The 110,284-nt window shown below is 63.3% G+C and carries 114 protein-coding genes and 1 tRNA gene (2 of these 115 only partly in view); 69 read left to right on the top strand and 46 right to left on the bottom strand.

Annotated features, from left to right (window positions below; translation table 11 throughout):
- Positions 1-27, top strand: the final stretch of a protein-coding gene (locus AC2FMD_RS05325) for an Lrp/AsnC family transcriptional regulator (RefSeq protein WP_496686637.1). It extends 432 nt beyond the left edge of the window; the window shows 27 of its 459 coding nt (coding positions 433-459); its start codon lies beyond the left edge, outside the window; its stop codon occupies positions 25-27.
- Between the two features lie 3 nt (positions 28-30).
- On the opposite strand, the gene hutC is transcribed toward AC2FMD_RS05325, so the two are convergent.
- A complete protein-coding gene (gene hutC / locus AC2FMD_RS05330) occupies positions 31-645 on the bottom strand; it encodes a histidine utilization transcriptional repressor HutC (RefSeq protein ID WP_496686636.1) in 615 nt (204 codons plus the stop codon).
- A 316-nt stretch (positions 646-961) separates the two neighbouring features.
- Between hutC and AC2FMD_RS05335 the strand changes: the two genes are divergently transcribed.
- Complete coding sequence (locus tag AC2FMD_RS05335; protein ID WP_496742324.1) at positions 962-2,089, top strand: aminotransferase class V-fold PLP-dependent enzyme; 1,128 nt, start codon at positions 962-964, stop codon at positions 2,087-2,089.
- A 13-nt stretch (positions 2,090-2,102) separates the two neighbouring features.
- Here AC2FMD_RS05335 and AC2FMD_RS05340 read toward each other — a convergent pair whose 3' ends face one another.
- The 3 genes from AC2FMD_RS05340 to AC2FMD_RS05350 all read right to left on the bottom strand — a co-directional run bounded on the left by AC2FMD_RS05340 (position 2,103) and on the right by AC2FMD_RS05350 (position 4,389).
- Positions 2,103-3,299 (bottom strand): UbiH/UbiF family hydroxylase, encoded by a 1,197-nt coding sequence (locus tag AC2FMD_RS05340; protein WP_496794772.1) that lies wholly within the window; start codon positions 3,297-3,299, stop codon positions 2,103-2,105.
- 74 nt (positions 3,300-3,373) lie between these two features.
- A complete protein-coding gene (locus AC2FMD_RS05345) occupies positions 3,374-3,622 on the bottom strand; it encodes a hypothetical protein (RefSeq protein WP_093962490.1) in 249 nt (82 codons plus the stop codon).
- Positions 3,623-3,744: 122 nt separating this feature from the next.
- Positions 3,745-4,389, bottom strand: coding sequence for a pyrimidine 5'-nucleotidase (locus AC2FMD_RS05350; RefSeq protein ID WP_496682174.1), 645 nt, complete (start codon positions 4,387-4,389; stop codon positions 3,745-3,747).
- A 101-nt stretch (positions 4,390-4,490) separates the two neighbouring features.
- Between AC2FMD_RS05350 and AC2FMD_RS05355 the strand changes: the two genes are divergently transcribed.
- Positions 4,491-5,138, top strand: a complete 648-nt coding sequence (locus AC2FMD_RS05355; protein ID WP_496682172.1) for a GntR family transcriptional regulator — start codon at positions 4,491-4,493, stop codon at positions 5,136-5,138.
- Here the strand turns inward: AC2FMD_RS05355 and AC2FMD_RS05360 are convergent.
- Positions 5,095-7,008, bottom strand: coding sequence for a glycosyltransferase family 2 protein (locus AC2FMD_RS05360; protein ID WP_496794773.1), 1,914 nt, complete (start codon positions 7,006-7,008; stop codon positions 5,095-5,097). The genes AC2FMD_RS05355 and AC2FMD_RS05360 overlap by 44 nt on opposite strands.
- Positions 7,009-7,098: 90 nt before the next feature.
- On the bottom strand, positions 7,099-8,265 hold the full coding sequence (gene carA, locus AC2FMD_RS05365; protein ID WP_496711930.1) for a glutamine-hydrolyzing carbamoyl-phosphate synthase small subunit: 1,167 nt from the start codon (positions 8,263-8,265) through the stop codon (positions 7,099-7,101).
- Between the two features lie 183 nt (positions 8,266-8,448).
- On the opposite strand from carA, the gene AC2FMD_RS05370 reads away from it, so the two are divergent.
- Positions 8,449-8,931 carry a GatB/YqeY domain-containing protein gene (locus AC2FMD_RS05370; protein ID WP_496682166.1) on the top strand — a complete coding sequence of 161 codons (483 nt, stop codon included), beginning with the start codon at positions 8,449-8,451 and terminating at the stop codon, positions 8,929-8,931.
- A 7-nt stretch (positions 8,932-8,938) separates the two neighbouring features.
- Here the strand turns inward: AC2FMD_RS05370 and AC2FMD_RS05375 are convergent, their stop codons facing one another.
- The 3 genes from AC2FMD_RS05375 to ctaD all read right to left on the bottom strand — a co-directional run bounded on the left by AC2FMD_RS05375 (position 8,939) and on the right by ctaD (position 11,868).
- Positions 8,939-9,430: a DUF2244 domain-containing protein gene (locus AC2FMD_RS05375; RefSeq protein WP_496682165.1), complete on the bottom strand. Its 492-nt coding sequence runs from the start codon at positions 9,428-9,430 to the stop codon at positions 8,939-8,941.
- Between the two features lie 45 nt (positions 9,431-9,475).
- Complete coding sequence (locus tag AC2FMD_RS05380) at positions 9,476-10,075, bottom strand: 2-hydroxychromene-2-carboxylate isomerase (RefSeq protein ID WP_496686624.1); 600 nt, start codon at positions 10,073-10,075, stop codon at positions 9,476-9,478.
- A gap of 134 nt (positions 10,076-10,209) precedes the next feature.
- Complete coding sequence (gene ctaD, locus AC2FMD_RS05385) at positions 10,210-11,868, bottom strand: cytochrome c oxidase subunit I (protein WP_496682160.1); 1,659 nt, start codon at positions 11,866-11,868, stop codon at positions 10,210-10,212.
- A 292-nt stretch (positions 11,869-12,160) separates the two neighbouring features.
- Here ctaD and AC2FMD_RS05390 point away from each other — a divergent pair, with 292 nt between their 5' ends.
- Positions 12,161-12,580 (top strand): HIT family protein, encoded by a 420-nt coding sequence (locus tag AC2FMD_RS05390; protein ID WP_496742321.1) that lies wholly within the window; start codon positions 12,161-12,163, stop codon positions 12,578-12,580.
- An 8-nt stretch (positions 12,581-12,588) separates the two neighbouring features.
- On the opposite strand, the gene AC2FMD_RS05395 is transcribed toward AC2FMD_RS05390, so the two are convergent.
- Positions 12,589-13,002: a MerR family transcriptional regulator gene (locus AC2FMD_RS05395; RefSeq protein WP_496686620.1), complete on the bottom strand. Its 414-nt coding sequence runs from the start codon at positions 13,000-13,002 to the stop codon at positions 12,589-12,591.
- Between the two features lie 74 nt (positions 13,003-13,076).
- Here AC2FMD_RS05395 and AC2FMD_RS05400 point away from each other — a divergent pair, with 74 nt between their 5' ends.
- Complete coding sequence (locus AC2FMD_RS05400) at positions 13,077-14,003, top strand: cation diffusion facilitator family transporter (RefSeq protein ID WP_496742320.1); 927 nt, start codon at positions 13,077-13,079, stop codon at positions 14,001-14,003.
- Positions 14,004-14,337: 334 nt separating this feature from the next.
- Here the strand turns inward: AC2FMD_RS05400 and lipB are convergent, their stop codons facing one another.
- Both lipB and AC2FMD_RS05410 read right to left on the bottom strand, forming a co-directional pair.
- A complete protein-coding gene (gene lipB / locus AC2FMD_RS05405; protein WP_496711933.1) occupies positions 14,338-14,997 on the bottom strand; it encodes a lipoyl(octanoyl) transferase LipB in 660 nt (219 codons plus the stop codon).
- Positions 14,998-15,035: 38 nt separating this feature from the next.
- Positions 15,036-15,695: a DsbA family oxidoreductase gene (locus AC2FMD_RS05410; RefSeq protein WP_496742319.1), complete on the bottom strand. Its 660-nt coding sequence runs from the start codon at positions 15,693-15,695 to the stop codon at positions 15,036-15,038.
- 141 nt (positions 15,696-15,836) lie between these two features.
- Between AC2FMD_RS05410 and AC2FMD_RS05415 the strand changes: the two genes are divergently transcribed.
- The 6 genes from AC2FMD_RS05415 (at position 15,837) to AC2FMD_RS05440 (ending at position 20,148) form a co-directional block, all read left to right on the top strand.
- Positions 15,837-15,923 (top strand) — tRNA-Leu (locus tag AC2FMD_RS05415).
- 235 nt (positions 15,924-16,158) lie between these two features.
- Positions 16,159-17,166, top strand: coding sequence for a tRNA dihydrouridine(20/20a) synthase DusA (gene dusA, locus AC2FMD_RS05420; RefSeq protein ID WP_496742318.1), 1,008 nt, complete (start codon positions 16,159-16,161; stop codon positions 17,164-17,166).
- 33 nt (positions 17,167-17,199) lie between these two features.
- On the top strand, positions 17,200-18,024 hold the full coding sequence (locus tag AC2FMD_RS05425; protein ID WP_496742317.1) for a sulfite exporter TauE/SafE family protein: 825 nt from the start codon (positions 17,200-17,202) through the stop codon (positions 18,022-18,024).
- The gene (locus tag AC2FMD_RS05430; protein WP_496742316.1) at positions 18,018-18,803 is read left to right on the top strand and encodes a hypothetical protein; all 786 of its coding nucleotides are present in this window, start codon (positions 18,018-18,020) and stop codon (positions 18,801-18,803) included. The genes AC2FMD_RS05425 and AC2FMD_RS05430 overlap by 7 nt, the downstream gene beginning before the upstream one ends.
- A 33-nt stretch (positions 18,804-18,836) precedes the next feature.
- A complete protein-coding gene (locus tag AC2FMD_RS05435; RefSeq protein ID WP_496742315.1) occupies positions 18,837-19,565 on the top strand; it encodes a SpoIIAA family protein in 729 nt (242 codons plus the stop codon).
- Between the two features lie 340 nt (positions 19,566-19,905).
- Positions 19,906-20,148 (top strand): hypothetical protein, encoded by a 243-nt coding sequence (locus AC2FMD_RS05440; RefSeq protein WP_496742314.1) that lies wholly within the window; start codon positions 19,906-19,908, stop codon positions 20,146-20,148.
- Here the strand turns inward: AC2FMD_RS05440 and AC2FMD_RS05445 are convergent.
- Genes AC2FMD_RS05445 through ccmI form a run of 3 tightly spaced genes read right to left on the bottom strand, consistent with a single transcriptional unit; the run spans position 20,143 to position 22,084 of the window.
- Complete coding sequence (locus AC2FMD_RS05445; RefSeq protein ID WP_496686609.1) at positions 20,143-20,376, bottom strand: DUF1289 domain-containing protein; 234 nt, start codon at positions 20,374-20,376, stop codon at positions 20,143-20,145. The genes AC2FMD_RS05440 and AC2FMD_RS05445 overlap by 6 nt on opposite strands.
- A gap of 17 nt (positions 20,377-20,393) precedes the next feature.
- Complete coding sequence (gene ruvX, locus AC2FMD_RS05450; protein ID WP_149774785.1) at positions 20,394-20,858, bottom strand: Holliday junction resolvase RuvX; 465 nt, start codon at positions 20,856-20,858, stop codon at positions 20,394-20,396.
- On the bottom strand, positions 20,855-22,084 hold the full coding sequence (ccmI, locus tag AC2FMD_RS05455) for a c-type cytochrome biogenesis protein CcmI (RefSeq protein ID WP_496742313.1): 1,230 nt from the start codon (positions 22,082-22,084) through the stop codon (positions 20,855-20,857). Before ccmI ends, ruvX begins: the two co-directional genes overlap by 4 nt.
- Before the next feature lie 176 nt (positions 22,085-22,260).
- Between ccmI and AC2FMD_RS05460 the strand changes: the two genes are divergently transcribed.
- The 5 genes from AC2FMD_RS05460 (at position 22,261) to AC2FMD_RS05480 (ending at position 28,292) form a co-directional block, all read left to right on the top strand.
- Positions 22,261-23,505 carry a sarcosine oxidase subunit beta family protein gene (locus AC2FMD_RS05460; protein ID WP_496794774.1) on the top strand — a complete coding sequence of 415 codons (1,245 nt, stop codon included), beginning with the start codon at positions 22,261-22,263 and terminating at the stop codon, positions 23,503-23,505.
- Positions 23,505-24,302 (top strand): FkbM family methyltransferase, encoded by a 798-nt coding sequence (locus AC2FMD_RS05465; protein WP_496794775.1) that lies wholly within the window; start codon positions 23,505-23,507, stop codon positions 24,300-24,302. The genes AC2FMD_RS05460 and AC2FMD_RS05465 overlap by 1 nt, the downstream gene beginning before the upstream one ends.
- A gap of 19 nt (positions 24,303-24,321) precedes the next feature.
- The gene (locus tag AC2FMD_RS05470; RefSeq protein ID WP_496686601.1) at positions 24,322-24,651 is read left to right on the top strand and encodes a sarcosine oxidase subunit delta; all 330 of its coding nucleotides are present in this window, start codon (positions 24,322-24,324) and stop codon (positions 24,649-24,651) included.
- 67 nt (positions 24,652-24,718) lie between these two features.
- Complete coding sequence (locus AC2FMD_RS05475) at positions 24,719-27,733, top strand: sarcosine oxidase subunit alpha family protein (protein ID WP_496794776.1); 3,015 nt, start codon at positions 24,719-24,721, stop codon at positions 27,731-27,733.
- Positions 27,726-28,292 (top strand): sarcosine oxidase subunit gamma, encoded by a 567-nt coding sequence (locus AC2FMD_RS05480; RefSeq protein WP_496742310.1) that lies wholly within the window; start codon positions 27,726-27,728, stop codon positions 28,290-28,292. The genes AC2FMD_RS05475 and AC2FMD_RS05480 overlap by 8 nt, the downstream gene beginning before the upstream one ends.
- Before the next feature lie 78 nt (positions 28,293-28,370).
- Here the strand turns inward: AC2FMD_RS05480 and AC2FMD_RS05485 are convergent, their stop codons facing one another.
- Positions 28,371-29,123 (bottom strand): FkbM family methyltransferase, encoded by a 753-nt coding sequence (locus AC2FMD_RS05485; RefSeq protein ID WP_496794777.1) that lies wholly within the window; start codon positions 29,121-29,123, stop codon positions 28,371-28,373.
- 107 nt (positions 29,124-29,230) lie between these two features.
- Here AC2FMD_RS05485 and AC2FMD_RS05490 point away from each other — a divergent pair, with 107 nt between their 5' ends.
- Both AC2FMD_RS05490 and AC2FMD_RS05495 read left to right on the top strand, forming a co-directional pair.
- Positions 29,231-29,830 (top strand): superoxide dismutase, encoded by a 600-nt coding sequence (locus AC2FMD_RS05490; RefSeq protein ID WP_496794778.1) that lies wholly within the window; start codon positions 29,231-29,233, stop codon positions 29,828-29,830.
- A gap of 189 nt (positions 29,831-30,019) precedes the next feature.
- The gene (locus tag AC2FMD_RS05495) at positions 30,020-30,469 is read left to right on the top strand and encodes a baeRF12 domain-containing protein (protein WP_496681233.1); all 450 of its coding nucleotides are present in this window, start codon (positions 30,020-30,022) and stop codon (positions 30,467-30,469) included.
- Positions 30,470-30,472: 3 nt separating this feature from the next.
- Here AC2FMD_RS05495 and AC2FMD_RS05500 read toward each other — a convergent pair whose 3' ends face one another.
- Complete coding sequence (locus AC2FMD_RS05500) at positions 30,473-31,024, bottom strand: LOG family protein (protein ID WP_496794779.1); 552 nt, start codon at positions 31,022-31,024, stop codon at positions 30,473-30,475.
- 126 nt (positions 31,025-31,150) lie between these two features.
- Between AC2FMD_RS05500 and AC2FMD_RS05505 the strand changes: the two genes are divergently transcribed.
- Complete coding sequence (locus AC2FMD_RS05505; protein WP_496794780.1) at positions 31,151-32,524, top strand: LysM peptidoglycan-binding domain-containing protein; 1,374 nt, start codon at positions 31,151-31,153, stop codon at positions 32,522-32,524.
- Positions 32,525-32,600: 76 nt separating this feature from the next.
- Positions 32,601-34,406: an ABCB family ABC transporter ATP-binding protein/permease gene (locus AC2FMD_RS05510; protein WP_496794850.1), complete on the top strand. Its 1,806-nt coding sequence runs from the start codon at positions 32,601-32,603 to the stop codon at positions 34,404-34,406.
- A 59-nt stretch (positions 34,407-34,465) separates the two neighbouring features.
- On the opposite strand, the gene AC2FMD_RS05515 is transcribed toward AC2FMD_RS05510, so the two are convergent.
- Positions 34,466-38,248, bottom strand: coding sequence for an efflux RND transporter permease subunit (locus AC2FMD_RS05515; RefSeq protein ID WP_496794781.1), 3,783 nt, complete (start codon positions 38,246-38,248; stop codon positions 34,466-34,468).
- Positions 38,245-39,471 carry an efflux RND transporter periplasmic adaptor subunit gene (locus AC2FMD_RS05520; RefSeq protein ID WP_496711947.1) on the bottom strand — a complete coding sequence of 409 codons (1,227 nt, stop codon included), beginning with the start codon at positions 39,469-39,471 and terminating at the stop codon, positions 38,245-38,247. Before AC2FMD_RS05520 ends, AC2FMD_RS05515 begins: the two co-directional genes overlap by 4 nt.
- 222 nt (positions 39,472-39,693) lie before the next feature.
- On the opposite strand from AC2FMD_RS05520, the gene AC2FMD_RS05525 reads away from it, so the two are divergent.
- From AC2FMD_RS05525 to AC2FMD_RS05545, 5 genes are all read left to right on the top strand, one after another.
- Complete coding sequence (locus tag AC2FMD_RS05525; protein WP_496794782.1) at positions 39,694-40,365, top strand: hypothetical protein; 672 nt, start codon at positions 39,694-39,696, stop codon at positions 40,363-40,365.
- Between the two features lie 47 nt (positions 40,366-40,412).
- Positions 40,413-41,735 (top strand): PQQ-like beta-propeller repeat protein, encoded by a 1,323-nt coding sequence (locus tag AC2FMD_RS05530; protein ID WP_496794783.1) that lies wholly within the window; start codon positions 40,413-40,415, stop codon positions 41,733-41,735.
- 48 nt (positions 41,736-41,783) lie between these two features.
- Positions 41,784-43,238, top strand: coding sequence for a ribosome biogenesis GTPase Der (gene der / locus AC2FMD_RS05535; protein ID WP_496740855.1), 1,455 nt, complete (start codon positions 41,784-41,786; stop codon positions 43,236-43,238).
- 163 nt (positions 43,239-43,401) lie between these two features.
- Entirely contained in the window at positions 43,402-44,388 is a 987-nt protein-coding gene (locus tag AC2FMD_RS05540; RefSeq protein ID WP_496740853.1) for a fatty acid desaturase, read from the top strand.
- A 90-nt stretch (positions 44,389-44,478) separates the two neighbouring features.
- Positions 44,479-45,006, top strand: a complete 528-nt coding sequence (locus AC2FMD_RS05545) for a helix-hairpin-helix domain-containing protein (protein WP_496740851.1) — start codon at positions 44,479-44,481, stop codon at positions 45,004-45,006.
- A 40-nt stretch (positions 45,007-45,046) separates the two neighbouring features.
- Here the strand turns inward: AC2FMD_RS05545 and serS are convergent, their stop codons facing one another.
- Both serS and AC2FMD_RS05555 read right to left on the bottom strand, forming a co-directional pair.
- Positions 45,047-46,339, bottom strand: coding sequence for a serine--tRNA ligase (gene serS, locus AC2FMD_RS05550; protein ID WP_496740849.1), 1,293 nt, complete (start codon positions 46,337-46,339; stop codon positions 45,047-45,049).
- A 78-nt stretch (positions 46,340-46,417) separates the two neighbouring features.
- Positions 46,418-48,079: a mechanosensitive ion channel family protein gene (locus AC2FMD_RS05555; protein WP_496794784.1), complete on the bottom strand. Its 1,662-nt coding sequence runs from the start codon at positions 48,077-48,079 to the stop codon at positions 46,418-46,420.
- A 204-nt stretch (positions 48,080-48,283) separates the two neighbouring features.
- Between AC2FMD_RS05555 and yajC the strand changes: the two genes are divergently transcribed.
- The 10 genes from yajC to AC2FMD_RS05605 all read left to right on the top strand — a co-directional run bounded on the left by yajC (position 48,284) and on the right by AC2FMD_RS05605 (position 55,236).
- Entirely contained in the window at positions 48,284-48,571 is a 288-nt protein-coding gene (gene yajC / locus AC2FMD_RS05560) for a preprotein translocase subunit YajC (protein ID WP_073279584.1), read from the top strand.
- Between the two features lie 33 nt (positions 48,572-48,604).
- A complete protein-coding gene (gene secD / locus AC2FMD_RS05565) occupies positions 48,605-50,266 on the top strand; it encodes a protein translocase subunit SecD (RefSeq protein WP_496686570.1) in 1,662 nt (553 codons plus the stop codon).
- Between the two features lies 1 nt (position 50,267).
- Entirely contained in the window at positions 50,268-51,236 is a 969-nt protein-coding gene (secF, locus tag AC2FMD_RS05570; RefSeq protein WP_496681258.1) for a protein translocase subunit SecF, read from the top strand.
- Complete coding sequence (locus AC2FMD_RS05575) at positions 51,217-51,975, top strand: TSUP family transporter (RefSeq protein WP_496740846.1); 759 nt, start codon at positions 51,217-51,219, stop codon at positions 51,973-51,975. The genes secF and AC2FMD_RS05575 overlap by 20 nt, the downstream gene beginning before the upstream one ends.
- An 8-nt stretch (positions 51,976-51,983) precedes the next feature.
- Complete coding sequence (locus AC2FMD_RS05580; protein ID WP_496711953.1) at positions 51,984-52,337, top strand: Mth938-like domain-containing protein; 354 nt, start codon at positions 51,984-51,986, stop codon at positions 52,335-52,337.
- 125 nt (positions 52,338-52,462) lie between these two features.
- On the top strand, positions 52,463-53,077 hold the full coding sequence (gene ccmA, locus AC2FMD_RS05585; protein ID WP_496740844.1) for a heme ABC exporter ATP-binding protein CcmA: 615 nt from the start codon (positions 52,463-52,465) through the stop codon (positions 53,075-53,077).
- Positions 53,074-53,730 (top strand): heme exporter protein CcmB, encoded by a 657-nt coding sequence (gene ccmB / locus AC2FMD_RS05590; RefSeq protein WP_496711955.1) that lies wholly within the window; start codon positions 53,074-53,076, stop codon positions 53,728-53,730. Before ccmA ends, ccmB begins: the two co-directional genes overlap by 4 nt.
- A 45-nt stretch (positions 53,731-53,775) precedes the next feature.
- Complete coding sequence (locus tag AC2FMD_RS05595) at positions 53,776-54,549, top strand: heme ABC transporter permease (RefSeq protein WP_496686559.1); 774 nt, start codon at positions 53,776-53,778, stop codon at positions 54,547-54,549.
- The gene (gene ccmD, locus AC2FMD_RS05600; RefSeq protein WP_005982370.1) at positions 54,546-54,704 is read left to right on the top strand and encodes a heme exporter protein CcmD; all 159 of its coding nucleotides are present in this window, start codon (positions 54,546-54,548) and stop codon (positions 54,702-54,704) included. Before AC2FMD_RS05595 ends, ccmD begins: the two co-directional genes overlap by 4 nt.
- Positions 54,697-55,236 (top strand): DsbE family thiol:disulfide interchange protein, encoded by a 540-nt coding sequence (locus AC2FMD_RS05605; protein ID WP_496681274.1) that lies wholly within the window; start codon positions 54,697-54,699, stop codon positions 55,234-55,236. The genes ccmD and AC2FMD_RS05605 overlap by 8 nt, the downstream gene beginning before the upstream one ends.
- Positions 55,237-55,244: 8 nt before the next feature.
- Here AC2FMD_RS05605 and AC2FMD_RS05610 read toward each other — a convergent pair whose 3' ends face one another.
- The gene (locus tag AC2FMD_RS05610; protein ID WP_496740840.1) at positions 55,245-55,946 is read right to left on the bottom strand and encodes an SDR family NAD(P)-dependent oxidoreductase; all 702 of its coding nucleotides are present in this window, start codon (positions 55,944-55,946) and stop codon (positions 55,245-55,247) included.
- 110 nt (positions 55,947-56,056) lie between these two features.
- Complete coding sequence (acnA, locus tag AC2FMD_RS05615; RefSeq protein WP_496727582.1) at positions 56,057-58,747, bottom strand: aconitate hydratase AcnA; 2,691 nt, start codon at positions 58,745-58,747, stop codon at positions 56,057-56,059.
- A 226-nt stretch (positions 58,748-58,973) separates the two neighbouring features.
- Between acnA and AC2FMD_RS05620 the strand changes: the two genes are divergently transcribed.
- Complete coding sequence (locus tag AC2FMD_RS05620; RefSeq protein WP_496740835.1) at positions 58,974-59,672, top strand: DUF1223 domain-containing protein; 699 nt, start codon at positions 58,974-58,976, stop codon at positions 59,670-59,672.
- A gap of 4 nt (positions 59,673-59,676) precedes the next feature.
- Here AC2FMD_RS05620 and AC2FMD_RS05625 read toward each other — a convergent pair whose 3' ends face one another.
- The 6 genes from AC2FMD_RS05625 to AC2FMD_RS05650 form a co-directional block, all read right to left on the bottom strand.
- A complete protein-coding gene (locus AC2FMD_RS05625) occupies positions 59,677-60,600 on the bottom strand; it encodes a lysophospholipid acyltransferase family protein (RefSeq protein WP_496686552.1) in 924 nt (307 codons plus the stop codon).
- 97 nt (positions 60,601-60,697) lie between these two features.
- Positions 60,698-61,795: a flagellar motor switch protein FliG gene (locus AC2FMD_RS05630; RefSeq protein ID WP_496794785.1), complete on the bottom strand. Its 1,098-nt coding sequence runs from the start codon at positions 61,793-61,795 to the stop codon at positions 60,698-60,700.
- A gap of 66 nt (positions 61,796-61,861) precedes the next feature.
- On the bottom strand, positions 61,862-62,401 hold the full coding sequence (locus AC2FMD_RS05635; RefSeq protein WP_496681283.1) for a tetratricopeptide repeat protein: 540 nt from the start codon (positions 62,399-62,401) through the stop codon (positions 61,862-61,864).
- A gap of 100 nt (positions 62,402-62,501) precedes the next feature.
- The gene (locus AC2FMD_RS05640; protein WP_496681285.1) at positions 62,502-62,654 is read right to left on the bottom strand and encodes an adenylosuccinate lyase; all 153 of its coding nucleotides are present in this window, start codon (positions 62,652-62,654) and stop codon (positions 62,502-62,504) included.
- Positions 62,655-62,780: 126 nt separating this feature from the next.
- Positions 62,781-64,085, bottom strand: coding sequence for an adenylosuccinate lyase (purB, locus tag AC2FMD_RS05645; RefSeq protein ID WP_496686542.1), 1,305 nt, complete (start codon positions 64,083-64,085; stop codon positions 62,781-62,783).
- A 177-nt stretch (positions 64,086-64,262) separates the two neighbouring features.
- Entirely contained in the window at positions 64,263-65,492 is a 1,230-nt protein-coding gene (locus AC2FMD_RS05650; RefSeq protein WP_496740831.1) for a bifunctional alpha/beta hydrolase/OsmC family protein, read from the bottom strand.
- A 249-nt stretch (positions 65,493-65,741) separates the two neighbouring features.
- Here AC2FMD_RS05650 and AC2FMD_RS05655 point away from each other — a divergent pair, with 249 nt between their 5' ends.
- Positions 65,742-65,933, top strand: coding sequence for a hypothetical protein (locus AC2FMD_RS05655; RefSeq protein ID WP_496686537.1), 192 nt, complete (start codon positions 65,742-65,744; stop codon positions 65,931-65,933).
- A 3-nt stretch (positions 65,934-65,936) separates the two neighbouring features.
- On the opposite strand, the gene dddP is transcribed toward AC2FMD_RS05655, so the two are convergent.
- On the bottom strand, positions 65,937-67,280 hold the full coding sequence (gene dddP, locus AC2FMD_RS05660) for a dimethylsulfonioproprionate lyase DddP (RefSeq protein WP_496740829.1): 1,344 nt from the start codon (positions 67,278-67,280) through the stop codon (positions 65,937-65,939).
- Positions 67,281-67,403: 123 nt separating this feature from the next.
- On the opposite strand from dddP, the gene AC2FMD_RS05665 reads away from it, so the two are divergent.
- Positions 67,404-68,147, top strand: a complete 744-nt coding sequence (locus AC2FMD_RS05665; RefSeq protein ID WP_496740827.1) for a heme-dependent oxidative N-demethylase family protein — start codon at positions 67,404-67,406, stop codon at positions 68,145-68,147.
- A gap of 36 nt (positions 68,148-68,183) precedes the next feature.
- Here AC2FMD_RS05665 and AC2FMD_RS05670 read toward each other — a convergent pair whose 3' ends face one another.
- From AC2FMD_RS05670 to AC2FMD_RS05685, 4 genes are all read right to left on the bottom strand, one after another.
- The gene (locus AC2FMD_RS05670) at positions 68,184-69,095 is read right to left on the bottom strand and encodes a hypothetical protein (protein WP_496711434.1); all 912 of its coding nucleotides are present in this window, start codon (positions 69,093-69,095) and stop codon (positions 68,184-68,186) included.
- Between the two features lie 182 nt (positions 69,096-69,277).
- Positions 69,278-70,072 (bottom strand): lytic murein transglycosylase, encoded by a 795-nt coding sequence (locus AC2FMD_RS05675; RefSeq protein WP_496711435.1) that lies wholly within the window; start codon positions 70,070-70,072, stop codon positions 69,278-69,280.
- Between the two features lie 147 nt (positions 70,073-70,219).
- On the bottom strand, positions 70,220-71,626 hold the full coding sequence (gene glnA, locus AC2FMD_RS05680; protein WP_496681303.1) for a type I glutamate--ammonia ligase: 1,407 nt from the start codon (positions 71,624-71,626) through the stop codon (positions 70,220-70,222).
- 32 nt (positions 71,627-71,658) lie between these two features.
- Positions 71,659-71,997 (bottom strand): P-II family nitrogen regulator, encoded by a 339-nt coding sequence (locus tag AC2FMD_RS05685; RefSeq protein WP_496740821.1) that lies wholly within the window; start codon positions 71,995-71,997, stop codon positions 71,659-71,661.
- Positions 71,998-72,166: 169 nt separating this feature from the next.
- Here AC2FMD_RS05685 and AC2FMD_RS05690 point away from each other — a divergent pair, with 169 nt between their 5' ends.
- The 3 genes from AC2FMD_RS05690 to tig all read left to right on the top strand — a co-directional run bounded on the left by AC2FMD_RS05690 (position 72,167) and on the right by tig (position 76,690).
- Positions 72,167-73,744, top strand: coding sequence for an NAD(P)H-hydrate dehydratase (locus tag AC2FMD_RS05690; protein ID WP_496740819.1), 1,578 nt, complete (start codon positions 72,167-72,169; stop codon positions 73,742-73,744).
- A 308-nt stretch (positions 73,745-74,052) separates the two neighbouring features.
- Positions 74,053-75,174: a porin gene (locus AC2FMD_RS05695; RefSeq protein WP_496740817.1), complete on the top strand. Its 1,122-nt coding sequence runs from the start codon at positions 74,053-74,055 to the stop codon at positions 75,172-75,174.
- 184 nt (positions 75,175-75,358) lie between these two features.
- Positions 75,359-76,690, top strand: a complete 1,332-nt coding sequence (tig, locus tag AC2FMD_RS05700; RefSeq protein ID WP_496681325.1) for a trigger factor — start codon at positions 75,359-75,361, stop codon at positions 76,688-76,690.
- Positions 76,691-76,859: 169 nt separating this feature from the next.
- On the opposite strand, the gene AC2FMD_RS05705 is transcribed toward tig, so the two are convergent.
- From AC2FMD_RS05705 to rpsF, 6 genes are all read right to left on the bottom strand, one after another.
- Positions 76,860-77,714, bottom strand: coding sequence for an acyl-homoserine-lactone synthase (locus AC2FMD_RS05705; RefSeq protein ID WP_496681309.1), 855 nt, complete (start codon positions 77,712-77,714; stop codon positions 76,860-76,862).
- A 97-nt stretch (positions 77,715-77,811) separates the two neighbouring features.
- Complete coding sequence (locus tag AC2FMD_RS05710) at positions 77,812-78,513, bottom strand: helix-turn-helix transcriptional regulator (protein WP_496681312.1); 702 nt, start codon at positions 78,511-78,513, stop codon at positions 77,812-77,814.
- 193 nt (positions 78,514-78,706) lie between these two features.
- Positions 78,707-79,228: a transglycosylase SLT domain-containing protein gene (locus AC2FMD_RS05715; RefSeq protein ID WP_496740815.1), complete on the bottom strand. Its 522-nt coding sequence runs from the start codon at positions 79,226-79,228 to the stop codon at positions 78,707-78,709.
- Between the two features lie 152 nt (positions 79,229-79,380).
- Positions 79,381-79,998, bottom strand: a complete 618-nt coding sequence (gene rplI, locus AC2FMD_RS05720; RefSeq protein ID WP_496681315.1) for a 50S ribosomal protein L9 — start codon at positions 79,996-79,998, stop codon at positions 79,381-79,383.
- A 12-nt stretch (positions 79,999-80,010) separates the two neighbouring features.
- Positions 80,011-80,238: a 30S ribosomal protein S18 gene (gene rpsR, locus AC2FMD_RS05725; RefSeq protein WP_005982441.1), complete on the bottom strand. Its 228-nt coding sequence runs from the start codon at positions 80,236-80,238 to the stop codon at positions 80,011-80,013.
- 28 nt (positions 80,239-80,266) lie between these two features.
- Complete coding sequence (gene rpsF / locus AC2FMD_RS05730; protein ID WP_149774836.1) at positions 80,267-80,620, bottom strand: 30S ribosomal protein S6; 354 nt, start codon at positions 80,618-80,620, stop codon at positions 80,267-80,269.
- 283 nt (positions 80,621-80,903) lie between these two features.
- On the opposite strand from rpsF, the gene AC2FMD_RS05735 reads away from it, so the two are divergent.
- Both AC2FMD_RS05735 and AC2FMD_RS05740 read left to right on the top strand, forming a co-directional pair.
- Positions 80,904-81,422: a hypothetical protein gene (locus AC2FMD_RS05735; RefSeq protein WP_496740813.1), complete on the top strand. Its 519-nt coding sequence runs from the start codon at positions 80,904-80,906 to the stop codon at positions 81,420-81,422.
- Between the two features lie 128 nt (positions 81,423-81,550).
- Positions 81,551-82,123, top strand: a complete 573-nt coding sequence (locus tag AC2FMD_RS05740) for a YceI family protein (protein ID WP_496681320.1) — start codon at positions 81,551-81,553, stop codon at positions 82,121-82,123.
- A gap of 73 nt (positions 82,124-82,196) precedes the next feature.
- On the opposite strand, the gene AC2FMD_RS05745 is transcribed toward AC2FMD_RS05740, so the two are convergent.
- On the bottom strand, positions 82,197-83,426 hold the full coding sequence (locus AC2FMD_RS05745) for a cytochrome b/b6 domain-containing protein (protein ID WP_496740811.1): 1,230 nt from the start codon (positions 83,424-83,426) through the stop codon (positions 82,197-82,199).
- 171 nt (positions 83,427-83,597) lie between these two features.
- Between AC2FMD_RS05745 and fabD the strand changes: the two genes are divergently transcribed.
- The 7 genes from fabD (at position 83,598) to mltG (ending at position 89,926) form a co-directional block, all read left to right on the top strand.
- Complete coding sequence (gene fabD / locus AC2FMD_RS05750; RefSeq protein ID WP_496794786.1) at positions 83,598-84,536, top strand: ACP S-malonyltransferase; 939 nt, start codon at positions 83,598-83,600, stop codon at positions 84,534-84,536.
- 41 nt (positions 84,537-84,577) lie between these two features.
- Positions 84,578-85,315, top strand: coding sequence for a 3-oxoacyl-[acyl-carrier-protein] reductase (fabG, locus tag AC2FMD_RS05755; protein ID WP_496681068.1), 738 nt, complete (start codon positions 84,578-84,580; stop codon positions 85,313-85,315).
- Between the two features lie 210 nt (positions 85,316-85,525).
- Positions 85,526-85,759, top strand: coding sequence for an acyl carrier protein (locus AC2FMD_RS05760; protein ID WP_005982462.1), 234 nt, complete (start codon positions 85,526-85,528; stop codon positions 85,757-85,759).
- A 139-nt stretch (positions 85,760-85,898) separates the two neighbouring features.
- A complete protein-coding gene (locus AC2FMD_RS05765; protein ID WP_496740807.1) occupies positions 85,899-86,438 on the top strand; it encodes a GNAT family N-acetyltransferase in 540 nt (179 codons plus the stop codon).
- Positions 86,439-86,561: 123 nt separating this feature from the next.
- A complete protein-coding gene (locus tag AC2FMD_RS05770; protein ID WP_496740805.1) occupies positions 86,562-87,305 on the top strand; it encodes a 1-(5-phosphoribosyl)-5-[(5-phosphoribosylamino)methylideneamino]imidazole-4-carboxamide isomerase in 744 nt (247 codons plus the stop codon).
- 194 nt (positions 87,306-87,499) lie between these two features.
- Complete coding sequence (fabF, locus tag AC2FMD_RS05775) at positions 87,500-88,765, top strand: beta-ketoacyl-ACP synthase II (protein WP_496740803.1); 1,266 nt, start codon at positions 87,500-87,502, stop codon at positions 88,763-88,765.
- A complete protein-coding gene (gene mltG / locus AC2FMD_RS05780) occupies positions 88,766-89,926 on the top strand; it encodes an endolytic transglycosylase MltG (RefSeq protein ID WP_496740801.1) in 1,161 nt (386 codons plus the stop codon).
- Between the two features lie 121 nt (positions 89,927-90,047).
- On the opposite strand, the gene AC2FMD_RS05785 is transcribed toward mltG, so the two are convergent.
- Complete coding sequence (locus AC2FMD_RS05785) at positions 90,048-91,298, bottom strand: DEAD/DEAH box helicase (protein ID WP_496740799.1); 1,251 nt, start codon at positions 91,296-91,298, stop codon at positions 90,048-90,050.
- 771 nt (positions 91,299-92,069) lie between these two features.
- Between AC2FMD_RS05785 and AC2FMD_RS05790 the strand changes: the two genes are divergently transcribed.
- Entirely contained in the window at positions 92,070-93,440 is a 1,371-nt protein-coding gene (locus AC2FMD_RS05790) for a DNA-packaging protein (RefSeq protein WP_496740797.1), read from the top strand.
- Here AC2FMD_RS05790 and AC2FMD_RS05795 read toward each other — a convergent pair whose 3' ends face one another.
- A complete protein-coding gene (locus AC2FMD_RS05795) occupies positions 93,441-94,283 on the bottom strand; it encodes an SDR family NAD(P)-dependent oxidoreductase (protein WP_496711446.1) in 843 nt (280 codons plus the stop codon).
- Positions 94,284-94,475: 192 nt separating this feature from the next.
- Here AC2FMD_RS05795 and AC2FMD_RS05800 point away from each other — a divergent pair, with 192 nt between their 5' ends.
- From AC2FMD_RS05800 to AC2FMD_RS05875, 16 genes are all read left to right on the top strand, one after another.
- Positions 94,476-95,648 (top strand): phage portal protein, encoded by a 1,173-nt coding sequence (locus AC2FMD_RS05800; protein ID WP_496740796.1) that lies wholly within the window; start codon positions 94,476-94,478, stop codon positions 95,646-95,648.
- Positions 95,641-95,865 carry a GTA head formation protein, RCAP_rcc01685 family gene (locus tag AC2FMD_RS05805; protein WP_093962401.1) on the top strand — a complete coding sequence of 75 codons (225 nt, stop codon included), beginning with the start codon at positions 95,641-95,643 and terminating at the stop codon, positions 95,863-95,865. The genes AC2FMD_RS05800 and AC2FMD_RS05805 overlap by 8 nt, the downstream gene beginning before the upstream one ends.
- 26 nt (positions 95,866-95,891) lie before the next feature.
- The gene (locus AC2FMD_RS05810; RefSeq protein ID WP_496681094.1) at positions 95,892-96,437 is read left to right on the top strand and encodes an HK97 family phage prohead protease; all 546 of its coding nucleotides are present in this window, start codon (positions 95,892-95,894) and stop codon (positions 96,435-96,437) included.
- Positions 96,438-96,471: 34 nt separating this feature from the next.
- Complete coding sequence (locus tag AC2FMD_RS05815) at positions 96,472-97,650, top strand: phage major capsid protein (RefSeq protein WP_496740794.1); 1,179 nt, start codon at positions 96,472-96,474, stop codon at positions 97,648-97,650.
- A 177-nt stretch (positions 97,651-97,827) separates the two neighbouring features.
- On the top strand, positions 97,828-98,427 hold the full coding sequence (locus AC2FMD_RS05820) for a head-tail connector protein (protein ID WP_496740792.1): 600 nt from the start codon (positions 97,828-97,830) through the stop codon (positions 98,425-98,427).
- On the top strand, positions 98,424-98,762 hold the full coding sequence (locus tag AC2FMD_RS05825) for a phage head closure protein (protein WP_496681100.1): 339 nt from the start codon (positions 98,424-98,426) through the stop codon (positions 98,760-98,762). Before AC2FMD_RS05820 ends, AC2FMD_RS05825 begins: the two co-directional genes overlap by 4 nt.
- A complete protein-coding gene (locus AC2FMD_RS05830) occupies positions 98,759-99,172 on the top strand; it encodes a DUF3168 domain-containing protein (protein WP_496740790.1) in 414 nt (137 codons plus the stop codon). The genes AC2FMD_RS05825 and AC2FMD_RS05830 overlap by 4 nt, the downstream gene beginning before the upstream one ends.
- Before the next feature lie 20 nt (positions 99,173-99,192).
- Positions 99,193-99,606 carry a phage major tail protein, TP901-1 family gene (locus AC2FMD_RS05835; protein ID WP_170370664.1) on the top strand — a complete coding sequence of 138 codons (414 nt, stop codon included), beginning with the start codon at positions 99,193-99,195 and terminating at the stop codon, positions 99,604-99,606.
- On the top strand, positions 99,606-99,926 hold the full coding sequence (locus AC2FMD_RS05840; RefSeq protein ID WP_496686481.1) for a gene transfer agent family protein: 321 nt from the start codon (positions 99,606-99,608) through the stop codon (positions 99,924-99,926). Before AC2FMD_RS05835 ends, AC2FMD_RS05840 begins: the two co-directional genes overlap by 1 nt.
- Positions 99,923-100,132 (top strand): rcc01693 family protein, encoded by a 210-nt coding sequence (locus tag AC2FMD_RS05845; RefSeq protein WP_496686478.1) that lies wholly within the window; start codon positions 99,923-99,925, stop codon positions 100,130-100,132. Before AC2FMD_RS05840 ends, AC2FMD_RS05845 begins: the two co-directional genes overlap by 4 nt.
- Positions 100,119-100,781, top strand: a complete 663-nt coding sequence (locus AC2FMD_RS05850) for an RcGTA-type gene transfer agent tail tape measure protein (RefSeq protein ID WP_496711452.1) — start codon at positions 100,119-100,121, stop codon at positions 100,779-100,781. The genes AC2FMD_RS05845 and AC2FMD_RS05850 overlap by 14 nt, the downstream gene beginning before the upstream one ends.
- Before the next feature lie 15 nt (positions 100,782-100,796).
- A complete protein-coding gene (locus AC2FMD_RS05855) occupies positions 100,797-101,429 on the top strand; it encodes a phage distal tail protein, Rcc01695 family (protein WP_496740788.1) in 633 nt (210 codons plus the stop codon).
- On the top strand, positions 101,429-102,316 hold the full coding sequence (locus tag AC2FMD_RS05860; RefSeq protein WP_496686471.1) for a phage/gene transfer agent baseplate hub protein: 888 nt from the start codon (positions 101,429-101,431) through the stop codon (positions 102,314-102,316). Before AC2FMD_RS05855 ends, AC2FMD_RS05860 begins: the two co-directional genes overlap by 1 nt.
- Positions 102,316-102,759 carry a C40 family peptidase gene (locus tag AC2FMD_RS05865; protein ID WP_496686468.1) on the top strand — a complete coding sequence of 148 codons (444 nt, stop codon included), beginning with the start codon at positions 102,316-102,318 and terminating at the stop codon, positions 102,757-102,759. The genes AC2FMD_RS05860 and AC2FMD_RS05865 overlap by 1 nt, the downstream gene beginning before the upstream one ends.
- On the top strand, positions 102,759-106,727 hold the full coding sequence (locus AC2FMD_RS05870) for a baseplate multidomain protein megatron (RefSeq protein WP_496794787.1): 3,969 nt from the start codon (positions 102,759-102,761) through the stop codon (positions 106,725-106,727). The genes AC2FMD_RS05865 and AC2FMD_RS05870 overlap by 1 nt, the downstream gene beginning before the upstream one ends.
- 7 nt (positions 106,728-106,734) lie before the next feature.
- Positions 106,735-107,031, top strand: a complete 297-nt coding sequence (locus AC2FMD_RS05875) for a DUF7742 family protein (protein WP_496681125.1) — start codon at positions 106,735-106,737, stop codon at positions 107,029-107,031.
- Here AC2FMD_RS05875 and AC2FMD_RS05880 read toward each other — a convergent pair.
- A complete protein-coding gene (locus AC2FMD_RS05880; RefSeq protein WP_496740784.1) occupies positions 107,012-107,350 on the bottom strand; it encodes a TraR/DksA family transcriptional regulator in 339 nt (112 codons plus the stop codon). The two genes, AC2FMD_RS05875 and AC2FMD_RS05880, sit on opposite strands and share 20 nt — an antisense overlap.
- Positions 107,351-107,436: 86 nt before the next feature.
- On the opposite strand from AC2FMD_RS05880, the gene cysE reads away from it, so the two are divergent.
- Positions 107,437-108,246: a serine O-acetyltransferase gene (cysE, locus tag AC2FMD_RS05885; RefSeq protein ID WP_496681130.1), complete on the top strand. Its 810-nt coding sequence runs from the start codon at positions 107,437-107,439 to the stop codon at positions 108,244-108,246.
- A gap of 71 nt (positions 108,247-108,317) precedes the next feature.
- On the opposite strand, the gene AC2FMD_RS05890 is transcribed toward cysE, so the two are convergent.
- Both AC2FMD_RS05890 and AC2FMD_RS05895 read right to left on the bottom strand, forming a co-directional pair.
- Positions 108,318-109,634 (bottom strand): pyruvate dehydrogenase complex dihydrolipoamide acetyltransferase, encoded by a 1,317-nt coding sequence (locus AC2FMD_RS05890; protein ID WP_496740782.1) that lies wholly within the window; start codon positions 109,632-109,634, stop codon positions 108,318-108,320.
- Between the two features lie 14 nt (positions 109,635-109,648).
- On the bottom strand, positions 109,649-110,284 hold the end of the coding sequence (locus tag AC2FMD_RS05895; protein ID WP_496794788.1) for a pyruvate dehydrogenase complex E1 component subunit beta. The gene runs 744 nt beyond the window's last position; 636 of the gene's 1,380 nt are visible here — the last part of the coding sequence; its start codon lies beyond the right edge, outside the window; its stop codon occupies positions 109,649-109,651.

The following is a 110,284-nucleotide window of genomic DNA, read 5'->3' on the forward strand; positions in this document are numbered from 1 at the left end:
GAACGCCGACCGGGGCCCATCGGCTAGGTTTCAGTACTGGGTGCGGATGCAGTATCCGGGGTGGAAGGTCATGCGCGCAAAGGACAGTGGCACTCCGTCCTTCCAGGTGGTTCGCTCCAGTTGCATCATCGCCGCTGCGGTCGTTGTACCCATATAATCGGCAAGGCCGCTGTCGGCGGAAATTGCCCTGAAGGCGATTTCGGCAACCGAAAACGGCGCGGCGTCCAGCAACCATTCATGCGGCGATGTCCGCTCTAGGTCAGCCGCTTCAATTTCGGGGACGGCGGCGATGTTGACCCACCGTTCTTCGTGCTGAAAAGGACGGTTGTCTGCATAATGCATGCAGACCACGTGCAGCACCCGCGCATTTGCCTGCAGGCTGAGTTGCGAGCTGAGCCAACCGGGGCTGGGCACCACATTCCGTTCCACAAGTGAATAGCGATAGGCGGCATTCTGGTCTTCAACGACTTGCTTGACCACAGACAGCTCGAGCTTGGCCTGCTTGCTGGGCAATTTCTTGACCCGAGTGCCACTTTTGCGTTTGCGTTCGACAAAGCCCTGTTCGGCAAGTTCGCGCAGCGCCCGGTTCACGGTTGCCCGCGCGCAGTTGAATTCCTCGGCCAGCTGTGTCTCGGTCGGCAGCAATGCGCCTTGTGGCCAGACACGGGTTTCAATCCGCCTTTTGACTTCGTCACGAACAAACTGAAAACTGATACGCTTGTGAGCATTCACTGTCGGGAAATTCCTGTTCAGGTTCCGGCTGAGCGTATCTGTTCAGAAACACGCCAGAGTGTAAAGATCACCTGATACTGGTTGGCGTCATTTTTGCCGTTCCGGCCGATACTGTTGCATTCGAGAATATCAAAATGACATTTTCCTTGGGTCAATTGTTGATAATGGCCAGCCCATTCCCATAGTTTGTGTCTTATTTCTAAAAAATCAAAACTTGAAAGGAGCCTCCATGCCCGCATTGTTGGAAACCGTCGATCCACAGGGGCTTGAGGAGTTTTCGGTTGTGTTCACCGACCGCTCGCTCAATCACATGTCGCAGGCTTTTCAGCAGGTGATGCGCGACATCTCAGGGATGCTGCGGAGCGTCTATGGCGCGGATGGCGTGGCCATTGTGCCGGGTGGCGGAACCTACGCGATGGAGGCTGTGGCCCGCCAATTCGCCCGTGGCGCCAATGTGCTGGTGGTACGCAACGGCTGGTTCTCGTATCGCTGGAGCCAGATTATCGAAACCGGGGGGCTGACGGCGTCAGCCACCGTGTTGAAGGCCCGTCAAACGGGGAATTCCAGCCCGTCGCCCTTTGCGCCTGCGCCGATCGACGAGGTGGTCGAAACCATTCGCAGCCAGCGACCCGGCGTGGTGTTCGCGCCGCATGTGGAAACCTCGGCCGGGGTCATTCTGCCGGACGACTATGTCAACGCGATGGCTGCCGCAGCGCACGAGGTCGGTGCGCTGATGGTGCTCGACTGCATCGCCTCGGGCTGTGCCTGGATCGACATGAAGGCCACCGGCGTGGACGTTCTGATCTCGGCGCCGCAAAAGGGTTGGAGCGCCTCGCCCTGTGCTGGTCTGGTCATGCTGTCTGAACGCGCCGAGGCGCGGCTGGCCGAGACCACCTCGGACAGTTTCGCGCTGGACCTGAAGAAATGGCGCCAGATCATGCAGGCCTATGAGGGCGGCGGCCATGCCTATCACGCCACCATGCCCACCGATGCGCTGCGGGCGTTCCGGGACACGATGCTGGAGACCCGTGACTATGGGTTCGACAAGCTGCGTGACGCGCAATGGCTGCTGGGGAATGCGGTGCGGGCGATGCTGCGCGACAAGGGGGTCGTTTCGGTCGCGGCCGAAGGCTTTGGGGCACCGGGGGTGGTGGTCAGTTATACCGACGACCCCGAGGTGCAGAACGGCAGGAAGTTCGCCGCGCTGGGCATGCAGATCGCGGCCGGGGTACCTTTGCAATGTGACGAGCCCGAAGGGTTCAGCACCTTCCGTCTAGGCCTGTTCGGGCTGGACAAGCTCTATGATGTCGATGGCACGGTGGCCCGGCTGAAGCGGGTGCTGGATCAGGTGCTTTAGGCCCGAACGGGCCTCAGCGCACGCCGAGGCCCATCTGCATCAGCGTCTTGCGCACCACCGGCATCGAATAAAGCGCGTTGAGCCCTGCGGCGCGCGCATCGCGCAACGGCCGTGCCTCGACCATCGAGGCGCGGTTCAGCAGGTCGATCCCCTTGACGCGCAGCTCGATCTCGGAATGACGGGCCTTGTGATAGGCGTCGAGCATTTGGGCATCTCCCAGACCCTCGGGCCGGGCCTTGGCCAAGTCCAGCAGGCTGCGCAGATCCCCCAGTGACATGTTCAGCCCCTGCGCGCCGATCGGGGGCACCACATGGGCGGCCTCGGCCATCAGCGCCACGCGCTGGGCCGACAGGCGCTCGGCCGATTGGCTGATGATCGGCCAGATCGTCCGGCGTGAGGCCAGTTTCAGCGGTCCGAACAGGCCGCAGGACCGCTCGGTCATCGCGGCTTCGAACTCGGCCTCGGGCAGGTTTAGCAGTTCGACCGCGCGTGGGCCGCGCTCCATCCACACGATCGCCGACGAGGGCTGGCCCTGCCAGTCAGGCAGGGGGACCAGAGTGAACGGCCCGCCGGACCGGTGGATCTCGGTCGAGACGTTTTCATGGGCGATCGGATGGGTCACCGCAAAGGCCAATGCCTTTTGCCCGTATCGCGTGGTGTGGACCTTGATCCCCGCAGCCTCTCGCATCGGCGAGTTGCGGCCGTCGGCGGCGATCACCAGCTTGGTGCGGATGCGCGTGCCGTCGGACAGACCCACACGCGCCTCGGCGGTGCGGGTGAACAGGCTGACGGTGCCGGTGCCGGGGCGGAAATCGACATTCGGCAGTTCGTGCAGCCGGGCCACCATCTCGCGCCGTAGCAGCCAGTTGGGCAGGTTCCAGCCAAAGGGTTGATCCGAGATATCGGCGGCGTTGAAATCGCGCACCACGCGCGGCTCGGGGATGTCGCCGCCCGCGTCCACGATGCGCATGATCTGCAACGGCGCGGCGTGGGCTTCCAGCCGGTCCCACAATCCGCAGTGCTGCAGCAGGCCGAGCGCCGGCTGCAGAAACGCGGTGGTGCGTAGGTCGGACCCGTCGGCGTCTCGGTCGGTGACGGGTGGGGTCGGGTCCACGCAGATCACGTCGAACCCTGCGGCGCCGAATACGGCCGCCGCGGTCAGCCCGGCGATGCCGCCGCCGGAAATCAGGATGTCACAACTGTCGGTCATCGCGTCACTCTCCGTTGCCTGCGGACCCTAGTGCGGTTCTGGGGCCTGCGCCAAGTGACATCCTGTCCCGTGGTCTAGCCGCGTGAAATCAGGACCAGAATCAGGAACATCACCGGCACCATCGCCAGGGCTGGCAGATACAGGCCCGGCAGGCCGAACAATAGGGCGGAACAGCCCCACATGCTGACCAGCGCCGCAACGGTATAGCCCAGATCCTCGGGCTTTCCATTGGCCGCATCGCGGGCCAGCCAGCCAAACAGGGGAATTGCAAAAAGCAGGCGCTGCCAAAAGGGCAGGCGGCCGGGCATCTCGATCGCGGTCATCGGGGTCTCCAGTTCTGTTCGTCGCTGAGCCTGATGTAGGAACGACTTTGCACCTGTAGAATGCGCGGATCGTCGCAGTTTCGGGCTGCGCGCGGGCGTATTTCGTCGCAGTCTCGGGTGGTTCAGATCAGGCGCGCGAGAAAGGCGGTCAGGTCATCCGTGTGGTGGTGGATGTGATCCGCGTCATGAGGATCGGGCGCAACATGCACCGTACGCATGCCCATGTCGTGCGGGACCTTCAGGTTGCGCGGCTCGTCCTCGAACATGGCGGCGCGGTCGGGGTGGATGCCGTCGCGGGCAAAGACCGTTTCAAACGCGGCCTTGTCGGGTTTGGGGCGATACCCCGCATGTTCGACCCCATAGATCGCGTCGAACAGCCCATTCAACCCGCGTGAGGCCAGAACCCGCTCGGCGTAGGGCGCGCTGCCGTTGGTGTAGACGATGCGCCGCCCGGGCAGGGCCCGGATATGCGCGGCCAGCGCAGGGTCGGGCTCCATGTGGCTCAGGTCGACCTGATGAACCGCGTGCAGATAGGGCTCGGGGTCCAGATCATGTTCGGCCATCAGCCCGGCCAGCGTGGTGCCGTGTTCACGCCAATAATGTTGACGCAGTCGGTCGGCCTCGGCCCGGTCGACGCGCAGGGCTTCGACCACGTATTCCGTCATCAGCACCTCGATCTGATCGAACAGGCGCATGTGCGGCGGATACAGGGTATTGTCCAGATCGAACACCCACTGAGTGACATGCGAAAACGCAGGCTTGACCATGGGGTTGGGTTTAGGCCGTGGCCACCGGGTTTTCAATGGCGCACTTGATTGCAGACCCATGGCCCGGATAGACAGGTCCGAACGAGGAGAGACCTGACCCAATGAACCAGTCCCGACAGCCCCAGACCGATGCATACAGCCTGATCCTCGAAGCGATCGACGTAGGGGTGTACAAACCCGGTGACCGGCTGGTGGAAAGTGAACTGGCCGAGCGGTTCGGCGTGTCGCGCACCCCGATCCGCGAGGCGCTACAGCGGCTTGAGACGCAGTCGCTGCTTGAACGTGACGGGCGGTCGCTGATCGTGGCCTCGCTGGACCACAACCAGATGGCCGAGCTTTATGTCGTCCGGCGTGAATTGGAGGGGCTGGCGGCCCGGCTGGCCGCGCGGCATGCGACCGAGGAAGAAATCAAGGTATTGCAGGACATGGTCGCGGCCGACGACGCACTTGTGGGTGACCCGGTCGCCCTGTCGCGCGCCAATCGACGGTTCCACGAACAGATCCACCTGGCGTCGCACAACCGCTATCTCGTGCAGCAGCTGGATCTTGTGCATCGCACGATGGCGCTTATGGCCACCACGTCGCTGGCAGCGCAAGGTCGGGGCGAGATCGCCCAGAACGAGCACAAGGCGATCGTTGACGCCATCGCGGCCCGCGACGAGGAGGCCGCGGACCGGGCGCTGAAAGAGCATATCTCGGTCGCGTTCATGACCCGTCTGAAACAGGACGCAATCCGGCGCGAAAAGTAGGCTTGGGCAGGTTTTCTTCGGCTGCCTGGCCATGCTGGGTCTTGTCCCAGAAGAACGGGTTGGCCGCCAGTTCCCACAATGCCTTGTAGGCGGCTATCACGCCCAGCGGATAATACAGCGCCATGGTGGGCACCCATGGGATCAGGAACCGACGGCCGCCCGAGAGCACGCCCAGTGTGCCCACGATGATGTTCGCGGCTTCGGCGGTCAGGAACAGATAGACGCAACCGCGCAGGATTTCCGGCGCTATGACGCCCTGGAAAGGATGCGGCCACCCGACCGAGGCCAGCCAGAAGGCCCAGAGCACCGGGGCAAGCAGAAATTGCCCGACCGTGCCCAGAAAGAAGGCCTGAACCCCGAAAAACCGCCACGCCCCAAGGTCGCGCAGCAGCCGCGTCGGAGACCGCATATGCACCAGGTAGGTGACCATGAAGCCTTTGAGCCAGCGTGACCGCTGCTTGATCCAAGGCCAGGCGCGGAAATTCGCCTCTTCATAGGTCGTGGTGTCCACGATCTGGGTGCGATAGCCAGCGCGGGTCAGGCGCAGGCCCAGATCCGCGTCCTCGGTGACGTTGTGTGCGTCCCAGCCGCCAAGCTCGATCAGCTTGTCGCGGCGGAAGAAGAACGTCGTTCCTCCCAGCGGCACGACCAGCCCCAGCCGGGCGATTCCGGGCAGGATCACTCGGAACCAGCCGCTGTATTCGATGGTGAAGCAACGGGCGCGCCAGTTGGTTCGCGGGTTGTAGAAATCCAGTGCCCCCTGCAGGCAGACCACGTCTTCGGGCGCCTTTGCGAAATGGCGAGCCACGGTCTCGAGCTGGTCCGGCACGGGGGCGTCTTCGGCATCCCAAACGCCCACGATCTCGCCCCGGCAGAAATCCAGCGCATAGTTCATGGCGCGGGGCTTGGTGGTCAAATCGCCCAGGGCCGGTACCTCGATCGTGCGCATCCAGCTTGGCAGATCGGCTTTTTCCAGCGCCGCGCGCGTGACGCCATCCTTCTCCTCCAGCACGAGGACGACATCCAGCAGCGCCTTGGGGTATGTCAGACGTTGCAGACGCTGGACCAGAGCGCCAGCGATTTCCCGTTCCTTGTACAATGGAACCATGATCGAAACGCTGGGAAGCCGGGCAGGCGATTCCATCAATTCGGTCTGGCGTGTTCTTCGCGGAGCGAAATAGGCCGCCACGCCAGCCAGACGCAGGACCAGAAACAATGTCAACGTGCCGACCGCGGCCCAGAACAGCAGCGAAAGACCAAGCTGCGGGATGGCGGCAAGCCCGGCGACGGCCATCAGAAACGCAACAGCCGGCTTGAACCGCGAACCGAGATTCCACCCACGGCAACTCTGGCTCAGTGGTGCGCGGGTTTCTGCAGCCTGGGCCAGCTGCGTCTTGTACCGGTCCGCGATCGCATTGTCGATCTGGTCCGCTTGGGCCAAGACCGGCAGGACCGTTTGCGCGCAGTCGCGCAGGCGATCGGCCACCACGTCGAACCGATCGGGGCGGGCGGTGGCCACCATAAGGATCGGCCCGACCCGCATCCACGGAACGACGTTGTGTTCGATCCAGAATTGCACCGGGCGCAGGGCGCACAGTTCGGCAGGCGGAGGGGTGGTCTCGAGATCGGCGAATTGCAACCGGCGTTGATGCCGCAAAGCGCACAGAACATCTTTGCGCGTGGCCCAGTTTTCGCTGACGAGAATCTCGCCCAACGGTGCCTTCTGTCGCTTTTGCGATTGCAGCGCCGCGTCCAGTTGTTGGGGCGTGATCGTTCCCGCATCGACCAAACAGGCGCCAAGGGGCTTCCAAATCTCCGATCCGGCCACTGCTGTCGCGGGGCCCTGATCCGAAAAACTCAACTCAACCATATTTATACCCTGCCCGAAGTCACGCGGGCAGAGTTGCTCAATCAAGGTTAATCCCAGGTTAACGGCTGCGCATATCGCAGCCAACGTGGTTTAAGCGTGGGCTTTTCTGTCCGCCATGGCCTGCGCGAACCGTTCGAACAGGTAGAAACTGTCCTGCGGGCCGGGGGACGCCTCGGGATGGTACTGAACCGAATAGACGGGACGGTCGGTCATGCGGATGCCGCAGTTCGAACCGTCAAACAGGGAGCGGTGGGTTTCGATCACGCCTTCGGGCAGCGATTGCGCGTCCACGGCGAACCCGTGGTTCATCGACGTGATCTCGACCTTGCCGGTTTCCAGATCCTTGACCGGGTGGTTCGCGCCATGGTGGCCGTGGTTCATTTTGACCGTTCGGCCGCCCAGCGCCAGCGCCAACATCTGGTGGCCAAGGCAGATCCCGAAGACCGGAAGGTCGGTGGTGTCGAGAATTTCGCGGATCATCGGCACAGCGTATTCCCCGGTGGCGGCCGGATCGCCCGGACCGTTGGACAGGAACACGCCGTCGGGGTCATGGGCCAGAACTTCTGCCGCGGTGGCGGTTGCGGGCAGCACGGTCACGTCGCACCCGGCCGAGGCCAGACAGCGCAGGATGTTCCGTTTGGCGCCGTAATCCAGGGCGACGACCTTGTGCAGGGGTGCCTGTTGCCGCTGATAGCCGTCGGGCCAGGCCCAGCGCATCTCGTCCCAGCGGTAGCTTTGGGCGCAGGTCACCTCCTTGGCCAGATCCATCCCTTCCAGCCCGGCAAAACCACGCGCCGCAGCGATCAGCGACTCGATGTCAAAATTGCCGTCGGGGTCGTGGGCCAGGGCCACATGCGGGGCGCCCTGCTGACGGATCGCGCGGGTCAGCCGGCGGGTATCGACCCCACCGATGGCGATCCGGCCGCGCCTGGCCAGCCAGTCGGTCAGCCGCTCGGCCGAGCGCCAGTTCGATGGCTCGGTCGGGTCCCATTTCACGACCATGCCTGCCGCCACCGGATCGGCGGTTTCGTCATCCTCGGGATTGACGCCGACATTGCCGATATGCGGGAAGGTGAACGTCACGATCTGACCGGCATAGGACGGGTCGGTCATGATCTCCTGATAGCCGGTCATCGCGGTGTTGAAACACAGCTCGGCTACGGTCTGGCCCGTGGCGCCGAAACCGGTGCCGAAGAAGAGCGTTCCGTCGGCCAGTGCCAGACATGCGGTGGGCTTGGACGTGGCGTTGTGAGCCATGGCGCGACTCTCCTTTTGGGTAAATCGGCGCATAACTAAGGGGGTTGGTGCCTCGGGTCAACCCTGTTCAATTTTCGGGCTTTTGTTGTTTTTCAATGGCTTAACAAAAGTCCAAGGGTGTTGTGTCATGAAAACTGTTTGGATATGTTCGGGGTTCCGTTGCCATGGGGATGAATTGAGCAGATGGATATGCGAACGCGGATCACCACCGCCCTGAAGCAAGCAATGAAAGACAAGGACACCGAGCGCCTGTCGACCCTGCGGCTGATCAATGCCGCCATCAAGGATCGCGACATTGCCAAGCGCGCCGAGGGCAACGAAGAGGCCAACGGCTGCGGCGATGCGGATGTGCTTGAGATCCTTGGGAAAATGAGCAAGCAACGCAAGGAGAGCGCCCGCGCCTACGAGGAGGGCGGCCGCCTCGACCTGGCTGAACGCGAACTGCGCGAGGTCGAGGTGATCGAGGAATTCCTGCCCAAGCAATTGGATGACGACGAAGTCGCCGCCGCGATCGAGGCGGCGATCAGCGCGACCGGAGCCGGTTCGATCCGCGACATGGGAAAGGTGATGGGCGCTCTGAAATCGCGCTATGCTGGCCGGATGGATTTCGGCAAGGTCGGGCCGTTGGTCAAAGACCACCTGTGCAGCGTTTCGAACGGCGGCTGAGGCTGTCTCAGCCGACCGCCGGATCGCGCAAGCGTTTCACCAGGTCGTCGTAGAGGGAAACGCGCTCTTCCTCGGACAGGAAGGCACCGATTTCGACGACGCGGCCTTCGCCCGACAGGGTGACATAATTTGGCACCGGCCCGCCGGTCGGGTGGATCTCGGGGCGGGCCCAGTATCGGTTGCACTGCCATTCCTGCCGAGGGGCTCGTGGGGCATGGCGCACCAGATGGGCCTGGGTGCCGGAAAGGGTCAGAACCTCGTGGACGCTGCGGGCGCGGTAATTAGCCTCGAACGCCAGCCACAGCCCGGCCACGGTCAGCAGCAGAAACGGCAGAAGCCCCCACAGAAGGACTGATCCCAGAACCGCCAGCAGGGGGATCAGGCCAAACAGAAAGACCGCCAGAACGACGGCCATCGCACCGCGCGGCGGCAACGAGTTGTGCGGCCACAGGCGCAGGCGCTGCTCGGCATCTGATGTGTCTTCCCAGTGATACGGCATCACGACAAAAAATAGCGGCCGTGCCCGTGTTGTCGATGGGCAATTTCACACGACATGCCCGACCCGCGCCCACGAGAGCGCGTCTTCCAGCCGGTCATCGCCCCAGAACACTTCGCCACCCACGACAAAGCTTGGGGCGCCGAAAATGCCCAGGCGGATGGCGGTGTCGGTTTCGGCCTGCAGCGCGGCCTCGGCTTGCGGGGTGCGGGCGCGAGCCAGTACCGGCAACGGGTCCTGCTGACAGCGGAAAAGGGCCTCGGAGATGGCCTGCTCACTGCCGGCCTCGACCCCCTCTTCGAACCAGATCCGGTACAGCGCCTGGGTAAAGCCCTTGCCCCAGCCTTCGGACATGCCCAGCAGCGCGACCTGATTGGCCAGCTCCAGATCCGAGATTGGATAGGGCGCGGGCAGGCGCGCATGGATGTGGTACTTGGACGCCCTGCGCTGGATATCGCGCCACATATAGGCCGATTTCACGGGTTTGCCCGCAAAGGGAATGTTTCGCTGTTCGGACATCACGGCCCGCACGTTGAACGGGCGCCATTTGACCGTCGCGCCGTTTTCCTCGCACCACGCGTCCAAGCGCATGATGGTCAGGAAGCTGTAGGTGCTGCCGATCGAGTACCAAAAATCAATATCGGCCATGGCATCCCCCGAGGTTGCCGCAGTTGTCGGGCAGGGACCAGATTACCCGATTTTTGCCGATCTGGCGATGGCGGCCGTGGGGGCAAAGAAAAACCCCGCCGAAATGGCGGGGTTTTGTTATTTTGAAACCGGGGTTAGTGCGCGTGGCTCTTGTCCCAGTCTTCCTGCTTGGGCAGCTGCTCGAACGTATGCTCGGGCGGCGGCGAGGGCAGGGTCCATTCCAGCGTGTCCGCGTATTCGTTCCACGGGTTCGGGCGCGTTTCCTTGGCACCACGGAACAGGGCGTAGAACACGATGCCGAAGAACAGCAGGAACGAAGCGAACGAGATGAACGCACCGATCGACGAGACGAAGTTCCACTGGGCGAATGCCTCTGGGTAGTCGATGTAACGGCGCGGCATGCCCTGACGGCCCAGGAAGTGCTGCGGGAAGAAGGTCAGGTTTGCACCGATGAAGAACATCCAGAAGTGCACCTTGCCCCAGAACTCCGAGTACTGACGGCCCGTCATCTTCGAGAAGTAGAAGTACACGCCTGCAAAGATGGCAAAGACTGCGCCCAAGCTCATCACGTAGTGGAAGTGCGCGACGACATAGTAGGTGTCGTGATAGGCGCGGTCGATACCAGCCTGCGACAGAACCACACCGGTCACACCGCCGACGGTGAACAGGAACAGGAAGCCGAAGGCGAACAGCATCGGCGTCTTGAACTCGATCGAGCCGCCCCACATGGTGGCGATCCACGAGAACACCTTCACGCCCGTCGGAACCGCGATGACCATCGTGGCCAGCATGAAGTAGGCCTGCTGACGCAGCGACATGCCGACGGTGTACATGTGGTGTGCCCACACGACGAAGCCCAGCACGCCGATTGCGATGATCGCCCAGACCATCGGCAGATAGCCAAAGATCGGCTTGCGCGAGAAGGTGGCGATCACGTGGCTGATGATGCCGAAGCCGGGTAGGATCACGATGTACACTTCGGGGTGACCGAAGAACCACAGGATGTGCTGATACAGAACGGGGTCACCGCCACCGGCCGGGTCAAAGAAGGTGAAGCCGAAGTTGCGGTCCATCAGCAGCATGGTGATCGCGCCCGCCAGAACGGGCAGCGACAGCAGAATCAGCCACGAGGTGACGAAGATCGACCAGCTGAACAGCGGCACCTTGAACAGGGTCATGCCCGGGGCACGCATGTTCAGGAAGGTGGTGATCATGTTGATCGCGCCGAGGATCGAGGAGGCGCCCGATACGTGCACGGCAAAGATCGCCAGGTCCATGGACATGCCGCCTTCGGTCGTCGACAACGGCGGGTACAGAACCCAGCCCACGCCCGAGCCGGCTTGGTCGTTGCCTCCGGGGGCCAGCAGCGAAGCGATGCCCAGCGAGGTGCCGGCGACATACAGCCAGAAGGACAGGTTGTTCATCCGCGGGAAGGCCATGTCCGGCGCACCGATCTGCAACGGCATGAAATAGTTGCCGAAACCGCCGAACAGCGCGGGGATGACCACGAAGAACATCATCAGAACACCGTGATAGGTGATCATCACGTTCCAAAGGTGTCCGTTCGGGGTGCAGGGATCGGCCATGAAGCCTTCCAGGCACATGTACTGAACGCCCGGATGCATCAGTTCTAGCCGCATGTAGATGGTCATCGCGACCGAGATGAACCCGGCAAAGGCCGAGAAGATCAGGTAAAGGATCCCGATATCCTTGTGGTTGGTCGACATGAACCACCGGGTAAAGAACCCGCGCTGGTCTTCATGATCGTGACCATGAATGGCTGCGTCTGCCATTTAGGTGCCTCCTGTTGCAAATAGACCGCGCAGCCGGACCTCTCCGGCGCGCGGGATTCCTGCTGGTTTTAGAATGCAAGGGGGCGGCCTTCAATGGCCGAGTTTGATCTGGATCAAGAATAATTGTCGCGGGGCAGGAGGTCACCCACACGAATTTGGCCCTGACCAAGCGGTAGCTGGGGATGATCGGGTGAATTGCAAGGGCTGGGGCTGCCCGAGGGCGGAATCGCGCCTTGACCCGCCGCGGGCTTGGCCGCAGAACAACACGCAGCCCCATTGCCGGAGACCTGTCATGTCCACTTATGATCCCGAAAACATCTTTGCCAAGATCCTGCGGGGCGAGATCCCCTCGACCCGTGTGTACGAAGATGGTGAAACGCTGGCCTTCATGGACATCATGCCGCGCGCCGACGGGCATCTGCTGGTGATCCCCAAGACCCCCTGTCGCAACATCCTTGACGCCACCCCCGCGCAATTGGCCGCAGTCATGGCCACCGTGCAGAAACTGGCGCGCGCCGTCATGAAAGCCTTTGACGCCGACGGTGTGACCGTCCAGCAATTCAACGAGGCCGCAGGCGGGCAAGAGGTGTTTCACCTGCATTTCCATGTTCTTCCGCGCCGTGAAGGCCTGCCCATGCGGCCGCCGGGCAAGATGGGCGATTTGGACGAAATCGCCGCGCATGCCGAGCGGATCCGGGCGGCGCTGGACTGATCCGGCGCTCAGTGCGGCCCTGAACAATCGTCATGGGCGCCAAAGGCGTGCAGAACCGCGCAGACATGATCGTGCTGCCCGTCACAGGCAGTGGCGATCCGGGCCAGTTCGGACTCGAGCCTTTGCAACTTGCCGATGCGTTCCCGCAGATCATGCAACTGCCGCCGTGCGATCTCGTGCGCCCGGTTCAGGTCGTCGCCCTGCGCGCCCTCGAGCGACAGCAGCGCCTCGACATCGGCCAGCGGCAGTCCAAGGTCGCGCGTGTGGCGGATGAAGCGCAGGCGGTCCAGCGCCGCCTCGTCATAGCGCCGCTGATTGCCCGCTGTGCGTTCCGGTTGCGGCAGCAGGCCCTTGTCTTCGTAGAACCGGATGGTGGGCACCTTGACGCCCGTGCGGCGCGACAGTTCTCCGATCGTGTACATTTTCGGCCCCCCTTGAACCTCTAGTCACTAGAGGAATTAGGTGTTGGTCATGACCCAGACAAGGACCGATTTCCATGGCGCATAAACACGACCACGGGCATCATCACCACCAGATCGACCCAAGCACGGGGGATGCGCGGGTGGCCTGGGCCATCGCCGTCAACCTAGCCCTCACGCTGGCTCAGATCGTCGGCGGCATTCTGTCCGGGTCGCTGGCGTTGATCGCCGACGCGCTGCACAATTTCTCGGATGCGGTCGCACTGATCATCGCGTTCTTCGCCCGCAGGATCGCGCGCCGCCCGTCTGATCCCCACATGAGTTTCGGCTATGGTCGGGCCGAGGTGGTGGCAGCTCTGGTCAACTATACCACGCTGGTCGTGCTGGCGATCTACCTGATGTACGAAGGCGTGATGCGCATCGTTCAGCCCGAGCCGATCGACGGCTGGATCGTGGTCTGGATCGCGGTGCTGGCCTTGATCGTCGATGCGGTCACCGCGCTTTTGACCTTTTCGATGGCCAAGACCAGCATGAACATCCGGGCGGCCTTCCTGCACAACCTTGCCGATGCCCTGGGGTCGGTGGCGGTGATCCTGGCCGGCAGCGCCGTGATCCTGTTCGGCTGGACCTGGGTCGACCCGGCCGTGACGATCCTGATCGCGTTCTACATCCTGTGGCACGTCAAGGCGGAAATCACCGGGGCGATCCGCGTTCTGATGCTGGGCGCGCCGCCCGGGCTGGACCCCGAACAGGTCGCCTCCGCCATCGAGGAGGCCGAGGGCGTCGACGGCGTGCACCATGTCCATCTGTGGAGCATGCAGGAGCGCGAGCCGGCCCTGACCGCGCATCTGGTCATCGCGGCCAACGCTTGGCCCGCGGCCGAGCGCATCCGCGCTTCGGTCAGGCAGATCTTGCAGGAGCGATTTGCCATTGGCCACACGACGCTCGAGATGGAACGGACCGGGCAGGGTTGCGAGACCCCGCCGCGGTTCGGGCATAATTGACGGAAGGGCTTGAAACGAGAATTATTGAAGGTTGGGCCTGAAACGAGAATTGCCGTTCCGATTTGGGGTCGGAACGGCAGACTCGTAACCAAACACTTGATCGATTTTCGCGGGCTGGCCGCGATCACCGGTTAACATACCACTCACTCTTGAACGGTCTCTTCATAATACCTCAGACTGAGGCCATTGTGTGAACCTAAAGTGGTGTTTGGGTTAATTAACCCTGATTTTTAGACACATTTGGGAAAAAGCCATCTGCTTTGCGAAACAGCGGCCACGTGACAAAGGCATTGTTGTTGCCCTGTGTCACTATCCGGCATGCCGGTGCCGAGAATCACCCGGCGGGTGCTGCTTCGAAAACCTCGTCGAAGGTTTTGCGCAAGGCGACATCAACATCGGCCATCGTCACGGGCAGGCCCAGATCCACAAGCGATGTCACGCCATATTCCCGGATGCCGCAGGGTACGATGCCCGAAAAATGCTCCAGGTCCGGTTCGACATTGATCGAGATCCCGTGGAAACTGATCCATTTGCGCAGGCGGATCCCTATGGCGGCGATCTTGTCCTCGGTCGGTTTGCCTGACGCGGTCAGGGGCTTGTCCTTGCGCGGCACCCAAACGCCGACGCGGCCTTCGCGGATTTCTCCGTGGACATTGAACTCACCCAGAGCGGCGATCACCCAAGCCTCCAGCTGCTTGACGAAGCGGCGCACGTCATGGCCACGTCTGCCGACATCCAGCATGACATACACCACCCGCTGGCCGGGCCCGTGATAGGTGTATTCGCCCCCGCGCTTGCTGGGATAGACCGGAAAACGGTCGGGGTCCGTCAGGTCTTCGGGCTTGGCCGAGGTCCCGGCGGTGTACAGCGGCGGGTGTTCCAGCAGCCAGATGCACTCGTCCGCCTGTCCGGCGGCGATTTCGGCCACGCGCGCCTCCATGAAGGCGACGGCGGCGTCATAGTCGGTCAGCCCGTCTGTGATCTTCCATTCCATGCGTGCCTCTTACCCCGGTTCCCGGCGAAGGGAAAGCGTCAGGCGGCCTCGGACAGGCAGCGTCTCAGCACCTGGGCGTAGGTGTCCGGGCCTTGCGCGCCCGTCAGCAGGTATTTCCCGCCGAAGACCATGGCGGGAACGCCGCTGATGCCGCGGCTTGTCCAAAATTGCTGTTTCTGACGGAGGGGTCCCGCATGCGCGCCCGAGGTCAGCGCTGCGCGGGCCGCATCGCCGTCCAGCCCGACGGACCGGGCCGCATCCACCAGAACCTGGGTGTCCGAGACATCCTTCTGATCGGTGAAATATCCGCTGAACAATGCCAGCTTAAGCAGGTGCTGGCGCCCTTGCTCTTCGGCCCAGTCCAACAGCTGATGAGCGGCGAAGGTGTTCACGATGCGACTGTCATCAGTGAAATTGAAGGCAAAGCCCAGATCGGACCCCAGCGCCTTCAGCTGTGCGCGCGCCTGTTGGCTTTGCGCGACGGTAGTGCCGTATTTTTCGATGATATGATCGCGCAGATTCTGACCCTCGGGTCCCATTGCCGGGTTCAGCTCGAACGGATGCCAGCGCAACCGGGCCTGGACGCCCTCGCGCGTCAGGGCCTGATCGAGTTGCAGAAATCCGACGATGCACCAGGGGCACACGACGTCCGACACGATGTCGATCTGTACGGTGGGGCGAGGGTCGAGCGAAGTCATGTCAAGCTCCTGTCGGGCTGGTCGTCGGTTTCCAGATGGCACAGATATGGTCGAGACAGGGGATTTCCAATGCGGTCGTTTTTGCCTCTTCACATCCATTCGCCAAACGTCTATACGCCGCCGTACCAAGTCATTGGCAGTGCGGTCGTGGCGGAATTGGTAGACGCGCAGCGTTGAGGTCGCTGTGGGGTAACTCCCGTGGAAGTTCGAGTCTTCTCGACCGCACCAATCTCGATACACCAATCATCTTTGCCGCGACATTGTTGGGCTGATCGCTTTCAGCTGCCTTAGACTTGGCGTTTGCGGTCGATACGGCTTACTGCTGAACATCCTCCAGAAGCGGCAGTGTCCTGTCGGCTCGGGTGTGCTACACGATGGCAACGCAGAATCGAAAACCGCCGAATTCGCCAGAAGTCTGGGGTAGCCGTGCTGCAACGGGTGAGGGAAATTTGGAGCTAACTCTTTGAAAAATAACGCACAAAAAGCGGCGCGTTTAAGCGTGGCGCCCATGATGGACTGGACAGATCGTCATTGCCGGTACCTGCACAGACTGCTGAGTTCCAATGCGCTTCTCTATACCGAGATGGTGACCGCGCCCGCTCTTGTCCGAGGTGGGGCGCTTCACCTGCTGGAGTTCAGCCCTGAAGAACACCCCGTGGCCCTGCAACTGGGCGGGTCCGACCCCGAGGAACTGGCGCAGGCCGCCATGTTGGGGGCCGAGGCGGGGTATGACGAGATCAATTTGAATTGCGGATGCCCGTCCGACCGGGTGCAGTCGGGCACCTTCGGCGCGGTCTTGATGAAGGACCCGGCGCGCGTGGCGGATTGTGTCGCGGCGTTGCGCGCGGCCGTGCGCGTCGAGGTGACGGTGAAATGCCGCATCGGAGTGGACGAGCAAACCCCCGAGGAGGTGCTGCCCGACTTTCTGGAGAGGATTCGAGCCGCCGGATGCCAGCGCGTCACGATCCACGCCCGCAAGGCTTGGCTGCAGGGGCTGAGCCCCAAGGAAAACCGCGATATCCCGCCGCTGGACTATGGCCTGGTGCATCGGATGAAGGCCGCGTTTCCCGACATGCACATCTCGATCAACGGGGGGATCGCGTCTCTGGCCGAGGCGCGCGCGCATCTGGAGGCCGGACTGGACGGGGTGATGATCGGGCGGGCCGCCTATCACCAACCCACCGACATTCTGGCCGAGGCCGATCCGCTGATCTTTGGCACCGGGGCTGCCGCCGATCCGGTGGACGTCGTGCATAAGATGCTACCCTATATCGACCGACACCTTGCCGCGGGGGGGCGGTTGCACCAGATCACCCGGCACATGCTGGGTCTGTTCGCGGGCCGACCGGGCGCGCGGGGGTGGCGCCGGGTCCTGTCGGAAGGGGCGGTCCGGGACCATGCCGGTTCCGAGGTCGTTTTGGAGGCGCTGGCCCGCGTGGCTCCGGACGCCGTCGCGGCACAGGCAATTTGACAGGGCCGAAGGGCCGCAATCCAAGGGGGACGGATGCCCGAGACTTTTTTGCTGGTCCAGATGCTGGGCCTGTTGCTTGTGATCGGAGCGCTGGCCGGGGTGCTGGCGGGCCTGCTGGGCGTGGGCGGAGGGATCGTTCTGGTGCCCGCGTTCTTCTATACGTTCCAGACATTGGGCTATGGCGGCCCGCAACTGATGCAGATGTGCCTGGCGACCTCACTAGCCACGATCATCGTGACCTCTGTCCGCTCGGTCCTGAGTCACAACAAGAAAGGCGCGGTGGATTGGCAGATCCTGCGCGGCTGGGGGCCGGGGATCGCTGCGGGGGCCATCTTGGGCGTCATGGTCGCGTCCGCCCTACGGACCGAGGCGCTGCAGGCCTTGTTTGGCATTCTCGGCATCTGCATCGGGGCCTATCTGGGCCTGGGAAAATCCGAATGGCGGCTGGGCGATGCCATGCCCGGCGGGCTGCGGCGATTGCTGATTTCCCCGATGGTCGGGTTTCTGTCGGTTTTGATGGGGATCGGCGGGGGCAGTTTCGGCGTGCCGCTGATGAGTCTGTACAACACGCCCATTCACCGAGCCGTCGCCACCGCGGCCGGGTTCGGCGTCATCATCGCGGTGCCGTCGGTCATCGGCTTCCTGTTCCTGCCCATCGCGCCGGACTATCGCCCGCCATTCACGATCGGGGCCGTCAACCTGGTCGCTTTTGGCGTGGTCGTTGCCATGACCATGATCACCGCGCCCTGGGGCGTGAAGCTGGCCCATGCTATGGATCCCAAACCGCTTAAACGCGTCTTTGCGGTCTTTCTGACCCTCGTGGCGTTGAACATGCTGCGCAAGGCCTTGGGGTGGTGAGGCCATTCTGGGCGCGCGGGTGGGAGGTTTTCCCGGCCGAGCCCTCCGTCGCCGACTGGGTGGCGCATGCGCTGCCCGCCGCCCGCGCGGCGGTGCGGGACCCGGCCCATCTCCACTGGCTTGACTGTGAAGAGACGTGGTTCATCGGCGTCGATGCCCTGCCCAACGACGTGGCGGGGCGGGTTGGCGGCTCGGGACCGTTGGGCGGCGCGGCGCTTGACTTCCTGCGCGCGCAATACGGTTCGGTCGCGCTGCACCCAGGGCAGGTCTCGGTGGTCTATCCGGGCTATCCACGGCCGCGCCGGGGCGAGGGCGAAGCCGCCGCCCGATACCGGGTCCGGCGCGATGGGGCCCATGTGGACGGGCTCAAACCCAATGGGCCGGATCGGCGCCGCCATATCGACGAGCCGCACGCCTGGATTCTGGGGCTGCCGTTGACAGCGGCCAGCGCCGATGCGGCGCCGCTGGTCGTCTGGGATGGCAGCCACCGGATCATGCAGGCAGCGTTTCGCCGGGTATTGGCCGGCGTCGCGCGCGCGGATTGGGCAATGGTAGACATCACCGAAGCCTATCAGGACGCCCGCCGAGAGGTGTTCGAAACCTGCCTGCGGATCGAGATCCCGGCCCGGCCGGGAGAGGCCATCGCACTGCACAGGCATTGTCTGCACGGGGTGGCCCCCTGGCGTGACGGAGCAACGGCCGGACCCGACGGACGGATGGTCGCCTATTTCCGGCCTGAACTGCCCGGCGGTGTGGCCGAATGGATCGAAACGCCGTAACCTCGGGCCATTCTCTGATTTGGAGGGCATTCGATGATTACGATTCACAAGACGTCTGACGGTGCACTGCTTGAGATCGAATTGACGGGCGAAGTCACCAGTGCCGATTATACCAACTCCTTGGTTCCCGCGATTGAAGCTGCGCTGCAAGAGCACGACCAGGTCCGGATGCTGGTGATCGCCGGCCCCGACTTCGAAGGTTATGACCTTGGCGCCGCGTGGGAGGACACCAAGCTGGGCCTCAGCCATTGGCGCGGGTTCGACCGGATCGCGGTGGTCACCAACAAAGCTTGGGTGAAGACCAGCGCGCGGCTCGCGGCTCCGCTGATGCCATGCCCTGTGCAGGTGTTCGAGATGTCGCATCTGGACGAGGCGCGCTTGTGGCTGCGCGAGTCCCTCGGGGCCATTCACGTCGTCGATCTGGGCGGGCCTTGTGTGCAGATCAGCCTGTTGGGCAAGGTGGACCCCAGGGAATACGAAGAGGCCGAGCAGCGCCTGGACACGTTGCTGAGCCAGAAGGAGGGCTTCCGTCTGCTGATCGATCTGCGCGAGTTCGACGGCTGGCAGGGCCTGTCGGCGCTCGCGGCGCATTTCCGTCTGGCGCGCAATCATATCGGCATGCTGGACCGGGCCGCCATCGTGGGCGACAAGGCCTGGCAGCACATGGCGCAGCGCGTCGCGCGGCACATCCTGGGCACACGTACCCAGTATTTCCCGTCCGAAGCGTATGAAGAGGCCAAGACCTGGCTGGCGTCCGGCTGATCCGCTCGGGGCCGCGATTCGCGGCGCGGCTGATGGGCCTTGATTTGCACCGGCTGACCCTGGGTTACCCCAGGCTGTGCCGAAGGTATTGGATTTGTTACGCTACGTCCGTTTCGCGCACTCGTGGACAGGGGCGCGCGTGCAAGCGCCCGGACTTGAAGGATTTTTGTCCTGTTGGACAAATTTTTGCGTTTCGCGGCGGGGTTTTCCCCCTTATTCAAAGCTACTCGACACGGTAGGAATAGGTCGCTGCTGCAATCTATCCGTGTGTTTCGGTATAGGCCTTGCCCCGCGGGGGTGGCTGGATCGCAACGGCGCCGAGCTGTTCAAGGGGGCTGTCATGCGACTGTTCAAACTGTTTTCTGGCAAGGCCAAAACCAAGCGCCGTTCCTCGGTGGACACGTCTCAGGCCGACGCCGCGGCGGAAGTCCGCGCAAAAACCAACCGTGCCGAGATCACACGACTTTTCCAGCGGGAACTCTTGGCCAAAAAGGCGGGCGACAGAGTGACCAATCGGCAAATGGCCGCCGTGCGCGAGGCAAAACCCTTAAAAAAAGGCTCTGACGGGACGATGGCCTTATGACCGGACCAGCCGGGCTGCGCGCCCACCGCGCCGTTTGGCCAGGCGGGGCTTACGGCTGGGCAGCTCTTCCATGATGGCGGCGCGTTCGGTGCTGTCCATCTTCGACCAGCGAGAGATCTCGTCCATGGTGCGGTAGCAGCCGGTGCAGATCCTCTCGGTCGGATGCACCACGCAGATCTGCACGCAGGGGCTTTCGACCTCGTTCCGTTTCCAGATCATGTTCGTCATGCGCGGTCTCCGACCCGTTACAGAAAGCGCAGCCTGTCCAGCGCCCCTTGCAGAATATACCCCGCCGCGACGTGATCGATCACCTGTCCGCGACGTTTTCGTGTCGTATCCGCCTCCAACAGTGCCTTTTCCGCCGCAACCGTGCTCAGGCGTTCATCCCAGAATCCGATTGGAATATCGGTTAGCTGCGACAGGTTGCGCGCAAAGGCGCGGGTGGATTGGCACCGCGGTCCCTCGGACCCGTCCATGTTGCGCGGCAGGCCCAGGACGATCCCGCCGATTTCCCGGTCGGTCGCGATTTCCAAAAGGCGCGCAGAGTCGAGCTTGAATTTCTTGCGCCGCACGGTTTCCAGCGGGCTGGCCACGCCGCGCATCCGGTCCGACACGGCGACGCCGATGGTCTTTTCGCCCAAGTCCAGCCCCATCAGTGCCTGCATCGGGGGTAGGGCGGCGGCAAACTCCTCGAACCCGTCGTGGATCATTGCGCGATCCCAGCCCGGCGGGCGGCCGAGGCGATCATCTCCAGCGCCTCGGGGTTGTCGGCGAACTTGGTCAGCGCCTCGTCGCGGATCGCGCTGGCGCGTTCGGTTTCGCCCAGAACACCCAGCGCCGAGATCAGCCGCGCCCATTCCTGAGGTGAGCCGCCCTCGGTCGCCAGTCTGTCGGACAGCCCGTCAACCATGCCGCGGATCATCTCCTGCCGTTCTTCGGCCGTCATCTCGGCGGCGGCCTCCATGTCGGCCTGGCTGGGGCCGGGGGCCGCCGGAGCGGTCGAAAGATCGGGGGCGTTGAACACGCCGGCGCGCCAGGCCAGATCGTCGATCTGTGCGCGGATCGCCTGCGCCCAAGTTGACTGAGGCGGCGAACTGCGCAGCGTATCCGCCCACACCCGATAGGCCAGATCGGGTCGGCCGATCTGGGCCAGCATCTGCCCCCAGTAATACCGCGCCGGGCCATGGTTGGGGGCGCGTTTCAAGGCTTCGCGCAGGGCGTCCTCGGCCTCGGGCGAGACATAGCCGCCGGCCGCAAGGATCAGCATCTCGGCCAGGTTCGAATAGGCATCCGCAGGGGCATCCGCGCCCGACAGCTCGATGACCTTTTTCTGCGCCTCGTACCCGGCCTTGAAGTTGCCGGCATTGGTTTCATGCTGGGCCAGCAGCATGTGCCCCTGCAGGTCGTCGGGGCGGCTTGCCACTGTTTCGCGCAATTGGTCCAGCAGCTTGGCATAGCTTTCTTCCAGCTGGGGCGGCTCGACCGGGGGGGCGGCCCTTTCGGCCTCGGCTTGGCTGGGGCGGTTTTCGCGCAAGTCGTCGGCCATTTCCAAGCGGGCCGACAGCGGTTGATCGGGGTAACCAGCAGCGCCAAGTTGTCGATACAACGCCAGGGCCCCGCCCACCAGCAGTAGGGCCAAAACCACCGGTGCCGCCACGCGCATCACCCGTGACGGGCCGGATACTGTCGCGGCCGCCTGCATCTGCGCGTCCGCGGCCAGAATGCGGCGCGAGATCTCGGTCCGTACCCGCTCGGCATCGGCCTGGTCGATCACGCCGCGGGCCAAGTCACGGTCCACGCTGGCCAGCTGTTCGCGGTAGACGCGCAGGTCATAGGCCGCCGCCGGTTCTTCCCGGCGGCGTTCCCGCAGCATGCCATAGGCCAAAAAGACCGCGATCAGCAGCGCGAACAAGATGAGCAGAACCCAGAACGTCATGGTCCCTCCGACAATGGTTGCCCTGACTTAGACCTGCTTGCGGTCCGACAAAAGGGACAAAAGGCCGCGAATGGCCTACATGTCGCAATAGTGCGATATTGCGGCGCTGCATGGCAGGGGTATTCTGCCGCTGCACGGCATATCTTCGGCCAAACACGAACCGGACGGATTCGCTCATGAAACACTATTCAGCCTTTGCTGTGGCGCGCGAGGCGCTGCGCTATCACACCGGATGGGAGCGCGCCTGGCGTTCGCCCGAACCCAAGAAGCGCTATGACGTCATCATCATCGGCGCGGGCGGGCACGGCCTGGCGACGGCGTATTACCTGGGCCGGAACTACGGCATCCAGAACGTTGCGGTGATCGAAAAGGGCTGGCTGGGCGGCGGCAATACTGGCCGGAACACGACCATCATCCGCTCGAACTATCTGCAGGACCCGTCGGCGGCGATCTATGAAAAGTCGCGCGGCCTGTACGAGGATCTGAGCCAGGAGCTGAACTACAACATCATGTTCAGCCCGCGCGGCGTGATGATGCTGGCGCAGACCCAGCACGAGGTGCGCGGCTACAAGCGCACGGCGCACGCCAACGCGCTGCAGAGCGTCAAGACCGAGTGGATCGGACCCGAACGTGTCAAGGAACTGGTACCGATCATCAACATCGACGGCCCGCGCTATCCGGTTCTGGGCGCGCTGTGGCAGGAACGTGGCGGCACCGCGCGCCACGACGCGGTGGCCTGGGGCTATGCCCGGGCCTGCTCGAACATGGGCATGGACATCATCCAGCAATGCGAGGTCACGGCCATCCGCTCGGCCAACGGCCGCGTCACCGGGGTTGAGACGACCAAGGGCGCCATCGAGTGCGACAAGCTGGGCATCGTAGTAGCGGGTCACTCGGGCCAGCTGGCCGAGATGGCGGGCTTCCGCCTTCCGGTCGAGGCACTGGCCCTGCAGGCGCTGGTGTCCGAGCCGATCAAGCCCTGCATGGACGTGGTGGTGATGGCCAACACCGTGCATGGCTACATGTCGCAATCCGACAAGGGCGAGATGGTGATCGGCGGCGGCACCGACGGGTTCAACAACTACACCCAGCGCGGCAGCTTCCACCATATCGAGGAAACCGTCCGCGCCCTGGTCGAGACCTTCCCGATGATCTCGCGCCTCAAGATGCTGCGCCAGTGGGGTGGCATCGTGGACATGACCGGCGACCGTTCGCCCATCCTGTCCAAGACGCCGCTGGGCGGTTGCTTCATCAACTGCGGTTGGGGCACCGGCGGGTTCAAGGCCATCCCGGGCTCAGGCTGGGGCATGGCGCAGCTGATGGCCACCGGGCATTCCCCGCTGGCCGAGGCCTTCTCGCTGGACCGGTTCAAAGAGGGCCGTTTCATCGACGAAAGCGTTGCCGCCGGGGTCGCGCATTGATGGACATCCAATCCCTTCCCACCGCCATACCAGACCGGCCGCGCCGCAGCCGGCTTGCGCTGCTGGACTTTCTGCTGGCGTGTTTCGACGCGCAGTCCGACAGCGTTCAGGTGGTGCAGGTCGGGGCCAATGACGGCAAGCTGGATGATCCCATATTGCCGTACTGGTCGAAACCACATTGGAAAGGTGTCCTGATCGAGCCGCACCCGCTGTATTTTTCGGCCCTTGCGTCGCTGCATGCGGCCAATCCGAACGTTAAGCTGGTCAATGCCGCTGTATCGCAGGTTGCGGGCAGCATCACGCTGTATCACCTCGACGAGGCCTATTCCGGTGCCTATCCGGGCTGGTTGCGCGGCTGCGCGTCGCTGGACCGTGGCCGGATGGTGGCCGCAATCGACCGCGCCAACCGCAAGACGGGGGCGGACGTACCCCATTCGGCCGTGGCCGAGACAACCGTCGCCGCGCGGCGGCTGGACGGGATTCTGGCCGAAACGGGTGTTTCCGCCGCCGATATCCTCGTGATCGACGTCGAAGGGCACGAACGCTCTGTCCTCGACAGCTTTGATCCCGCACGCCTGGGGCTGTCGCTGGCCATCGTTGAATGCAACGCCGGCGACCCGGCCGAACAGGATGCGATCGTCTCGGCCCTGAACGCGGCCGGGCTGGTCGCATATCGGCTGGCCAACGACATCGTCGCCCTGCGTCCGGGCCGCGTGACCATCCCGATCGAGGCGATGTTCCACTTCAACAACCTTGTTCCGCTGACCGTCCAAGAAACGGTCGAACTGAATCCATGACCAAAGGTGTTTTGACCCGATGCTGATCCTGACCTGCCCCTATTGCGGCGTCGACGCCGAAGAGACCGAACTGACCGCCGGCGGCGAAGCGCATCTGAAACGCTTCGGTCCCGGCTCGTCGGATGACGAGTTCCACGACTATCTGTTCATGCGCGAAAACCCCAAGGGCGTACATTTCGAACGCTGGCGCCACAGCAACGGCTGCGGCAAGTGGTTCCACGCCGCACGGTGCACTGCCACGCTCGAGGTGTTCGGCACCTATTCGGCCCAGGTCACCGAGCCGCCCCAGGAGATCCGCGATGCGATCTCGGCCAAACGCCCGGGCTGGAGTTGGAGAGAGTTCTCCTGATGCCCCGCCCATTCAAGAATATTCCCGCCGGAGGCACCATGCCCTCTATCCGCGAAAGGTCCGAAACATGAGCACCCGTCTCGCCAAGCAAGGCCGGCTGATCGACCGGTCGAAACCGGTCACCTTCACTTTCAACGGTACTGCGATGCAGGGCTATCAGGGCGACACGCTGGCGTCGGCCCTGCTGGCCAACGATCAGATGATGGTCGGCCGGTCGTTCAAATACCACCGTCCGCGCGGTGTCGTGGCCAGCGGTGCCGAGGAGCCCAACGCGCTGGTCGGTCTGGGGCAGGGCAACCGTTTCGAACCGAACCAGCGCGCCACCACGACCGAGCTGTTCAATGGCCTGACCGCGATCTCGCAGAACCACTGGCCCAGCCTGGAATACGACATCGGCGCGGTGAACACGGCGCTGGCGCGGTTCCTGCCGGCAGGGTTCTACTACAAGACGTTCATCCACCCCAAACCGTTCTGGAAACATGTTTACGAGCCGTTCATCCGCCAGTCAGCCGGTCTGGGCAAGGCGCCCGACAAGGACAGCCGCGACGCGGATACGTATGAACACTTTTATGCCTTCACTGACATTTTGGTGATCGGCGGCGGTGTTGCAGGCCTGCAGGCGGCTAAAGCCGCGGCGCAATCGGGCGCCAAGGTCATGCTGATCGAACAGACAGCCCATTGGGGTGGCCGCGCGCCTGTCGATGGGGGCACAGTCAACGACGAGCCTGTGGATAAGTTCGTGGAACAATTGGTTTCCGAACTCGAAACAATGAGCAATGTCACCCTGCGGTCGCGCTGCATGGGGGCCGGGGTCTATGATCACGGTTTCGTGCTGGGATACGAGCGTCTGACCGACCACAAACCGGGCACCCAAGGCCCGCGCCATCGTCTGTGGCGCATCCGCGCCAAGCAGGTCGTTACGGCGACCGGCGCGATCGAGCGCCCGCTGTCCTTTGCCGGCAATGACGTGCCGGGGGTGATGCTGGCCTCGGCCATGCGCGACTATGTGGTCAACTGGGGCGTGACCCCGGGTGAGCGCGTGATCGTCGCCACCAACAATGACGACGCCTACCGCACCGCGATCATCCTGAAACAGGCGGGTGTGGATGTGTTACGCGTCGTCGATGCCCGTCCCTCGGCCGGGCCGCTGGCGGACGAGGCGCGCAGCCTCGGCATCCGGGTCGACCCCGGCAAGGCCATCGCCAAAGTCAAGGGTGGCAAGCGGGTCAAGAAGGTCGCGATCTGCAACCAGGAAGGCATCGGCGGTGCTCGGGAAGAGGTCGAATGCGATGCGGTCGCCATGTCGGGCGGCTGGTCTCCGGTGGTGCACCTGTGGTCCCATTGCGGCGGCAAGCTGATCTGGGACGAAGCCAACGCCCATTTCCGCCCCGACCCCGACCGTCCGCCACTGGGCGCGGATGGCGCAGGCTTTGTCGTGCCGGCGGGGTCGGCCAACGGGCCGCTGGCGTTGGGCGAGGTCCTGGCCGATGCCCACGCCGCGGGCAAGGCCGCGGCCAAGGCAGCCGGGTTCAAGCCGAAGAACACCAAGGCACCGCAGGGCGAGGCCGAGACCGAGGCGCCCATGCAGGCCGTCTGGCTGATGCCCGCCAAGGCCGAGGTGCAGCTGCGCATGAAGTCGTGGCTGGATTTCCAGAACGACGTCAAAGTGTCGGATGTGCAACTGGCTGCGCGCGAAGGCTACGAAAGCGTCGAACACACCAAGCGCTACACCACGCTGGGCATGGCGACCGATCAGGGTAAACTTAGCAACATCAATGGCTTGGCGATCCTTGCCGACTCGCTTGATGCCGAGATTCCCAAGGTCGGCACCACCACCTTCCGCCCGCCCTATACCCCGATCTCGATGGGGGCCATCGCGGGTGAGGCGCGCGGCGAGGTTTTCCAGCCAATCCGCCGCACGCCGATGCATGACTGGCATGACCGGAATGGCACGGATTGGGAGCCGGTTGGCCAGTGGCGCCGCCCCTTCGCCTATGTGCGCCCCGGGGAATCCGTGCATGACGCCGTGAACCGCGAGGTCAAGAACACGCGCGAGAACCTCGGTCTGCTGGATGCCTCGACCCTGGGCAAGCTGATCGTCAAGGGGCCGGACGCGGGTAAGTTTCTGGACATGATGTACACCAACATGATGTCCACGCTGAAGGTCGGCAAATGCCGCTATGGCCTGATGTGCTCGGAAAACGGTTTCCTGATCGACGACGGCGTCGTGGCCCGGATCGACGAGGACACGTGGCTGTGCCACACAACCACCGGCGGGGCTGAGCGCATCCATGCCCACATGGAGGAGTGGCTGCAGACCGAGTGGTGGGACTGGAAGGTCTATGTCGCCAACGTGACCGAGCAATACGCTCAGATCGCCGTGGTGGGCCCCAACGCCCGCAAGGTGCTGGAAAAGCTCGGCGGCATGGATATCAGCCGCGAGGCGCTGCCCTTCATGGAGTGGCGCGACGGCCTAATCGGCGGCTTTGACTGCCGCGCCTACCGCATCTCGTTCTCGGGCGAGCTGTCCTATGAAATCGCGGTGCCCGCCAGCCAGGGTCAGGCCTTCTGGGATGCCCTGATGGAGGCCGGGAAGGAGTTCGGCGTGATGCCTTATGGCACGGAATGTCTGCACATTCTGCGGGCCGAGAAGGGCTTCATCATGATCGGGGACGAGACCGACGGCACCGTGATCCCGCAGGACCTGGGGCTGCACTGGGCGATCTCGAAAAAGAAAGAGGATTTCCTGGGCAAGCGCGCGCAGGAACGCTCTCACATGACCGACCCGGACCGCTGGAAACTGGTGGGTCTCGAGACTGTGGATGGATCGGTTCTGCCCGACGGTGCCTATGCGGTGGGCGAGGGCGTGAATGCCAACGGTCAGCGCAACGTGATCGGGCGCGTCACCTCGACCTATTACTCGGCCAACCTGGGCCGCGGCATCGCCATGGGGCTGGTCAAGAACGGGCCGAACCGCATGGGAGAGGTGATCGAGTTCCCGGGCACCGACGACAAAATCTACAAGGCAAAGATCGTGGACCCTGTGTTCTACGACAAGGACGGGGAGAAGCAGAATGTCTGAACCCATCAGCGCACTGAACCACGCAAGCTATGACGGCATCGCCCGGATCGAGGAATGCGGCCTGCAGGGGATGGTCACCCTACGCGGCGACCTGTCCGACAAGGTCGTGATCAAGGCGGTCAAGGACGCCACCGGCCAGAAGATGCCCGGCCAGCGTGAGGCTTTCGTCGATGGTGAAACAGGTGTCTGCTGGATGTCGCCGGACGAACTGCTGGTGCTTGTTCCCTACGCCGAGGTCGAGGCCAAACTGGCGGCCATGAAGGGCGCGCTGAGCGGCGTTCACGCGATGGCGGTCAACGTCTCGGACGCGCGGGCGGTGTTCCGGGTCTCGGGCGCCTCGGCGCGCGAGGTGCTGGCCAAGGTGGCGCCGGTCGATCTGTCGCGGGATGCGTTCCAGCCCGGCCAGATCCGCCGCTCGCGGCTGGCGCAGGTGGCCGGCGCCTTCTGGATGGATGGCGAGGATGACTTCCGCGTGGTCTGCTTCCGCTCGGCGGCGGATTACGTCTTCAAGCTGCTCAAGGTGGCGGCGCAGCCCGGCAGCGAAGTCGGCATTTACTGACCGGGTCGGCGGGGGCTCTGCCCCCGTCGCGCTCTGCGCGACTCCCCCGGAGTATTTTCGAAAAGATGAAGGTGCCGGTCAGCCGGTGAACAGGAAGCTGCGAAAGCGGTCCTGTGCGTCCGTGGCCGCGAGGTCGGCGGGGTGGCCGGCTTCGTCAAGGCAGATGTCGTAAAAGGACAGGGCTTCGCCGAGGCGGGCCATGGCCGCAGCGCGATCTGCGGCGGGCAGGAACGGCGCGTGGGTGGACAGGTAGAGCGCAGGGCGGTGTTCGCGCAACCAGTCGATCAACGTGGGCAGCACGGCGAACTCCGCGCCTTCTATATCCATCTTGACCAGCGACACACCGGAAAGGTCAGTGGCAGAGGCAAACTGATCCCATGCGATGGTCAGGGCATCGGTTCCATGCGCGCCGTCATGCAGCAGCGAGCTGGTGGAGTCGCCCGGCTCTCCGCGCATCGAGGCCATGCGGGCCACGCCGAACCGGTCGGACAATGCTACGCCAAAGGCCGAGACGTTTCGGATGTCGTTCAGGTCGAGGTTCCACGCCAGGTGGCGATAGGCGGTCGGGTCGGGCTCGAAACACCAGACATGGCGCGCCTTACGGGCACCATAGAGAACGGTCGGGCCGATCCATGCGCCAATGTCTAGATAGTCGCGGTCTGGCGAAAGGTGGCGGTCCAGCACGGCGAAAGTCTCGGGCTCCCAGTTCCCGGCCGAGGCCTTGCGCCAGAATTTCGAATGATAGGGATCCAGCCGGAAGGCTTCGCCATTCAGCTGACCCGCGTAGTATCCTCGGGCGCGGTAGAACATCTTGCGCGCTTTGGTCAGCATCGTCCTGCCTCCGGGTTCATTGTTTTGTCCTGTCGGCCCTTGACCTCAACTGGCTGCCAAAGCATGTAAACGTGGGAACGCAACACATATTTTGACAGGGGGCCAAGATGGCTTTTGAACTTCCAGACCTTCCTTATGCACATGACGCGCTGGCATCCAAGGGCATGTCGGCCGAAACGCTGGAATATCACCACGACCTGCACCACAAAGCCTATGTCGACAACGGCAACAAGCTGATCGCCGGCACCGAGTGGGAAGGCAAGTCGCTGGAGGAGATCATCGTCGGCACCTACCAGGCCGGCGCGGTGGCCCAGAACGGCATCTTCAACAACATCAGCCAGCTGTGGAACCACAACCAGTTCTGGGAAATGATGGGGCCGGGCGAGTCCAAGATGCCGGGCGAGTTGGAAAAGGCCCTGGTCGAGAATTTCGGCTCGGTCGACGAGTTCAAGTCGCAATTCGCCGCCGCCGGTGCGGGCCAGTTCGGCTCGGGCTGGGCATGGCTGGTCAAAAATGCCGACGGTTCGCTGGCCGTCACCAAGACCGAGAACGGCGTGAACCCGCTGTGCTTTGGCCAGACCGCTCTGCTGGGCTGCGACGTGTGGGAGCACTCGTATTACATCGACTTCCGCAACAAGCGCCCCGCTTACCTGGACAACTTCCTGAACAACCTGGTGAACTGGGAAAACGTCGCCTCGCGTATGTGACGGCACGGCCCGGAATGTCCGGATCACGGCCCGCCAGCCTGAACGCTGGCGGGCTTTTCGTTGTGCTCAGGAAGTGGCCGGACAAGTTTGGCCCTTTGGCGTTGCAAGTCGCTTTTTGATATATAAGTGGAATATTGCACGGTCCGCGACGGTCGCGGACCCAGGCATTGGGATCGACAGGAGGACGAAATGGTGAAGCTGGTACCTGGAACCTGGGTTGTGATCGCGGATGGCGAAAAAGCCTTGTTCACCGAGAACACCGCCGCAGGCTGGGAGCCGAAGCTGAAGGTCTTGTCGGTCGAGCAGCAGGATCCCGACGCGGTGCAGCCCCGTCCGAACGACCGGCCCGGGCGCCGGGCCGACGGTGGGCCGAACCAGAAGTCGGCCGTTGAAGAAGACACTTGGCGCACCCACGCTCGCGCGTTGTTCGCGCAGGACTTGGCCGATCTGCTGAACCGCGAAGGGCACAAGGGCGCCTTTTCGCATCTGGTGCTGATCGCAAGCCCTCAGGTTCTGGGGCTGCTGCGCCGCAGTCTGCATGACGGTGTTCAGACAAAGATCGTGGCCGAGATCGACAAGACCCTGACCAATCATCCGCTGGGGAAGATCGAGAAAGTGCTGGCCGATCACACGCCCTGAGCTTCAGGCCAGCATCTGGCGCAGCGCCGCCATGGCCGAGGGCGCATCGTCGACCCAAGTGATGAACCCCGCCAAGGAACCGTCTGCAAAGCCCTGGTCGATCACTTCATCCAGTAGGCTGTGCAGATTGTCCCAGTACCCTTCGACATTCATCACGAGAATGGGCTTGTCATGCAGGCCCAGTTGGCGCCAGGTCAGGGCCTCGAACAGCTCGTCCAAAGACCCCGGTCCGCCGGGCAGCACCACCACCGCGTCGGCGTTCATGATCATCACCTTCTTGCGTTCATGCATGGTTTCGGTGACCACGAAACGTGTCAGGTCGGTCTTGCCGACCTCGCGGCGCAGCAGGTGCACCGGAATCACGCCGAATGTGTCGCCTCCGGCGGCCTGCGCGGCGCGGGCAACCTCGCCCATCAGGCCCACGTCGCCCGCACCATAGACCAGCCGCCAGCCTTCGCGGGCCAGAAGTGTGCCAAAGCTCCGGGCCTGTTCGGAATAGGCGGGGCGGGCGCCATTGCGTGACCCGCAGTACACACAGACGGATTTCTGGGGCATGGAAAGGCGACTCCGGGGTTGTGTCAGAGGTTTTGACCCGTGATAGCGGGATTGATAGATTGGCTCAACCGCCCGCAGGAATGCTTTTCAGACAAAGCGGTTGCGCGGCAGAGTGAAAGGGGAAACATGGACGCCAAATCGGGAAGCGGACGGTCAGGATCCTTCATCCTGGGGGTTCTGGCCGGTGTTCTGGCGATCCTGGTTGCTGCCGGGCTTTATCTTTTGGGTGTGTTCTCTGGGTCTTCGCCGTCGGCGCCCGAAGACGCCTCGGTTTCGACGGAGGAACAGCCCCAGCAGGCCGGAGCCGTGCAGCCGAAGCCGCTGACCGAAACGCCGCAGAAACAGGACGAGGACGCAGTCGCCGTCGTACCGTCAGAGGCCGACGAAACGACGCCCGACGATACGCGGGTCGAAGCACCTGTCAAAAGCGCGGAACAGGCGGACGCGACCGAAACCGAATCCGAAAACGAGAACACGCAGGTTGAGTTGCCCCACCCCGTGCTGGACCAGATCTTCGTTGAACCCGATGGCACCGCCCTGCTGTCCGGCTCGGCCCAGCCCGGCAGCCGGGTTCGGATCCTGCTGGACGGGGCGCCGGTGCACAGTTTCACCGTCGATGGCAGCGGACAGTTTGCCGAATTCGTAGCCATTCCCTTCAGCGAGACCGCGCGCGGCCTGGTACTGGAAACCACCGATGGTGACCGAACGGCGCGGTCGGACGACTATCTGATCGCGGCCCTGCCAAAACCGGCAGAGGCGGCCCCGGTCGGCGACGATATCGCCAGCGCCGATGGCTCGACCACCAGCGAAACCGAAGAGCACCCGGTCCCCGCTGCGACGGGTGCGACTCAGACCGAGGACACGACCGCCGAGGATGCCCCGCCTGCGGATCAGGCCCCCGAGGCACCGCCTGCGGTGACGCCCGAAGATGCCGACGAAGAGCGGCAGGTTGCGGTTCTGCGCTCGGGGGAAGAGGGGGTATCGGTGGTGCAATCGCCTTCGGTCCGAAGTCAGGCGCCCGATCAGGTTGCCTTGGATACGATCGGTTATTCCGAACTGGGCGACGTTCAATTGACGGGCCGCGTCGCCGAGGGTGCCGCGGTGCGACTGTACCTGAACAACCGCCTGGTCGCCGATATCACGCCAGAGCAGGACGGCGATTGGCGCGGCCAGATCGAGGGGATCGATCCCGGCCTATATACCCTGCGCGTCGACGAGGTGGACACGGACGGCACGGTGCTTAGCCGCGTGGAAACTCCGTTCAAGCGCGAGCCGGTCGAAGCTCTGCGCGCGGCAGGTGCGCAAGGGCCGGAAGCCGGTGTCGAACCGTCGGCTCCGATCCGGTCCGTCACGGTGCAAAAGGGCGATACCCTGTGGGCGATCTCGCGCGAGCGGTTTGGCGATGGGATACTGTACGTGCGCCTGGTCGAGGCCAACCGCGACCTGATCCGCGACCCGGATCTGATTTACCCGGGGCAGGTCTTCACCATTCCCGAATAAAGGCGTAGGTCTGGTGCCGGCCGGGGCTTCCCGGCCGCAACCGTGTTTAAGTAGCCACATGAGAAGACTTGCGCCGATGCATTCCGATGACCTGCCACAGATGGACGAACGCAAGTCGGGATGGATAACCATCCGCAAGGTCGCTCCCTATCTGTGGCCGGCGGACGAGCCCTGGGTCAAGCGGCGCGTGGTGTTGGCCATGGCCATGCTGGTGCTGGCCAAGCTGATCGCGGTCTATACGCCGATCCTGTATAAGGGCGCGGTCGATGCCTTGGCGGGCGAGGGTGTGCCGCCGCTGGCGCTGGGCGCCGTTGGGCTGACCGTGGCCTATGGTATGGCGCGGATGATGACCGTGGGGTTTCAGCAGTTGCGCGATGCGCTGTTCGCGCCGGTGGGGCAACGCGCTCTGCGGGCTCTGGCGCTGGAAACCTTCCAGCACATCCACCAGCTGTCGATGCGCTACCATGTGACCCGCCGGACGGGCGGCCTCAGCCGGATCATCGAGCGCGGGGTCAAGGGCGTGGAGTTCCTGCTGCGCTTCCTGCTGTTTTCGATCGGCCCGCTGATCCTTGAACTGCTGCTGGTGGCGGTGGTTTTGATGTGGCTGTTTGACGTCTGGTATCTGGTCGTGGTGGCCGTCACCATCGCGCTGTACATCTGGTTCACCTTCACGGTCACCGAATGGCGCGTGAAGCTGCGGCGCGAGATGAATGACCAGGACACCGAGGCCAACCAGCGCGCCATCGACAGCCTGCTGAATTTCGAAACCGTCAAGTATTTCAACGCCGAGCGGCGCGAAGCTGAACGATATGACGTGTCGATGAAGGCTTATGCGCAGGCCGCGTTGAAAACGGCATATTCGCTGGCCTTCCTGAATTTCGGTCAGTCCTTCCTGATCACCTGTGGGTTGATCGGGGTGATGGTTCTGGCCGCGATCGGCGTTCAGAACGGGCAGTTGACGGTGGGCGATTTCGTGATGGTCAACGCCTACATGATCCAGATCACCGTGCCGCTGAATTTTCTGGGCACCGTCTACCGCGAGATCCGTCAGGCCCTCGTCGACATGGGCCAGATGTTTCAGCTGCTGGAGCAGCCGGCCGAAGTGGTGGACAGGCCAGACGCCAAGCCCCTGCAAATCACCGAAGGCCGGGTCGAACTGGACCATGTGCATTTTGGCTATGACCCGGACCGCGAGATCCTGCGCGGCGTCTCTCTGGTGGTGCCGGGGGGGCAGACCGTGGCTATCGTGGGCGCGACCGGCTCGGGCAAATCCACCATCGGGCGCCTGCTGTTCCGGTTCTACGACGTAACCCAAGGCGCGTTGCGGATCGACGGGCAGGATGTGCGCGACGTGACGCAGGAAAGCCTGCACGCCGCCATCGGCGTGGTGCCGCAGGACACGGTGCTGTTCAACGACACGATCCGGTACAACATCGCCTATGGCCGCGAGGGGGCCTCGCAGGCCGAGATCGAAGCCGCCGCACAGGCCGCCCAGATCCACGAATTCATCACCTCGCTGCCCGAGGGGTACGATACCAAGGTGGGTGAGCGTGGCCTGAAGCTGTCAGGCGGCGAGAAACAGCGCGTGGGCATTGCGCGGACGCTGTTGAAGAACCCGCCGATCTTGCTGTTGGACGAGGCCACGAGCGCGCTGGATACCGACACCGAGCAGGACATCAAGGATGCCTTGGCCCGCGCAGGCGAGGGGCGCACGGTGATCACCATCGCCCACCGCCTGAGCACGATTGCCGAGGCCGACCAGATCGTTGTTCTGGAAAAGGGCGAGATCATCGAGCAGGGCACCCACGACGAACTGTTGCGCCGTGAAGGGCGTTATGCCCAGCTGTGGAACCGCCAGCAATCGGATACTCAAGCGGCCTGAAACCCCTGCGGTTATGGATCAAACGAAAACGGGCCGGCAGAACCGGCCCGTTTCCTGTGTTACTCTGCCGCTTTCAGCGGATGCCCCGGTGTGTCGCCCGGGTTTTGCTCGGCATCTGCATCGGCACCCTCATCCTCGGTCCAGACGATTTCCGTCGCCTGCATCCGGCGGGCCGTGTCTCCGATCGCCATGTCCTGCGCGATCTGGCTGGATCGGCCGGCGGTCACGCGGGCCAACAGCTTGCCCAGCCATATGGCATAGGTGGTCACCCACACCCGCAACGCCAGGAACGAGGGCGTCACGATCAGTGTCAGAACCGTGGCGATACCCAAGCCGAACACCACCGCCGTCGCCAGCTGTTTCCACCACAACGCGGTGGGGCTGTCGATCGAATAGCCGCCATTGATGAAGTCCAGCGACAGGCCGAACATCATCGGTGTCAGGCCGGCCATCGTGGTCAACGTGGTCAGCAGAACCGGACGAATTCGCGCCTCGGCCGTGCGCACGATGGCGTCGATCCGGGGCATGTAGCGGCTGTATTCCTGGTAGGTGTCGATCAGAACGATGTTGTTGTTCACCACGATCCCCGCCAGCGCCACGATGCCCGTCCCGGTCATGATGATCGAGAAGGGTTGTTGCATCACCATCATCCCGATCAGCACGCCGGTGGTGGACAGAACCACCGCCAGCAGCACCAGCACCGAGTTGTAGAACGAGTTGAACTGTGCCAGCAGGATCACGAACATCAGACCCAGCGCGGCCAGGAAGGCGCTGGAGAGGAAGGCCTGGCTTTCGGCCTGGTCTTCCTGATCTCCGGTCCATTCCCAGGTGATCGTGTTGGCAAAGGGCTGAGTGTCCAGCCACTCGGTCAGTACCGCGATCCGTTCGTTCGGGTTGATCAGAGTCAGGCGGGCGTCGCCGTCATCAATGGCGGTCTGCACCTCCTGCAAGCTGTCCGCACCGGTCAACTGAACCAGAGTATAGGCCGTGCCATCCGCGCCGTTGATCGTCGCACTTTCAGGTTTCGAGCCTTCGGTCACTTCGCGTACAACGGCCAGTCGCTGTTCTCCGTCCGGGGTGTCGATCACCACTTTGCTCAGACCGGACTCCACGTCGGCCTTGACGTCGTAATAGCGCTCTTGATCCACCCGATTGATCTGGGCCAGCTTTGCCACCGGTTTGCGGGTGATGAAGTTCGACAAAGGCACCAGCCCGTCCGGAGTACGCACCTTGAGCGTATCCAACGTGGAAAGGACCCGATCCTGATCGGGCAGACGCACGCGGATCTCGATCTCTTCATCCACGCTTTCGGGGCGCATTTCGCCCAGCAGGATGCCACGGGTCACCAACTGCACCATCGCTCCGACGGTGGCCACGTCGGCACCGAACCGGCCGGCCTTGGCCACGTCGACGTCGATCTGCCAGTCGATGCCGGGCAGGGGCAGGGTGTCCTCGATCTTGATCAGGCCCGGGGTGTTTTCGAACATTTCGCGCGCGGTCAGCGTCGCGCTGGTCAGGTCATCCCAGTCGTCGCCCTTGATCCGCAGGTGCACGGGCTTGGCCGAGGCCGGACCCTGTTCCAGAGGCAGGATCTCGACCACGAAACCCGGCAGCTTGGCCAGTTCGGCGTTCAACTGGTCGATCACGAAATCGCCGTCATACTCGGGCGCGACGGTGTGCTTCTCGAACAATCCGCCTGCGACAGGTTCTGACACGTTCGGGCGATCCTCCCACGGGATGATCTCGAACTGCACGCGGCCCACCGTGTCCGCCGGAGCCTGCGCCCCGCCGGTGTTCTGGTTCAGGCCGCCTTCACCGGCGAACGAGAACACGTTGATCACCGCCGGATGCTGGCTGATCACCTGTTCTGCTTCGAAGACCAGCGCGTCCTTTTCGGCCAGCGACAGGTTGCCCCGTGCGCGGACATAGGCGGTGGCCTGTTCCGGCTCGCTTTCGACGAAGAATTCGACACCGCGGTTGTTCTGGCCGTACATGGTCATCACTGTCATCACCGCGAATCCTACTGCCACGATCGAGACGATGGGCATGATCGGATTGCCGACAAGAAACTTGATGACATAACCAAAGGGCGTATGTTCCTTGGCCGTTTGCACGCGCTCATCCGGCTTGCGCTCGATCCTGGCCGCGCTGAGCGTGACCGATCCGGCAAAGGCGCCGAACAGGAATAGCACCACGCCCAGCAAGAACCCACCGCCTGCGCCTTCCGGCAACAGATACGTGGGATTCAGCAACTGCATCGCGCCCAGGAAGATCATGTAGACCGCCGGCGGCACCATGATGGCACGCACCCACCAGGGCGTCCGCGCGCGCAGCCAGTTCGAGCTGCGGTCGAACACGCGGCTCAACCGGCCAGATACACCGCCCATCACCGGCAGATAGATCAGCGCCACGATCAGCGAGGCCGACAGAACGAAGATCAGCGTGACCGGCAGCATCCCCATGAACTCGCCCGGAATGCCGGGCCAGAACAGCATGGGCAGAAAGGCGCACAGCGTCGTCGCGGTGGACGAGACGATAGGCCAGAACATCCGCTGCGCGGCCTCGACATAGGCGTGCATGGGGCCGACACCCTCGGCGATGCGCTTGTCGGCATATTCCACCACCACGATCGCGCCATCGACCAACATCCCCACGGCCAGGATCAGGCCGAACATCACGATGTTCGAGATGCTGACCCCCATGATCGCCAGGAAGGCAAAGCACAAGAGGAACGAGGTCGGTATCGCGAAGCCCACCAGCAGCGCCGCCCGGGTACCCAAAGAAGCCAGAACCACGATCATCACCAGTGCGATGGCCGTCAGGACCGAGCCTTCCAGCTGGCTGACCATCGAACCCACGATGCGGCTCTGGTCGTTCGACGTGCCGACATCCACCGCCGCCTGCAACTCGGGGGGCCATTTCGTTTCGGCCTTGGCGACGGTTTCCTTCACCTGGGCCACGGTGTCGATCAGGTTGAAGCCTTTGCGCTTGACCACCTGCAGCGCCACGGTCGGTTCGCCGTTGAACCGGGCGGTCCCTTCGCGGTCTTCGAAGGTGTAGTTGATCTCGGCCAGTTCGCCCAGGGTCACGACCCGGTCGCCATTGACCTTTATCGGCAGGCCGTAGACGTCTTCGGGCGTCTTGAACGACGATGGGATCTTGACCGAAAACGCACCTTGTTCGGTTTCGACTTCGCCCGCGGCGATCAGCTGGTTGTTGTTCCGTACCACGTTGATCAGCTCTGCTGCGGTGACGTTGTACGCCTCAAGCCGCAGCGGATCGATGATCACTTCCAGCATCTCGTCCCGGTTGCCCGCGATCCCGGCCTCGAGCACGGAATCCAGTGCTTCGAGGTCATCCTGCAGATCTTTCGCGATGCGCGCCATGGTGCGTTCGGGCACCGGGCCCGACAGGTTCACGATGACGATCGGGAATTCCGAGAAGTTGATCTCGGTCAGCGTGTATTGCTCGGCGCCTTCGGGGAACTTGGCCTGGGCGCTGTTCATCGCGTCGCGCACGTCTGCGGTGATGGCGGTCTTGTCCCAACCAAAGTCGAACTCGAGCGCGATCCCGGCGTAACCTTCGGCGGCGGTGGCGGTCATTTCCTTCAGGCCGTCCAGATCCGCAAGCTCGGTTTCCATCGGCTTGATCAGCAGGTTTTCACTGTCCTCGGCCGATATGCCGGGAAACTGCACCGACACGAACAAGGCGGGAATCTCGATGTCCGGCTCGCCCTCTTTGGGCAGGCCGACATAGGCATAGCCGCCGATGATCAGCGAGATTGCGATGAACGCCAGAACCATGCGGGCCCGATCGGCGGCCCAAGAGACGATACCGGTCATTGCGACGCATCCCGATAGGTCGGCTCGACGGCAACGCCGGCGGTCACGAATTCCTGGCCGACCACGATGACGTCGGCGGTTTCAGGCAGTCCGCCCACCCAAACCCCGTCGGCGCTGTCGCGCAGCAGGCGGATGGGCAGGAAGTTCACGATGTTGCCCGATCCGACGGTGCGCACGCCCAATTGACCCTCGTTGTTGAGGGTCAGCGCCGATTGCGGCAGCAGATGCGCCTTGGCACCTTCGGCGGCGATTTGGATGCTGGCGGTCTGCCCGTCGCGGATCAGCAGTTCGGGGTTGGGCACGGTGATTTCCACCTCGAAGGTGCGGGTGGTCTCGTCGGCGGACCTGCTGAGGAAGGTCACGCGGCCCTCGACCTGCAGGCCGGTCACCAGTTGTGCCTGCGCCGGGGCGCCGACCGTGATGCGGTTGACCGAGGTTTCGGGGACGAACCCGACCAACTTGATCGGGTCCAGCTGGATCACGGTCGCGCACAGCGATCCGGGCTGCATCAGACTGCCCAGCTCGGCGGCGTCGCTTTCCAGCAGGCCCCGGAACGGCGCCTTGATCGTCAGGCGGTCTACCTCAAGCTGGGCCGCGTCCACCGAGGCTTCGGCCCCCTCGATGCTGGCTTGGGTCGATTTCAGTTGTGCCTCGGCCGATTTAACTCCGGCCAGGGCGGCGGCCATTTCTGCTTCGGCGGAAATCTTGCGGGTTTCCGATCCAAATCCGGTCTCGGACAGTTTGCGGGCGGCGCGCAGATTGATTTCAGCCTCGGCGACGCGCGCAGTGGCCTCTTGCAACTTGGCCTCGGCCTCGGGGATGCGGCTTTGCGCCTCGGCCAGGGTGGCCTTGGCCTGTTCCAGTTGGGCCGGGCGCGGGCCGGGATCAAGCTGGCACATGACGTCGCCGGGCTCGACGAAGGCGCCCTTGCGCATCGGTTCCGAGATCACGGTCGACGTGGTTTCGGCCAGGACCTGCACCTGGCGGTTGGCCTTGGTCTGGCCACGCAGCAGAACGGCGCTGTCGATCTCGCGGGCGGTCGAGCGCAGGGCCACGACCCGAATGGCCTTGGTCGGGGCGGTTTCGACGGCCTCGGCCGAGGCCTCGGTCTGAGTGGCCGGACCTTCGCGGCCGGCAAAGGCAAACAGGGCATCGCGTTCAAATACCAGAAAATACAACGCTACTATGACCAGAACGGCGTTGATCAGGGATATCAACCGCATGCCGTGTCTCTCCTTGAAATTGGGGCCTTAAATCCACAAACGTGTGGCAAGAGATGGGGTGGACCGGGTCACTTGTCCATACTGAACTGAATAGTTCGGTTCAATTTCTTTCGCAAGAGGGGCCGCACGCCATGCATTTGTGCATTTGTGCCACTTGGCTTGATGGTGGCGGCGGGGTATGACATGTCGCCAGACAGATGACGAAATCCCCCGGGGGCAGGAATGAGCGACGTCGACAGTTTCATTGATGAAGTCACCAAAGAGGTGCGCCGCGACAGGCTTTACATGCTGTTGCGCCGGTGGGGCTGGGTCGGCGTGGCCTTGGTGGTGCTGATCGTCGGGGGCGCCGCCTTCAACGAATACCGCAAGGCCCGCAGCACCGCTCAGGCCCAGGATCTGGGCGACGCGATTGTGGCGGCGATGGTTCAGAACGAACCCGCGGACCGCGCGGCGACGCTCGAGGGGATCGAGGCCCATGCGCCCGGCGGCGACACGGTGGTGAACTTCCTTTTGTCGGCCTCGCGGGCTGAGGCGGGGTCGGCTCCCCAAGCGGTCGAGCGTCTGAACGCCATAGCCGTACAGGGTGACCTGCCAGAGATCTATCGCGCGATCGCTAGCTTCAAGGCGCTGTTGCTGCAGGCCGATACCTTGCCGGCGGCGGATCGGCGTCAGCAGTTCGAGGCGCTGGCCGTGCCGGGCGCGCCTTTGCGCCTGCTGGCCCAAGAGCAGCTGGCCCTGATCGACGTCGCCGAGGGTGACGTACAGGCCGCGCTGGACCGGCTGCAGGCTTTGCGCCAGGATGCCGAGGCCGGAACCGAAATCCGGCAGCGGGCCGGGCAACTGATCGTTGCACTGGGCGGCACGCCCGAACCGGTCGTGGCTCAACAGGGTTGAGGCGCGACAGCCAGCACGCAACGCAAGACAGGCGAGTACCGATTTCCATGTCAAAACCACTTATTTCCCGCGTTGGCTTGACGGTTGCGGCAATCGCCCTGACTGCTTTGAGTGCCTGCGAAGAGCCCGAAGTCATCCTGCCCGGAGAGCGCGAAGACATTCGCCCGTCCCAGGATCTTGAAACCGTCCAGCGCAGCGGGGCCAAACCGATCAGCCTGCCTGCATCGCAGCGCAACACTGCCTGGGCGCAAAGCCCCGGCACCCAGTCCTTCCGCACCACGAATGCGGCGCTGTCAGCCACACCTCAGCGTGTCTGGTCCGTCGATATCGGCAAGGGTGATGGGCGCAAGCAGCGTATCACAGCCGAGCCGGTGGTGGCGGGCGGCCTGATCTACACGTTGGATTCCGGTGCGACGGTCTCAGCGGTGTCCCCGCAGGGGCAGGTGGCGTGGAGCACCAACCTGGTACCGCCGACCGAGCGGGACGATCAGGCCACCGGTGGCGGTCTGGCCCATGCCGACGGCGTTCTGTACGTCTCGTCGGGCTTTGGCCGGCTGACGGCGCTTGACACCAAGACGGGCGCGATCCGCTGGCAGCAGAAACTGGACGCGACCGGCAGCGGCGCACCGCTGGTGTCCGGCGGTCTGCTGTATCTGGTCGCCGGAGACCAGACCGGCTGGGCCATCGACATAAAGGACGGGCGCGTTCTGTGGCAGATCGAGGGCATCCCCAGCGTTGGCAACGTTTTGGGGGCGCCGGCGCCGGTGCTGGCCTCGGAATTCGTGGTCTTTGCCTTCGGGTCCGGCGACGTCGCCGCGGCCTTCCGCAAGGGCGGCATCCGCCGCTGGAACAGCTCGGTCGCCGGTGGGCGGCGCGGGCGCGCCGCGGCGCAGATCCTGGATGTGACCGGCGGGCCGATCGTGGCAGGAAACACGATCTATATCGGCAACCATTCCGGCCGCACCGTCGCGCTCGAGGCCGAATCCGGCGAGCGCAAGTGGACGGCTTTCGAGGGCGCGGTCGATACCGTCTGGCCGGCCGGCAACAGCGTGTTCCTGATCAGCGACCGCAGCCAACTGGTGCGGCTCGATGCCGCCGACGGTTCGGTGGTCTGGGCCGTTGATCTTCCGGGCTTCGTCAAGGACAAGCCCGGCAAGCGTGGCCCGATCTTCGCGCATTACGGCCCGATCATGGCCGGCAGTCGGATCGTCGTCGCTTCGAATGACGGGTATTTGCGGTTCTTCAATCCGGTGGACGGTGCCCTGGTGCACCAGGTCGAGGTGCCGGGCGGCGCCACCACGACCCCGGTCGTTGCCGGGCAGACCCTCTATGTGGTTTCGACCAAGGGGCAACTGCACGCTTTCCGTTAACGGCAAGATGCGCTAAAGGGCGCGTCTGAGTCTTGAAAGTAGAGTATCATGTCTTTGACCCTCGCCATCGTGGGGCGCCCCAATGTGGGCAAATCCACCCTGTTCAACCGCCTTGTGGGTAAGCGCCTTGCGCTGGTCGATGACCAGCCCGGCGTCACCCGCGACCTCCGCGAGGGCGAGGGGCGGCTGGGCGACCTGCGCTTTACCGTGATCGACACCGCGGGGCTGGAGGACGCCACTGACGACAGCCTTCAGGGCCGGATGCGGCGCCTGACCGAACGCGCGGTGGATATGGTCGATGTCTGCCTGTTCATGATCGACGCGCGCACGGGCGTCACCCCCACCGACGAGCTGTTCGCCGAGATCCTGCGCAAACGCTCAAAGCACGTGATCCTGGCGGCCAACAAGGCCGAGGGCGCGGCGGCCGATGCTGGCGTGCTCGAGGCCTACGGCCTTGGACTGGGCGAGCCGATCCGTTTGTCGGGGGAACATGGCGAGGGCATGACCGACCTCTACGCTGCGTTGATGCCTTTGGCCGACGCTATGGAGGAAAAGCAGGCCGAGGAGGCCCCCGATACCGACGTTGATCTGGACGAGGCCGGAGAGACCGAGGGCGAGACCCCCGCGATCACCGCCGCGAAGCCTCTGCAAGTGGCCGTGGTCGGCCGACCCAATGCGGGCAAGTCCACGTTGATCAACAAGATCTTGGGCGAAGACCGTCTGCTGACCGGCCCCGAGGCCGGGATCACCCGCGATGCAATCAGCCTGCGCATCGACTGGAACGGTACGCCCATGCGCATCTTTGACACTGCAGGCATGCGCAAGAAGGCCAAAGTGCAGGAAAAGCTGGAAAAGCTGTCGGTCTCGGACGGGCTGCGCGCCGTCAAATTCGCCGAGGTCGTCGTGGTGCTGCTGGACGCCGCGATCCCGTTCGAACAGCAGGATTTGCGCATCGCCGACCTGGCCGAGCGCGAGGGCCGCGCCGTGGTGGTCGCGGTCAACAAGTGGGACGTCGAAGAGCACAAGCAGGAAAAGCTGCGCGAGCTCAAGGAGGCCTTCGAGCGCCTGCTACCGCAACTGCGCGGCGCGCCGCTGGTGACGGTCTCGGCCAAGACCGGGCGCGGGCTGGACCGCCTGCACGACGCGATCCTGCGCGCCCATGATGTCTGGAACCGCCGCATTCCGACCGCGGCCCTGAACCGCTGGCTGACGGCGATGCTGGAACAGCACCCGCCGCCCGCCCCGCAGGGTCGCCGGATCAAGCTGCGTTACATGACCCAGGCCAAGACCCGCCCGCCGGGGTTCGTGGTGATGTGCTCGCACCCCGACAAGATGCCGGCCAGCTATACGCGCTATCTGGTCAACGGCCTGCGCGATGATTTCGACATGCCGGGCACCCCGATCCGTCTGACCCTGCGCGGCCAGGGGGACAAGAACCCGTACAAGGGCCGGCGAAAGAAAAATGCCGGCGCGCTGGCCAAACATCTCAAGGGCAGGGCGTAACCGCGCCAATTTTATGCATTTTCAGGTGTGGGACGTGACAGGCCCCACACATCGCGCTAGCATTTGCTGGTGCGCACCCAATTCGCGTGCAGCTTGTGCGCGGGACTCGCATGCTTGTTTTCGAAGGAACTATTGAACCGGACCATCGTGGGGAGCGGGCTGGATGGATCTGAGAGAGTACACAAGGCAATATGCGGTGCAGGACAATCGGCTTGCTGCACTGAGTTACTTTGGAACCTTTGCGGTTTATTTCGCGTCGCTGGCGCTGGCGATCGCCCATGTCGACCGCTGGTACATCCTGATCCCGGCCGGGGTGGTGTTCGCGTTTTCCGCCGTTCGGCTGTACGTGCTGCAGCACGACTGCGGGCATCATTCTCTGTTTGAAACCCGACGGCAGAACGAATGGGCCGGCCATGTCCTGTCGCCGTTCACCTTTGCGCCGTTCGAGGTGATGAAACAGAACCACAATCTGCACCATGCGGGCATCGGCAATCTGGAACATCGCGAAACCGGTGAGATCCACACCATGACCCTGCGCGAATGGAACGCGGCCGACTGGAACACGCGGCTGTTTTATCGTCTGTACCGAAACCCGTTCATCCTCGTGCCGGTCGGGGCGTTGTTCACCTATTTCATCCGCTATCGCTGGCCCAAGAACACGATGCGGTTCGGGGTACGCGGCGTGCTGCTGCACAACCTATCGATCGTGGTGTTCCTGGGGTTGCTTTACTGGATTGCCGGGCTGACCGGCATTCTGGTCTGGCTAGTGTTTTCACTGTTGGGCGGCATGCTGGGCGTGTTCCTAGTTTATCTGCAGCACAATTTCGAGGATACCTACTGGGATCGCCGCCCGGATCTGGATCCGCAGCTTGCGGCGCTGCAGGGGTCGTCGGCGCTGGATTTCGGATGGTGGTTCGACATGGCGGTGGCTTGCATCACCTTGCACGACATCCACCACTTCAACGCGCGCATCCCGTCCTATCGGTTGCGAGCCTGCCACTACAACCTGCCGGAGGAATACACGCCGCGCCGGATCAAGTTCCCCGAGGCCCTGGCCGCGCTGAACCTGAAACTTTGGGACGAAGATGCAAAGCGTTTGGTTCCATTCCCAAAAAAGAACAACTCGGGCAGCTTCGCACCCGTCAATTGATATTCGGGCCGCAGATGCCATCCGTTGGGCGTAGTGTTTGGCATGGCGCGCGGACTGGATCGCTGCCCTCGAACTTGAAAGGACATTTGAATGACATCAGTGACGAACGTGCGTGGTGTGGGCAAGGCTTTGGGTCAGGAGCTGTCACGTCAGGGAATCAAGACCGCGCAGGACCTTGCCAGTGCTGATCCTGAAAACCTGATCGCTGTTCCGCTTATCGGCAAACGGCGCGCGCAAGCGTTGATCTTGGCTGCAAACCAAGCGGTTTCAGATGGCGCAACGCCCGCCAAGCCAAACGCCCGAACAACAACCAAGCCGAGGCCGAACTCGGGCCGCGCGGTTTCAGGCAAGTCACAGGCACCGACGCAAGTCGCTGAAGACGACGCCGAGAAAGCCGCCGCGGACGCCAAGGCCCGCAAGAAAGCCAAGGCCAAGGCCAAAGCCGAGAAAGCCGCCAAAAAGAAGAAGGAGATGGAGGCGGCAATCCAGAAAGCCAAAGAAAAGATCAAGTCCAAGACAAAAAAGGATAAGAAGTCGAAGAAAGACGGCAAGGCGTCAAAAAAGGACGGTAAGTCCAAGAAATCCAAGAAAGAAAAGAAAAAGGCGAAGAAGAAATAACTTCTCCGCCTTCTGTCGTCAGGTCGCGATTCGTGTCGGATCAGGCCAGCGTGCCGTCCTTTTGCAGGGTCAGCTTGCCACCCAGATAAGGGGCCAGCACCTGGGGCAGGACCACGGTCCCGTCGGCCTGCTGGCCGTTTTCCAAAACTGCGATCAGGCAGCGCCCCACGGCCAGCCCCGAGCCGTTCAGTGTGTGCACGTATTCCGGCTTGCCGCCGCCCTCGGGGCGGAAGCGCGCATTCATCCGGCGGGCCTGGAAATCACCGCAGGTGGAAACCGAGCTGATCTCGCGATAGGTGTTCTGACCCGGCAGCCAGGCCTCGATGTCATAGGTGCGGCGCGCGCCAAAGCCCATGTCGCCTGTGCACAGGATCACGGTGCGATAGGGCACGCCCAGCTTTTCCAGGATACCCTCGGCGCAGCGCAGCATGCGCTTTTGCTCTTCGTCCGACTTGTCCGGATGCGTGACCGAGACCATCTCGACCTTCTCGAACTGGTGCTGTCGCAGCATCCCGCGCGTGTCCTTGCCGGCCGAACCAGCCTCGGAGCGGAAGCACAGCGAATGCGCGGTGTAGCGGCGCGGCAGATAGCTTTCCTCGATCATCGTGTCGTTGACGATGTTGGTCAGCGACACTTCGGAGGTCGGAATCAGCCACCACCCCTCGCGGGTCTGATAGCTATCCTCGCCGAATTTCGGCAACTGGCCGGTGCCCATCATCATCTCGGACAGAACCAGAACCGGGGCGTTCACCTCGGTCAGGCCGTTCTCGTTGATATGCGTGTCCAGCATGAACTGCGCCAGAGCCCGGTGAATGCGCGCGACGCCCCCCGAAAGCAGCACGAAACGCGAGCCCGCCAGCTTGGCCGCGGTTTCGAAATCCATGCCGTTCTGGACCGCTTCGATCTCGAAATGCTCTTTGGCGTCGAAATCGAATTCGGGCGGGGTGCCCCAGCGGTTCACCTCGACATTGTCGTTTTCGTCCTTGCCGTCCGGCACGTCCTCGGCCGGCAGGTTGGGAATGCGGATCAACTGGTCGGTCAGCAGCGCGTCCAGATCCTTGGCCTCGGTCTGCATGCGGGCGATCTCGGCCTTCTTCTCGGCCACCAGCGCGCGCAGGCGCTGGAACTCGGCCTCGTCGCCGCGGGCCTTGGCGGCGCCCACTTCCTTGCTCGCCTTGTTCTGCTCGGCCTGAGCGGTTTCGGCGGCCAGGATCTTGGCGCGGCGGGCTTCATCCAAGCGCAACAGCTCGGCCGAGATCGGCGCTTCGCCCCGGCGGGCAAGGGCAGCGTCGAAAGCGGCTGGGTTTTTGCGGATTGCGCGGATGTCATGCATGGCTCAGATCCCTGGCAAATGAATCACTTTGCCCGCTTATGCACCATCTGGCGCGCGGGGTGTAGCACCGGATTGGCCTCAATCCTCTGTGTCTTCGCTCGCTTCATGCGCAAGGTGGCCATCCCATGGCGCCGAGGGAATCTTGGGTTCGGGCGGATCGGCCATGTAGGACGGGGTCATGATCTGCACGCCGTTTTCATTGAACACCGCCACGATGTTGCGGTGGAGATCCGAGCGTATCCTGGGGATCGAATTGCCGCGGGTCGTATAGGCGTTGATCTGGTAGTTGATGGCATAGTCGGCCAGCGCGGCCCACAGAACGAACGGGGCTGGGCGGGCCTTGAGCCCCTTGGTGCGCCGCGCCGCCTCGATCAGCATCGCCTCGATCATTTCCGGCGGTTCCTCATAGCCGATCCCTACGGTGGTGTGCACCAAAAGGCCGTTGCCGTCGGTCGGTTTGGAGAAATTGATCACGTCCGAGTTCATCAGTTGCGCGTTAGGGATCGAGATCAATTCGTTCTTGATGGATTTCAGATGGGTTTCCATCAGTTTGATCTGCACGACGTCGCCGATATGGTCGCCGATCTGGATGCGGTCCCCGATCGAGGTCGACCGGCGGTAGATCACGAACAGCCCCGCCAGCATGTTGCTGACCACAGAATTCGCGCCCAGCGACAGCATCGCGCCCACCAGGATCGTCAGCCCCTGGAAGGCAGCCGAATCCGAGCCCGGTATGTAGGGCACGGCAAAGACCAGCGCGATCAGGATCACCACAACGCGGGCGATATTGAACGTGGGGTTGACCCAGTGTTTCTCGAAATCGCCCAAGTCGAAGGTTCCGGCCTCGACCGCGTCGAAGAACACGCGCATGCCCTTGATGATGTACATCGTCACCCAGGCGATCAGCGCCAGCATGATCAGGTTCGGGACATAGCTGATGATACCCCTGAAGATCAGCAGCACGGGTTCGGTCAGATAGGTGAGCAGCAAATTGGCGAAATACCGGGTCTCGGCAAAAGCCAGAAGGACGAAGGACAGGTAATAGTAGAAGCCCAGGAAAAAGATGACCAAAAGCACGAAGCTCAGCGCGTACCGGATCAGGGCGGCGATGGCCTCGGCCTGTACGCTTTTGGCGGTGGCTTCCTCGACATCGCGCAGATAGCGCCGGACAACACTCAAGGTGCGGCGTCGGATGCGCCGGTGTAGCCACAGGATGGTCACGACAAACACCGCAAAGCCCAGCGTCCAGGCACCGGCCTCGATCGCACTGGACACGCGCGCCTCGTCGGTGCGGTTGGCGCGATAAGACCGGATCGCCTCGCGGATCGCGTCGGCATGCAGGGCGGTCAAGACCTTCAGGTCAATATGGTCCAGTTCGGCATCGGCCTCGGTGACGATCGTGACAATCACCCCATCGGCCAGGATGCGGGTGCCTAGCTCGGTTTCTTCGAAGGTGATGCTGACGTCAGGCCGGTCCGACGACTCGGCCACGGTGACGATGGTGTTCTGTATGTTCTCGGCCCGTTCGGGGGCGGGCAGGGCGCTGGACCCACGAATGTGAAACAGCGTATCGCCGTCCACGATCACCGGGGCCCGGAATGCTTCGGCCTGTGCGATCTCGGCATCGGTAGGCTGGGGCGGGGCCTCTTGCGCGGTGGCAGGGGGCGACTCCACCGCTGTCAGGGTGAGGGTGCACAGCAAAAGAGCCAATCTGAACAGCGGTTTGAAAAAATGTCGCATGGGCCCTCCACTCGGCTCGAATATAGCTGAGGCGAATGGTGTTCATAGTGTATTCCTGCAACGTTTTGCCTTGGTGTGCCCTGCCGTTGCCCCATGACCGCGCGAATCCGGGGCGGCGTTGCTTGCAAAGGTCGATTGCAGGGCATAGTTTCCCGCCAAATTCGCGGCGCTCCGACCGCGACCTCAAGAAAAAAGGAATATCCCATGGAAGGTGGCGCAATCGCCCAGTTTCTCCCGCTCATTCTGATCTTTGCGATCATGTACTTCCTGCTGATCCGTCCGCAGCAGAAAAAGATGAAGGAACATCAGGCCATGGTCGAGGCCGTGCGCCGTGGCGATCAGGTGGTCACGCAGGGCGGCCTGATCGGCAAGGTGTCGAAGGTCAAGGAAGGCGAGAACGAGATCGAGGTCGAAATCGCCGATGGCGTGAAGGTCCGCGTGATCAAATCGACCATCGCTCAGGTTCTGAACAAGACCGAGCCGGCGAAGTAACTTCGCGCGACAATCGACGGAAAAGGCAGGGTAATGCTGCAAATTGACACCTGGAAGCGGGTCCTGATCTGGCTGGTCTGCGTGGTTGGCTTGCTGTTGGCCCTGCCGAACGCCTTCTACACGCGGGTCGAGCAATCGAACGACGCCAAGGCGGCTATTGAGTTGGGTAACGACACCCCTGAGATGCAGACGCAGGCCGCGCAATGGCCGAATTGGATGCCCTCGTCGCTGGTCAACCTTGGGCTTGATCTGCGCGGCGGTGCGCATCTGTTGGCCGAAGTGCAGGTCAGCGACGTGTACGAAACCCGGATGGAGGCCATGTGGCCGGAAATCCGCAACGCGCTGCGCGACGTGCGCTCCGAGGTCGGCACCATCCGCCGGCAGCCGTCAGAGCCCGATGAGATTCGCATCCGCATCAGTCAGCCCGAAGGCATGCCCCGCGCATTGGAGGTGGTGCGTGGCCTGGCCCGCCCGATCCAATCCCTGACCGGGGCGGGCGCCACCGATATCGACGTGCGCGCCGAGGGCGACACCATCGTGGTGCAATTGTCCGAGGCCGAGAAACTGGCCTCTGACGATCGCACCGTGCGCCAGGCGCTGGAGATCGTGCGCCGCCGGATCGACGAGGTCGGTACCCGCGAACCCACGATCCAGCGCCAGGGCACCGACCGAATCCTGATCCAGGTGCCCGGAATCGGCAGCGCCAGCGAACTGAAAGAGATCATCGGCACCACCGCACAGTTGACCTTCAACCCCGTGGTCTCGCGCGGGACGGACCCTGACGCCCCGGCGGGCATAGGCGAAAAGGTCGTGCCCTCGATCGACGAAAACGGCGTTTACTACACCATCGAGGCCGCCCCCGTCGTGACTGGCGAGGAACTGGTGGACGCGCAGCCGTCCTTCGACCAGAACGGCCGCCCGGCCGTCAGTTTCCGGTTCAATACTACGGGTGCACGCAAGTTCGGCGACTATACCCGTGACAATATCGGTGCGCCCTTCGCCATCGTGCTGGACGACGAAGTCATCTCGGCCCCGGTCATCCAGAGCCACATCCCCGGCGGCTCGGGCATCATCACCGGCAATTTCACCGTCGAGGAAAGCACCAACCTGGCCGTCCTGCTGCGAGCCGGTGCACTGCCCGCGGGGCTGGAGTTCCTGGAAGAACGCACCATCGGCCCCGAATTGGGGCAGGACAGCATCGAGGCGGGCAAGGTGGCCACCATCGTTGCTTTCGCGGCGGTGCTGGTCTTCATGGCCCTCAGCTATGGCCTATTCGGCATCTTCGCCAACATCGCGCTGCTGATCAACGTGGGCTTGATCTTTGGCCTTCTGTCCCTGATCGGGGCAACGCTGACCCTGCCGGGCATTGCGGGCATCGTTCTGACGGTGGGCATGGCGGTGGACGCCAACGTTCTGATCTTCGAGCGCATCCGCGAGGAACTGAAATCGTCGAAAGGCCCCGCCCGCGCGATCGAGCTGGGCTATGAAAAGGCGCTGTCGGCCATTTTGGACGCCAACGTCACCACTTTTATCACCGCCGTGATCCTGTTCGCCATGGGCAGTGGTCCGGTACGCGGCTTTGCCATCACATTGGGCCTGGGCATCCTGACGTCGGTGTTCACCGCGATCTTCGTGACGCGCTTGATGGTGGTCATGTGGTTCGAGCGCCGCCGCCCGAAAACGATCGAGGTTTGACATGAGACTGAAACTCGTACCCGAAAGCACCTCGTTCGATTTTTTCAGCCGCTGGAAGCTGTGGCTGGGCATCTCAGGGCTGATGATGGTCATCGCCTTCACGTCGTTCCTGCTCCAGGGCCTGAACTTTGGCATCGACTTCCGCGGCGGCACCACGATCCGTACGCAAAGTGCGCAGGAAATCGATGTGGGTCTGTACCGGGATGCGATCACCCCGCTGGGCCTGGGCGACGTGTCGATCACCGAAGTGTTTGATCCCACCTTCGGCCCGGATGAAAACGTGGCCATGATCCGCATTCAGGCACAGGACGACGCCGAGGCCGTCTCGGCCGCGACCATCACCGCGGTCGAAGATGCGTTGCGGGCCGTCGTGCCCGATATCCAGTTCGTGTCAGTCGAATCGGTGGGTCCCAAGGTCTCGGGCGAGTTGATCCAGACCGCCGTGATCGCCGTGGTTCTGGCGATCGGGGCGGTGCTGGTCTACATCTGGCTGCGCTTCGAATGGCAGTTCGCGCTGGGTGCCGTGGCCGCGCTGGTGCATGACGTGCTGCTGACGATCGGCATCTTCTCGGAACTGCAGATCCGCTTCGATCTGGCGATCATCGCCGCCCTGCTGACCATCGTCGGCTATTCGCTGAACGACACCGTAGTCGTTTTCGACCGGGTGCGCGAAAATCTGCGCAAATACAAGAAAAAAGACCTGAAAGAGGTTCTGAACCTCTCGATCAACGAGACTCTCAGCCGGACGGTGATGACCTCGGTCACCACCCTGTTGGCGCTGATCTCGCTCTATGTCCTGGGCGGCGACGTGATCCGTGGGTTCGTCTTCGCAATGATCTGGGGCGTGATCGTGGGGACCTATTCGTCGGTCTTCGTTGCCTCGACCATCCTGCTGTGGCTGGGGGTCAAACGTGACTGGTCCAAGCCGTCGAACACGGCCGGAAACCAGTTTGCCAATATCGACGCCTGATCTGTTCGGCCAGCCCCCTGCGGGGCTGGCCATTGTCGTTTTCGCGGCGCTTCTGGGCGGCATCGTACGCGGGTTCACTGGGTTTGGCACCGCGCTGGTTTTTCTGCCCCTCGCAACGCCGCATCTGGGTCCGTTCGGCGCCCTGATCGCCCTGACCTGCATGGATGTGTTTGGCCCTCTGCCGAACCTGCGCCGCGCCTGGGCCCATGTCGAACGCTCCGATCTGACACGGCTGATCACGGGATGCGCCCTGACCTTGCCGGTGGGTCTGTGGGTGCTGTCGCAGGTCCCGCCCGAGGTGTTCCGATATACTGTCAGCACGCTCAGTCTTTCCATGCTGGCGGCGCTGGTCCTTGGCCTGCGCTACACCGGACCGGTCCGGCGTGGCATGGTCACGGCCATCGGCGCGGCGGCGGGCTTCCTCGGTGGTGTCGCGGGGTTGCCCGGGCCTGCCGTCATCCTGTTCTACATGTCGCGGCCGCTGCCGGTGGCGGTCATTCGCGCGACGGTTCTTCTGTTTCTGTTTGCCTTCGATTTCCTGATCTTCGGATATCTCGGCTTGATGGGCCGCCTCACGGTTGAAACGACCGTGCTGGGCCTGGCGCTTGCGATCCCGAACTTGCTGGGCAATTGGCTGGGCGGATGGCTGTTCCGTCCGACGCGAGACCGCCTTTACCGCGCTATTGCCTATGTCGCCATCGCCGCATCGGCCTTGTCGGGCCTGCCGCTTTGGGGCTAAAAGACCTTATGCGCTTGAACGAGATCACTTTCACCGACGCCGCCCCAATAGACGGCTACGGCCCCGGATTCTTCCGCATCGGCGGTCAGGTGTTCCACGGCGCCGTCCTGACGGGCCCCAGCGGAACCGGCCCTTGGTCAGGCCTGCAGGACCCGGCGCCCTTGCTGGGACTCGCCGCGCAGATTGACGTGCTGTTCATCGGCACCGGCGCCGTTCTGTCGCAGATCCCGTTCGAATTGCGCACAGCCCTCGAGGAGGCCGGCATCGGGGTCGAGATCATGAACTCGCCCGCCGCCTGCCGCACCTACAACGTGCTGTTGTCCGAAGGCCGCCGGATCGCTCTGGCCCTGTTGCCAGTCTGACCCCTTCATTTGGCCCCAAATATCCCGGGGTGCGTGAGGGGCTGGCCCCTCACATCCCACCCGCGAACAGGCCCTGCGGCAAATCCGACCTTTTTCCTCCGCAACCAATCGGATAAGCGGGTCTCATGACATTGACCGTGACCGATCTTGCCATCGCCCGAGGGGGTGTGCCCGTGCTCGAAGGCCTCAGTTTCGCGCTGGCCCCGGGTAAGGCGCTGATCCTGCGCGGCCCGAACGGGATCGGCAAGACCACCCTCTTGCGCACGCTGGCCGGGCTGCAACAGCCGCTTTCGGGACGGATTGAGGGGGCAGAGGACCGGATCGCCTATGCCGCCCATTCCGACGGGCTGAAACCCACCCTGACCGTGACCGAGAACCTGACCTTCTGGGCCTCGGTCTTTGGCACGCGCGACATCCAGCCCGCGCTGGATGCCTTTGCGCTGAACGAACTGGCTGATCGTCACGCAGGCAACCTGTCGGCGGGTCAGAAACGCCGGCTGGGTTTGGCCCGAATGCTGGTGACCGGCCGCCCGATCTGGATGCTGGACGAACCCACCGTGTCACTGGACAAGACCGCGGTGGCGATGTTCGCCGATGCGGTGCGGGCGCATCTGGGGCAGGGCGGCTCGGCCCTGATTGCCACCCATATCGACCTGGGCCTCGATGGTGAGGTCTTGGATGTCGGCCCCAACAAGGCGCGCCCCACGGCGCTGGATGACTTCGACGGAGGCTTCCTGTGATCGCCCTGCTGTTGCGTGACCTGAAACTGTCCTTCCGCGCGGGCGGAGGGTTCGGCCTCGGGCTGGCCTTCTTCCTGATCGTCACCGTTCTGGTGCCGTTCTCTGTAGGTCCGCAATCATCACTGCTGGCGACCATCGCGCCGGGGGTGCTGTGGCTGGGCGCATTGCTGGCCTGTCTGCTGTCGCTCGATCGCCTGCTGGCCTTGGATTGGGAGGACGGGTCGCTGGACCTGCTGGCCACCGCGCCGCTGCCGCTGGAGGCGGTGGCCGCGATCAAGGCCTTGGCACATTGGATCACCACCGGTCTGCCGCTGGTGCTAGCCGCGCCGGTGCTTGGGGTGCTGCTGAACCTGCCTGGCCCCGGTTTTGGCTGGCTGGTCGTCTCTCTGTTGATCGGCACGCCCGCGCTCAGCGTGATCGGCACTTTCGGCGCAGCCCTGACCGTGGGGCTCAAGCGCGGCGGCCTTCTGCTGTCGCTGCTGGTGCTGCCGCTTTACGTGCCCACGCTGATCTTCGGGGCCGAGGTGGCCCGTCGCGGCGCCACCGGGATGGAGACCGCCACACCTCTGCTGATGCTGGCCGGGATCACCGCCGCAACCATCGCCCTGCTACCCTTTGCCAGCGCCGCGGTTCTCCGCGTCAATCTGCGTTGACCGATGTCAATTGAGAACCGCCCCGAGACGGACTAGATAAGCGCCATGTCGATAGCATCCAAAGCCAACGCCCTCTGGGAATACGCAAACCCCAAGAAGTTCCTCACCACGACCGAGCGCGTGCTGCCGTTCTTCTGGATCAGCTCTGCCGTCTGTCTGGTGATCGGTCTTGTCTGGGGTTTTTTCTTCACGCCTGACGACTACAAGCAAGGGTCGACGGTCAAGATCATCTACCTGCATGTGCCATCGGCCCTGATGGCGATCAATTGCTGGATTATGATGCTGGTCACGTCGCTGGTCTGGCTGGTGCGCCGTCACCATGTCAGCGCGCTTGCAGCACGCGCCGCCGCGCCGGTAGGCATCGTAATGACGCTGATCGCGCTGGCGACCGGGGCCATCTGGGGACAGCCCATGTGGGGCACCTGGTGGGCCTGGGATCCGCGCCTGACCTCGTTCCTGATCCTGTTCCTTTTCTATTTGGGCTACGTCGCCCTGTGGGAGGCGATCGAGGATCCGGATACTGCGGCCGACCTGACCTCGGTTCTATGTCTGGTCGGTTCGGTCTTTGCCTTCCTCAGCCGCTATGCGGTCAATTTCTGGAATCAAGGCCTGCATCAGGGTGCCTCGGTCATGCGGGTCGGGGCGGTTACCGGCACGGATACCGAGGAAAAGGTCAGCAACGTGTTCTTCTACCCGCTGCTGACCTGCATCATCGGCTTCGTGCTGCTGTTCATCGCGCTGGTCCTGTATCGGACCGGCACCGAAATCCGCGCGCGGCGCATCAAGGCGCTGCTGGCACGGGAAAGGGTAAACGGATGATGCCTGATCTGGGAAAATACGCCGAAACGGTTCTGTCCTCCTACGCGGCCTCGATCGTCCTGCTGGTGGCGCTGGTGGTTTTCAGCATACTGCGTGGGCGCAAGGTTCGGGCCGAGATGGAAAAGATTGAACAGAGGATGTCGCGCAATGGCTAAGATCTCGCCCTTGATGATTGCTCCGCCGCTGATTTTCGGCGCCTTCGCCGTGCTGGCGGCCATCGGCATGTTCCGCGAAGATCCCAACGCGCTGCCCTCGGCCCGCGAAGGCCAGCCCGCGCCGCCCGTTGTCCTGACCGAGTTTCCGGGCAAACAGGGGTTCGACGACGCAACCCTGCGCGACGGTCAGGTCAAGCTGGTGAACTATTGGGCCAGCTGGTGTGCACCCTGCCGTGCCGAGCATCCGAACCTCGAGAAACTGGCGCAGGAAGGTATTCCGGTCTACGGCATCAACTACAAAGACAAGCTTGCCAATGCCGATGCGTTCCTGGCCGAGCTGGGCGATCCCTATGCCGCCATCGGGCGCGATGAAAACGGCCGCATGGGGTTGGACTGGGGCGTCTACGGCGTGCCCGAGACCTACGTGATCGACGGTGACGGCACGATCATCCTGCGGTTTGCCGGCCCGATCACCCAGCGCGTGATCGAAAACACCATTCGCCCGGCGCTGGAGAAAGCCGCCGCGCAGTAGCGCCGGGGCTACAGGCGATACCCGCCAGAGACGGTCAGCACCTCTCCGGTGATGAAGGACGCGTCTTCAGATGCGAGAAAGCGAACTGCGCGCGCTATGTCTTCTGGTATCCCAACACGCCCCAGCGCCGTGTTCTGAACGAACAGGTCGGTCAGATCGTCGGGTCTGGGGGCTTCGGGGATGTTGATCGCTCCAGGAGCCACCGCGTTGACGCGAATGCCGTCAGGACCCAGTTCTTTCGCCATGGCGCGGGTCCACAAGTTCAGCGCAGCCTTGCTGGCCCCATAGGTCGCGGCGTCGTGCGGGGGAAGCGCGGCGTTGACTGACGAGATACTGACGATCGACGCTCCCCGCTGCAGGTAAGGCAACGCGGCGGCCAGCAGGGCGGCCGGTACCAACAGGTTGAGATCAAGAATGGCCTGGTGATCCTTTTGGCTGAACCGGTCCTTCGGGGTGGCCTGAACCAGCCCGGCATTGTTGATGATGACATCCAGCCGGCCGTATCTGTCGTTGACGCGGCGCACCACGTCTTCGGGCTGACCTTCTTGCGTCAGATTGCTGTGCAGGGTCAGCGCCGGTCGGTCATCGGGCAGGGGCTGTGGTTCGGTCGTGTGCCACGTCAGGGCGACACGATGATCCGCGGCCAGATCAACCGCGATGGCCCGGCCAATTCCACGCGCGCCGCCGGTTATCAATGCAACTTTTTCCATGTCGCAAACAGACCGGCAGTCTGCAGAAAACACAACGCGATAGTTGAAATGCCTGAAATGAAAAAGGGCGCCCGGTCGGGGCGCCCTTGTGTTCTTGGCTTTGTGCCGGCTTAGCTGGCCTTGGCCAGGTTCCGCAGTACGTAGTGCAGCACGCCGCCGTTTTCGATGTATTCGATCTCGGGCGCGGTATCGATGCGGCACTTGAGCGTGATGGTCTTCTCGGTCCCGTCCGCATAGTTGATGGTGCAGGGCACCTCCTGCAGCGGCTGGATCGTGTCCAGACCGTGGATCGAGAAGGTCTCGTCGCCTTTCAAGCCCAGCGTCTTGCGGTTGTCGCCGGCGGTGAACTCGAACGGGATGACACCCATGCCCACCAGGTTCGAGCGGTGGATTCGCTCGAAGCTTTCTGCGATCACGGCCTTGACGCCCAGCAGCGCGGTGCCCTTTGCCGCCCAGTCCCGCGAGGAACCGGCGCCATACTGCTCGCCACCGATCACGACCAGCGGCGTGCCTTCTGCCTGATAGGCCATCGATGCGTCATAGATCGAGGTCTGCTGACCATCGGGGCCTTTGGTGTAACCACCTTCGACACCGTCCAGCATCTCGTTCTTGATGCGGATGTTGGCGAAGGTGCCGCGCATCATGACCTCATGGTTGCCCCGGCGCGACCCGTACGAGTTGAACTCGCGCGGTTGCACCTGGCGCTCCAGCAAGTATTTGCCTGCAGGGCTGGTGGTTGCAAACGAACCAGCCGGCGAGATGTGGTCAGTGGTGACCATGTCGCCCAGAATAGCCAGAACCTTGGCGCCTTCGATGTTCGAGATGGTGCCCGGCTGTGCCCCCATACCTTGGAAGTAGGGCGGGTTCTGGATGTAGGTCGACGTCGGCGGCCAGTCATAGGTCTCGGCATCGGTGGTTTCCACCGATTGCCATTTCTCGTCGCCCTTGAAGACATCGGCGTATTTCGACTGGAACGCCTCGCGGGTCACGGTAGCTTCGACCAGATCCGAGATCTCTTTCTGGCTCGGCCAGAGATCCTTCATGTAGACGTCGTTGCCGTCCTTGTCCTGACCGATCGGTTCCGAGGTCAGGTCGATGTCCAGCGTGCCGGCCAGCGCATAGACCACCACCAGCGGCGGCGAGGCCAAGTAGTTGGCGCGCACGTCGGGCGAGATCCGGCCTTCGAAGTTGCGGTTGCCCGACAGGACCGAGGTTGCCACCAGATCGCCCTCGGCGATGGCTTCCGAGATCTCTTTCTGGATCGGGCCCGAGTTGCCGATGCAGGTGGTGCAGCCGTAACCCACCAGGTTGAAGCCGATGGCGTCCAGATGCTCCTGCAGGCCGGCGGCCTCGAGGTATTCGGACACGACCTGCGATCCCGGCGCCAGCGAGGTTTTCACCCAGGGCTTGCGGTTCAGGCCCAGCTCATGCGCCTTTTTCGCAACCAGACCGGCGCCGATCATCACATAGGGGTTCGAGGTGTTGGTGCACGAGGTAATCGACGCGATCACGACCTTACCCGACTCCATCGTGTAGTCTTCGCCTTTGACCGGCACTTCCTTGCCCATCGGGCGTTTGAAAGTGTTTTCCATTTCCTTGCGGAAGGCGGCCTTGGCGTTGGTCAGCGGCACATAGTCCTGCGGGCGCTTGGGGCCCGAGATGGCAGGGACGATGGTGCCCATGTCCAGCGACAGAGTGTCGGTGTAGACCGGGGCATAATTCTCGTCGCGCCAGAAACCGTTTTCCTTGGCATAGGCTTCGACCAGCGCGATGCGGTCCTCGTCGCGGCCGGTGTTGCGCAGGTAGCGCAGGGTTTCGTTGTCGATCGGGAAGAAGCCACAGGTCGCGCCGTATTCAGGCGCCATGTTGGCGATGGTCGCGCGGTCGGCCAGCGGCAGACGGTCCAGGCCTTCGCCGTAGAATTCTACGAACTTGCCCACCACGCCCTTGGCGCGCAGCATTTCCACGACCTTCAGAACCAAGTCGGTGCCGGTGGTGCCTTCGACCATCTCGCCGGTCAGTTCAAAACCGACGACCTCGGGGATCAGCATCGAGATCGGCTGACCCAGCATCGCGGCCTCGGCCTCGATCCCGCCGACGCCCCAGCCCAGAACGGCCATGCCGTTGACCATGGTGGTGTGGCTGTCGGTGCCGACCAGCGTATCGGGATAGGCGACCTCTTCACCGTTCTGGTCGGTGTCGGTCCAGACGGTCTGGGCCAGGTATTCCAAGTTCACCTGGTGGCAGATGCCGGTTCCCGGAGGCACGACGCGGAAGTTATTGAACGCGTTCTGGCCCCATTTCAGGAACTGGTAGCGCTCCATGTTCCGTTCGTATTCGCGGTCCACGTTCATCTGGAAGGCGCGCGGGTTGCCGAACTCGTCGATCATGACCGAGTGGTCGATGACCAGATCGACGGGGTTCAGCGGGTTGATCTTCTGCGGATCGCCCCCCAGCGCCTTGATGCCGTCACGCATCGCGGCCAGGTCCACCACGGCCGGAACGCCGGTAAAATCTTGCATCAGCACGCGGGCCGGGCGATAGGCGATCTCGCGCGGGTTCTTGCCGCCGTTTGCGCCCCATTCGGCGAAAGCCTTGATGTCATCGACCGAGACCGAGAAACCGCCGTCCTCGAACCGAAGCATGTTTTCCAGCACCACTTTCAGCGCGGCGGGAAGCTTGGAGAAATCGCCCAGACCGGCCTCTTGCGCGGCGGGGATCGAGTAATACGAGATGGACTTGCCATTCACGCTCAGGCTGCGGCGTGTCTTGGCGGTATCCTGTCCGACTTTGATGGGCATCTGTGGCCTCCCTCTCAAATGACGTGGAATTGGGATTCGCTGAGCGGTATCTGCATCACCAAGGCCTGCGGTTCAAGGTCCAACAGGGCGAGTGCGGCAATTTTTGTATACCATTGCACACATTTTTGCGGATTGCCGCCGAAACCGGTCTCAAGAAACCTTGATTGGCCCTTGATGCGGCCGGGCTGTAAACCGGTTCCCGTAAACCACGAGCCTCGAGCCGACCATGCCACGACATCGACTGACCGCCACCCTTCTGTCTCTGTTTCTCGCCGTCCCGGCCGCGGCCGACGGTCCGGTGGTGGTCGAGCTTTTCACCTCGCAGGGCTGTTCTTCGTGTCCGCCGGCGGATGCGATCATGCACGATCTGGCCAAGCGTGATGACGTGATCGGCCTGGCCCTGCATGTGGACTACTGGGACTATATCGGCTGGAAGGACGAATACGCCAACCCGTTCCACACCACACGCCAGCGCACCTATGCGCGCCGGGGCGGGCGCGACATGATCTATACGCCGCAGATGGTGGTCAACGGGCAGCAGGATATCGTCGGGGCCAGACGCGAACAGTTGGAACATGTGATCGATAGCCATCTGAGCGCGCCGCCCATGGCGCAGGTGTCGGCGACGCGAACCGGTGATACCGTTTCGGTCCAGGTTGCCCCGGTCGATCTGCCATCGGGCACAGTCTATGACGTCCGGGTCGTGCAATACACGCCATTGCGTCACGCCTCGATCCGCCGGGGTGAATTGGCCGGGCGCGAGTTGGACTATGCCAACGTGATCGACGCCTGGCATGTCGGCGGGCAATGGGATGGGGCCGGGCCGCAGGTGTTCCAGGTCTCGGTGGCGTCTGAGTTGCCGGCCGTGGTCTTGCTGCAACAGGCCGGGCACGGGCCGATCATCGCGGCCGCGCGGGTGGATTGAGGGCTCAGGGCATGTCTTCAGGCTGAACGCCCAGGCCGTTCCAGGCTTTCCAGCGCCGGTGAATCCAGAACCACTGACCCATGTGCTGGCGCACCATCCCCTCCAGATCATCATTGATGAACTGGGTCATGGTCTTGGGGTCAGAATGCGGCACCGGGTCATGCAGAACGATCTGGAAATCGATGCCATTGGGTTGGCGCACCGCATAGCAGGGGATCAGCACTGCATCGTATTTCATGGCCAGTTCAGCATTCAGAACCGAGGTCACCGCCGGTTTGCCGAAAAACGTCAGCTCTTCGCCGCCATGGGCGTGCAGGTCGGACACGATGGCGATGATGCCGCCATTCTTCAACGACCGCACCATTTCCACCATGCCCCGGCGCCCCTGTTCGAACATCGGCTTGCCGGTCTTGTGAAAGGCTTCGACATACATCTCGTTGAAATAGGGGTTGGCCATGCGCCGGTACAAGCAGCCGATCGGTTTGCCGCTGTGCGCCTGCAACGCGATCCGCGCGGCCAGGTAATGCCCGAAATGCGCGGTGATCATCATCACCGGGCGGCCCTCGGCGACGGCACGGTCAAAGGCAGCCACGCCCGGCCCGGTGACGACAGCTGTCTTATGCCGTTCGGTGAAATCCTCGGGCGAGAAATGCTCCATGATCGCGCGGCCCGCATTGTCGGGTACTGCACGGCAGATGCGTTTGACGTCGCTCTCGGTCAGTTCGGGGCAGGTCAGTCTCAGGTTGCTGCGCACCCGCTTGGTGAACCCCACCAGCGGCGACAGCGCTCGTGCAATCGCGCCCATCGTTGCGATCCGCCGCTCGTAGGGCAGCAAGCGCATGGTGCCGATCACGCCTTTCAGAAACAGGTTGGCGACATAATATTTTGCAAGCTGAACGCGGCTCAGTTCCGACTTTTCGGCGGGCATGCGAGGGTCTCGACGGGTTATGTGATTTGCGGGGCCAGACATACAGAGGGCGCCGGGCAACCACAAGCACCGTATGGGCGGACGGTCGGGCAGGGGATCAGTCCCCGCCCTCGGCCTCCTCTTCGTTCAAGGTGATCGTGCCTTCATCGACCAGCGCGCGGATGGCGCCCACGACCTGGGTCATGGCTTCTTCGGCGTCGGCTTGCTTGACCTTGCCACGCTCGGCGATTTCTTCGCGCAGGTTGTCGGCCATGCGCGACGACATGTTGGAAAGCAGGAACTCGGCAGATGCTTTGTCTTCGTCGCTGTTTGCACCAGCCAGCGCGGTGACAAGAACGGGCTGGTCAATCCCGCGCAAGACCGCGGGAACATCCCGCGGCGCGATGCGTTTGGCGATGTGGGCAAAGGTGAAGATCGAGCGGCGCACCGCTTGTGCAAAGCTCTTGTCTTCTTCTTCGAGGGCGCTCAACAACTCGTCCCGGGTGGCCGCCGAGGATTGATTCAGAATCGCCCCCACCCGCGCTCCGGGGTCGTCTCCGAAGGCCGGGGTCGGGCGCTGATCCAACTGCGCGGCCAGCGACCAGCCGATGCGTTCGACCGCCTCGGGCGAGACATTGGTGGTTTTCGAGACCGCATAGGTGATCCGGCGTGCCACCGGGCCGGGAAGATGCCCCAGCAGTTTCGCGGCCGTCGCTGTATCCAGCTTGGAAAGCATGACCGCCGCCACCTCGGTGCTTTCGGCCTGGGCCATGCGGGCCAGATCCTCGACCGGCACGTCGCGCAGGCGCTGCCACGGGTCACCGACCTGGCGCATGCCCGCCACCTTGCGCAGCCGTGCGGCCGTCGTGGGGGCGATCTTGCCGTTCACCGCGTCCAGCGCACCCGCCAGCCCGTGCGGAAACGCCAGGCCGACACTGTCGAGCGCATCGGCGAATTCCTGAGCCACCGCCGCCAGCGTCACCCGATCGACCAGCCCCATCTGCCCCAGTTGCACGGTCAGCCGTTCCTGCAGCTCGTCGGGCAGTTCCTCGAGCGGGAAATCCGCACCCTCGTTCAATAGCAGGCGCACGATGATCGCGGCCTTTTGTCCGGGTGTCAGGTGACGGGGAACCACGCGCGGCGCGTCGTCCTGTTGTTCGGCCGCCAGCGGCGCGGCGCCCAGGGCCTTCTGAACCAAAGCGTTGGAGTCTTGCATCTGCCTGTGCTGTCAAATTCGTTGCGCAGGCAGATTAGCGAGAGTCGCGTAAAGAAAAGCTGAACTCTAGTAACTGTAGGTCAACCCTGTGCGGATCGCTTGTCGCAGCGACGCTTCGGCCCAGCTGCCTTCACCGCCCCGGGCCTTGATCTCGCGCCATTGGGCGATGGCCAGGTCGGTCTTGCCCTCGGCCACGAAACCTTGGCCCATGTAGCTGCGTGCCAGGATGTTGTCGGGGTTCGCCGCAATCGCGCGCATGTAATGGGCGTTGGCCAGATCGACCTTGCCCATCTTGCGGTAGGTGAAGCCCCAATAGGTCAGGACGCGGTCGTCGTCTTGATCCATGATGCGCAACACGGATTGGGCGTTTTCGTATTGGCCGGCATAGGCCATCTCGCGCACGGCCTGATACAGTTGGTCGTCGGTGAAATTGGTCTTGTTGGGTTTGACGCAGCGGCCCGCCGCCTCGTCATAGACTCTGCCGAACAGGCATTTCTTGGTGGTGTTTGTCGGTTTCGGGGGGCTGCTGTCCCCGCCTGCGGCACTGACCGCGGGGGCAAAGGCAAAACTTTGAAGGGCAATCGCCGAGGCCAACAAAAGGCGCATGTCAAACTCCATCTCGAAATTCGCTTGGGCAAAGCATAGCGCGTTCCGAGGAAAAGCTAACAGGAAATCGCCCGGATCAGTTCACAACTGGGTCAGATGCTCAGCTGCTGGCGTTTTTCACACAGCTTTCCGAGGCCGAATCCCAAGTCGTGCCGGGCGCACAGGATTGCGATTGCTTGCTGTGGGCTTGGCAGGCGAATGCGGACGAGGCGGACAGGGCAAGGGCCAGTGCGCAGAGGGTCATGCGGATCATGGTGGGCTCTCCTTGAACGGAAATTGCCCACCCAGCATAGCCGATTTCGGATGTTTTCGCAAAAGACAGGGGCCCGGATCGTACTGTGCGATCCGGGCCCCAAAAAAGCCGTTCATGCGTCGAGGGTTACTCGCCGAACACCCGCTCGAAGATCGTGTCGACATGCTTGGTGTGATAGCCGAGATCGAATTTTTCTTCGATCTCTTCCTTGCTCAGCACTGCCGTCACGTCCGGGTCTGCCAGCAGTTCGGTCTTGAAGTCCTTGCCTTCTTCCCAGACCTTCATCGCGTTGCGCTGCACCAGGCGATAGGCGTCCTCGCGGCTGACGCCGGCCTGGGTCAGGGCCAGCAGCACGCGCTGGCTCATGACCAGACCGCGGAACTTGTTCATGTTGGCCAGCATGTTGTCCGGATAGACCACCAGCTTGTCGATCACCCCGGTCAGGCGGTGCAGGGCGAAGTCTAGCGTTACGGTTGCGTCAGGGCCGATGTTGCGCTCGACCGAGCTGTGGCTGATGTCGCGCTCGTGCCACAGGGCCACGTTCTCCATCGCCGGGATCACGGTCATGCGCACCAGCCGGGCCAGGCCGGTCAGGTTTTCGGTCAGAACCGGGTTGCGCTTGTGCGGCATCGCCGACGAGCCCTTCTGGCCTTTGGAAAAAAACTCCTCGGCTTCCAGAACCTCGGTGCGCTGCATGTGGCGGATTTCGATGGCGATGTTCTCGATGCTGCTGGCGATCACGCCCAGCGTGGCAAAGAAGGCCGCGTGGCGGTCGCGCGGGATGACCTGCGTGCTGATCGGCTCGGGTACCAGGCCAAGTTTTTCGCAGACATGTTCTTCGACACGCGGGTCGATATTGGCGAAGGTGCCGACCGCGCCGCTGATGGCGCCGGTGGCGATCTCGGCGCGGGCGTCGCGCATCCGAGACAGGTTGCGGTCCATCTCGGCGTAGAAGCGCGCGAAGGTCAGGCCCATGGTGGTGGGCTCGGCATGAATGCCGTGGCTGCGGCCGATGCGGACAGTGTCCTTGTGCTCGTAGGCGCGGCGCTTGAGCGCGGCCAGCAGGCCTTCGAGATCGGCGATCAGGATGTCAGCGGCGCGGGTCAACTGCACGTTGAAGCAGGTGTCGAGCACGTCCGAGCTGGTCATGCCCTGATGGACGAAACGGGCCTCTTCGCTGCCGACGTGCTCGGCCAGATGCGTCAGAAAGGCGATGACGTCATGCTTGGTGACGGCCTCGATCTCGTCGATACGGGCTACGTCGAATTCCACGTCCTTGGCCTTCCAGACGGCCTCGGCGTTTTCGCGCGGGATGACGCCCAGGTCGGCCATCGCGTCGCAGGCATGGGCCTCGATCTCGTACCAGATGCGGAACTTGGTCTCGGGCGACCAGACGGCGACCATTTCGGGGCGGGAATAGCGGGGGATCATGGGCGGCAGGACCTTCGTGATTGGCAATGGGTGTCGGCGCGGGTCATAGCCTTGTCCGGCACATCCGGCAAGCCGCGAAGGACCTACTGAGACGGTTTGCCCCCGCACAAGCGCCGTTCTGGCCGACCGTCCGCCGATCCCCGGTCTGTCTGTGCCCTGTGGCGGCCTCGGGCCGGGTCAGACCGGGTCCTGGGCCGGCAGCAGTTCGGTCGTGATATGGGTCGAGTTCTCGAGCGTGCGGTGCACCGGGCATTTGTCGGCGATTTCGAGGAGCTTGGCCCGCTGGGCCTCATCCAGAGGCCCAGCCAGGCGGATCTTGCGGCGGAACTGGTCCACCTTGCCATCGCCGGCCAGCCCCGCATCCTGCGCGTGCAATTTGTCGTGGCAGACATCCACGGTGACCCCGGTCAGCGGCCATTGTTTGCGCCGGGCGTACATGCGGATGGTCATTGAGGTACAGGCGCCCAGCCCGGCCGACACGAACCCATAGGGTGACATGCCGCGATCGGTGCCGCCGTAGGAAGCCGGTTCGTCGGCCACGGCATGATGGTTCGGGCCTGACTGGATGTCTTGCAGGAATCCGTTCGGGTCCACCTCGGTTACGCGCACGACGCCTTCGGGTGCGCCCGGCGGTGGGGCGGGTGGCGACAGTGGCACATAGCGCGACACCCAGGCGGCAATGACGTCGGCGGCATAGTCCGCGTCCCTGGGGCGGGTGATCAGGTGGTCGGCATCATCCAGCGTGACAAAGCTTTTGGGGTGCTTGGCGGCCAGAAAGATCGTGCTGGCATTGTTGATGCCCACGGTTTCGTCGAGCGGGGCATGCAGGATCAGCAGAGCGGCCTTCAGGCGCTCGATTGCCGGGATCAGCGCCGATTCCGATATGTCGCGCACGAAGTCGCGCCCGATGCGGATCGGCCGTCCGCCCAAAAGCACCTCGGCGCTGCCATCCTGTTCGATCTGCGTGCGTGCGCCCTCGAAGTGATGGGCCACATGGCCGGGGTCGGCCGGGGCGCCGATGGTGACCACCGCCTTGACCGAGGGGATCCCGGCCCGAGCCCGCAACACGGCCGCCCCACCCAGGGAATGCCCGATCAGCAGATCCGGCGCCATGTTCCGCTCGGCCAGATACTGAGCCGCCGCGATCAGGTCCTGCACGTTCGTGGTAAAGGTGGTGTTGGCAAACTCGCCTTCGGAATGGCCAAGGCCCGTGAAATCGAACCGCAGCACCGCAAAGCCCATCGCCGCCAGCCGCGCGCTGATCCGCCGGGCGGCGGGGATGTCCTTTGAGCAGGTGAAGCAATGGGCAAACAGCGCCGTCGCCAGCACCGGCCCGTCGGGCAGATCCAAGCGTGCAGCCAATTGACTGCCGTCGTGTCCGGCAAAGGTGATGCGTTCGGTGGGCATAGCCGCTCCTTCCGTTGATCGGGTTCCGGCAATACTGGGGGCCGGGCGCGGGGGCCTCAACCCCTGTGTCAGGCGCGTCACGCCAAGGTGAGAGGGGAGCGTTGAATCGTGAAGGTGTTGCGGCTTGCTTGTCTCGGGAAGGTAAAACTTCAGGGATTGTGGTGTCGCAGCGATCAGATATTCGTTTCGTAAATGGTTCGGATGTCCCCATGCTCATGTTTCGTCGAACAATGAAACAGGATTTCTACGATGACACATGTTGAACCGATCCATCACTGTCACCGCTATCACCTCGGGCTTTTGCCGGGGCTGCTGCTGACTGCTACGCTGGATTTTGCTGCGGGCCAGACCTGGCCGCTGGACTCCGAACAAGCCGGCATCGAGCAGCCCGCGCCCGAGGATTGGCGCGGAAATGTGCGCCGCTCGTACTGGACGGATTGAGACCTATTCGAGCCCCATGAGAGCGGCATCGAACGGGTAGGTGGTCAGGTTTTCGTATCCATCCTCGGTGATCAGCACCTGATCCTCGAGCTTGATCGAGAAATCGCCGCCGACTTCGCCCACGGCTGCCTCGACGCACAGCACCATGCCGGGTTCCAGCGGATAGTCATAGGCGCCGGGCACCGCCTTGTCGGGATAGGCCACCAAAGGCCACTCGTCGCACAGGCCCACGCCATGCATCAGGCAGCCGTATTTCTGCGCCTGGAACTTGTCGTCCAGCCTGTGGCAGTTGGCGGTCAACTCGGGGATCATCACGCCGGGCTTCAGCATGCCCATGTTGGTCATGATGTGCTCATGCGCGTGCTGCATGGCATAGACCATGTCGGGCCGGGGTTTTTCATCCCCGATCCACCAAGTACGCGAGATGTCGACGCAAATGCCGTAGCTGCCGATCAGATCGGTGTCAAAGGCGATGATTTCATTCTTCTGAGTGATCCGCGGCCCGCATTCCTGAAACCACGGGTTGGTGCGCGGCCCCGAGGCCAGCAGGCGCGTTTCGATCCATTCACCGCCGCGCTTGATGTTTTCGGCGTGCAGAACGGCCCAGATGTCATCCTCGGAGGTCTTGCCGTCACCAACATAGGTGCGGGCGAACTTCTCCATCTCGGCCACGGCGGTTTCGCAGGCGTGGCTGGCGCAACGCATGGCAAGGATCTCGTCAAGGCCCTTGATGGCGCGGGTCTTTTCGGTGACTTCCTCGCCCTCCATGATCTCGAAGCCCTGTGCCTCGAGCGCGCGGAGGCCGTGCAGCATGATCTTGTCCACCGCCAGCCGGGTGTGGCCGGGGGCGTGGTCTTGCATCAGTATGCGCACCTCGTTGGCGAACACGTCCGCCTGTACGTCCACCTTGTCGCCCCTGTCGAAATAGAACAAGTCCGCGCCCGAGCGCTGTTCCCGCACCAGCGGGTTGAATTTCGACAGAAAGGGCGAGTTCTTGTAGTCCCAGATCACCATGTAGCCATCGGCGCACAACAGCACCGCCCGGAACGGGTTGTGTGTGTTCCACAGCTGCATGTTGGTGCTGTCGGTCGCATAGCGGATGTTGAGCGGGTCGAACATCAGCAGCCCGCCATAGCCTCGATCGACGATTGCCTGGGTCAGCCGTTTCCAGCGATATTCGCGCATCCGGTCCAGGTTGGGCATTTGCAACCCGGCGGCGGCCCATTCGCTGAATGCAAGTTGGGTGGGGCCGATTTCGATCCGGTCATTGTCGTTCGGCGTGCCGTCGCCAAGCGTCGCGCCGCGGCTGGGGTCGATCTTGCGGGTGTCTCGGTAGTGGTGGTTCACGGCGCGCCTCCCTGCTTGCCGGTTCAGCCTGAAGGGGCAGGGCGGCCCCGTCTGGGTGAATTGCGACGATTTGCCAGTCGCTTTTTGACCGACAAGGCCTGTTTGGAGTGCTAACCCAAGGCCATGACAGCCATTCTGCAACAGACTCTGCCCTACGATCCGACCCAACAGCGACCGCTGCCGGGGATCGCGCCGACAACGATGGAGGACTGGCTTCATCGCGATGATGCCTTCGCCGCGCAGATGCGCCACCGCCAGCACCTGCTTGAAACCCGTCGGGACGACGTGCTTGCGCTGGACCCGCAGGCCCACCCGGCCGCCGTCGAACTGCTGGATCTGGTCTTGGCGCAGGCCTATCCCGAGGCGGCCGACACCGCGCAGCGCCCGGACGGGGCCGCCGTGCCGATTGACCGCGACAATCCTTTGGATACGCTTTGCCTGCTGGCGCAGGAGGATTTCTGCATCTTGCAGAAACGGGGCGACGAGCATGTGCTGACCGGGGCCATCCTGTGCTTTCCCGCCAGCTGGCGTCTGTCCGAGAAATTCATGCGACCACTGATCGCCATTCACGAGCCGGTCGACAGCTATGATCCCAACATCGCGCGCCGGGTGCAGCGCCTGTTTGACGGGATTCAAATTGCTCGGCCTTTGTGGCGGTTCAACGCGCTGTGGTACGATGACCCCGAGTTGCACCAGCCCCGCAGTGCCAGCGCCCCGCGCGAGATCCGCAACCGCGGAACTGCACGGTACCTGCGCAGCGAGCGTCAGACCCTGGTGCGGCTGCCGCAGTCGCAGGCAGTTGTGTTCTCGATCCACACCTATGTCTTGCCGGTCGAGCGGCTGCCAGAAATGGAAAACCCCGCCTGACGGCGGGGCCTCCAAGGAGGGTTCTTTGAATTTCGGCTACATGCCCAGCGCGTTGGCCGCTCCGGCGAACACCTTGCTGGAACTCAGCGAAACGATGGCCACGGTAAAGACCATTACCTGAGTGTTCAGGCGGAAATCCTCGCCCTTGATCAGGTTCACAGCTGCCAGCGACAGGGCAAGAGGCGCCGACATGCTGGCCACGATTCCGGTCATGGCCCAGCTGCTCAGGCGCAGCGCATCGCTGGGGCGGTCCTCGTCCTCGGTCACCTGTTCTTGCGGTTCGTCGGCCTCAGCCCTGAAGGCGATGCTCAGCAATTGATCATCCGTCAGCTGGATCGGGCGGCCGCTGGTTGCCTTCGGGGCTGGCACTTCGTCGACCTCGACGTCGGTGTTTTCGGTCCGTAGACCGGCGAACGGGCCGCTGACGACGCCAAATGCGTCGTGCCGACTGCGGATCTTGCGCGGCATGAACGTATCAAACGCGCTCATGAACTGCTCGGTCGTCAGAACGGTTTTCGGCGACAGCCATTCCACGCGCTGGGTGGTGCAGATGTCGACCATCCGGTACAGCATCACCACCAGCATCAGTTCCGAGATCTCGGAATCGTCGAGCAGCCCGGACACGGGCAACAGTGATACAGTCAGACGGTTTCTGGGACGGGCCGCGGCGGGACGGATAATCGTTTTCAGCCCGGCCATCTGATCGCGACGGCATTGCGGGGGCGTTTCCGGGCTTTCCGTTTCGACGATGAGGGAAACCAGATATTGGCTGGTTACGATACTTGCCTCGGTCGCGCTGAGCAGAGCCTTGCGCTCGACCAGATGGCCGTAATCCTCGAGCGTGGCGGCAACGATCTCGCCGAAGCGTTCGAGCGCGCCATCCGGGTCTCCCTGGAACTGCAGGCCGCCGTGATATGAGTGCTTCGAGGTCACAAGACTTTCCTTCAAGTCGGCATCGTTGAAAACAAATCTAGCAGGACATCGGGGAGGAAATTTGACCATTCTGCAAAAAAGAACGGAAATCCGATGATTGATTACGCTTTGGAAACCAAGAAATTAGACCAAAATCTTAGGTACTGTGGCGACATTGTGGCGAAATTGGGGGCGCGGTCGGTAGCGCCCGCCGGGTATCATTTATCGATTCGGGCAGCCATGATCGCGATGGCCTGCTGATAGACGCTGGCCGCGTTCCACTGCTGCAACACCGCGAAATTCGGCTCTCCCGGTTGGTAGCCGCGGCCGGGTTTCCACCCTTTCTTGCGCAGGAAATTCGCGGTCGAGGCAAGCGCGTCGGTCGGGTTATAGAAATCGACCCTGCCGTCTCCGGTGGCGTCTACGCCATAGCGCAGGGCGTTCCCGGGAAGAAACTGCGTGTGGCCCAACTCGCCATGTTTTGCCCCTTTTGTTGCCATCGAAATACTGCCTTGGTCGACCAGTTTCAGGGCGCCGATGGCGTGTGGAATGAAGAACTCGGATCGGCGACAATCATAGGCCAGTGTTGTAATTGCGGAAACGACCTGGCTGTCTCCCATGAAGCGGCCAAACCCGGTTTCCATGCCGTGAATGGCGATCAGAACACCGGCCGGCACGCCGTAATGGCGTTCGAGCGCGGCATAGAATTGCGGGTTGCGAGCCTTGCGTTTGCGGCCCTGCGCGACGATCGTGTCGGCGCCACGGATCTGCAGGAATTTGCCCAGCGAATATCTGAAGCTTTTTTGATTGCGGTCGGCGGCGATCGTGCCGGCCGCATACCAGGTCTGGGCCAATGCCTGCAGCCCCTTCTTCCTGACGCCAGCCCTGCGGGCCTGTTGGGCGAAACTGGTTTTCCACGTTTCGAAACCGCTGCCGTCATTGCCGCAGGGGGCGGCCAGAGCAGTCGCCGGAGCGAGGGACAGGGCCGAAACAAGCAGGGCTGCGCGCATCATAGCATCAATCCGTTCAAAAAATGACTGAGACCAAGGTTAGAGCCTGTCGGCAACACTACAAAGCGCTTTGCTGAACCCGGAGCGCCCAAATCAAAAAAAGGGCGCCCCGCAGGGCGCCCTTGAAAAGGTAGCATCAACCTGCTGCGATCAGCAGCTGTAGTACATGCCGTACTCGACCGGGTGCGGGGTGTGCTCGTAGGTTTCGACCTCTTCCATCTTCAGCGCGATGTAGCCGTCGATCTGATCCTTGGTGAACACGTCGCCCTGCAGCAGGAAGTCGTGGTCGGCTGCCAGGCTCTCCAGAGCTTCGCGCAGGCTGCCGCAGACGGTCGGGATACCGGCCAACTCTTCGGCGGGCAGATCGTAGAGGTTCTTGTCCATCGCCTCGCCCGGATCGATCTTGTTCTTGATGCCGTCCAGGCCGGCCATCAGCAGGGCTGCAAAGGCCAGGTAGGGGTTTGCCGACGGGTCGGGGAAGCGGGCCTCGACGCGCTTGGCTTTCGGCGATTCAGTCCACGGAATACGGACACAACCCGAACGGTTGCGGGCCGAGTAGGCGCGCAGAACGGGGGCTTCGAAGCCCGGGATCAGGCGCTTGTAGCTGTTGGTCGACGGGTTGGTGAAGGCGTTTAGGGTTTTGGCGTGCTTGAGGATGCCGCCAATGAACCACAGGGCCTCGTCCGACAGGTCGGCATATTTGTCGCCAGCAAACAGCGGCTTGCCGTCTTTCCAGATCGACATGTTCACGTGCATGCCAGTGCCGTTGTCGCCCGCGATCGGCTTGGGCATGAAGGTGGCCGATTTGCCGTAGGCGTGCGCCACGTTGTGGATGACATACTTGTATTTCTGCAGCTCGTCGGCCTGTTTGGTCAGGCTGTCAAAGATGAGCCCCAGCTCGTGCTGGCACGAAGCCACTTCGTGGTGGTGCTTGTCGACCTTCATGCCCAGACGTTTCATGGTCGACAGCATTTCCGAACGCAGGTCCTGGGCTTCGTCGATCGGGTTCACCGGGAAGTAGCCACCCTTGACGCCCGGACGATGGCCCATGTTGCCCATCTCGTATTCGGTGTCGGTGTTCCACGATGCGTCGGTAGCATCAACTTCGTAGGATACCTTGTTGATGCTGTTCGAGAAACGCACGTCATCGAACAGGAAGAATTCTGCTTCGGGGCCGAAAAACGCCGCGTCGCCGATGCCCGACGACTTCAGGTAGGCCTCGGCCTTCTGCGCGGTGCCGCGCGGGTCACGCTCGTAGGGTTCGCCGGTGTCGGGCTCGACCACCGAGCAGTGAATGCAGATGGTCTTTTCCGCGTAGAACGGATCGACATAGGCGCTTTCGGTGTCGGGCATCAGTTTCATGTCCGATGCTTCGATCGACTTCCAGCCGGCGATCGACGATCCGTCGAACATGAAGCCTTCGTCCAGGAAGTCCTCATCGACCTGATCCGCCATCACGGTCACGTGCTGCAGCTTGCCGCGCGGGTCGGTGAAGCGGATGTCGACATATTCGGCACCCTCTTCCTTGATCAGCTGAAGAACTGCGTCCTTGCTCATAATACTGTTCCTCTAGATTTGCAGAATTGCGATTACAACGCGTCCGGGCCGGTTTCTCCGGTGCGGATGCGAATGGCTTGTTCGACGGGCGAGACGAAGATCTTGCCGTCGCCGATCTTGTCGGTCTTGGCGGCCGCGACGATGGCCTCGATGGCGGCATCGACCTGATCGTCGTCCAGAACGACCTCGACCTTCACCTTGGGAAGAAAGTCGACGACGTATTCGGCGCCGCGGTACAGTTCGGTATGCCCTTTCTGACGACCGAACCCCTTGACCTCGATGACGCTGAGGCCCTGCACGCCCACGTCTTGGAGCGCTTCTTTCACTTCATCCAGCTTGAACGGCTTGATGATCGCTTCGATCTTTTTCATTCCGGCTCACCTCGCATGGTTGTCAGAACCGCAGTCACCACGTCTAAGATCACGGGGCAATCCGAATGCGGGTTTGTGGGCCAGCCGGGCGGTGCAAAACGAAGGGCAGTTTAAAAAATGGGCGACTTGCACAAAAAATGGACGAAACTGAATCGGTGAGAGGCATGACATGGTGGAATTGCTGACGGCAGCGCAGATGCGGGCGATCGAGCAAGAGGCAATCGAGTCTGGTCAGGCCACCGGGCTGGATCTGATGGAGACGGCCGGGCGTGGCATTTTCGAGGCGATTTTAGAAGAATGGCCCGATCTTGCCAAAGAACCCCAGCGTGCGGTTGTCCTGTGCGGCCCGGGCAACAATGGCGGCGACGGATTCGTGGTGGCGCGTCTGATGCGGGACTGGGGGTGGGAGGTCGGTGTGTATCTTTTTGGCGAACCTCGAAAACTGCCGCCGGACGCCAAGGTGAATTTTGACAGGTGGACGGCGCTGGGCGGGACCGTTCAGGCCATCGAGGCCTTTATTGGTCCGCCACCGGAGCGTCCCTCGGTGGTGGTGGATGCCCTGTTCGGAACGGGCTTGTCCCGCAGGCTCGACTCGGCAGTCACGCAAGTGCTCGGGTTGCTGGGAGTGATGCGTCAGGGGCCTTCTCCGGTTCGGGTGGTCGCGGTGGACATGCCGTCGGGATATTGCGCAGACAGCGGCCGCCCGTTGTTCGAAGCGCACGCCAATTCGGGTGCCGACCTGACGGTGACCTTCGAATGCCCCCGGCTGGGGCATCGGTTGGCCGAAGCGGCGGCCGTCTCGGGCAAGGTGGCGGTCAAGCCGCTGGGGATCCGGCGCCGCGAAGGCGGTGCGCTGTACAACAGCAAGACGCCGATCGCGCGAGACTGCCGAGTGCTGCCGCATCTGCTGACCAAGGCCGGTGCCGGGCACAAATATGCGCATGGTCATGCACTGGTCCTGACTGGTGGCTCCGGCAAGACCGGAGCCGCGCGGCTGGCCGCGCGCGCGGCACTGAGGATCGGGGCGGGGTTGGTGACTCTGGCGGTGCCGCCGTCTGCCCAGTCGGAGGTGGCCGGCCAGATCACCGCGCTGATGTTGCGGCGGGTCGACGGGGCGGCGGGCCTGACCGAGGTTCTGGGGGATGAGCGCCTGAATGCGCTCTGCATCGGGCCGGGGTTGGGGCTTGAGCGTGCGCGCGAACTGGTGCCGGTGGCTCTTGGGGGCGGCGATGTATCGCCTCGGCCGGCAGTACTGGACGCGGATGCGCTGACCGCCTTCGCCGACGCGCCCGAAGCACTGTTCCGCCTTCTTCGCGAGAATTGCGTTCTGACCCCCCATGGTGGCGAGTTCGCGCGCCTGTTCCCGGATCTTGCGGCCCGGCTGGCCGAAATTCCGATCAAGGGGCCGGCCTATTCCAAGGTCGATGCCGTGCGCGACGCTGCAAAGCGTGCGGGTTGCACAGTTCTGTTCAAGGGCGCGGATACGGTCATCGCCGCGTCGGATGGCCGCTGTATCGTCAATTCGGCCCACCACGACCGCGCCGTTCCCTGGCTGGCGACGGCCGGGGCCGGTGATGTGTTGTCGGGGTTCATCGCAGGGCTGCTGGCGCGCGGGTTCTCCGCGCCGACGGCGGCCGAGATCGCCGCCTGGCTCCATGTCGAGTGCGCCCGCAGTTTCGGGCCTGGCCTGATTGCCGAGGATCTGCCCGAACAGCTGCCGGAGGTGCTTAGACTGTTGCAGGTATGAACTCTGGGTGACATTTCCAGTACAAATCACCGGATTTCCGGCGAATTTCTGCCGTCAAGCCTGCGCAATTGCAGAGCCAGTGTTTGCTATATGCATGGCCAAGTGGCAGAATTCATTCGCAGCTTTGATGATGTTGCGAAGTGGAAAAGCTAAAGCATTGAAAAAACTTTGTATCTTGGCGTAATCGCGTCGCAGTGTGTGGCGAAATTGCAATGTCCGGCCATGGTGGGCGGAGGACCACTGGAACCGCAAGGTTCGACTGAACATCTGAGCAGTATCCGAAACCGGAAGCATTCATGGTGAACGACATGACACTCAATCTCAGACTTCCCTCGGCAGCAGCGCTGCTGGCGGCCACCACGGCGATCCCCGCCGCGGCTGAAGTGAAATACGAAAACAACTCGGGCGGATATGTCCTTCTGTACGGGCAACTGAGCCCGGCAATCATCTCGGTGGATGATGGGCAGGATACTGACACCCGCCTTCTGGACAACGACCTGTCCAACAGCCGCGTCGGCCTGAGCCTGCTGCAGCCCTTCGGACAGAACGAGTTCACCTTTCGCTTCGAGACCGCGCTGGGTCTGCCGAACTCGACCGAGTGGAACCAGAACGGCACCAATTTCAGCGGCTGGACCCGTGAAGACATCCGCTATGTCGATTTCGGGCTGAAGGGCAGCTGGGGTAAATTCTCGGCCGGTCAGGGCAGCATGGCATCGGACGGGGCGGCGCAAACCGACCTGTCCTATGTGGGGACGGCGCTGTATTCCTATACGGCCGACGAAAACTCGGGCTTCTTCTACCGTGGAACCAACGGGGCCCTGAGTGGCATAACCGTGGGCGATAGCACCAGCAACTTTGACGGCGCGCGCCGCGGCCGCGTGCGGTATGACACCCCTGACTTCAGCGGATTCTCGGCCAGCTTCGCCTATGGCCAAAACATCCTGTCCAGCAGCGATGACGACGACTATTACGACGTGGCGGTGAACTACAACAACACCTTCGCCGGTGGTGTCGAGTTTGCGGCCAGCCTCGCCTATGCCGTGCGCGACTTCGACAATGGGTCGGGCGAGCGCAACGATACCGTGGGGTCGGCCTCGGTGCTGCTGCCCAGCGGGTTCAGCTTTACCGCGGCGGCCGGCAGCCGTGACAACGTCGCAGGCCAGAGCGACCCGAGTTTCTGGTACACCAAGATCGCCTATGAAGGCGACTGGGTGTCCTGGGGCAAGACGGGCGTCGGCATCGACTATTATGATGGGTCGGACTTCGACACTGACGGCTCCAGCACTGAATCCTGGGGCATCGCCGTGGTCCAGCGGATCGACAGCATCAACACCGATGCCTACCTGAAATACCGCAACCACGATTTCGACGACGGCACATCGTTCGACAAGAACGAAGCCTGGGTTCTGGGCGCGCGCTGGAAGTTCTGATCGCGTCAAACCGTCAATCCAAGCGCCCCGGCCCGGTCCGGGGCGTTTTTTGTAGGGCAGGGCGGCAAATCGGAGCCGAACAGGCACCTTGCCCCTTGCCCTTCGGCGGCTGGGCAAATAGAAGGCGTCAAATTTGCCCGGCGCGCCCGTTTTGCGCGCCCCGAATCCTATGGGGACTACCAGAATGCAGGTTACCGAGACGCTGAACGAAGGTCTGAAACGCGGCTACAACATCGTTGTCACCGCCGCCGAGCTGGACGAGAAGGTCAACGAGAAACTGGCCGAAGCCCAGCCGGAAATCGAGATGAAAGGTTTCCGCAAAGGCAAGGTGCCGATGGCGCTGCTGAAAAAGCAGTTCGGCCAGCGTCTGCTTGGCGAAGCCATGCAAGAGACCATCGATGGCGCCATGAATAAGCATTTCGAGGAGAGCGGCGACCGTCCCGCCCTGCAGCCCCAGGTCAAGATGACCAACGAGGACTGGAAAGAAGGCGACGACGTTCACGTCGAGATGACCTACGAGGCGCTGCCGGAAATCCCCGAGGTTGATCTGAAGTCCGTTAAGCTGGAAAAGCTGGTGGTCAAGGCCGACGACGCCGCCGTGGAAGAGGCTCTGAAGAACCTGGCCGAAACCGCGCAGGATTTCAAAGCCCGCCGCAAGGGCTCGAAGGCGAAAGAGGGCGATCAGGTCGTCATCGATTTTGTCGGCAAGATTGACGGTGAGCCCTTCGAAGGCGGTTCGGCCGAAGACTATCCGCTGGTTCTGGGATCGAACAGCTTCATCCCCGGTTTCGAGGATCAACTGGTCGGCGTGAAGGCCGAAGAGGTGAAGGACGTGACCGTGTCCTTCCCTGAGGAATACGGAGCCGAACACCTGGCCGGCAAAGAGGCCGTGTTCACCTGCACCGTGAAAGAGGTGAAAGAGCCCGTCGCAGCCGAGATCAACGACGAGCTGGCCCAGAAATTTGGTGCCGAGGATCTGGACGCGCTGAAAAAGCAGATCGCCGAGCGCCTGGAAGCCGAATATGCCGGCGCCTCGCGAGCGGTGATGAAGCGCGCCCTGCTGGACGAGCTGGATAAGATGGTGTCGTTCGATCTGCCGCCGACCCTTGTCGAGGCTGAAGCCAAGCAGATCGCGCACCAGCTGTGGCACGAAGAGAACCCCGACGTCCAGGGCCATGATCACGAAGAGATCGAGCCCACCGAAGAGCACACCAAGCTGGCCGAGCGCCGCGTGCGCTTGGGCCTGCTGCTTGCCGAACTGGGCCAGAAGGCCGAGGTGGAGGTCACCGATGCCGAGATGACCCAGGCGATCATGAACCAGGCCCGCCAGTATCCGGGGCAAGAGCGTCAGTTCTTCGAATTCGTTCAGCAGAATGCTCAGATGCAGCAGCAACTGCGCGCGCCGATCTTCGAAGACAAGGTCGTCGACTATGTGGTCGAACTGGCCGATGTCACCGAGAAGGAGGTCGGCAAGGACGACCTGCAGAAGGCCGTCGAAGCGCTGGAAGAGGAATAACAATCTCCGTCAGCCGGAAACCGATTGACCGTAATGTTCAAAGGCCCCCGCGCAGGGGGCCTTTTCTTTTGTCTGCCCCGTGTCAGAAGACCCCCCCAAATAAAAAGCGGAGCCGCCTGGAATGGGGCGGCTCCGCATGGGTGGCTTTTGTTCTTATGAGGTGAGGGGGTCAGGCCTCATGAGCAAAAGCACGGGGGGTCTGAAGGAGAGCTGTTTTCTGTTCGGGCGTGAACTGGTCCGACAGCGCCTCGATAAGGTTCAGCACGGCCTGGCGTTCAGATTCGGTCTTGGCCGCGGCCATCTGTTCGACGAAATAGGTTTCGAGCTCGGACAGGGGTTTGTGATCCCGGTTCGCCGGCGACAATTGCGTTGTCTCGATTCTGTCGAACAGGTCGCGGGCCTGCTGGTCGCTCAGGAACACGTCATGGTCGATTCCCGCGTAGTTCCGGATGGACGTGATCCGCTCTTCCGAGCAATCCATCAGGGCAGCCATGGCTACAACCTTGCCCATCGGTTTGGCTGTTCCGACATAGTCATACGGCGCATTGCCCGAACGTTGCAGGACGCGGTTCATGACCGGGTCGATGACGGCCACTGCGTCCATGACGCCGGCTTCCATCGCGTATTCGAAGGAACCGATCATGACCTCGCTGGTAACATAGGACACTGAGTTCTTGCCCCGTCCGCGACCAAGTTTCTTTGTATCGACACAGAAACGCGTCGCTTCCCACACTTGGGCGCTGCGGATCGGCGGCTCACCATCCAAGATCGAGTTGAACACATCGGCCAGCATATGCGGACCGGTCGTCTGCAAGAGACGCATACAGCCGACAACATCGCCCTCGTCGCTGATGCTGACAACATGGGCAGGATTGAGGTCGTCGAAATGATCGCGTTCCCGGCCATCCTTAATGTTTACTTCCCAGCCCAAGCGATCCCCGAAAACGCGTGCGCGCAGCTTGAACATTTCGTCCAGGACGTCTTTGAATTTGTGCTGGTTGATACCATCAATTACGATGATCATTCCATCCCCCTACAGTCTGGTTACCGTGAAGTTGAGATTAACCAACTTTGGAAACATGACTATTGGGGATTTCCCGTAATTTTCTGCCTTAATTCGGTCAGCCGGGGTAGATCAAGCCCAGGCCGATGGCTCGGCCGATCGCCTGCGCAGTGGTCAGAGCGCCAAGTTTCTCGCGTCCGGACCGCAAGTGGACTTCGACCGTACGATGAGAAATGCACAGAATATCTCCGATATCCTGCTGTGACTTGCCTTCGGCAACCCATTGCAGAATCTCTTTTTCGCGCGAGGACAGAGTTGGCAGGTACAAGGCTTTGGCCAGAACCCCCGATTGCATCACCGTGTCATGCGCCTGAACCGCCGCCATCTGAAGGTCGCCCATGACATGGCGTTTGAGCTTTTTCCATTCCGAATCCGAGCAGTCTTTGGTGACGCTCAGCAGCCCGCACTCGCCGTAAGGACCGCGGACGGGGACGGTCAGGCCCCGGTCGGTGATTCCAAAATCATGTGCATCGCGGAATACCGCATTGAACTTGTCATCGTGGTTGAAACGGCTCCAATCGACCGGCGCGATGCTCAGGGCCGATTGGTACAGAGTGGGATCAAGATGATGATAGCCCTGCGTCCCATAATGTATCTTCCATTCTTCTGGATAGTTGGCATAGCCTTGCACGTCACCCTTCACGGGATGCGTGGTGGCATAGGACGCATAGTCGAAGCCGAGTTCGTTACAGACAGAATCAATGATGTCGAAGGCCGACCGTTCCCCATGGTCAATCGCGGCCAAGTCGATAAGTTTCACCAGTCCAACCTTTGTTCCGTTGGCATTTTCCCCCGAAATGCCGGTTCTGTCCCTTTAATGTATCGACGTTGCGTCAAGTGTTGAGCAAGACGCAAGCTTTTTGTGCATATCATATTGTCGTTTTGGGTGCCATTGCCAACGGTCGGAGCGAATTTTTTGAAACCGTCGAGCGGGATCGCCGCATTGCGGATCGTCATGATCGGATCGCGCCGTAGCCTGATGACCCCGATAAGTCGGGACGCAGTCCCGTTTCCACCAGCATGCCGCGCGCCTTGGCCTCGGGGTAGTAGCCCTTGGCATAAAGAAATATGGCCCGATCCATGTCGCCGTCCGACAGCATCCAGGCGCCCCGCAGGTATTTCCCGGCAAACTCGAGATTGGTGTCGGCATCCAGCAACCCCTCGGGCTTGCCCTTGTAACCCATTGATCTTGCAGTCGCAGGCAGGATCTGCAGCAGGCCGTAATACGGTCGGTTCACGGCCCAAGGGCGGTGGGTACTCTCGCGGATTGCCAGTTTGTGCACCAATTCCCGTGGCAGCCCGTAGTGGTCGGCCCACTTGTTGATCGATGCCCTCAATTGGGGTGTTTCGTTCGGGTAGAGCGGCGGATCGAATGTCGCGGTGCGCGATACCACGTCCGGGTTCGGGGTGCCGCACGCAGCCAAAGGCGCAACCATAAGCAATTTCAGAAAACCGCGGCGATATTTGTCGGGCATGGGGCTCTCCTGTCACTTTGCGACCATGATAAGATTGCAACACCGCGCTGCAAGCAGAGGGCAGGGCGTCGGCTGAATGCTGCCCGATCGGCCAGCAAAAGAAAAAGGCCACGCGTCTGCGCGGCCTTTCCCAAAACAGGTTCGTCGAGAACTCAGGCCTTGGCTTCGTCGCCTTCGGCCGGGGCCTCAGCGGCCAGATCTTCATCGTCCGAAGCGGCAGAGCCGATGTCGTCGAACAGTTCGGCGATCTCGAAATCGGCAGCTGCCTCTTCCTCGGCGGCCAGTTCCTGGATCGATTTGCCCGAGGCCTGCAGTTCGGCTTCTTCTTCCGAACGGGCGACGTTCAGCTTGATCTCGACCTCAACCTCGGGGTGCAGGCGCACTGCAACGGTGTGCAGGCCCAGTTCCTTGATCGGGGCAACCAGCGCGACCTGCTTCTTGTCGACGCTGAAACCGGCTGCGGTTGCGGCTTCGGCGGCGTCACGCGGGGTGACCGAGCCGTACAGCGCGCCAGCGTCCGACGCCGAGCGAATCACGATGAACTGCTGACCGTCCAGCTTTTCGGCCAAGGCTTCGGCTTCTTTCTTGGTTTCCAGGTTGCGCGCTTCCAGCTGCGCTTTCTGGGCTTCGAAGGATGCGATGTTGGCTTCCGATGCGCTCAGAGCCTTGCCCTGGGGCAGCAGGTAGTTGCGCGCGTAGCCGGGCTTGACGTCGACGACATCGCCCATCTGACCCAGTTTCGCGACGCGTTCCAGAAGGATAACTTGCATGTCAGTCTCTCCTTACTTCACGGCGTAGGGCAGCAGGGCGAGGAAGCGGGCGCGCTTGATGGCGCGGGCCAGTTCACGCTGCTTCTTGGCCGAAACGGCGGTGATGCGCGACGGAACGATCTTGCCGCGCTCGGAAATGTAGCGCTGCAGCAGACGGGTGTCCTTGTAATCGATCTTGGGCGCGTTGTCGCCCGAGAACGGGCAGACCTTGCGGCGGCGGAAAAACGGTTTTGCGGCCATGGTTTGGTGTCCTTTCCTCAGGCGTTGATCAACGGCGCTCGCGGCGGCCTTCGCGCTCGTCGCGCTTCTGCATCTGAACCGACGGGCCTTCTTCGTGTTCATCGACCTTGATGGTCAGAACACGCATCACGTCGTCATGCAGGCGCATCAGGCGCTCCATCTCCTGAACGGCGCCGGCGGGGGCGTCGGTCTTCAGGAAGGCATAGTGGCCCTTGCGGTTTTTGTTGATCTTGTAGGCCATCGTCTTGACGCCCCAGTACTCGCTGTCGACGAGCTTGCCGCCGTTGTCAGCCAGTACGGTGCCAAAGTGTTCGATCAGGCCCTCGGCCTGCGCGTTGGACAGGTCCTGACGCGCGATCATTACATGCTCATACAGTGGCATGTTCACTCCTGTTTTTATCAAGGCGCATTTCATAGGCGGGGCCAGAACCCTTCGCGACCCTGCCACGAGAGGCTGCGCGATTCATGCGATTTGCGAAGGATGGCTCGGTATACACGTTTCTGGCGGGGGGGCAAGACCTGTCGGGGTTTGCGTCTGGGGCCGCCGTTTTTCCACCCCATTAACACCCCGCCGCCCAATTCCTGACGCTTTTCGAGCCGACTCTTTCGACAAATCCGGCACCCACTGGGGCCACTGAACACGGACATGGACAGGGTAGAAGAAGATGGCGGTCACGAACACCAACACGTTCCAGCAGGCACAGACCGGCAAGGCCTATGAAAAATCGGTGCCGGTGCTGATCACCTTCGCTCCAAACTGGAAGGCGCGGCTGGTGCTGTTTCGCGTGGTCGGCGCAGCGCTGATCATGGCGGCTTTCTCGATGTGGCTGATGCCGGGGTCGATTTCCGGTGCAGAGGTCTGGGGGTTCAAGCTGACCGTCTCGATGCTGTTCCTGCTGTTGGGGGTCAGCCTGCTGACGATCGAAGTGCTGGACCCGCGTCCCGACGCCTATTTCGATCCGATCCGCCGCGAAGTGCGGGTTTTGCAAAAAAATGGAAACGGTCGCCCCCAAACCGTTCTGCGCCGGTCCTACGAAAGCCTGGGCGGCGCCCGCTTTGCCGACGACCAGGTAGAACTGTTCGAGGTGGATGGCAGCCTGTTGATGAAGCTGCCCTTGCAATCGGCGGATGTCAGCCGAGCGCTCAAGGGTCAACTGAGCGGAAACGTGACGATTTTCGCCTGAAACTCGGTCTGTTCAAAAAAGAACAGAACTTGTGAGATTTAAATGGATTGTGTGCCGCCCATGGGCGGCACATTTTCTTTGGCAAGCAACCCAGTGGGTTTGCGTTTACATTATTTTTGGAGATCGACATGAAAACCACCCTTCTTGCAGCCGCGCTTGCCGCCACTGCCACCGCTGCCTTCGCCGCGCCCGAGAAATACGTTCTGGACTCCAGCCACAGTCAGGTGATCTTCAGCTACAATCATCTGGGCTTTTCGACCACCACCGGCATGTTCTCGGGCTTTGAGGGCGAGATCATGTTCGACCAGGAAGACCCCGCCGCGTCTAGCGTGACCGTGTCGATGCCGGTCATGTCGATGATCACCGGCTGGAAGCCGCGCGAAGATCACTTCATGTCCGAAGACTTCTTTGCAGCGACCGAGGACGAGATGGTGACTTTTACCTCGACCAGCATCGAGGTGACCGGTGAGACCACCGCCAAGATCACCGGCGACCTGACGTTGAACGGCGTGACCAAGCCGGTTGTTCTGGACGCCAAGCTGAACCAGGTGGGCGAGCACCCGATGGCTGGCAAGCCCTGGGCAGGCTTTGACGCGACCACGACACTGGTGCGCAGCGACTTCGGCCTGGGAAAGTTCGCGCCGTTCGTCAGTGATGAAGTTGCAATCCAGATTTCGATCGAGGCGCAGAAGGCCGACTGATCCGTTCCAGGATGTGAAAGAGAAAACCGCCGGCGGCCTGCGCCTCGGCGGTTTTTTCATGCACGCGGCGCGTTTATTCGGCGCTGCGCGTAGAGGTCAGATTGACTGCGACGGTAACGCCAAAGGCCAGCGAATCCTCCTGTGGCAGGGTCTCGCCAATGCCGAAATCCAGCCGATTCAGATCGACCGAGCCCGACATCCGCGCTGTGTCGCCCTGCAGGTCGAGGGCGAAGGGCAGCACGATGTCGACGGACTGGCCGCGGATGGTCAACGGGCCACGCGCCTCGTAGCCGGTCTCGGTCTTGACCAGATCGGCCTGGAACCGGGCGGTGGGAAATTGGGCAGCGTCGAAGAAATCGGGGGCCATGGCCTGATCTGTCACGCTGCCCAGGCTCAGCGAGCCGATCGACACCGTCACGTCCACGGTCCCCGCCGGCCCCGGCGCACCAGGGTCGTCGAAGTTGATGGCGGCCGTCCAATCGGCAAACCGGCCGGTCACCGGGTTGCCCAACTGGGTGATCGTGATCGCCAATTCGCCGTCCTGCACCTGCCAGTCCGATTGAACCTCTGCCAATTCTGTAGAGCCAGCATCGGCCTGAGTCCCCGTGCCAAGCATCCCGGTCGCCCAGCCGCCCGCCAGTACCGCGACCCAGACGACCGCTGCCGCAGCTGCCGGCGCCGCAGAATGTGTCTGGTCAGGCGGGGTCGGCGCGTCGGACCGCCCCGGCAGCATCCGGCGCAGGGTCGAATCCTTATCGATGACGTGGTGCTTGAGCGCTCCCGCCACGTGCAGAAACAGGGCGACCACCAGCACCAGCATGAACAGCCAATGCAGCGCGGCCATCAATTCGGCGAGGTGCGGAGATTTCGGCACCAGCGGCAGGTTCTGTCCGAATGGCCACAGGATGGGCGCAAAGCCCTCGGTCGCGGCATGGTCGATCCAGCCCGACAGCGGAACCAGCACCAAAGACCCGTACAGCAGCCAATGCACCGCATCGGCGGCGAAGGCCTCGGGCTTGTTGTCGGCGTTCAGCAGACCCGGCTTGGGTTGGCTGAGCGCCCACAGGATGCGCGCCAGTGCCACGAAGAACACCGTGATCCCGACGGTCTTGTGCAGCGAAAAAAGGCGGGCGGCGCGGGCGATGTCGGCCTCGGACGAGGGGATCGCCGGGTCTGAGATCGCATGTGCCAGGTCACTGGCGATCCAGCCGAGCGGTAGCGCGGTAAAGATCAGCAGGGCTGTCACCCAGTGAAAGGTCTTGGTCACGCTGCCATAGCTGGCAGGGGTGTTGGTCAGGGGCATGGGTGGTACGCTCCGGAATTGGCTTCTGCGCCAAGGTAGCGGCCCCGCGGGGCGACACAATAGCGTGCTGCGCACAGACAGGGTGCCATAATGCAGAGTGCAGGCAAAGCTTGTGCCAGACCGCCACTCGGTTTACACCCCGCGCAACCTGACGTCATCCAAGAGGTCGCAATGACAATCGCGTTTGTTTTTCCGGGGCAGGGCGCCCAGACCATCGGCATGGGCAAGGCGCTGGCCAATACCTATCCCGCCGCCAAAGCCGTGTTCGACGAGGTGGACGAGGCGCTGGGCGAGAAGCTGAGTACCCTGATCTGGGAGGGCGACATCGAAACCCTGACCCTGACGCAGAACACGCAGCCGGCGCTGATGGCCACGTCGATTGCGGCGATGCGCGCGCTGGAGTTCGAGGGCGTTCAGGTCACTCGGGCGGCTTTCGTCGCGGGCCATTCTTTGGGTGAATATTCGGCTCTGGCTGCGGCCGGCGCGCTCAGCGTGGCCGACACGGCTCGCCTGTTGCGCACCCGCGGTCAGGCCATGCAAAGCGCCGTGCCGGTGGGCGAGGGCGCGATGGCCGCGATCCTGGGGCTGGACCTGGATGCGGTGCGTGCCGTGGCCGAGGAAGCGGCACAGGGCGACGTGTGCCAAGCCGCCAACGACAACGATCCCACGCAGGTCGTGGTGTCGGGGGCGAAGGCTGCCGTCGAACGCGCTGCCGAGATCGCGAAGGCAAGGGGCGCCAAGCGTGCCGTGATGCTGCCGGTCAGCGCCCCGTTCCATTGCGCCCTAATGCGGCCCGCCGCCGAAGCGATGGCCGAAGCGCTGGCAAGCGTCGAAATCAAGGCGCCGGCTGTTCCTCTGGTGGCCAATGTCCGCGCCGAGGCGGTGACCGATCCCGACCTGATCCGGCAATTGCTGGTCGAACAGGTCACCGGTTCGGTCCGCTGGCGCGAATCCGTTCAGTACATGGTGGCCCAAGGCGTGACCGAAGCTTGGGAGATAGGCGCGGGCAAGGCGCTGTCGGGCATGATCCGCAAGATCGATCGGGCCGTGGCCTGCACCGCCGTTGGCACGCCGGAAGACGTTCAAAAAGCGCTGCAGGCAGGCGAATAACCTAAAGTTGGTCCGACAGGACACTCGAAAAGGATACAGGTATGTTTGATTTGACTGGAAAATGCGCTCTGATCACCGGGGCTTCGGGCGGGATCGGGGGCGAGATCGCACGCACCTTGCACGCCGCAGGGGCCACTGTGGGCCTGTCGGGCACGCGCGTAGAGCCGCTGCAGAAACTGGCGGATGAACTGGGCGAGCGTGCTCATGTACTGCCGTGCAACCTCGGTGACGCCGAGGCCGTGGCCGCGCTGCCGAAGCAGGCCGCCGAGGCCATGGGGTCCGTTGATATTCTGGTCAACAACGCAGGGATAACCCGCGACAACATTTTCATGCGCATGTCTGATGAGGAATGGCAGAGCGTGATCGACGTGAACCTAACCGCGACCGCCAAGCTGTGCAAAGGCGTTCTGCGGGGCATGATGAAGGCGCGTTGGGGGCGCATCATCAACATCTCGTCCGTTGTCGGTGCAACCGGCAACCCGGGTCAGGTGAACTATGCCGCGTCCAAGGCGGGCATGGTCGGCATGACCAAGTCGCTGGCCTACGAGGTCGCAAGCCGGGGCATAACAGCAAATGCGGTTGCGCCGGGTTTCATCACGACCGCGATGACCGAAAAGCTGACCGACGACCAGAAGGCCGGCATCCTGGCGCAGGTGCCCGCCGGTCGGATGGGCGAACCGTCGGAAATCGCGGCGGCCGTGCTGTATCTGGCAAGCCCCGAGGCGGGCTATGTGACGGGAACCACCTTGCATGTGAACGGCGGCATGGCCATGTTGTAGGCGCATCGCGGGGCAGGTGCGAAAGCGTTTGCCTCTTGCGTCGTCTGTGCTATAGGCGGCGCATGTAATTAGGGGTCGGTCGTTCAGGTCGGCCTTCTACTTTCCCGGAGACCCGGGACCCAAACCGCCCGGATCGGGCAAATCAAGGCCACCCCGAGCGGGCAAGGGCAGAACCGGGCAGACCGCCCTGAAATGGAATGAGGAATAGACATGAGCGACGTCGCAGATCGCGTTAAAAAGATCGTTGTTGAGCACCTGGGTGTTGAAGAGGACAAAGTCACCGAGAACGCGTCCTTCATCGACGATCTGGGCGCGGACAGCCTGGACACCGTTGAACTGGTCATGGCTTTCGAAGAAGAGTTCGGCATCGAGATCCCCGATGATGCAGCCGAAACCATCCAGACCTTCGGCGACGCCGTGAAGTTCATCAGCGAAGCTTCCTGATCGCTTTGAATTATTGGGAAAACGGCGCTTCCGGGCAACGGAGGCGCCGTTTTTCTTTGCGCCGGCCATTTCCAGCTTGCCTCGCACGGCCAGGATTTGCTCTGCTCTGGATGTAGGCAGGTTCTGAACGGGCAAGGGCATGATAAGATCCACCCCGACGATCAATACCGCGCGGCTGACCCTGCGCGGGATGCGACCCGAGGATTTCGAGCGGTTCGCCCAGATCTGGCGCGACCCAGATGTCGTGCGTCATATCGGCGGCAAGCCCCGCACACGCGGCGAGGCCTGGGATTCCTTTCTGCGCAATGCGGGCCATTGGCAGATGGCCGGGTTCGGCCAATGGGGCGTGCTGCTGCAATCGAATCGCACTTTGATAGGTCAGGCGGGGTTCTTTTTCGGGAACCGCTGTCTGGGCGAGGACTTCGACACCTTCCCCGAAGCCGGCTGGGTCCTGGCGCCCGAGGCGCATGGGCAAGGCTACGGGTTCGAGGCCGCGCAGGCCGCGCATGACTGGTTCGACCGGATCATGCCGGGTCCGCTGGTGGCGATGATAGATGCCGATCATCAACCGTCGCAGCGACTGGCCGCCAGGCTGGGCTATGTCGCACTGCGCGAAACCCGGTTTCGCGACACGACCGTCAAACTGTTTCGTCGGGATGGCCCGCCCGCGCGTTTCTGAAACGCAACTTTCCGCTTGTTGCCGCAAATGGCTCTCGGTTTGCCGAAACTGGGAAGCGAAGGCCGTTGGCGGCCGCCTATGCTATCGTGGAAATCCGGAACGACTGGGCAGAGGAGTTGGCTCATGAGGATCTATCCCACGATGGAATTGCAGAATGGGCGGTGCGTAACCCTGGAAAAGGGCCGCCTGGACGAGGCGCTGATCTGGCATGTCGATCCGGTGGAAACCGCCCAAGGCTGGGCCGCGGCGGGGGCGGAATGGATGCACCTGACCGATTTCGACGCGATCGAAGGTTGCGACACGAACTCTGTGCTTGTCGAGCAGATCATCCGCAGCGCCGAACTGCCTGTTCAACTGGCGGGCGGGTTCCGCTCGCGCGAGCAGGTCGAGCGTTGGATCGACAAAGGGGCGGGCCGCATCGTAATCGGCACCCTGGCGGCGCGTGATCCCCATCTGTTCAAAGAGTTGGCCAAGCTATACCCAGACCAGATCGTGTTGGCCGTGGACGTGTGGCAGGGTTACGTGATGACGGACGGCTGGCGCACCCAAAGTGCGTTCACCCCGGAGGCTTTCATCGAAGCGTTTGCCGATGCTCCGCTGGCTGCCATTCTGGTCACCGATATCGACAGCGACATGGAGGATGTCGAGGCGCAGCTGGGCCTGATTTCGGGGCTGGCCGCGCATTCGCGCACACCGGTGATCGCCAGCGGCGTCGTGCGCAGCAGCGACGACATCTCGCGTCTGGCGTACATCCCCAATATCTCGGGTGCTTTGGTCGGGCGGGCGCTGTTCCGCAAGACGGTCGACTTGTCCGAGGCTTTGGCGGTAGCCAAAACCGCCCATGAACCTGTAGCGCAATTCCAGTAACGCAACAAATCCGTCCGGGCCGCCTCTGACAGGTTGTCGGGGGCAGTTCCTGTAGTTTTGCCTTGGCCGTGCGCGGTGTGCGCCGCGAGTGCGGGCGGCAGGCTGCCGGTGCGGAATACGCTGTTGCTCTTGCCCCCGGACCCTTGGCCGGGGTATGAGCGGTTCTCAAACAGCAAGCAGGCAAGAGGCATTTCATGCGCAGAGTCGTTGTAACCGGTCTGGGATTGGTCACTCCACTGGCCAGCGGGGTCGAGGAAACCTGGTCGCGGCTGCTGGCCGGAGAGTCGGGTGCCGGCCCGATCACCTTGTTCGATGCCGAAGCCGCAGGGGTCACCACGACCTATGCCTGCGAGGTACCCCGCGGTGACGGGACCAACGGGACCTTCAACCCCGATGACTGGATGCCGCCCAAGGAACAGCGCAAGATCGAGGATTTCATCCTGTATTCGATCGCTGCGGCCGAGATGGCCTGCAAGGACGCGAACTGGCTGCCCGAGGACGAGGAAGAGCGTCTGCGCACCGGCGTTCTGATCGGGTCAGGCATCGGTGGTCTGGGCTCGATCGCTGAGACCGCCAACCTGATCCGCGACAAGGGGCCGCGCCGCGTGTCGCCGTTTTTCATCCCGGGCGCGCTGATCAACCTGGCCTCGGGTCAGGTCTCGATCCGCTTTGGCTTCAAGGGTCCGAACCATTCGGTCGTGACCGCCTGTTCGACCGGTGCCCACGCGATCGGCGATGCCAGCCGTATCATCCGCTCGGGCGATGCCGACGTGATGATCGCCGGCGGCGGCGAGGGCTGCATCTGCGAGATCGGTATTGCCGGCTTCAACGCCTGTAAGGCATTGTCGACCAAATATGCCGATAACCCCAAGGCCGCCAGCCGCCCCTATGACGTCGATCGCGACGGTTTCGTGATGGGCGAGGGCGCCGGAATCGTGGTTTTGGAAGAATACGAGCACGCCGTGGCCCGCGGCGCCAAGATCTATGCCGAGGTTCTGGGCTATGGCATGTCGGGCGACGCCTATCACATCACCGCGCCGGCCGAGGATGGCGACGGGGCGGAGCGCTCGATGAAGGCGGCGCTGCGCAACGCGGGGCTCGAGCCGAAGGATCTGGACTATATCAACGCGCATGGCACCTCGACCATGGCCGACACGATCGAATTGGCCGCGGTTGAACGCCTGCTGGGCGAATACGCTAGCAAGGCGACGATGAGTTCGACCAAATCGGCCACCGGTCACCTGCTGGGGGCCGCAGGCGCGATCGAGGCGATCTTCTCTATCCTGGCGATCCGCGATCAGGTGGCCCCGCCGACGATAAACCTGGACAACCCCGAGGTGGAAACGCCGATTGACCTGGCGCCGAATACCAAGCGCGAGCGTGAAATAAACGTGGCGCTGTCGAACTCGTTTGGGTTCGGCGGTACCAATGCCAGTGTGATTTTCGGAAAGGCGAAATAGATGTGGCGCGCGCTGGCCTCGAACATGCTGACCCTGCTGGTGGTCGGGATGTTCCTGCTGGGCGGGCTGATCCTGTGGGGGCAGTCGCAGTACAAGGCTGAAGGCCCTCTGGAAACCGCGATCTGCCTGCAGGTCAAAAGCGGTAGCAACATGACCGGCGTCAGCCGCCAGTTGGAAGATCAGGGCGCGATCAGCAGTGCCACGATCTTTCGCTTGGCCGCCGACTACACAGACAAGGCGCAGCGGCTGAAGGCGGGCAGCTTTCTGATCCCCGAAGGTGCCTCGATGGCCGAGATCATCGACGAGATCACCCGCAGCGGCGCCAGCACCTGTGGCACCGAGATCGAATATCGCATCGGCGTGACCCGGACGCAGATCCGCGTGCGTGAACTGGACCCGGCGACGCTGGAGTTTGTCGAGATCGCCTTGTTCGTGGTGGGTGAAGAGGACGCGCCGGAGATCTACCAGGAAAAGCGGAACAATCCTGACACGCGCTATCGCGTGTCCGTGGCCGAGGGTGTGACCAGCTGGCAGGTGGTCGAGGGGCTGAAGGCGGCGGACGCGTTGACCGGAGAGGTGGCCGAACTGCCGCCCGAAGGCATGCTGGCCCCCGACAGCTATGAGATTTCGCCCGGTGACGACCGCACCGCGCTGCTGCAACAGATGCAGGACAAACAGCAGACCCGCATCGCTCAGGTCTGGGAGACCCGTCAAGACGGTCTGCCGATCGAGACGCCGGAGGAGATGCTGATCCTGGCCTCGATCATCGAGAAGGAGACCGGCATCCCGGAAGAGCGCGGCCAGGTGGCCAGCGTTTTCATCAACCGTTTGCGCAAGGGCATGAAGCTGCAGACCGATCCCACGGTGATCTATGGTGTGACCAAGGGGCAGGGCGTTCTGGGCCGGGGTCTGCGGCGCAGCGAACTGCGGCGGGCGACCCCGTGGAACACCTATCTGATCGATGGATTGCCGCCCACGCCGATTGCCAACCCGGGACTGGCCAGCTTGCAGGCCGCCGTCGCACCGGACGAGACCGACTATGTCTTCTTCGTGGCTGATGGAACCGGCGGACATGCCTTTGCGGAAACTCTGCAGGAGCACAACCGCAATGTCGCCAAGTGGCGTGAGATCGAGGCCGAAAGGAACGGGTCGGGGAACTGATCCGCGCGGGCCCGAGCAAGGGTGATTAGGCCGAATAAGACGATCTGTCTGGTTTGAACGTTCGACGAGTATTCAGGACTCGATGGCCGGCGCGCATGGGGGCATGCGCGCCGGTCTTTTGTTACGCCGCCGATTTGCGGCGCGGACGGCGCCGACGGTTTGCAGCGCCATTTGCGCTTTGCGGCTTTGGCCCACGGCGCCGATTGCGCTGACGTCCACCGGGTTTGGCAGTGGCCGCGGCCTCGGGGGCCGTTCCGCTGGCCACGGGAATTTCGATCTTCATCAGCTTCTGAATTTGACGCAGCAGATCGTATTCATCCGGGGCGCAGAAGGCGATGGCTTCGCCTTCGCGGCCCGCACGCGCGGTGCGGCCGATTCGGTGGACATAGTTGTCGGGCACCTCGGGCAGGTCATAGTTGATCACATAGGCCACCCCCGGAATGTCGATGCCGCGGGCTGCCACATCGGTGGCGACCAGCACGGTGATCTCGCCCTCGCGGAAGGCCTTGATGGCGCGGTCGCGCTGGCCCTGGCTTTTGTTGCCGTGGATCGAGGCGGCGTTGTAGCCGTCGGCGACCAGCCCCTTCATCAGCTTTTCCGCGCCGTGCTTGGTGCGCGAAAACACCAGCGTCAGGGCCTCGGTGTCGCGCGAGAGGATCTCGCGCAGCTTGGCGGGTTTTCCCGGCTTTTCAACGAAATGCACCGACTGGGTGATCTTGTCGGCCGCCTTGCCCGGAGGCGAGACCTGCACCCGTTGCGGGTTGGTCAGGTAGGCGCGGCTGAGCTCCTCCATCTGTTTCGGCATTGTGGCCGAGAACAGCATGGTCTGGCGCGGCGTGCCCAGTTCGGGCGCGATCCGGCGCAGCGCGTGGATGAAGCCCATGTCGAGCATCTGGTCGGCCTCGTCCAGCACCAGATGCCGGACCTGGCCGAGATCCACCGCGCCGCGCTCCATCAGGTCAATCAGGCGGCCGGGAGTGGCCACCAAGATGTCGGTGCCGCGCGACAGGAACATGATCTGCTTGTTGATCGACTGGCCTCCGACGACGGTAGCCACGCGCAGTTTCGTCTTTTTGGTGAGCGTGCGCAGGCTGTCGGCGATCTGGTTCACCAGTTCGCGGGTGGGGGCGAGGATCAAGGCCTTGGCGGTTTTCGGCGCCGGTTTGCCGGGCTGGGCCAGAAGGTGGTCGATCAGCGGCAGGCCAAAGGCCAGCGTCTTGCCGGTGCCGGTCTGGGCGAGGCCCAGGATGTCATGACCTTCCAGGGCCAGCGGGATGGCCTGGTTCTGGATCGGGGTCGGTTGGGTGAATTTGGCGCGTTCAAGCGCGTCGTTCAGGGCTGGCGCAAGGCCAAGCATGTCGAAATCGAACAAGTAGTCTTCCTTTGTGGTCCGCGCCTGCATCTGCAATGCGCACACGAGAGTCACTGATCGCGCGGGATGCGCGACCGGCAGGGGTTGTGCGTGGCCTCGGGATCAGCAGGCGAATCCTGCGGCATCCGGCCGACGCGTCGAGAACCCTGCGTGAATGGGAACTGGAGATATGGGGCGCTGTCGGACCTCGGTTCTGGTCCGCGTGCTCACGCGGCAGCGCTGCGGGACACATGAGGGCTGCGGCGTGGAATGTCAAGCCGCGTCGGCGGATTGGTGTGGAGCGGCGGCTTGTGTGGTATCTGGGCTGTGCCGTGTGAGGGGGTGGAAATTGAGATTTTGTTAACCCCGACAGTGCGTTACCCGTTGCGCGCTGTTGCGCGGCACCTTGACATGGCGCACTGTTTCGCGTATAAGTTGTGTCATGCTAGAAGAAGTGGGCGACGGTCCCGGGGCAACCCGGCGGCCGTTTTTCATTTCTCTCGTGCGGAGATCACTCACGCATGAGGTCACAGGCAAACATGACTTTGATTACCCCGGAAGAGCGGATGTCCCGGACGGCCGAGCTGTTGCAGTCGTTGGAGGTATCCATTCGCGGTTTGCGGCAAGCGGCGGAAGACCTGCGCAGGCGGATCGAGGCCGGGGAGGATGCAGACCTGGCGAGTTCAGCCAGACAACTCGGACAGCTAGAGGGGCTGATCCGAAGTTGCCAGAAAGTGGAGACAAGCTTTGTCGAACAATGTCATAGACAAGCGGGAATCGCCCAAGGAGGCTATGCGCTCGACCTGGAGCGGGCCCGATCTGAGATCGGGTGCCGATTGGCTCGCCTCCGCGCCTGCTGGGGTGCGGGACAGATTTCTGAGTGAGATCGGGGAGGGGGGGCTGTGTGCCCTCCCTTTCCTGTTCGAGTTCTGGGCACTGCCGCATCAATTGCCGCCCGAGGGCGACTGGAGGTCCTGGGTCATCATGGGCGGGCGCGGCGCGGGCAAGACGCGGGCAGGGGCCGAGTGGGTGCGACAGGTGGTCGAGGGGGGCAAACCTTTCGACGAGGGCGAGGCCCGGCGCGTGGCGCTGGTGGGCGAGACCTTTGACCAAGTGCGCGACGTGATGATCTTTGGCGACAGCGGGGTCATGCAGTGCTCTCCGCCTGACCGGCGGCCGCAGTGGAAGGCATCGGAACGCAAACTGGTCTGGCCCAACGGGGCCGAGGCGCAGGCGTTTTCGGCGCATGACCCCGAGGGGCTGCGCGGGCCGCAATTCGATGCGGCCTGGGTGGATGAGTTGGCCAAGTGGAAAAAGGCGGGCGAGACCTGGGACATGCTGCAATTCGCGTTGCGTCTGGGGGAGCGGCCGCGGGTCTGCATCACCACGACGCCGCGCAACGTGAAGGTGTTGAAGGATCTGCTGGCGGCGCCGTCCACGGTGATGACCCATGCGCCGACCGAGGCGAACCGGGCCAATCTGGCGGACTCGTTCCTGCAAGAGGTGCGCGCGCGCTATGCCGGCACAAGGCTGGGGCGGCAGGAGTTGGACGGGGTGCTGCTGGCCGATGCCGAGGGGGCGTTGTGGACCGGCTCGATGTTGGATGCGGCGCGGGTCAAGGCGGTGCCCGAGCTGGACCGCGTGGTGGTGGCGCTGGACCCGGCGGTGACGGGCGGATCGGGCGCCGATGCCTGCGGGATCTTGGTGGTCGGCGCGCAGCTGCAGGGGCCGCCCGAGGACTGGCGCGCCTATGTGCTGGCTGATCGGACGGTGCAGGGCGCGGGCCCGGCAGGCTGGGCGCGCGCGGCGATCGACGCGATGGACGAATTCGGGGCCGAGCGGCTGGTGGCCGAGGTCAATCAGGGTGGGCAGTTGGTAGAAGAGGTGGTGCGGCAGGTGGACCCTCTGGTCCCGTTCCGGGCGGTGCGGGCCTCGCGCGGGAAGGTGGCGCGGGCCGAGCCGGTGGCGGCGCTCTATGAGCAGGGGCGGGTGTTCCATGTGGCCGGGTTGGAGGCGCTGGAGGAGCAGATGTGCCAGATGACCGCGCGGGGGTTTGAGGGGCAGGGCTCGCCCGACCGGGTCGATGCGCTGGTCTGGGCGCTGCATGAGCTGGTGGTGGGACCGGCGGCGGCATACCGGCGGCCCAGGGTGCGGGTTTTGTGATCAGCCCTTGGGCTTTTCGAACTTCGCGAAGGCCTCGGCATAGTCGGGGTGCCAGCGCGAGAGGGCGGGGCGGTTGTGGATGATGTCCTCGGCGGCCCATTGAACGCGACGGCGGTCGCGTTCGGCATCGACGTCGTTGTCGGGGCAGAGGATGTAGAAGTCGCCGTGGGCCATGCGGTCCAGGAAATAGTCGACGGTCTGCTCGCTGGTCCAGGCGGCGGCTGGTTTTTCCGGCAGGAATGACGCGACCATGCCGGTATAGGTAAAGCCCGGAACGAAGAGATGCGCGGAGATCGGTGCGCCGGCCTCGCGCAGCTCGTGCGCGAGCTGTTCGGTCAGCGTTTTGACGGCGGCCTTGGACACGTTGTAGCCGGGGTTGCCCGGCGGGGTGGTGATCCCCTGCTTTGACCCGGTGTTGATGACGACCGCCGGGCGGTCAGCCTCAATCATGTGGGGCAAAAAGGCTTGGACGCCGCGCAGCACACCCAGAAAGTTCACGTCGAGAATTTTCTGCCAGTTGTCGAATGACTCCCATGTTTTCGTCGGCAGGCTGATCCCTGCATTGTTCATCAAAACGGCGACTTGCCCGGCGGCGAGAGCTGTATCAGCCAAGTTTTCCATGTCGGCTTGAGAGGTGACATCAGTCGGCACCGCGGTGATGTTTACCGCGTCAAAGCCTGCTTTGAGGTCTTCCGTCGTTTCGTCGAGCGCCTGTCCCGGAAGGTCGGCGAGTATGACGTCCAGCCCGGCTTGAGCAAAACGCTGTGCCGCGACGCGCCCGACTCCACTGGCGGCGCCGGTCACGACGGCGATCCCGCCGGTTTCAATTGCACGTTTGTACATGACTGGTCCCTCCTGATAGATTGACGACGAGGGTAGCGCATTTCTGGTTGATGCCGAGGTAAAACCTGAAGGCATAGGCTCCGACGCCGTTGCGCAGCCGCCGTACGCCCCATTCCCGAGGCTTAAAGATCTTTCCGTCATAACTCCTTTCAACAAGCCGGGCAGAGCGGCGGCAGAAAGGAGCATCTGGACATGGTATTCGATTTCTTGCGTCGTGGATCGGCTGAGATGGCCCCCGAGGCAAAAGCAAGCGCAGCCGGGCCGGTGGTGGCCTGGCAGACCGGAGGTCGCGTTGCCTGGAGCCCGCGGGACACAGCCTCGCTGACGCGCACCGGGTTTTCCGGCAACCCGGTGGGGTTCCGGTCGGTCAAACTAATTGCCGAGGCCGCGGCGGCGCTGCCCCTGGTTCTGCAGGACGACGCGCAGCGGTACGAGACGCACCCGGTTCTGCGCCTGATGCGCCGTCCGAACGCGGCGCAGGGCAAGGCCGAGCTGCTGGAGGCGCTGTTCGGGCAGTTGCTGCTGTCGGGCAACGCCTATGTCGAGGCGGTGCAGGCCGAGGGCGGGCTGCCGGTCGAGCTGCATGTGCTACGCTCGGACCGGATGAGCGTGGTGCCGGGGGCGGATGGCTGGCCCAGGGCCTATGACTACACCGCCGGGGGCAAGACGCACCGGTTCCCGGCCGAAGCCATCTGCCATATCAAGTCGTTCCACCCGCAGGATGACCACTATGGCTTTTCGCCCCTGCAGGCGGCGGCGATGGCGATCGACGTGCACAACAGCGCCTCGCGCTGGTCGAAATCGCTGTTGGACAATGCCGCGCGGCCCTCGGGGGCGCTGGTGTGGAAGGGCGGCGACGGGCAGGGCGTGATGGCCGAGGAACAGTTCCGCCGTCTGAGCGACGAGATCGAGGCGAACTATCGCGGCGCGCGCAACGCCGGGCGTCCGATGGTTCTGGAAGGGGGGCTGGATTGGAAGCCGATGGGCTTTTCGCCCTCGGACATGGAGTTTCAGAAGACCAAGGAAGCCGCCGCCCGCGAGATCGCGCTGGCCTTTGGTGTCCCGCCGATGCTGCTGGGGATCCAGGGCGACGCGACCTATTCGAACTATCAGGAGGCCAACCGGGCGTTCTATCGCCTGACCGTTCTGCCCCTGGTGACGCGGGTGGCGGCGGCGTTGTCGGACTGGCTGTCGGGCTTTACCGGCGAAGATCTGGTGCTGAAGCCCGATCTGGACCAGGTGCCGGCGCTGGCGGCGGAACGCGATGCGCAATGGGCGCGGGTGGCCAATGCCGATTTCCTGACCGATGCCGAAAAGCGCGCTCTGCTGGGCCTGCCGGCGCTGGCGGAGACGGCGGATGGCTGACACGCCGGGATACCCGCCCTTTGACTGCGCGCCGGGCCTGCGCCTGGCCGCGCACGAGAGGGTGGCCGAGATCCAGCATGCGCATCTGTGCAGGCGGCTGGATCAGATCGAGGAAATGATGGAACGGCTGGAGCGGCGGTTGTGGCTGACGGTCTATGGCGTGGCGGCGGTGATCCTGGCGCAGGCGTTCCAGTCATTCCTGACGGTAGCGCCATGAATTCAGTGGCTTACGAGGAGTTTTTCATGGATTTGGAACGCAAGTTCGCGCGGTTCGGCGATGGGCTGTCGGTGACCGAGGACGCGGTGATCGAGGGCTATGCCAGCCTGTTCGGCCAGGTCGATCAGGGCCGCGACGTGGTGCAGAAAGGTGCCTATGCCGTATCGCTGGCCGGGCTGAGGGCGGCCGGTCAGCGGGTCAAGATGCTCTGGCAGCACGATCCGACGCAGCCCATCGGCGTGTGGGACGAGGTGCGCGAGGATGAGCGCGGGCTGTGGGTCAAGGGGCGGTTGCTGGAAAGCACCCAGAAGGGGCGCGAAGCGGCCGAGCTGATCCGCGCGGGTGCGCTGGACGGGCTGTCGATCGGCTATCGCACAAAGCGGGCCGTGAAGGATGACAAGGGCCGGCGGCTCTTGACGGAACTGGAGCTGTGGGAGGTGTCGCTGGTGACCTTCCCGATGCTGCCCAGTGCGCGGGTGGCGGCAAAGGGGACGGACCCCGATGCCGAGGACACCTGGCGCAGTATTGCCGAGGTGTTCGAGAACGCCCGGCAGGAGCTGGCGCGAACCTAGCGCGCCTCGACCCCCACCCAGAAAGGAAGTGCTGATGAGCAAGACCGAGACCGCGGCCTTGACCGGAGAGGGTGTGCCCCTGGTTCAGGAGGTGAAGCAGGCGATGGCTGGCTTCGTGAGTGAATTCAAGGGCCTGAAGGCTGAAGTTCAACATAAACTGCAACAGACAGAAGAGCGACTGACCATGCTGGATCGTAAATCAACCATTGCGGCGCGCCCGCATCTTGCGGCCTCGACCCTGGAGGAAGCGCCGCACCAGAAGGCCTTTGACGCCTATGTGCGCTCGGGCGACGACGATGCCCTGCGCGGGCTGGAGATGGAGGCCAAGTCGCTGTCGACGGCCGTCAACAGCGATGGCGGTTACCTGGTCGATCCGCAGACCGCCGAGATGATCAAGTCGGTGCTGAAATCCACCGCGTCGATCCGCTCGATCGCGTCGGTCGTGAATGTCGAGGCCAATTCGTTCGACGTGCTGATCGACCACACCGATGTGGGCGCGGGCTGGGCCGATGAAACCGCGGCCGCCTCCGAGACCGGCACCCCGTCGATCGACCGCATCTCGATCCCGCTGCACGAGCTGAGCGCGCTGCCCAAGGCCTCGCAGCGGCTGCTGGATGACAGCGCATTCGACGTCGAGGGCTGGCTGGCGGGCCGCATCGCCGACAAGTTCGCCCGCGCCGAGGCGGCGGCCTTCATCAACGGCGACGGCATCGACAAGCCCAAGGGCATTCTGAGCCATCCGGCGGTGGACAATGATGTCTGGACCTGGGGCAACCTGGGCTATGTGCCAACCGGTGTCGCGGGCGGCATCGATGCGGATGCGATCGTTGACGTGGTCTATGCGCTAGGCGCGCAGTACCGCGTGAATGGCACCTTCGTGATGAACTCGAAAACCGCGGGTGTAATCCGCAAGCTCAAGGATGCCGACGGCCGCTTCCTGTGGTCGGATGGCCTGGCCGCGGGTGAGCCTGCGCGACTGATGGGTTATCCGGTGCTGATCGCCGAGGACATGCCGGATCCGGGCACCGACAGCTTCTCGATCGCCTTCGGTGACTTCTCGGCCGGCTATACCATCGCCGAACGCCCCGACCTGCGCGTGCTGCGCGACCCGTTCAGCGCCAAGCCGCATGTCCTGTTCTACGCCACCAAGCGCGTGGGTGGCGACATCAGCGACTTTGCCGCGATCAAGCTGGTGAAATTCGGCACCGCCTAAGCGGTGACGGATCCGGGGGGCCGGTGGGCCGGTCCCTCGGGCGGCGGGCGCGGGCCGGGGTGAGATCCCCCGCGTTGTCTAGCTGCTCCCCTCCGTCCGAGCAACGTGGGGCGGCACGTGCCCGCCATTTTCCAAGGATGCGGCCCCCGGAGGGGTCCGAGATTGCGGAGTGAATGGATGATGTTGATCGAAGAAACCGCCATCGCGGATGCGGCGCTGCCGGTGGATCAGTTCAAGGCGCATCTGCGGCTGGGCACGGGATTTGCCGAGACCAGCCTGCAGGACGACGTGTTGAAGGGGTTCCTGCGGGCGGCGATGGCCGCGATCGAGGCGCGCACGGGCAAGGTGCTGATATCGCGCAGTTTCACCTGGACGCTAAGCCGGTGGCGCAACGACGCGGGCGAGGTCCTGCCGGTTGCGCCGGTGACGAGTATCGACGCGGTGATGCTGACTGACGCGCTTGGCGCCGAGCAGGTGGTGGCGCCCGGGACCTACCGTCTGGAGCGGGACAGCCAGCGTCCCTGCCTGCGGCCGATGGGGGCTCGCCTGCCCGCCATTCCCAACGGTGGAGAGGCGACCATCGCGCTGACGGCCGGGATGGCGGCGGACTGGGGCGGACTGCCGGCCGATCTGGGGCAAGCGGTGCTGCTGCTGGCGGCGCATTACTATGAATACCGCGACGAGACCAGCCTGGGCGACGGCTGCATGCCTTTCGGGGTGACCAGCCTGATCCAGCGCTATCGCATGGTGCGTTTCGGCGCGGGGGTGATGCAATGAGCGCGCCCCGTCTGAACCGGCAGCTGGTGCTGGAGGCCCCGGTTCGGGTGGCCGATGGCGCGGGCGGCTATGCCGAGACATGGACGCCGCTGGGCACGCTGTGGGCCGAGGTGACCGCCCGGACCGGCACCGAGCGCGCGGTGGCGAATGTTCCGGTGTCGCGCGTGAGTTACCGCATCGTGGTGCGTGGCGCGCCCGAGGGGTCGTCGATGCGCCCGGCGCCCGATCAGAGGTTTCGCGAGGGCGAGCGGCGCTTCGTGATCCGCGCCGTGGCCGAATACGACGCGGCCGGGCGCTATCTGACCTGTTTCGCGGATGAGGAGGTGGCGGCATGAGCTATGGCGTTTCGGCGGCGCTGCAGGCGGCGGTGTTCCAGCAACTTGTCTATGACAGGGGCATTTCGTCCCAGATCGGCGACGCGGTCTATGACGCGGTGCCATCAGGGACATTGCCGCAAACCTACATCACCCTTGGTCCGGAAGAGGTACGCGAGGCCTCGGACAAGACGGGCCAGGGCACTTTGCATCGGTTCACCGTATCGGTGGTCTCGGAGGCCGCCGGGTTCGGCGCGGCCAAGACGCTGGCTGGGGCCGTGTGCGACGCGCTGGACGGCGCCGCGTTGACGCTGGAACGGGGGCGGCTGGTGGGGCTGTGGTTCGAGCGGGCCTCAGCCCGGCGCACCGGGACTGGCGGCGCGATCCGGCAGGTCGACCTGAGATTCCGCGCCCGCGTGGAAGACAACTAAGCAATCAATGGAGAGAGCATATGGGTGCCCAGAACGGTAAAGACCTGCTGGTCAAGGTGGACATGAACGGCACGGGTCTGTTCCAGACCATCGCGGGGCTGCGGGCCACGCGTATCAGTTTCAACGCCGAAAGCGTGGATGTCACCACGTTGGAAAGCCAGGGCGGCTGGCGCGAGTTGCTGTCGGGGGCGGGGGTCAAGTCGGCCTCGATTTCCGGATCGGGCGTGTTCAAGGACGCCGGCACGGATGAACGCGCGCGGCAGTTGTTCTTTGATGGTGAAACGCCCGCCTTCCAGGTGATCATCCCCGATTTCGGCATCGTCGAAGGCCCGTTCCAGGTGACCGGGATCGAGTATGCGGGCTCGCACAATGGCGAGGCGACCTATGAGATGAGCCTGGCCAGCGCCGGCGCCCTGACCTTTGTGGCGCTGTGATGGTCAATCCGTGGGCGGGAGAGGTGGCGCTGGTGATCGATGGCCAGCGTCGGGTGCTCAAGCTGACGCTGGGCGCGTTGGCTGAGCTGGAGCAGGAGCTGGGCGCAGGGTCGCTGGTGGAACTGGTGCAGCGGTTTGAGGGCGGCGCCTATTCCAGCGGTGACGTGCTGGCGCTGATCCTGGCGGGGCTGCGCGGAGGCGGGGCGGATGTGACCCGCGCCGACATGCTGCGGGCCGAGATCGAGGGCGGCCCGATGGCCGCGGCGCGGGCGGCGGCCGAGCTGCTGGCGCGGGCCTTCATGGTGCCGGGTGAGTCATGAGCGGCTTTGACTGGCCCGGCCTGATGCGGGCCGGGCTGCACGGGCTGCGGCTGACGCCGGATCAGTTCTGGCGTCTGACCCCGGCCGAACTGCGGCTGATGCTGGGGCAGGGACGCGGGATTCCGGCGATGAACCGGGCGCGGCTGGAGAAGCTGCTGGCCGCCTGGCCCGACAAGATACGAGGAGAGCGTGATGGCGGAAAATGACGGGTTTGACGACCTGCAGGAGCGCGGCGAGGCGCTGGGCGATGCCCTGGGCGATGCCGCCACGATGGCGGCGGCCTTCGATGCCCAGATGAAGCGGATCAGCGCCGCTTTTGAAGAGACCGGGAAGGATGTCGCCACCTTGGAACGCGGCATGTCAACCGGGCTGCGTAAGGCATTCGACGGCGTGGTTCTGGACGGCATGAACCTGTCGGAGGCGCTGGACGTTCTGAAGAATTCGATGATCCGCACGGCATATTCGGCAGCGATCAAGCCGGTGACGGATCATTTCGGTGGCATGCTGGCCAATACGGTCGGCGGCTTGGTGCAGGGGCTGCTGCCCTTTGCCGACGGTGGCAGTTTCGCCCAGGGGCGCGTCATGCCCTTTGCCAATGGCGGCGTGGTCACCGGGCCCACCATGTTTCCGATGCGCGGTGCGACCGGGTTGATGGGCGAGGCCGGCCCCGAGGCGATCATGCCGCTGGCGCGCGGACCCGACGGCAAGCTGGGCGTGCGCAACTCGGGCGGCGGACGGGCGGTGAACGTGGTGATGAACATCACCACACCCGACGTTCAGGGCTTTCGCCGCAGCCAAGGCCAGATCGCAGCCCAGATGAGCCGTGCCCTGGGGCGCGGCAATCGCAACCGGTAGTTTGGGGAGCAGGACATGAATTTCCACGAAATCAGATTTCCCGCCAGCCTGAGTTTCGGCTCGGTCGGCGGACCCGAGCGGCGCACGGATATCGTGACTCTGGCCAACGGGTTCGAAGAACGCAACACGCCCTGGGCGCATTCGCGGCGGCGTTATGACGCCGGTTTGGGGATGCGGTCGCTGGACGACATCCAGACGCTGATCGCCTTTTTCGAAGCGCGTCAGGGTCAGATGTACGGGTTCCGCTGGAAGGACTGGTCGGACTACAAGTCCTGCGCCGCCACTGCCGAGGTCGACATGGGCGACCAGGTGATCGGTCAAGGCGACGGGGTCACGACCGTGTTCCAACTGGTCAAGACCTATGCCTCGGGCGGGGTCAGCTATGTCAGGCCCATCGTCAAGCCGGTGCTGGGTACGGTCAAGGTGGGGCTCGATCAGGACGAGGCCCGAGAGGGCGTCGATTTCGAGGTGGACCTGAATCGCGGTCTGATTCAATTCGCGGTCCCGCCGGCCGAGGGGGTCGAAGTGACCGCCGGGTTCGAGTTCGACGTGCCGGTGCGCTTCGACACCGACAGGATCCAGGTCAGCGTGGCCAGCTTTCAGGCAGGCGACGTACCCAATGTTCCGGTGGTGGAGGTGCGGGTCTGATGAGCGGCGACAAGCAGGCATTGCTGACCCATCTTCAGTCCGGCATGACTACGGTCTGCCGCTGTTGGGCGATCACTCGAACCGATGGCGTGTCCTTCGGGTTCACCGACCATGACCGCGAATTGGCCTTTGACGGACTGGTGTTCAAGGCAAGCTCCGGTCTGACGGCCTCGGCGATCGAACAGGCAACGGGCCTGTCGATCGACAATTCCGAGGCCATGGGCGCCCTGACCGATGCGGCCGTGCGCGACGAAGATATCGAGGCCGGCCGGTTCGACGGCGCCGAGGTGCGGGCCTGGCTGGTCAACTGGGCCGCGCCGGACCAGCGGATGCTGCAGTTTCGCGGCTCGATCGGCGAGTTGCGGAGGGCCGGGCGCGCGTTTCATGCCGAATTGCGGGGGCTGACCGACCGGCTGAACCGGCCATTGGGGCGGATCTACCAAAAACCCTGCACCGCGATTTTGGGCGACAAGGCCTGCAAGTTCGACACGACCACGCCCGGTTATTGGGCTGAGGTCGCGATCGCCGCGGTCGGCGACGGCCCGGTCTTGCGCCTGGAAGGGGCCGAGGAGATTGACGCGGGCTGGTTCGATCGGGGCCGGCTGGATGTGCTGAGCGGCGCATCGCAAGGGCTGTGGGCGACGATCAAGACGGATCGGCCGGTCTCGGGTGGGCGCGAGGTTATGCTGTGGTCCGGGATCGGTGGGCGCCTTTCGGCCGGTGATCGCGTCCGGCTGACGGCGGGTTGCGACAAACGGATGAGAACCTGCCGGTTGAAATTCGACAATCTTCTGAACTTTCAGGGATTTCCCGACCTGCCAGGCGAAGACTGGGTGATGGCCGTGCCCAAGAAAGGAAAACCGTACAAAGGAGGGAGCCGACGGTGATGCCGACCCGACATGACATCGTAAGCGAAGCGCGCCGCTGGTTGGGGACACCGTATGTCCACCAGGCCTCGGTCAGGGGGGCGGGTACCGACTGCCTTGGGTTGCTGCGTGGCGTGTGGCGCGCCGCAATCGGGGACGAGCCCGAAGCAGTACCGGCCTACAGCCAGGACTGGTCCGAGCTACAGGGCGAGGAGCGGATGTGGGCGGCTGCCCAACGCCACCTGATCGAACGCCCTGACCTTAGCCTGGCCATCGGAGCGGTGCTGCTGTTCCGCATGCGCGACCGAGGCGTTGCCAAGCATCTGGGCATCGTCAGCGAGACCGGCCCGGTCCCGCGCTTCATCCATGCCTATTCAGGGCATGGGGTGGTTGAAAACGCTCTGAGCGATCCTTGGCGCCGCCGGGTGGTCGCCTGTTTTGATTTTCCTTTGGAGGACACCTGATGGCGACCATTCTGTTATCGGCGGCCGGGGCCGCGCTGGGCGGGTCCATCGGCGGAACGGTGGCCGGCCTGTCCACGGCGATCGTCGGCCGTGCCATCGGCGCCACGCTGGGCCGTGTGATCGACCAGCGCCTGATGAGCCAATCGGTGATGGGAAGCGGCAGCGAAGTGGTCGAGACCGGGCGGCTGGACCGCTTCCGCCTGACCGAGACCGGCGAAGGCGCGCCCGTGGCCACCGTTTTCGGCCGGATGCGCGTGGGCGGGCAGGTCATCTGGGCTTCGGATTTTCTGGAGACGCGGTCGACCACGACCACGACGCAGTCTGCCGGGGGCGGCAAGGGCACGCCCAAACCCGCCGAAGTGACGACGACCACCCACAGTTACAGCTACTCGGTGTCGCTGGCGATTGCGGTCGGGGCAGGAAAAATCGCCGACGTTTCGCGCATTTGGGCCGATGGTGAGGAAATCGAGCGCACCAGCGTGAACATGCGGATCTATCGGGGGACGGATACTCAACTGCCCGACCCGTTGATTGAATCGATCGAGGGCACGGGCAACGTGCCGGCTTATCGCGGCACGGCTTATGTGGTGATCGAGGACCTGCAACTCGGCAGATTCGGCAACCGCGTGCCGCAGTTCTCGTTCGAGGTGATCCGCCCCGATCAGGAGGATATGCCGAACTATGAGAGCGAGCTGCAACGGATCGTGAAGGGCGTTGCCCTGATGCCGGGCACGGGCGAATACACCCTTGCCAGCCGCCAGGTGAACTATGGAAAAGGGAAGGGGCGGACCTGGGCCGCAAATGTCAACGCGCCGTCCGGCCAGCCGGATTTGGTCGACTCGCTGCGGGCGTTGCGCCGGGAATTGCCCGCTTGCGAAGCAGCCTCGTTGGTCGTGTCATGGTTTGGGGATGATCTGCGGTGCGGCCAATGCAGCATTCGACCCAAGGTTCTGCGACGGGATGTCGATGGCATGAACATGCCGTGGAACGTGGCCGGGGTGGCTCGCAGCGCGGCTGCGGTCGTCGAGGAGATTGACGGCCGTCCGGTTTATGGCGGGACCCCGGCGGACGTGTCGGTCATCGAAGCCATCGCGCACCTCAAGGCCACGGGCAAGCGGGTCATGTTCTATCCGTTCATCCTGATGGATCAACTGCCGGGGAACGGCCTGCCGGACCCGTGGTCCGATGCGGGCGATCAGCCACATCTGCCTTGGCGTGGGCGTATCACGCTGGACGTTGCGCCGGGGCGGGACGGGTCTGTGGACGGAACGGCTCAGGCCGACGCGCAGGTGGCCAGCTTCTTTGGCGCGGCCAAGGCGTCGGATTTCTCAATCGGCGCGGGCACCGTCACCTATTCGGGGCCGCAGGAATGGGGGCTTGCGCGCTTCATCCTGCACTATGCCGCCCTTTGCAAAGCGGCCGGGGGGGTCGACTCGTTCTGCATCGGGTCCGAGATGCGGGGCCTGACCCAGATCCGCGGCGCGTCGGGATTTCCGGCCGTGGACCGGCTGCGGACCCTCGCGGCCGAAGTGCGCCAGATTCTGGGGCCGCAGACCCGGATTGGCTATGCGGCCGACTGGTCCGAGTATTTCGGCTATCAACCGAGCGACGGCAGCGGAGACCGGTATTTTCACCTGGATCCCCTATGGGCCGACGACAACATCGACTTTGTCGGGATCGACAACTACATGCCGATCTCGGACTGGCGCGACGGAGACGGGCATCTTGACGCCAAATCCGGTGCGCGGTCGATCTATGACCTTGGGTATCTGCGCGCCAATATCGAAGGCGGGGAGGGCTATCACTGGTACTATGCCTCGCCGGAGGAGCGCGACGCCCAGATCCGGACCCCGATCGAGGATGCCGAACATGGCGAACCATGGATCTGGCGGTACAAGGACATCCGGAACTGGTGGTCGAAGCCGCATCACGAACGCATCGGCGGGATGCGGCAGCCGGTGCCCACCGCATGGGTGCCCAGGTCGAAGCCCATCTGGTTCACCGAACTGGGCTGCGCGGCTATCGACAAGGGAACCAACCAGCCCAACAAGTTCGTCGATCCGAAATCCTCGGAATCGGACCTGCCAAGATACTCGAACGGGCTGCGCGATGACTTCATCCAGGTTCAGTACCTCAAGGCCACCTTAAGCTATTGGGCGGACCCGCAGGTGAACCCGGTCTCCGAGATCTATGGCGGGCCGATGGTGGATGTGTCGAATGCCTTTGTCTGGGCCTGGGATGCGCGGCCCTATCCGACCTTTCCGAACCTGCGCTCGCAATGGAGCGATGGGGCCAACTATGCGCGCGGTCATTGGCTGAACGGGCGGTCTGGGTCGCGCACTCTGGCCTCGGTTGTGACCGAAATCTGCCATGGCGCAGGGGTGACCGACATCGATGTGTCGGGCCTGTACGGCGTGGTGCGGGGCTATGCGGTCGAAGACGTGTCGGATGCACGCTCCGCCTTGCAACCGCTCATGCTGCGCTATGGGTTCGACGCGGTCGAGCGCGACGGGATGCTGGTGTTCCGTATGCGCGAGGGTCGGCATTCACACGACCTTGAACGGGACCAGATCGCGGAAAGCCCCGAGATCGAAGGGCGCGTGCAGTACCTGCGCGAGGCCGAAGCGGAAATGGCGGGCCGTGTGCGTCTGCGGTTCGTGCAGTCGGATTCCGACCACGACCTTGTGTCGGAAGAGGCGGTGATGCCCGATGACCGGACCCACTCGGTGGCCGTGAATGAAATGCCCTTGTCGATGACCCGGGCCGAGGGGCGACAGACCGTCGAACGTTGGCTGTCCGAGGCACGCGTGTCGCGCGACACGGTTCGGTTTGCGCTACCGCCATCACTGATGCACTTGGGCGCCGGGGACGTGGTGCGCCTGCCTTCGGCGAATGCGGCGTCGAATGCCCTGTATCGCATCGACCGGGTCGAGCAGGCCGACCTGCAGCTGGTGGACGCAGTCCGGATCGAGCCGGCGGTCTATGACCGGTCGGACATGGAAGATGACGGAGCCAGCGCCAAGCCCTATGCCGCGCCGGTACCGGTTCTGTCCTATTTCCTGGATCTGCCGCTGATCACCGGTGCGGAAAAGCCGCACGCTCCTTTTATTGCGGCGACGGCCGACCCCTGGCCGGGCAGCGTTGCCGTCTATGCCTCGGATCGGGATGAGGGGTACGAATTGCGCGACGTTCTGCCGGGACAGGCCGTGATCGGATTTGCCGAAACCCAACTGCCCAGGGCTGCGGCCGGGGTCTGGGACGAAGGCGCCCCCTTGCGGGTCAGGCTTATTGACGGGGTGCTGCAGTCGCAGTCGCGGGCTACCTTGCTGAACGGGGCGAATCTGGCGGCCATCGGAGATGGAACCGCCGGCAACTGGGAGCTGTTCCGGTTCGCCGACGCGCAGTTGCAGGAACCCGGTGTCTACGACCTGTCGGGGCGGTTGCGGGGCCAGTTGGGCACCGATGCCCTGATGCCGGACTACTGGCCGGTAGGGTCGGTCTTCGTCCTATTGGACGAGCGCATCTATCAGGCCAGCCTCGCCCGCACCGAGCGTCGCGTCGAGCGGCATTTCCGGATCGGGCCGGCAACGCGGGGTTACGACGACGAGTCCTACACCCACAGGGTCGAAACCTTCGACGGCAACGGACTGCGCCCCTATGCGCCGGTGCATCTGCGCGCTCTGCATTCGGCGGGCGACGACCATCTGACCTGGGTTCGCCGGACCCGGATCGACGGAGACGACTGGAGCTTTCTCGAGGTGCCCCTGGGTGAGGAATCCGAGGCCTATCTGGTTCGTATCAGCGCCGGCGGCGCGTTGGTGCGCCAAGAGGTAGTCTCCGTTCCGGCCTGGACCTATACGGCCGCGATGAAATCTGCCGACGGCGTCACCGGTTCCTATGGCGTTGAGGTCGCGCAGGTTTCGGCCAGCTATGGCCCGGGCCCCGCGGCGCGAATGACCGTGGGCTAGGTCGGCCATGCGCCCCGTTCTGCACGGAGACATCAGCGCGGCGGCGCGGGTTTTGTTATCCGCGCCGCAACCCAAAAGGGACCGCCTGTGTGCCCGCATGATTGCCGAGGCCGAACTGGCCGACCGGCATGTCGCGGCCACCGGGCGGCTGCATCCGCAGTTCGGCAACGGGTCGTTGATGGCGGCGGCGCGTGGCCGACCTCTGGCGGATGAACCGGGTTTCGACGACACGGATTATTGCCAGTGTTTCGAGACGGTTCTGCGCCACCTGATCCGGTTTCAGATCAGCCGGACGCGCAGCTGACACATTTCCCGGCGGCTGGATCCAGTTCCAGCCGCCCGCGCGCGATGGCCTCGCCACAGTCTTCGCAATACCCGAATTCGCCCTCGTAGATGCGCGTCAGAGCGGCGTTCAGCCGGCGGGCTTCAAGGTCGCGCCGGGTCTGCTGGGCCTTGGCCATGGCCTGGTTCTGCAGCGCGTCCATCCGGCTGAGGCGCCCAACCGCCTGCTGATCAAGCTGGACGACCGACTGGGCCTGTTTCCCGGCTTCGGAATTCTGTTCCAATTCGGCCAACCGGGCGCGGATCAGTGTTTCGAATTCCATAAGTTCCGCCTCGTTCATTTTTTGTTGTGCCGTACATCAAGGGTTTGCGTTTGGCCTTTTTGGGCCTAGATGGCTATTCTAGGCGCAGAAAAGGAACAAAAGCCATGTTTGAAACGCGCACCCAAGTCACTCCGGTCGATCCCGTTTGGGACCGGATCACATCCGAGGCGCAAGCCGCCGTCGAGAAAGAACCGCTGATGGGCGGGCTGGTGCACGCATGCATTCTGCACCACAAATCGCTGGAACGCGCCTTGTCATATCGGATTTCGGCCAAGCTGTGCTCGAACGAAATGTCGATGATGGTGCTGCGGGAAGTCGTCGAGGAGGCCTATGCTGACGACCAGAGCCTGCTTACTGCCGCCCGGGCCGACCTGATGGCCGTGTACGAGCGGGATCCGGCCTGCCATCGCCTGCTGCAGCCGATTCTGTATTTCAAGGGCTACCAGGCCATGCAGGCGTATCGCGTAGCGCATTGGCTGTGGCGCAAGGGGCGCCACGATCTGGCCTATTTTCTGCAGATGCGCTGTTCCGAGATTTTCGGTGTCGACATCCACCCCGCCGCGAAGATCGGCAAGGGCATCATGATCGACCACGCCCATTCTATCGTGATCGGTGAAACCGCGGTCGTGGGCGATAACGTCTCGATGCTGCATTCGGTGACCCTTGGCGGGACCGGCAAGGAGGAAGAGGACCGCCATCCCAAGATCGAGGATGGCGTTCTGATCGGCGCTGGCGCCAAGGTTCTGGGCAATATCCGCGTAGGCCATTGCAGCCGTATCGCCGCCGGTTCGGTTGTTCTGCAGGATGTGCCGCCCTGCAAAACCGTAGCCGGAATCCCCGCCAAGATCGTGGGCGAGGCCGGATGCGACCAGCCCTCGATCTCGATGGATCACATGCTGGGTAAGGATCAGTAAGCCTGTTCTCAGGTACGAAAAAAAGCCGCCTCGGGGTCCGAGGCGGCTTTTTTTGATTCTTGTGGCCTGGATCAGGCCAGCATGACCATCGGGTTTTCCAGGTTGTCCACGATGGCCTGCAGCAACTGAGCCCCAAGCGCGCCGTCGATCACCCGGTGATCCACCGACATAGTGACCGACATGACGGTCGCCACGGTCAGCTCCCCATCCTCGCCCACGACCGGCTTCTTGGCGCCGGTGCCGACGGCCAGGATGCCCGCATGCGGCGGGTTCACGATGGCGTCGAAATTGTCGATGCCATACATGCCCAGGTTCGAAACCGCGAAGGTGCCGCCCTGGTATTCATGCGGGGCCAGCTTGCGCTCGCGTGCGCGGGCGGCCAGGTCCTTCATTTCGGTCGAGAGCGCCGACAGAGATTTGGTGTCGGCGTCCTTCAGGACCGGGGTGAACAGCCCGCCTTCGATCGCCACGGCCACGGCCACGTCCGAGGGTTTCAGTTGCAGCACCCGGTCGCCCGCCCAGACGGCATTGCATTCCGGCACCTGCTGCAGCGCGTTGGCGACGGCCTTGATGATGAAGTCGTTGACGCTCAGCTTCACGCCGCGGGCTTCCAGCTGCTTGTTCAACTGGCTGCGGAATTTCAGCAGCGCGTCCAGCTTGATGTCGCGGCGCAGGTAGAAATGCGGGATGGTCTGCTTGGCCTCGGCGAGACGGGCGGCGATGGTCTTGCGCATGCCGTCCAGCTTGACCTCTTGGTACTCGCGGCCTTCGTACATGCGGGCCACCATGTCGGCCGAGGGGCCGGCGGGGGCAGCAGCAGGTGCCGGCGCTGCGCTGGGTGCGGCTGCCGGAGCCGGAGCGGCGGCCGGAGCAGCGGTTGCGCCTTCGACATCCGCCTTGACGATGCGGCCATGCGGGCCCGAGCCCTTGATCTGCGCCAGGTCCAGCCCTTTCTGAGCGGCGATCCGGCGGGCCAGCGGAGAGGCGAAGATGCGTCCGCCGTCGGCTTTGACCGGGGCCGCCGGAGCCGGGGCAGGGGCGGGCGCCTCGGATGCCGCGGGGGCGGCAGCCTCGTTGCCCGCGTCGGCTGCGGGCGCAGCCTCGGGCGCCTTGGCCGGGGCCGCGGCGATGTCATCGGCGCTTTCGCCCTCTTCCAGCAGCACGGCGATCGGGGTGTTGACCTTGACCCCCTCGGTGCCTTCGGGGATCAGGATCTTGCCGACGATGCCTTCATCGACGGCTTCGAATTCCATTGTGGCCTTGTCGGTCTCGATCTCGGCCAGCAGGTCACCCGAGGAGACGGTATCGCCTTCCTTGACCAGCCATTTGGCGAGCGTGCCTTCCTCCATGGTCGGCGAAAGGGCGGGCATCAGAATTTCGGTGGGCATCTGTCAGTCGCTCCTTACCGATAGGTCACTTGTTTGACGGCGGCGATCACCTCGTCGGTGGTCACCAGCGCCAGTTTTTCCAGGTTCGCGGCATAGGGCATGGGTACGTCCTTGCCGGTCAGGTTGATGACGGGCGCGTCGAGATAGTCGAACGCCTGTTGCATCACCACCGAGCTGATGTAGCTGCCGACCGAGCCTTGGGGCCAGCCTTCCTCGACCGTGACCAGACGGTTGGTCTTCATCACCGAGTTGATGATCGCGCCGGTGTCCATCGGGCGGATGGTGCGCAGGTCGATCACCTCGGCGCTGATGCCGTCCTCGGCCAACTTGTCGGCAGCTTCCAAGGCGTATTGCATGCCGATGCCGAAGCTGACGATGGTCACGTCGGTGCCTTCGCGCCAGATGCGGGCTTTGCCCAGCGGCACGGTCAGGTCATCGACCTGCGGCACGTCGAACGAGCGGCCATAGAGGATTTCGTTTTCCAGGAACACGACCGGGTTGGGATCGCGGATGGCCGATTTCAGCAGGCCTTTGGCGTCGGCTGCCGAATAGGGCATCACCACCTTCAGGCCGGGGATCTGCATGTACCAGGCGGCATAGTCCTGGCTGTGCTGGGCCGCCACGCGCGCGGCGGCGCCGTTGGGGCCGCG

The organism is Ruegeria sp. BHSC276, from assembly GCF_059612945.1.

Bases quoted from the DNA above. Each gene is read 5' to 3' on its own strand.
- AC2FMD_RS05335 (WP_496742324.1), top strand. From the start codon at position 962: ATGCCCGCATTGTTGGAAACCGTCGATCCACAGGGGCTTGAGGAGTTT.
- AC2FMD_RS05340 (WP_496794772.1), bottom strand. From the start codon at position 3,299: ATGACCGACAGTTGTGACATCCTGATTTCCGGCGGCGGCATCGCCGGG.
- AC2FMD_RS05345 (WP_093962490.1), bottom strand. From the start codon at position 3,622: ATGACCGCGATCGAGATGCCCGGCCGCCTGCCCTTTTGGCAGCGCCTG.
- AC2FMD_RS05350 (WP_496682174.1), bottom strand. From the start codon at position 4,389: ATGGTCAAGCCTGCGTTTTCGCATGTCACTCAGTGGGTGTTCGATCTG.
- AC2FMD_RS05355 (WP_496682172.1), top strand. From the start codon at position 4,491: ATGAACCAGTCCCGACAGCCCCAGACCGATGCATACAGCCTGATCCTC.
- AC2FMD_RS05360 (WP_496794773.1), bottom strand. From the start codon at position 7,008: ATGGTTGAGTTGAGTTTTTCGGATCAGGGCCCCGCGACAGCAGTGGCC.
- carA (WP_496711930.1), bottom strand. From the start codon at position 8,265: ATGGCTCACAACGCCACGTCCAAGCCCACCGCATGTCTGGCACTGGCC.
- AC2FMD_RS05370 (WP_496682166.1), top strand. From the start codon at position 8,449: ATGGATATGCGAACGCGGATCACCACCGCCCTGAAGCAAGCAATGAAA.
- AC2FMD_RS05375 (WP_496682165.1), bottom strand. From the start codon at position 9,430: ATGCCGTATCACTGGGAAGACACATCAGATGCCGAGCAGCGCCTGCGC.
- AC2FMD_RS05380 (WP_496686624.1), bottom strand. From the start codon at position 10,075: ATGGCCGATATTGATTTTTGGTACTCGATCGGCAGCACCTACAGCTTC.
- ctaD (WP_496682160.1), bottom strand. From the start codon at position 11,868: ATGGCAGACGCAGCCATTCATGGTCACGATCATGAAGACCAGCGCGGG.
- AC2FMD_RS05390 (WP_496742321.1), top strand. From the start codon at position 12,161: ATGTCCACTTATGATCCCGAAAACATCTTTGCCAAGATCCTGCGGGGC.
- AC2FMD_RS05395 (WP_496686620.1), bottom strand. From the start codon at position 13,002: ATGTACACGATCGGAGAACTGTCGCGCCGCACGGGCGTCAAGGTGCCC.
- AC2FMD_RS05400 (WP_496742320.1), top strand. From the start codon at position 13,077: ATGGCGCATAAACACGACCACGGGCATCATCACCACCAGATCGACCCA.
- lipB (WP_496711933.1), bottom strand. From the start codon at position 14,997: ATGGAATGGAAGATCACAGACGGGCTGACCGACTATGACGCCGCCGTC.
- AC2FMD_RS05410 (WP_496742319.1), bottom strand. From the start codon at position 15,695: ATGACTTCGCTCGACCCTCGCCCCACCGTACAGATCGACATCGTGTCG.
- AC2FMD_RS05425 (WP_496742317.1), top strand. From the start codon at position 17,200: ATGCCCGAGACTTTTTTGCTGGTCCAGATGCTGGGCCTGTTGCTTGTG.
- AC2FMD_RS05435 (WP_496742315.1), top strand. From the start codon at position 18,837: ATGATTACGATTCACAAGACGTCTGACGGTGCACTGCTTGAGATCGAA.
- AC2FMD_RS05440 (WP_496742314.1), top strand. From the start codon at position 19,906: ATGCGACTGTTCAAACTGTTTTCTGGCAAGGCCAAAACCAAGCGCCGT.
- AC2FMD_RS05445 (WP_496686609.1), bottom strand. From the start codon at position 20,376: ATGACGAACATGATCTGGAAACGGAACGAGGTCGAAAGCCCCTGCGTG.
- ruvX (WP_149774785.1), bottom strand. From the start codon at position 20,858: ATGATCCACGACGGGTTCGAGGAGTTTGCCGCCGCCCTACCCCCGATG.
- ccmI (WP_496742313.1), bottom strand. From the start codon at position 22,084: ATGACGTTCTGGGTTCTGCTCATCTTGTTCGCGCTGCTGATCGCGGTC.
- AC2FMD_RS05460 (WP_496794774.1), top strand. From the start codon at position 22,261: ATGAAACACTATTCAGCCTTTGCTGTGGCGCGCGAGGCGCTGCGCTAT.
- AC2FMD_RS05465 (WP_496794775.1), top strand. From the start codon at position 23,505: ATGGACATCCAATCCCTTCCCACCGCCATACCAGACCGGCCGCGCCGC.
- AC2FMD_RS05470 (WP_496686601.1), top strand. From the start codon at position 24,322: ATGCTGATCCTGACCTGCCCCTATTGCGGCGTCGACGCCGAAGAGACC.
- AC2FMD_RS05475 (WP_496794776.1), top strand. From the start codon at position 24,719: ATGAGCACCCGTCTCGCCAAGCAAGGCCGGCTGATCGACCGGTCGAAA.
- AC2FMD_RS05480 (WP_496742310.1), top strand. From the start codon at position 27,726: ATGTCTGAACCCATCAGCGCACTGAACCACGCAAGCTATGACGGCATC.
- AC2FMD_RS05485 (WP_496794777.1), bottom strand. From the start codon at position 29,123: ATGCTGACCAAAGCGCGCAAGATGTTCTACCGCGCCCGAGGATACTAC.
- AC2FMD_RS05490 (WP_496794778.1), top strand. From the start codon at position 29,231: ATGGCTTTTGAACTTCCAGACCTTCCTTATGCACATGACGCGCTGGCA.
- AC2FMD_RS05495 (WP_496681233.1), top strand. From the start codon at position 30,020: ATGGTGAAGCTGGTACCTGGAACCTGGGTTGTGATCGCGGATGGCGAA.
- AC2FMD_RS05500 (WP_496794779.1), bottom strand. From the start codon at position 31,024: ATGCCCCAGAAATCCGTCTGTGTGTACTGCGGGTCACGCAATGGCGCC.
- AC2FMD_RS05505 (WP_496794780.1), top strand. From the start codon at position 31,151: ATGGACGCCAAATCGGGAAGCGGACGGTCAGGATCCTTCATCCTGGGG.
- AC2FMD_RS05510 (WP_496794850.1), top strand. From the start codon at position 32,601: ATGCATTCCGATGACCTGCCACAGATGGACGAACGCAAGTCGGGATGG.
- AC2FMD_RS05515 (WP_496794781.1), bottom strand. From the start codon at position 38,248: ATGACCGGTATCGTCTCTTGGGCCGCCGATCGGGCCCGCATGGTTCTG.
- AC2FMD_RS05520 (WP_496711947.1), bottom strand. From the start codon at position 39,471: ATGCGGTTGATATCCCTGATCAACGCCGTTCTGGTCATAGTAGCGTTG.
- AC2FMD_RS05525 (WP_496794782.1), top strand. From the start codon at position 39,694: ATGAGCGACGTCGACAGTTTCATTGATGAAGTCACCAAAGAGGTGCGC.
- AC2FMD_RS05530 (WP_496794783.1), top strand. From the start codon at position 40,413: ATGTCAAAACCACTTATTTCCCGCGTTGGCTTGACGGTTGCGGCAATC.
- der (WP_496740855.1), top strand. From the start codon at position 41,784: ATGTCTTTGACCCTCGCCATCGTGGGGCGCCCCAATGTGGGCAAATCC.
- AC2FMD_RS05540 (WP_496740853.1), top strand. From the start codon at position 43,402: ATGGATCTGAGAGAGTACACAAGGCAATATGCGGTGCAGGACAATCGG.
- AC2FMD_RS05545 (WP_496740851.1), top strand. From the start codon at position 44,479: ATGACATCAGTGACGAACGTGCGTGGTGTGGGCAAGGCTTTGGGTCAG.
- serS (WP_496740849.1), bottom strand. From the start codon at position 46,339: ATGCATGACATCCGCGCAATCCGCAAAAACCCAGCCGCTTTCGACGCT.
- AC2FMD_RS05555 (WP_496794784.1), bottom strand. From the start codon at position 48,079: ATGCGACATTTTTTCAAACCGCTGTTCAGATTGGCTCTTTTGCTGTGC.
- yajC (WP_073279584.1), top strand. From the start codon at position 48,284: ATGGAAGGTGGCGCAATCGCCCAGTTTCTCCCGCTCATTCTGATCTTT.
- secD (WP_496686570.1), top strand. From the start codon at position 48,605: ATGCTGCAAATTGACACCTGGAAGCGGGTCCTGATCTGGCTGGTCTGC.
- secF (WP_496681258.1), top strand. From the start codon at position 50,268: ATGAGACTGAAACTCGTACCCGAAAGCACCTCGTTCGATTTTTTCAGC.
- AC2FMD_RS05580 (WP_496711953.1), top strand. From the start codon at position 51,984: ATGCGCTTGAACGAGATCACTTTCACCGACGCCGCCCCAATAGACGGC.
- ccmA (WP_496740844.1), top strand. From the start codon at position 52,463: ATGACATTGACCGTGACCGATCTTGCCATCGCCCGAGGGGGTGTGCCC.
- AC2FMD_RS05595 (WP_496686559.1), top strand. From the start codon at position 53,776: ATGTCGATAGCATCCAAAGCCAACGCCCTCTGGGAATACGCAAACCCC.
- ccmD (WP_005982370.1), top strand. From the start codon at position 54,546: ATGATGCCTGATCTGGGAAAATACGCCGAAACGGTTCTGTCCTCCTAC.
- AC2FMD_RS05605 (WP_496681274.1), top strand. From the start codon at position 54,697: ATGGCTAAGATCTCGCCCTTGATGATTGCTCCGCCGCTGATTTTCGGC.
- AC2FMD_RS05610 (WP_496740840.1), bottom strand. From the start codon at position 55,946: ATGGAAAAAGTTGCATTGATAACCGGCGGCGCGCGTGGAATTGGCCGG.
- acnA (WP_496727582.1), bottom strand. From the start codon at position 58,747: ATGCCCATCAAAGTCGGACAGGATACCGCCAAGACACGCCGCAGCCTG.
- AC2FMD_RS05620 (WP_496740835.1), top strand. From the start codon at position 58,974: ATGCCACGACATCGACTGACCGCCACCCTTCTGTCTCTGTTTCTCGCC.
- AC2FMD_RS05625 (WP_496686552.1), bottom strand. From the start codon at position 60,600: ATGCCCGCCGAAAAGTCGGAACTGAGCCGCGTTCAGCTTGCAAAATAT.
- AC2FMD_RS05630 (WP_496794785.1), bottom strand. From the start codon at position 61,795: ATGCAAGACTCCAACGCTTTGGTTCAGAAGGCCCTGGGCGCCGCGCCG.
- AC2FMD_RS05635 (WP_496681283.1), bottom strand. From the start codon at position 62,401: ATGCGCCTTTTGTTGGCCTCGGCGATTGCCCTTCAAAGTTTTGCCTTT.
- AC2FMD_RS05640 (WP_496681285.1), bottom strand. From the start codon at position 62,654: ATGATCCGCATGACCCTCTGCGCACTGGCCCTTGCCCTGTCCGCCTCG.
- purB (WP_496686542.1), bottom strand. From the start codon at position 64,085: ATGATCCCCCGCTATTCCCGCCCCGAAATGGTCGCCGTCTGGTCGCCC.
- AC2FMD_RS05650 (WP_496740831.1), bottom strand. From the start codon at position 65,492: ATGCCCACCGAACGCATCACCTTTGCCGGACACGACGGCAGTCAATTG.
- AC2FMD_RS05655 (WP_496686537.1), top strand. From the start codon at position 65,742: ATGACACATGTTGAACCGATCCATCACTGTCACCGCTATCACCTCGGG.
- AC2FMD_RS05665 (WP_496740827.1), top strand. From the start codon at position 67,404: ATGACAGCCATTCTGCAACAGACTCTGCCCTACGATCCGACCCAACAG.
- AC2FMD_RS05675 (WP_496711435.1), bottom strand. From the start codon at position 70,072: ATGATGCGCGCAGCCCTGCTTGTTTCGGCCCTGTCCCTCGCTCCGGCG.
- glnA (WP_496681303.1), bottom strand. From the start codon at position 71,626: ATGAGCAAGGACGCAGTTCTTCAGCTGATCAAGGAAGAGGGTGCCGAA.
- AC2FMD_RS05685 (WP_496740821.1), bottom strand. From the start codon at position 71,997: ATGAAAAAGATCGAAGCGATCATCAAGCCGTTCAAGCTGGATGAAGTG.
- AC2FMD_RS05690 (WP_496740819.1), top strand. From the start codon at position 72,167: ATGGTGGAATTGCTGACGGCAGCGCAGATGCGGGCGATCGAGCAAGAG.
- AC2FMD_RS05695 (WP_496740817.1), top strand. From the start codon at position 74,053: ATGACACTCAATCTCAGACTTCCCTCGGCAGCAGCGCTGCTGGCGGCC.
- tig (WP_496681325.1), top strand. From the start codon at position 75,359: ATGCAGGTTACCGAGACGCTGAACGAAGGTCTGAAACGCGGCTACAAC.
- AC2FMD_RS05705 (WP_496681309.1), bottom strand. From the start codon at position 77,714: ATGATCATCGTAATTGATGGTATCAACCAGCACAAATTCAAAGACGTC.
- AC2FMD_RS05715 (WP_496740815.1), bottom strand. From the start codon at position 79,228: ATGCCCGACAAATATCGCCGCGGTTTTCTGAAATTGCTTATGGTTGCG.
- rplI (WP_496681315.1), bottom strand. From the start codon at position 79,998: ATGCAAGTTATCCTTCTGGAACGCGTCGCGAAACTGGGTCAGATGGGC.
- rpsR (WP_005982441.1), bottom strand. From the start codon at position 80,238: ATGGCCGCAAAACCGTTTTTCCGCCGCCGCAAGGTCTGCCCGTTCTCG.
- rpsF (WP_149774836.1), bottom strand. From the start codon at position 80,620: ATGCCACTGTATGAGCATGTAATGATCGCGCGTCAGGACCTGTCCAAC.
- AC2FMD_RS05735 (WP_496740813.1), top strand. From the start codon at position 80,904: ATGGCGGTCACGAACACCAACACGTTCCAGCAGGCACAGACCGGCAAG.
- AC2FMD_RS05740 (WP_496681320.1), top strand. From the start codon at position 81,551: ATGAAAACCACCCTTCTTGCAGCCGCGCTTGCCGCCACTGCCACCGCT.
- AC2FMD_RS05745 (WP_496740811.1), bottom strand. From the start codon at position 83,426: ATGCCCCTGACCAACACCCCTGCCAGCTATGGCAGCGTGACCAAGACC.
- fabD (WP_496794786.1), top strand. From the start codon at position 83,598: ATGACAATCGCGTTTGTTTTTCCGGGGCAGGGCGCCCAGACCATCGGC.
- fabG (WP_496681068.1), top strand. From the start codon at position 84,578: ATGTTTGATTTGACTGGAAAATGCGCTCTGATCACCGGGGCTTCGGGC.
- AC2FMD_RS05760 (WP_005982462.1), top strand. From the start codon at position 85,526: ATGAGCGACGTCGCAGATCGCGTTAAAAAGATCGTTGTTGAGCACCTG.
- AC2FMD_RS05765 (WP_496740807.1), top strand. From the start codon at position 85,899: ATGATAAGATCCACCCCGACGATCAATACCGCGCGGCTGACCCTGCGC.
- AC2FMD_RS05770 (WP_496740805.1), top strand. From the start codon at position 86,562: ATGAGGATCTATCCCACGATGGAATTGCAGAATGGGCGGTGCGTAACC.
- fabF (WP_496740803.1), top strand. From the start codon at position 87,500: ATGCGCAGAGTCGTTGTAACCGGTCTGGGATTGGTCACTCCACTGGCC.
- mltG (WP_496740801.1), top strand. From the start codon at position 88,766: ATGTGGCGCGCGCTGGCCTCGAACATGCTGACCCTGCTGGTGGTCGGG.
- AC2FMD_RS05790 (WP_496740797.1), top strand. From the start codon at position 92,070: ATGCGCTCGACCTGGAGCGGGCCCGATCTGAGATCGGGTGCCGATTGG.
- AC2FMD_RS05795 (WP_496711446.1), bottom strand. From the start codon at position 94,283: ATGTACAAACGTGCAATTGAAACCGGCGGGATCGCCGTCGTGACCGGC.
- AC2FMD_RS05800 (WP_496740796.1), top strand. From the start codon at position 94,476: ATGGTATTCGATTTCTTGCGTCGTGGATCGGCTGAGATGGCCCCCGAG.
- AC2FMD_RS05805 (WP_093962401.1), top strand. From the start codon at position 95,641: ATGGCTGACACGCCGGGATACCCGCCCTTTGACTGCGCGCCGGGCCTG.
- AC2FMD_RS05810 (WP_496681094.1), top strand. From the start codon at position 95,892: ATGGATTTGGAACGCAAGTTCGCGCGGTTCGGCGATGGGCTGTCGGTG.
- AC2FMD_RS05815 (WP_496740794.1), top strand. From the start codon at position 96,472: ATGAGCAAGACCGAGACCGCGGCCTTGACCGGAGAGGGTGTGCCCCTG.
- AC2FMD_RS05820 (WP_496740792.1), top strand. From the start codon at position 97,828: ATGATGTTGATCGAAGAAACCGCCATCGCGGATGCGGCGCTGCCGGTG.
- AC2FMD_RS05825 (WP_496681100.1), top strand. From the start codon at position 98,424: ATGAGCGCGCCCCGTCTGAACCGGCAGCTGGTGCTGGAGGCCCCGGTT.
- AC2FMD_RS05830 (WP_496740790.1), top strand. From the start codon at position 98,759: ATGAGCTATGGCGTTTCGGCGGCGCTGCAGGCGGCGGTGTTCCAGCAA.
- AC2FMD_RS05835 (WP_170370664.1), top strand. From the start codon at position 99,193: ATGGGTGCCCAGAACGGTAAAGACCTGCTGGTCAAGGTGGACATGAAC.
- AC2FMD_RS05840 (WP_496686481.1), top strand. From the start codon at position 99,606: ATGGTCAATCCGTGGGCGGGAGAGGTGGCGCTGGTGATCGATGGCCAG.
- AC2FMD_RS05845 (WP_496686478.1), top strand. From the start codon at position 99,923: ATGAGCGGCTTTGACTGGCCCGGCCTGATGCGGGCCGGGCTGCACGGG.
- AC2FMD_RS05850 (WP_496711452.1), top strand. From the start codon at position 100,119: ATGGCGGAAAATGACGGGTTTGACGACCTGCAGGAGCGCGGCGAGGCG.
- AC2FMD_RS05855 (WP_496740788.1), top strand. From the start codon at position 100,797: ATGAATTTCCACGAAATCAGATTTCCCGCCAGCCTGAGTTTCGGCTCG.
- AC2FMD_RS05860 (WP_496686471.1), top strand. From the start codon at position 101,429: ATGAGCGGCGACAAGCAGGCATTGCTGACCCATCTTCAGTCCGGCATG.
- AC2FMD_RS05865 (WP_496686468.1), top strand. From the start codon at position 102,316: ATGCCGACCCGACATGACATCGTAAGCGAAGCGCGCCGCTGGTTGGGG.
- AC2FMD_RS05870 (WP_496794787.1), top strand. From the start codon at position 102,759: ATGGCGACCATTCTGTTATCGGCGGCCGGGGCCGCGCTGGGCGGGTCC.
- AC2FMD_RS05875 (WP_496681125.1), top strand. From the start codon at position 106,735: ATGCGCCCCGTTCTGCACGGAGACATCAGCGCGGCGGCGCGGGTTTTG.
- AC2FMD_RS05880 (WP_496740784.1), bottom strand. From the start codon at position 107,350: ATGAACGAGGCGGAACTTATGGAATTCGAAACACTGATCCGCGCCCGG.
- cysE (WP_496681130.1), top strand. From the start codon at position 107,437: ATGTTTGAAACGCGCACCCAAGTCACTCCGGTCGATCCCGTTTGGGAC.
- AC2FMD_RS05890 (WP_496740782.1), bottom strand. From the start codon at position 109,634: ATGCCCACCGAAATTCTGATGCCCGCCCTTTCGCCGACCATGGAGGAA.